This is a genomic window from Mixta tenebrionis, from assembly GCF_006517625.1.
GTDB lineage: Bacteria > Pseudomonadota > Gammaproteobacteria > Enterobacterales > Enterobacteriaceae > Mixta > Mixta tenebrionis.
The window spans coordinates 115,344-230,337 of record NZ_VHQI01000007.1; the positions used below are offsets into that span (position 1 = coordinate 115,344).

105 protein-coding genes and 1 other RNA gene (2 of these 106 only partly in view) are annotated in these 114,994 nt (G+C 57.2%); 44 read left to right on the top strand and 62 right to left on the bottom strand.

The features are described 5' to 3' along the window. The 4 genes from mutH to FKM52_RS12915 all read left to right on the top strand — a co-directional run. Positions 1–210, top strand: the 3' end of a protein-coding gene (gene mutH / locus FKM52_RS12900) for a DNA mismatch repair endonuclease MutH (RefSeq protein WP_141176584.1). Its footprint begins 474 nt before the window's first position; the window shows 210 of its 684 coding nt (coding positions 475–684); its start codon lies beyond the left edge, outside the window; it ends in the stop codon at positions 208–210. A gap of 69 nt (positions 211–279) precedes the next feature. After that, the gene (locus FKM52_RS12905; RefSeq protein ID WP_141176746.1) at positions 280–990 is read left to right on the top strand and encodes a TerC family protein; all 711 of its coding nucleotides are present in this window, start codon (positions 280–282) and stop codon (positions 988–990) included. A 136-nt stretch (positions 991–1,126) separates the two neighbouring features. Then, on the top strand, positions 1,127–1,342 hold the full coding sequence (locus tag FKM52_RS12910) for a YgdI/YgdR family lipoprotein (protein ID WP_141176585.1): 216 nt from the start codon (positions 1,127–1,129) through the stop codon (positions 1,340–1,342). A 159-nt stretch (positions 1,343–1,501) separates the two neighbouring features. Next, entirely contained in the window at positions 1,502–2,542 is a 1,041-nt protein-coding gene (locus FKM52_RS12915) for an NADP(H)-dependent aldo-keto reductase (protein WP_141176586.1), read from the top strand. Between the two features lie 77 nt (positions 2,543–2,619). On the opposite strand, the gene lplT is transcribed toward FKM52_RS12915, so the two are convergent. From lplT to FKM52_RS12935, 4 genes are all read right to left on the bottom strand, one after another. Then, positions 2,620–3,819 carry a lysophospholipid transporter LplT gene (gene lplT / locus FKM52_RS12920; protein WP_141176587.1) on the bottom strand — a complete coding sequence of 400 codons (1,200 nt, stop codon included), beginning with the start codon at positions 3,817–3,819 and terminating at the stop codon, positions 2,620–2,622. Further along, entirely contained in the window at positions 3,816–5,957 is a 2,142-nt protein-coding gene (gene aas, locus FKM52_RS12925; RefSeq protein WP_141176588.1) for a bifunctional acyl-ACP--phospholipid O-acyltransferase/long-chain-fatty-acid--ACP ligase, read from the bottom strand. The genes lplT and aas overlap by 4 nt, the downstream gene beginning before the upstream one ends. A gap of 363 nt (positions 5,958–6,320) precedes the next feature. Continuing rightward, on the bottom strand, positions 6,321–8,039 hold the full coding sequence (locus tag FKM52_RS12930) for a penicillin-binding transpeptidase domain-containing protein (protein WP_141176589.1): 1,719 nt from the start codon (positions 8,037–8,039) through the stop codon (positions 6,321–6,323). 179 nt (positions 8,040–8,218) lie between these two features. Continuing rightward, positions 8,219–10,498 (bottom strand): molybdopterin guanine dinucleotide-containing S/N-oxide reductase, encoded by a 2,280-nt coding sequence (locus FKM52_RS12935; protein WP_141176590.1) that lies wholly within the window; start codon positions 10,496–10,498, stop codon positions 8,219–8,221. Between the two features lie 182 nt (positions 10,499–10,680). On the opposite strand from FKM52_RS12935, the gene galR reads away from it, so the two are divergent. Both galR and FKM52_RS12945 read left to right on the top strand, forming a co-directional pair. Further along, complete coding sequence (gene galR / locus FKM52_RS12940; RefSeq protein WP_141176591.1) at positions 10,681–11,682, top strand: HTH-type transcriptional regulator GalR; 1,002 nt, start codon at positions 10,681–10,683, stop codon at positions 11,680–11,682. Between the two features lie 196 nt (positions 11,683–11,878). Beyond that, a complete protein-coding gene (locus tag FKM52_RS12945) occupies positions 11,879–12,631 on the top strand; it encodes an SDR family NAD(P)-dependent oxidoreductase (RefSeq protein ID WP_141176592.1) in 753 nt (250 codons plus the stop codon). Between the two features lie 214 nt (positions 12,632–12,845). Here FKM52_RS12945 and FKM52_RS12950 read toward each other — a convergent pair whose 3' ends face one another. Then, positions 12,846–13,865: a DUF3472 domain-containing protein gene (locus FKM52_RS12950; RefSeq protein WP_141176593.1), complete on the bottom strand. Its 1,020-nt coding sequence runs from the start codon at positions 13,863–13,865 to the stop codon at positions 12,846–12,848. Positions 13,866–14,155: 290 nt separating this feature from the next. Next, positions 14,156–15,400 carry a diaminopimelate decarboxylase gene (lysA, locus tag FKM52_RS12955; protein WP_141176594.1) on the bottom strand — a complete coding sequence of 415 codons (1,245 nt, stop codon included), beginning with the start codon at positions 15,398–15,400 and terminating at the stop codon, positions 14,156–14,158. Between the two features lie 113 nt (positions 15,401–15,513). Here lysA and FKM52_RS12960 point away from each other — a divergent pair, with 113 nt between their 5' ends. Then, positions 15,514–16,434 carry a LysR family transcriptional regulator gene (locus FKM52_RS12960; protein WP_141176595.1) on the top strand — a complete coding sequence of 307 codons (921 nt, stop codon included), beginning with the start codon at positions 15,514–15,516 and terminating at the stop codon, positions 16,432–16,434. Here FKM52_RS12960 and FKM52_RS12965 read toward each other — a convergent pair. The 6 genes from FKM52_RS12965 to xerD form a co-directional block, all read right to left on the bottom strand. Continuing rightward, on the bottom strand, positions 16,431–17,594 hold the full coding sequence (locus tag FKM52_RS12965; protein WP_141176596.1) for an MFS transporter: 1,164 nt from the start codon (positions 17,592–17,594) through the stop codon (positions 16,431–16,433). The two genes, FKM52_RS12960 and FKM52_RS12965, sit on opposite strands and share 4 nt — an antisense overlap. 311 nt (positions 17,595–17,905) lie before the next feature. Continuing rightward, positions 17,906–19,426 (bottom strand): lysine--tRNA ligase, encoded by a 1,521-nt coding sequence (gene lysS / locus FKM52_RS12970; protein WP_141176597.1) that lies wholly within the window; start codon positions 19,424–19,426, stop codon positions 17,906–17,908. Positions 19,427–19,429: 3 nt separating this feature from the next. Continuing rightward, a protein-coding gene (gene prfB / locus FKM52_RS12975) for a peptide chain release factor 2 (protein ID WP_141176598.1) occupies positions 19,430–20,528 on the bottom strand; the annotation gives its coding sequence in 2 pieces (ribosomal slippage) (positions 19,430–20,452 and positions 20,454–20,528; 1,098 coding nt in all). A 1,495-nt stretch (positions 20,529–22,023) separates the two neighbouring features. Continuing rightward, complete coding sequence (recJ, locus tag FKM52_RS12980) at positions 22,024–23,742, bottom strand: single-stranded-DNA-specific exonuclease RecJ (RefSeq protein ID WP_141176599.1); 1,719 nt, start codon at positions 23,740–23,742, stop codon at positions 22,024–22,026. Positions 23,743–23,760: 18 nt separating this feature from the next. After that, on the bottom strand, positions 23,761–24,465 hold the full coding sequence (gene dsbC / locus FKM52_RS12985) for a bifunctional protein-disulfide isomerase/oxidoreductase DsbC (RefSeq protein ID WP_141176600.1): 705 nt from the start codon (positions 24,463–24,465) through the stop codon (positions 23,761–23,763). 26 nt (positions 24,466–24,491) lie between these two features. Next, positions 24,492–25,439, bottom strand: coding sequence for a site-specific tyrosine recombinase XerD (gene xerD / locus FKM52_RS12990; protein ID WP_181407937.1), 948 nt, complete (start codon positions 25,437–25,439; stop codon positions 24,492–24,494). 54 nt (positions 25,440–25,493) lie between these two features. Between xerD and fldB the strand changes: the two genes are divergently transcribed. After that, complete coding sequence (fldB, locus tag FKM52_RS12995; protein WP_141176601.1) at positions 25,494–26,012, top strand: flavodoxin FldB; 519 nt, start codon at positions 25,494–25,496, stop codon at positions 26,010–26,012. Positions 26,013–26,137: 125 nt separating this feature from the next. Here fldB and FKM52_RS13000 read toward each other — a convergent pair whose 3' ends face one another. Then, positions 26,138–26,533 (bottom strand): protein YgfX, encoded by a 396-nt coding sequence (locus FKM52_RS13000; protein WP_160249735.1) that lies wholly within the window; start codon positions 26,531–26,533, stop codon positions 26,138–26,140. Further along, positions 26,514–26,792 carry an FAD assembly factor SdhE gene (gene sdhE, locus FKM52_RS13005; protein WP_141176748.1) on the bottom strand — a complete coding sequence of 93 codons (279 nt, stop codon included), beginning with the start codon at positions 26,790–26,792 and terminating at the stop codon, positions 26,514–26,516. The genes FKM52_RS13000 and sdhE overlap by 20 nt, the downstream gene beginning before the upstream one ends. Positions 26,793–27,013: 221 nt before the next feature. On the opposite strand from sdhE, the gene ygfZ reads away from it, so the two are divergent. Further along, positions 27,014–27,997 (top strand): tRNA-modifying protein YgfZ, encoded by a 984-nt coding sequence (gene ygfZ, locus FKM52_RS13010; RefSeq protein ID WP_141176603.1) that lies wholly within the window; start codon positions 27,014–27,016, stop codon positions 27,995–27,997. 30 nt (positions 27,998–28,027) lie between these two features. Here ygfZ and trhA read toward each other — a convergent pair whose 3' ends face one another. Beyond that, positions 28,028–28,681: a PAQR family membrane homeostasis protein TrhA gene (trhA, locus tag FKM52_RS13015; protein WP_141176604.1), complete on the bottom strand. Its 654-nt coding sequence runs from the start codon at positions 28,679–28,681 to the stop codon at positions 28,028–28,030. Positions 28,682–28,898: 217 nt separating this feature from the next. On the opposite strand from trhA, the gene FKM52_RS13020 reads away from it, so the two are divergent. The 3 genes from FKM52_RS13020 (at position 28,899) to FKM52_RS13030 (ending at position 32,469) form a co-directional block, all read left to right on the top strand. Next, on the top strand, positions 28,899–29,630 hold the full coding sequence (locus FKM52_RS13020) for a MurR/RpiR family transcriptional regulator (protein ID WP_141176605.1): 732 nt from the start codon (positions 28,899–28,901) through the stop codon (positions 29,628–29,630). A 207-nt stretch (positions 29,631–29,837) separates the two neighbouring features. Next, positions 29,838–31,277, top strand: a complete 1,440-nt coding sequence (locus FKM52_RS13025; protein WP_141176606.1) for a 6-phospho-beta-glucosidase — start codon at positions 29,838–29,840, stop codon at positions 31,275–31,277. 286 nt (positions 31,278–31,563) lie between these two features. Next, positions 31,564–32,469 (top strand): endonuclease/exonuclease/phosphatase family protein, encoded by a 906-nt coding sequence (locus tag FKM52_RS13030; RefSeq protein ID WP_141176607.1) that lies wholly within the window; start codon positions 31,564–31,566, stop codon positions 32,467–32,469. Between the two features lie 92 nt (positions 32,470–32,561). On the opposite strand, the gene gcvP is transcribed toward FKM52_RS13030, so the two are convergent. From gcvP to FKM52_RS13075, 9 genes are all read right to left on the bottom strand, one after another. Further along, positions 32,562–35,435 (bottom strand): aminomethyl-transferring glycine dehydrogenase, encoded by a 2,874-nt coding sequence (gene gcvP / locus FKM52_RS13035; protein ID WP_141176608.1) that lies wholly within the window; start codon positions 35,433–35,435, stop codon positions 32,562–32,564. Between the two features lie 118 nt (positions 35,436–35,553). Next, entirely contained in the window at positions 35,554–35,940 is a 387-nt protein-coding gene (gene gcvH, locus FKM52_RS13040) for a glycine cleavage system protein GcvH (protein ID WP_141176609.1), read from the bottom strand. Positions 35,941–35,959: 19 nt separating this feature from the next. Continuing rightward, complete coding sequence (gene gcvT, locus FKM52_RS13045) at positions 35,960–37,054, bottom strand: glycine cleavage system aminomethyltransferase GcvT (RefSeq protein WP_141176610.1); 1,095 nt, start codon at positions 37,052–37,054, stop codon at positions 35,960–35,962. A gap of 1,036 nt (positions 37,055–38,090) precedes the next feature. Continuing rightward, entirely contained in the window at positions 38,091–38,405 is a 315-nt protein-coding gene (locus tag FKM52_RS13050) for a hypothetical protein (RefSeq protein WP_141176611.1), read from the bottom strand. A gap of 46 nt (positions 38,406–38,451) precedes the next feature. Then, positions 38,452–38,742, bottom strand: a complete 291-nt coding sequence (locus FKM52_RS13055; protein ID WP_141176612.1) for a hypothetical protein — start codon at positions 38,740–38,742, stop codon at positions 38,452–38,454. Positions 38,743–38,826: 84 nt separating this feature from the next. Further along, positions 38,827–40,026, bottom strand: coding sequence for an FAD-dependent 2-octaprenylphenol hydroxylase (gene ubiI / locus FKM52_RS13060; protein ID WP_141176613.1), 1,200 nt, complete (start codon positions 40,024–40,026; stop codon positions 38,827–38,829). A 13-nt stretch (positions 40,027–40,039) separates the two neighbouring features. Beyond that, positions 40,040–41,218, bottom strand: a complete 1,179-nt coding sequence (ubiH, locus tag FKM52_RS13065; protein WP_141176614.1) for a 2-octaprenyl-6-methoxyphenyl hydroxylase — start codon at positions 41,216–41,218, stop codon at positions 40,040–40,042. After that, on the bottom strand, positions 41,215–42,537 hold the full coding sequence (gene pepP / locus FKM52_RS13070; protein ID WP_141176615.1) for a Xaa-Pro aminopeptidase: 1,323 nt from the start codon (positions 42,535–42,537) through the stop codon (positions 41,215–41,217). The genes ubiH and pepP overlap by 4 nt, the downstream gene beginning before the upstream one ends. 48 nt (positions 42,538–42,585) lie before the next feature. Continuing rightward, positions 42,586–43,167 (bottom strand): YecA/YgfB family protein, encoded by a 582-nt coding sequence (locus tag FKM52_RS13075; protein ID WP_141176616.1) that lies wholly within the window; start codon positions 43,165–43,167, stop codon positions 42,586–42,588. Positions 43,168–43,336: 169 nt separating this feature from the next. Between FKM52_RS13075 and zapA the strand changes: the two genes are divergently transcribed. The 3 genes from zapA (at position 43,337) to FKM52_RS13090 (ending at position 44,605) form a co-directional block, all read left to right on the top strand. After that, positions 43,337–43,666, top strand: a complete 330-nt coding sequence (gene zapA, locus FKM52_RS13080) for a cell division protein ZapA (RefSeq protein WP_038624303.1) — start codon at positions 43,337–43,339, stop codon at positions 43,664–43,666. 46 nt (positions 43,667–43,712) lie between these two features. Next, positions 43,713–43,896, top strand: a non-coding RNA gene (gene ssrS, locus FKM52_RS13085) — 6S RNA. 115 nt (positions 43,897–44,011) lie between these two features. Beyond that, a complete protein-coding gene (locus FKM52_RS13090) occupies positions 44,012–44,605 on the top strand; it encodes a 5-formyltetrahydrofolate cyclo-ligase (protein ID WP_141176617.1) in 594 nt (197 codons plus the stop codon). Between the two features lie 52 nt (positions 44,606–44,657). Here the strand turns inward: FKM52_RS13090 and serA are convergent, their stop codons facing one another. Together serA and rpiA are read right to left on the bottom strand one after the other, a co-directional pair. Beyond that, a complete protein-coding gene (serA, locus tag FKM52_RS13095) occupies positions 44,658–45,896 on the bottom strand; it encodes a phosphoglycerate dehydrogenase (protein WP_141176618.1) in 1,239 nt (412 codons plus the stop codon). A 282-nt stretch (positions 45,897–46,178) separates the two neighbouring features. Continuing rightward, positions 46,179–46,838: a ribose-5-phosphate isomerase RpiA gene (rpiA, locus tag FKM52_RS13100; RefSeq protein WP_141176619.1), complete on the bottom strand. Its 660-nt coding sequence runs from the start codon at positions 46,836–46,838 to the stop codon at positions 46,179–46,181. 190 nt (positions 46,839–47,028) lie between these two features. Between rpiA and FKM52_RS13105 the strand changes: the two genes are divergently transcribed. Next, positions 47,029–47,952 (top strand): LysR family transcriptional regulator ArgP, encoded by a 924-nt coding sequence (locus FKM52_RS13105; RefSeq protein ID WP_141176620.1) that lies wholly within the window; start codon positions 47,029–47,031, stop codon positions 47,950–47,952. An 81-nt stretch (positions 47,953–48,033) separates the two neighbouring features. Here FKM52_RS13105 and FKM52_RS13110 read toward each other — a convergent pair whose 3' ends face one another. The 6 genes from FKM52_RS13110 to epd form a co-directional block, all read right to left on the bottom strand. Next, on the bottom strand, positions 48,034–48,756 hold the full coding sequence (locus FKM52_RS13110; protein ID WP_141176621.1) for an oxidative stress defense protein: 723 nt from the start codon (positions 48,754–48,756) through the stop codon (positions 48,034–48,036). A 168-nt stretch (positions 48,757–48,924) separates the two neighbouring features. Continuing rightward, a complete protein-coding gene (argO, locus tag FKM52_RS13115) occupies positions 48,925–49,548 on the bottom strand; it encodes an arginine exporter ArgO (protein ID WP_141176622.1) in 624 nt (207 codons plus the stop codon). Positions 49,549–49,677: 129 nt separating this feature from the next. After that, the gene (mscS, locus tag FKM52_RS13120) at positions 49,678–50,571 is read right to left on the bottom strand and encodes a small-conductance mechanosensitive channel MscS (RefSeq protein ID WP_141176623.1); all 894 of its coding nucleotides are present in this window, start codon (positions 50,569–50,571) and stop codon (positions 49,678–49,680) included. Between the two features lie 184 nt (positions 50,572–50,755). Continuing rightward, positions 50,756–51,835: a class II fructose-bisphosphate aldolase gene (gene fbaA / locus FKM52_RS13125; RefSeq protein WP_141176624.1), complete on the bottom strand. Its 1,080-nt coding sequence runs from the start codon at positions 51,833–51,835 to the stop codon at positions 50,756–50,758. A gap of 95 nt (positions 51,836–51,930) precedes the next feature. Further along, positions 51,931–53,094, bottom strand: a complete 1,164-nt coding sequence (gene pgk / locus FKM52_RS13130) for a phosphoglycerate kinase (RefSeq protein WP_141176625.1) — start codon at positions 53,092–53,094, stop codon at positions 51,931–51,933. Between the two features lie 50 nt (positions 53,095–53,144). After that, complete coding sequence (epd, locus tag FKM52_RS13135; protein WP_141176626.1) at positions 53,145–54,164, bottom strand: erythrose-4-phosphate dehydrogenase; 1,020 nt, start codon at positions 54,162–54,164, stop codon at positions 53,145–53,147. 644 nt (positions 54,165–54,808) lie between these two features. Here epd and FKM52_RS13140 point away from each other — a divergent pair. Next, positions 54,809–55,351, top strand: a complete 543-nt coding sequence (locus FKM52_RS13140) for a bactofilin family protein (protein ID WP_160249726.1) — start codon at positions 54,809–54,811, stop codon at positions 55,349–55,351. 147 nt (positions 55,352–55,498) lie between these two features. Here FKM52_RS13140 and tkt read toward each other — a convergent pair whose 3' ends face one another. Further along, entirely contained in the window at positions 55,499–57,490 is a 1,992-nt protein-coding gene (tkt, locus tag FKM52_RS13145; protein WP_141176628.1) for a transketolase, read from the bottom strand. A gap of 290 nt (positions 57,491–57,780) precedes the next feature. Here tkt and loiP point away from each other — a divergent pair, with 290 nt between their 5' ends. Continuing rightward, positions 57,781–58,533 (top strand): metalloprotease LoiP, encoded by a 753-nt coding sequence (gene loiP / locus FKM52_RS13150; protein ID WP_141176629.1) that lies wholly within the window; start codon positions 57,781–57,783, stop codon positions 58,531–58,533. A 121-nt stretch (positions 58,534–58,654) separates the two neighbouring features. Here loiP and FKM52_RS13155 read toward each other — a convergent pair whose 3' ends face one another. The 16 genes from FKM52_RS13155 to speA all read right to left on the bottom strand — a co-directional run bounded on the left by FKM52_RS13155 (position 58,655) and on the right by speA (position 75,055). Next, positions 58,655–60,295, bottom strand: coding sequence for a thiamine pyrophosphate-binding protein (locus tag FKM52_RS13155; protein ID WP_141176630.1), 1,641 nt, complete (start codon positions 60,293–60,295; stop codon positions 58,655–58,657). Between the two features lie 15 nt (positions 60,296–60,310). Then, positions 60,311–61,780, bottom strand: a complete 1,470-nt coding sequence (locus tag FKM52_RS13160) for an aldehyde dehydrogenase (protein WP_141176631.1) — start codon at positions 61,778–61,780, stop codon at positions 60,311–60,313. An 11-nt stretch (positions 61,781–61,791) separates the two neighbouring features. Then, positions 61,792–62,562: an aspartate dehydrogenase gene (locus tag FKM52_RS13165; protein WP_141176632.1), complete on the bottom strand. Its 771-nt coding sequence runs from the start codon at positions 62,560–62,562 to the stop codon at positions 61,792–61,794. Positions 62,563–62,571: 9 nt separating this feature from the next. Next, the gene (locus tag FKM52_RS13170; protein WP_141176633.1) at positions 62,572–63,366 is read right to left on the bottom strand and encodes an SDR family oxidoreductase; all 795 of its coding nucleotides are present in this window, start codon (positions 63,364–63,366) and stop codon (positions 62,572–62,574) included. Beyond that, the gene (locus tag FKM52_RS13175; protein WP_141176634.1) at positions 63,350–64,120 is read right to left on the bottom strand and encodes an alpha/beta fold hydrolase; all 771 of its coding nucleotides are present in this window, start codon (positions 64,118–64,120) and stop codon (positions 63,350–63,352) included. The genes FKM52_RS13170 and FKM52_RS13175 overlap by 17 nt, the downstream gene beginning before the upstream one ends. 9 nt (positions 64,121–64,129) lie before the next feature. Then, entirely contained in the window at positions 64,130–64,654 is a 525-nt protein-coding gene (locus FKM52_RS13180) for a cupin domain-containing protein (protein ID WP_141176635.1), read from the bottom strand. 10 nt (positions 64,655–64,664) lie between these two features. Beyond that, positions 64,665–65,918, bottom strand: a complete 1,254-nt coding sequence (locus FKM52_RS13185) for an MFS transporter (protein WP_141176636.1) — start codon at positions 65,916–65,918, stop codon at positions 64,665–64,667. Positions 65,919–65,944: 26 nt separating this feature from the next. Next, positions 65,945–67,141 carry an NAD(P)/FAD-dependent oxidoreductase gene (locus FKM52_RS13190; protein ID WP_141176637.1) on the bottom strand — a complete coding sequence of 399 codons (1,197 nt, stop codon included), beginning with the start codon at positions 67,139–67,141 and terminating at the stop codon, positions 65,945–65,947. Continuing rightward, entirely contained in the window at positions 67,138–68,064 is a 927-nt protein-coding gene (locus tag FKM52_RS13195) for a VOC family protein (RefSeq protein WP_141176638.1), read from the bottom strand. Before FKM52_RS13195 ends, FKM52_RS13190 begins: the two co-directional genes overlap by 4 nt. Before the next feature lie 85 nt (positions 68,065–68,149). Next, positions 68,150–68,938 (bottom strand): IclR family transcriptional regulator, encoded by a 789-nt coding sequence (locus tag FKM52_RS13200; protein ID WP_141176639.1) that lies wholly within the window; start codon positions 68,936–68,938, stop codon positions 68,150–68,152. A gap of 16 nt (positions 68,939–68,954) precedes the next feature. Further along, on the bottom strand, positions 68,955–69,704 hold the full coding sequence (locus tag FKM52_RS13205; protein WP_141176640.1) for an SDR family oxidoreductase: 750 nt from the start codon (positions 69,702–69,704) through the stop codon (positions 68,955–68,957). Next, positions 69,704–70,726, bottom strand: a complete 1,023-nt coding sequence (locus FKM52_RS13210; RefSeq protein WP_141176641.1) for an aromatic ring-hydroxylating oxygenase subunit alpha — start codon at positions 70,724–70,726, stop codon at positions 69,704–69,706. The genes FKM52_RS13205 and FKM52_RS13210 overlap by 1 nt, the downstream gene beginning before the upstream one ends. A gap of 11 nt (positions 70,727–70,737) precedes the next feature. After that, the gene (locus tag FKM52_RS13215) at positions 70,738–71,046 is read right to left on the bottom strand and encodes a recombinase-like helix-turn-helix domain-containing protein (RefSeq protein WP_141176642.1); all 309 of its coding nucleotides are present in this window, start codon (positions 71,044–71,046) and stop codon (positions 70,738–70,740) included. Continuing rightward, positions 71,043–71,366 (bottom strand): Rieske (2Fe-2S) protein, encoded by a 324-nt coding sequence (locus FKM52_RS13220; protein ID WP_141176643.1) that lies wholly within the window; start codon positions 71,364–71,366, stop codon positions 71,043–71,045. Before FKM52_RS13220 ends, FKM52_RS13215 begins: the two co-directional genes overlap by 4 nt. A 602-nt stretch (positions 71,367–71,968) precedes the next feature. Further along, on the bottom strand, positions 71,969–72,904 hold the full coding sequence (gene speB, locus FKM52_RS13225; RefSeq protein WP_141176644.1) for an agmatinase: 936 nt from the start codon (positions 72,902–72,904) through the stop codon (positions 71,969–71,971). 174 nt (positions 72,905–73,078) lie between these two features. Continuing rightward, positions 73,079–75,055 carry a biosynthetic arginine decarboxylase gene (gene speA, locus FKM52_RS13230; protein ID WP_141176645.1) on the bottom strand — a complete coding sequence of 659 codons (1,977 nt, stop codon included), beginning with the start codon at positions 75,053–75,055 and terminating at the stop codon, positions 73,079–73,081. Between the two features lie 308 nt (positions 75,056–75,363). Between speA and FKM52_RS21715 the strand changes: the two genes are divergently transcribed. The 9 genes from FKM52_RS21715 (at position 75,364) to ruvX (ending at position 83,294) form a co-directional block, all read left to right on the top strand. Next, the gene (locus FKM52_RS21715) at positions 75,364–75,540 is read left to right on the top strand and encodes a hypothetical protein (protein ID WP_160249718.1); all 177 of its coding nucleotides are present in this window, start codon (positions 75,364–75,366) and stop codon (positions 75,538–75,540) included. Between the two features lie 304 nt (positions 75,541–75,844). Beyond that, a complete protein-coding gene (gene metK, locus FKM52_RS13235; RefSeq protein ID WP_141176646.1) occupies positions 75,845–76,996 on the top strand; it encodes a methionine adenosyltransferase in 1,152 nt (383 codons plus the stop codon). A gap of 426 nt (positions 76,997–77,422) precedes the next feature. After that, positions 77,423–78,820, top strand: coding sequence for a sugar porter family MFS transporter (locus FKM52_RS13240; RefSeq protein ID WP_141176647.1), 1,398 nt, complete (start codon positions 77,423–77,425; stop codon positions 78,818–78,820). A gap of 180 nt (positions 78,821–79,000) precedes the next feature. Next, positions 79,001–79,519, top strand: coding sequence for a SprT family zinc-dependent metalloprotease (locus FKM52_RS13245; protein WP_141176648.1), 519 nt, complete (start codon positions 79,001–79,003; stop codon positions 79,517–79,519). Positions 79,520–79,624: 105 nt separating this feature from the next. Further along, positions 79,625–80,338 (top strand): deoxyribonuclease I, encoded by a 714-nt coding sequence (gene endA, locus FKM52_RS13250; protein ID WP_141176649.1) that lies wholly within the window; start codon positions 79,625–79,627, stop codon positions 80,336–80,338. 105 nt (positions 80,339–80,443) lie between these two features. Continuing rightward, the gene (rsmE, locus tag FKM52_RS13255; protein ID WP_141176650.1) at positions 80,444–81,175 is read left to right on the top strand and encodes a 16S rRNA (uracil(1498)-N(3))-methyltransferase; all 732 of its coding nucleotides are present in this window, start codon (positions 80,444–80,446) and stop codon (positions 81,173–81,175) included. Positions 81,176–81,270: 95 nt separating this feature from the next. Beyond that, complete coding sequence (gene gshB / locus FKM52_RS13260) at positions 81,271–82,215, top strand: glutathione synthase (RefSeq protein WP_141176651.1); 945 nt, start codon at positions 81,271–81,273, stop codon at positions 82,213–82,215. A gap of 93 nt (positions 82,216–82,308) precedes the next feature. After that, positions 82,309–82,872 (top strand): YqgE/AlgH family protein, encoded by a 564-nt coding sequence (locus FKM52_RS13265; RefSeq protein WP_141176652.1) that lies wholly within the window; start codon positions 82,309–82,311, stop codon positions 82,870–82,872. Continuing rightward, entirely contained in the window at positions 82,872–83,294 is a 423-nt protein-coding gene (ruvX, locus tag FKM52_RS13270; protein ID WP_181407938.1) for a Holliday junction resolvase RuvX, read from the top strand. Before FKM52_RS13265 ends, ruvX begins: the two co-directional genes overlap by 1 nt. Here ruvX and FKM52_RS13275 read toward each other — a convergent pair. Next, a complete protein-coding gene (locus FKM52_RS13275) occupies positions 83,257–84,285 on the bottom strand; it encodes a type IV pilus twitching motility protein PilT (RefSeq protein ID WP_141176654.1) in 1,029 nt (342 codons plus the stop codon). The genes ruvX and FKM52_RS13275 overlap by 38 nt on opposite strands. Positions 84,286–84,300: 15 nt before the next feature. On the opposite strand from FKM52_RS13275, the gene FKM52_RS13280 reads away from it, so the two are divergent. Genes FKM52_RS13280 through hemW form a run of 4 tightly spaced genes read left to right on the top strand, consistent with a single transcriptional unit; the run spans position 84,301 to position 87,328 of the window. After that, entirely contained in the window at positions 84,301–85,008 is a 708-nt protein-coding gene (locus tag FKM52_RS13280; RefSeq protein ID WP_141176655.1) for a YggS family pyridoxal phosphate-dependent enzyme, read from the top strand. Between the two features lie 12 nt (positions 85,009–85,020). Beyond that, a complete protein-coding gene (locus tag FKM52_RS13285; RefSeq protein ID WP_141176656.1) occupies positions 85,021–85,572 on the top strand; it encodes a YggT family protein in 552 nt (183 codons plus the stop codon). Between the two features lie 33 nt (positions 85,573–85,605). Next, entirely contained in the window at positions 85,606–86,199 is a 594-nt protein-coding gene (locus FKM52_RS13290; protein WP_141176657.1) for an XTP/dITP diphosphatase, read from the top strand. Beyond that, entirely contained in the window at positions 86,192–87,328 is a 1,137-nt protein-coding gene (gene hemW / locus FKM52_RS13295; RefSeq protein ID WP_141176658.1) for a radical SAM family heme chaperone HemW, read from the top strand. Before FKM52_RS13290 ends, hemW begins: the two co-directional genes overlap by 8 nt. A 75-nt stretch (positions 87,329–87,403) precedes the next feature. Here hemW and FKM52_RS13300 read toward each other — a convergent pair whose 3' ends face one another. From FKM52_RS13300 to trmB, 3 genes are all read right to left on the bottom strand, one after another. Further along, positions 87,404–88,117: a YggN family protein gene (locus FKM52_RS13300; protein WP_141176659.1), complete on the bottom strand. Its 714-nt coding sequence runs from the start codon at positions 88,115–88,117 to the stop codon at positions 87,404–87,406. A gap of 136 nt (positions 88,118–88,253) precedes the next feature. Then, on the bottom strand, positions 88,254–88,580 hold the full coding sequence (locus FKM52_RS13305) for a YggL family protein (RefSeq protein WP_141176660.1): 327 nt from the start codon (positions 88,578–88,580) through the stop codon (positions 88,254–88,256). Next, positions 88,580–89,299, bottom strand: a complete 720-nt coding sequence (trmB, locus tag FKM52_RS13310; protein ID WP_141176661.1) for a tRNA (guanosine(46)-N7)-methyltransferase TrmB — start codon at positions 89,297–89,299, stop codon at positions 88,580–88,582. The genes FKM52_RS13305 and trmB overlap by 1 nt, the downstream gene beginning before the upstream one ends. Before the next feature lie 154 nt (positions 89,300–89,453). Here trmB and mutY point away from each other — a divergent pair, with 154 nt between their 5' ends. The 8 genes from mutY to FKM52_RS13350 all read left to right on the top strand — a co-directional run bounded on the left by mutY (position 89,454) and on the right by FKM52_RS13350 (position 100,224). Beyond that, positions 89,454–90,542, top strand: coding sequence for an A/G-specific adenine glycosylase (gene mutY / locus FKM52_RS13315; protein ID WP_141176662.1), 1,089 nt, complete (start codon positions 89,454–89,456; stop codon positions 90,540–90,542). Continuing rightward, positions 90,542–90,814 carry an oxidative damage protection protein gene (locus FKM52_RS13320; RefSeq protein ID WP_141176663.1) on the top strand — a complete coding sequence of 91 codons (273 nt, stop codon included), beginning with the start codon at positions 90,542–90,544 and terminating at the stop codon, positions 90,812–90,814. Before mutY ends, FKM52_RS13320 begins: the two co-directional genes overlap by 1 nt. Before the next feature lie 48 nt (positions 90,815–90,862). Next, positions 90,863–91,942 (top strand): membrane-bound lytic murein transglycosylase MltC, encoded by a 1,080-nt coding sequence (mltC, locus tag FKM52_RS13325; RefSeq protein WP_141176664.1) that lies wholly within the window; start codon positions 90,863–90,865, stop codon positions 91,940–91,942. Between the two features lie 216 nt (positions 91,943–92,158). Beyond that, positions 92,159–94,141, top strand: a complete 1,983-nt coding sequence (locus tag FKM52_RS13330; RefSeq protein ID WP_181407939.1) for a filamentous hemagglutinin N-terminal domain-containing protein — start codon at positions 92,159–92,161, stop codon at positions 94,139–94,141. Between the two features lie 69 nt (positions 94,142–94,210). Beyond that, entirely contained in the window at positions 94,211–95,884 is a 1,674-nt protein-coding gene (locus tag FKM52_RS13335; RefSeq protein WP_141176666.1) for a ShlB/FhaC/HecB family hemolysin secretion/activation protein, read from the top strand. A gap of 609 nt (positions 95,885–96,493) precedes the next feature. Then, positions 96,494–96,772: a hypothetical protein gene (locus FKM52_RS13340; RefSeq protein ID WP_141176667.1), complete on the top strand. Its 279-nt coding sequence runs from the start codon at positions 96,494–96,496 to the stop codon at positions 96,770–96,772. A gap of 77 nt (positions 96,773–96,849) precedes the next feature. Continuing rightward, complete coding sequence (locus FKM52_RS13345; protein WP_141176668.1) at positions 96,850–98,457, top strand: filamentous hemagglutinin N-terminal domain-containing protein; 1,608 nt, start codon at positions 96,850–96,852, stop codon at positions 98,455–98,457. 93 nt (positions 98,458–98,550) lie between these two features. Further along, a complete protein-coding gene (locus FKM52_RS13350; protein ID WP_141176669.1) occupies positions 98,551–100,224 on the top strand; it encodes a ShlB/FhaC/HecB family hemolysin secretion/activation protein in 1,674 nt (557 codons plus the stop codon). A gap of 111 nt (positions 100,225–100,335) precedes the next feature. On the opposite strand, the gene FKM52_RS13355 is transcribed toward FKM52_RS13350, so the two are convergent. Together FKM52_RS13355 and FKM52_RS13360 are read right to left on the bottom strand one after the other, a co-directional pair. Further along, positions 100,336–101,166, bottom strand: a complete 831-nt coding sequence (locus tag FKM52_RS13355; RefSeq protein ID WP_141176670.1) for a phosphoenolpyruvate hydrolase family protein — start codon at positions 101,164–101,166, stop codon at positions 100,336–100,338. 2 nt (positions 101,167–101,168) lie between these two features. Continuing rightward, positions 101,169–102,389, bottom strand: a complete 1,221-nt coding sequence (locus FKM52_RS13360; RefSeq protein WP_141176671.1) for a Tm-1-like ATP-binding domain-containing protein — start codon at positions 102,387–102,389, stop codon at positions 101,169–101,171. A 317-nt stretch (positions 102,390–102,706) separates the two neighbouring features. Here FKM52_RS13360 and FKM52_RS13365 point away from each other — a divergent pair, with 317 nt between their 5' ends. After that, complete coding sequence (locus FKM52_RS13365; protein ID WP_141176672.1) at positions 102,707–103,315, top strand: TetR/AcrR family transcriptional regulator; 609 nt, start codon at positions 102,707–102,709, stop codon at positions 103,313–103,315. Between the two features lie 335 nt (positions 103,316–103,650). After that, complete coding sequence (locus FKM52_RS13370) at positions 103,651–104,301, top strand: acyl-homoserine-lactone synthase (protein ID WP_141176673.1); 651 nt, start codon at positions 103,651–103,653, stop codon at positions 104,299–104,301. Here FKM52_RS13370 and FKM52_RS13375 read toward each other — a convergent pair. Continuing rightward, positions 104,282–105,019, bottom strand: a complete 738-nt coding sequence (locus tag FKM52_RS13375; RefSeq protein WP_141176674.1) for a LuxR family transcriptional regulator — start codon at positions 105,017–105,019, stop codon at positions 104,282–104,284. The two genes, FKM52_RS13370 and FKM52_RS13375, sit on opposite strands and share 20 nt — an antisense overlap. Before the next feature lie 588 nt (positions 105,020–105,607). On the opposite strand from FKM52_RS13375, the gene FKM52_RS13380 reads away from it, so the two are divergent. After that, positions 105,608–106,675 carry an alkene reductase gene (locus tag FKM52_RS13380; protein ID WP_141176675.1) on the top strand — a complete coding sequence of 356 codons (1,068 nt, stop codon included), beginning with the start codon at positions 105,608–105,610 and terminating at the stop codon, positions 106,673–106,675. A 36-nt stretch (positions 106,676–106,711) separates the two neighbouring features. Here FKM52_RS13380 and FKM52_RS13385 read toward each other — a convergent pair whose 3' ends face one another. After that, on the bottom strand, positions 106,712–108,031 hold the full coding sequence (locus FKM52_RS13385) for a PQQ-dependent sugar dehydrogenase (protein ID WP_141176676.1): 1,320 nt from the start codon (positions 108,029–108,031) through the stop codon (positions 106,712–106,714). Continuing rightward, positions 108,028–108,468 (bottom strand): DUF2231 domain-containing protein, encoded by a 441-nt coding sequence (locus tag FKM52_RS13390; RefSeq protein ID WP_141176677.1) that lies wholly within the window; start codon positions 108,466–108,468, stop codon positions 108,028–108,030. Before FKM52_RS13390 ends, FKM52_RS13385 begins: the two co-directional genes overlap by 4 nt. A gap of 210 nt (positions 108,469–108,678) precedes the next feature. Here FKM52_RS13390 and FKM52_RS13395 point away from each other — a divergent pair, with 210 nt between their 5' ends. Both FKM52_RS13395 and FKM52_RS13400 read left to right on the top strand, forming a co-directional pair. Next, a complete protein-coding gene (locus FKM52_RS13395) occupies positions 108,679–109,464 on the top strand; it encodes a siderophore-interacting protein (protein WP_141176678.1) in 786 nt (261 codons plus the stop codon). Positions 109,465–109,520: 56 nt separating this feature from the next. Beyond that, a complete protein-coding gene (locus FKM52_RS13400) occupies positions 109,521–110,027 on the top strand; it encodes a PadR family transcriptional regulator (RefSeq protein WP_141176679.1) in 507 nt (168 codons plus the stop codon). A 75-nt stretch (positions 110,028–110,102) separates the two neighbouring features. Here FKM52_RS13400 and FKM52_RS13405 read toward each other — a convergent pair whose 3' ends face one another. The 4 genes from FKM52_RS13405 to FKM52_RS13420 all read right to left on the bottom strand — a co-directional run. After that, on the bottom strand, positions 110,103–111,203 hold the full coding sequence (locus FKM52_RS13405; RefSeq protein WP_141176680.1) for an NADH:flavin oxidoreductase/NADH oxidase: 1,101 nt from the start codon (positions 111,201–111,203) through the stop codon (positions 110,103–110,105). A 102-nt stretch (positions 111,204–111,305) separates the two neighbouring features. Then, entirely contained in the window at positions 111,306–112,733 is a 1,428-nt protein-coding gene (locus FKM52_RS13410) for a sugar porter family MFS transporter (RefSeq protein ID WP_141176681.1), read from the bottom strand. Between the two features lie 306 nt (positions 112,734–113,039). After that, positions 113,040–114,434, bottom strand: coding sequence for an MFS transporter (locus tag FKM52_RS13415; RefSeq protein WP_141176682.1), 1,395 nt, complete (start codon positions 114,432–114,434; stop codon positions 113,040–113,042). Positions 114,435–114,517: 83 nt separating this feature from the next. Continuing rightward, positions 114,518–114,994, bottom strand: the end of a protein-coding gene (locus FKM52_RS13420; protein WP_377091606.1) for a M20 aminoacylase family protein. The gene runs 696 nt beyond the window's last position; only the last 477 of its 1,173 coding nucleotides appear in the window; its start codon lies off the right edge, out of view; its stop codon occupies positions 114,518–114,520.

The window sequence follows — 114,994 nt, forward strand, 5'->3', positions numbered from 1 at the left end:
GAGCTGATGGATATGATCGTGCTGGGACAGGTGGAACGCATTACCGCCCGCCACGGCGAAGTGCTGCAAATCCGGCCAAAGGCGGCCAACAGCAAAGCGCTGACCGAAGGCATCGGTGAGCGCGGCGAGCCGATCATGACGCTGCCGCGCGGCTTTTATCTGAAGAAGAGCTTTACCGCGCCGCTGCTGGCGCGTCATTTTTTGCTTTAACATTTTCCCAGGCGAAAGACGGTGCGTATAATCACCGTTTACTTTTCGTTTAGGATGCAACGTTACACCATGCTCGACTGGATTGCAGATCCCAACGCCTGGCTGGCTCTTGGCACCCTTACCATTCTGGAAGTTGTGCTGGGCATCGATAATATTATTTTTCTTTCGCTGGTGGTGGCTAAACTGCCGAAGCAGCAGCAAAGCAGCGCGCGTCGTCTCGGCCTGATGGGCGCAATGCTGATGCGTCTTGCCCTGCTGGCCTCTATCGCCTGGATAGTTAAGCTGACTCAACCGCTATTCACCCTGCTCGATCATCCGTTTTCCGCCCGCGATCTAATTCTGCTGAGCGGCGGGCTGTTCCTGCTGTGGAAATCGAGCCTTGAGATCCACGAAAGCATTGAGGGCAATGAAGAGGAGCATAAAACCAACGTGCACTCTTTCTTCGGCGCCATTGTGCAGATCATGGTGCTGGATATTATTTTCAGCCTCGATTCGGTCATTACCGCCGTGGGCCTCTCCGATCACCTGATTATTATGATGGCGGCGGTGGTGATCGCCGTGGGCGTAATGATGTTTGCGGCGAAGACCATCGGCGAATTTGTTGACCGCCACCCTTCGGTAAAAATGCTGGCGCTCTCTTTCCTGATCCTGGTGGGCTTTACGCTGATCCTGGAGAGCTTCGATATTCATGTGCCAAAAGGCTACATCTATTTCGCCATGTTCTTCTCTATGGCGGTAGAGTGCCTCAATCTGATGCGCGGCAAGAAATCCGCGCAGTAACCCTCCCTGACTATCCGGCGCCGGCCGGATAGTTATTTAATCTTTTACTTTTCGGAATTGTGCGATTAATAGCAGGCTGCCAATGTTTTATTACTACACTGTTTAGTTGGGTTAAACAGGCGGGAGAAAACTGGCAATGAAATGGATAACGGGCGCGGCTATCGCGACCATGGTGGTGTTGTTAAGCGGTTGCAGCAGCAATTATGTGATGGCGACCAAAGATGGTCATATGATCATGACCGACGGCAAACCGCAAATCGATAAAGAAACCGGACTGGTTAAATATACCGACCAGGCCGGCAATGAATTGCAGATTAACGGCGATGAGATCTCTTCGATCATTGAGCGTTAACTCTCCGTAAGCGCCCAACGCGGCGCTTATCGTCCTTATCGCATCATTCCGCGCTTTCCCCGCTCTTCGGCGCCCGCTATAGTCGCAACAGCGCGCCGCGCTTTTTTGTGCCGACGGCGCCGCCAAGATTCTTTCATAACGATAAAAGGAAGCCGGCAAATGCACTATCACCGTATCCCCCATAGTACGCTGGAAGTCAGCCAGCTGGGTCTGGGAACCATGACGTTTGGTGAACAAAATAGCGAAGCCGACGCCCATGCACAGCTGGATCTGGCCGTTGATTGCGGTATCAATTTTATCGATACCGCGGAGGTGTATCCTGTGCCGCCGCAGCCGCAAACGCAGGGATTAACCGAGCGCTATATCGGCAGCTGGTTAAAAGCGCGCGGCAGCCGCGATAAAATCATACTGGCGACTAAAATCGCCGGGCCGTCGCGCGGCGGCGATTCCAGTATTCGTCCCGCGCAGGCGTTGGATCGCAAAAATATCCGCAGCGCCGTGGAAGAGAGCCTGAAGCGCCTGAACACCGACTATATCGATCTCTATCAGATTCACTGGCCGCAGCGCCAGACCAACTGCTTCGGCAAACTGGGCTATCAGTATAGCGACGCCAGCGTGCCGGTCACGCTGCTGGAGACGCTGGAGGCGCTGACGGAGCAGGTGCGCGCCGGCAAGATCCGCTATATCGGCGTTTCGAATGAAACTCCATGGGGCGTAATGCGCTATCTGCAGCTGGCGGAAAAACATGAGCTGCCGCGCATCGTCTCAATTCAGAATCCCTACAGCTTGCTGAACCGCAGCTTTGAGGTAGGGCTGGCGGAAATCAGCCAGCACGAGGGCGTCGAGCTGCTGGCCTATTCCAGTCTCGCTTTCGGCACGCTGAGCGGTAAATATCTCAACGGCGCGCGCCCCGCCAACGCCCGCAATACGCTGTTCAGCCGCTTTACCCGCTACAGCGGCGAGCAGGCGCAGCAGGCGATCGCTGAGTATGTCGATCTGGCGCGGCAGCACGGACTCGATCCGGCGCAGATGGCGCTGGCCTTTGTACGCCAGCAGCCTTTCGTCGCCAGCACCCTGCTGGGCGCGACCACGCTTGAGCAGCTGCAGAGCAATATCGACAGCTATCAGCTGACGCTAAGCGGCGAGCTGCTGGAAAAGCTGGAAGCGATTCATCGCCGCTATACTTATCCGGCGCCTTAAAACAGAACCGCCGCCAGAAGCTGGCGGCGGCAGGCATAGCGCGCGGGCATAACACCCGCGCTGAGTTATCCCTGTTCTTAGCGGCGTTTTTGCATCAGCTGCCAGCCCCAGAGAGCGGCAATCGCCAGCGCAAACAGCACGCCGAAGCCCACGCCCGTCGCTACCGGCGGCGCGCCCAGCTTAATCGCCAGCGAATAGAGACCCAGCATCAGCAGCATGGCGCTGTTTTCGCCCAGATTCTGCACGGCGATCGCGTTACCGGCGCCCACCGTCTGCTTGCCGCGCTCCTGCAACAGCGCATTGAGCGGCACCACAAAGAAACCGCCCAGCACGCCAATCGCCACCAGCAGTATATAAGCATTCAACTGCGCATGTTGCAGGGCAAAGATCGCCACCACGATGCCGATCAGCACCCCGGCAGGCATACAGCGCCCAACGGTTTTCAGCGTCACCAGCTTAGCCGCCGCCGCCGCGCCAATCACAATCCCAACCGCCACCATCGCATTCAGCAGCGTCGGCGTTTTATTGTCGGTTATGCCCAGCGCCACCGGCACCCACAGCACCAGCAGGAAGCGCAGCGTTACGCCGGCGCCCCAGAACAGGCTGGTGCCAACCAGTGAAAAGCGGGTTTCGCCGTTGCGCCACAGCAGCAGCGCGGCATGGAAAAAGCTGCGCACCATCGCCCGCGGGCGCCAGCTCTGCCCCGGACGCGCCGCCGTCAGTTTCGGAATAGAAATATTGGCGATCACCGCCAGCGCATAGGTGACAACGCAGGCGCCGAGCGCCGCCAGCAGGCTCCAGTCGGCCAGTACGCCGCCCGCTACCGAGCCGAGCAGAATAGCGGCGATAGTGGACGCCTCCATCAGGCCGTTAGCCTTCACCAGCTGCTCGCCATCGGCGATCTCGCCGAGAATGCCATACTTCGCCGGCGAATAGGCGGCGGCGCCAATCCCCACCAGCGCATAGCCAACAAAGGGATCGAGCCCGACGCAGATGGCCAGGGCGCCCAGCAGCTTCAGACCGTTGGCCAGCATCATAACGCGCCCTTTGGCGAAACTATCGGCCATCTGCCCGACAAAAGGCGCCAGCAGGATATAGGTGGCGACGAAAACCATCTGCAATACCGGCTGACTCCAGTCGGGATAGAGCTGATTTTTCAGCACCGCCAGCGTGGCGAACAGCAGCGCGTTGTCGCCAAAGGCGGAGAAGAACTGGGCGACGATAACCGCTACCATACCGCGCGACATCAGAGGTGAACCGTTACCGGAACTATTCATTCATCCACCATTTTTTTCAGCGTGACGAAATCGGGCTTGCCGCTGCCCAGCAGCGGCAGCTGTTTCAGGAAACGGATATCGCGCGGCACCGCCAGCTCCGCCGCGCCCAGATCGCGCGCCGCCTGCTGTAAATGTTCACGCTGCAGCTCGCTATCGGTAGTAAACAGCACCAGCGCTTCGCCGCGGTTGCCGTCCGGCCTGATTACGGCGGCGTGCTGTTTCTCCGGCGACGCCTTCAGCGCGATCTGCTCTACCACCTCCAGCGAAACCATCTCCCCGGCGATTTTAGCGAAGCGCTTCGCCCGCCCCTGGATCTGGCAGAAGCCGCCGTCATCGAAGCTGACGATATCGCCGGTATCATACCAGCCTGGCTCCAGCACGCCCTCGCCGTTATCCGCCGCCGGCGGCTCCAGCTCGCCGGGACGCTCCACGCGCAGATAGCCTTTCATAATATTGGGCCCGCGCAGCTGCAGGCGGCCGCCCTGCTCAATACCAGGCACCGACATCAGACGCGAATCCATTCCCGGCAGCAGCCGCCCAACGGTATGCGGCCTCGCTGCCATCGGCACGTTGATCGCCACTACCGGCGCGCATTCGGTTACGCCGTACCCTTCCAGCACGCGGATGCCGAAGCGATCCTGATAGATTTGCCGTACCCCTTCCTGCAATTTTTCCGCTCCGGCTACCACGTAGCGCAGGCGAGCGAAATCGTAGGGGTTGGCGAAGCGGGCGTAGTTGCCAAGGAAGGTGGAGGTGCCGAACAGCACGGTACAGTTGCGGTCATACACCAGCTCCGGCACGATGCGGTAATGCAGCGGGCTGGGGTAAAGAAAGACCTGCGCGCCGGTGATTAACGGCGTGAACAGCCCCACCGTCAGGCCGAAGGCGTGAAACAGCGGCAGCGAAGCCATAAAGCGATCGCGCGGCGTGAAATCCGCTACCGTGCGGATCTGCTCAACGTTCGCCAGCAGGCTTTTATGAGAGTGCACCACCCCTTTGGGGTTGCCTTCGGAGCCGGAGGTAAACAGCACCATCGCCGCATCCTCCGCCTGCTGCGGCAGCATCGCTCGACGCGGCGCCAACAGATGCGCCAGAATCCACAGCTTATCCCGCGCATCCAGGCTATCTTTCAGATCTTCCAGATAGATCCACTGCACCTGCGGCATCCCCTGCGGCAGGTGCCAGAGATTGCCTTTATCAAGAAACTGTCGCGAAGTGAATACGGTTTTAATCCGAGCGGCGGTAACCGCGCTGGTCAGGCCGCTGACGCCCGCGGTGTAGTTCAGCATCGCCGGAACGCGCGCGCGCAGGGTTGCGCCGAAAATCGCGGCGGCGGTTACCGTGGTATTGGGCAGCAGCAGGCCGACATATTCGCCGCGCTGCGTATGACGCTCCAGAATACGTCCCACGCCCAGCGTTTTTTTCAGCAGCCCGGTGTAACTGTCGGGCGCAAAGCTGACATCTTCAATACAGGGTTTAAACCAGCCGTAGCGCGTACGGGCGTTAATCAGCGCTTCAAACAACGTTTCGCGCGGGCGCACCGCCATACGCGCTTCCATCATAATATGGTGCAGATGCTCGCCGGCCAGCTCGCGGCGATCGCGGGCGCGCGGCGCGTCGGGCATCGGAATACGCGTCGGCGGCAGCACCGTCAGGGTAATACGCGGGAACAGACGACGTTTAAACACGCCGCCGAGGCGTCCAAACGGGGTAAACTCCGCGCCGTCAATACGCATCGGCACCACCGTCGCCTGCGATTTTGCCGCCACGAATCCGGCCCCGCTATAGATTTTCATCAACGAGCCGGTAATAGTAATGCGCCCTTCCGGGAAAATAACGACCGGACGCCCTTCATTAAGAATGCGCACCAGATATTTAATCGACATCGGCCGGGTAGGATCGAGCGGTACAAAATCCACCAGCGGCTTAATCAGGCGCATAAACCATTTATCGCTGATGTCGGAATAAACGGCGAATACCGGCCTGACCGGCAGGAACAGCGCCAGCAGCATGCCATCGAGAAAGGAAGCGTGGTTAGGCGTAATTAATACTTTTTCTTTATGCAGCCCGGAAAGATCGCCGCGTAGCCGCACGCGCCACAGTAAGCGGAACAGAAAACGAAACAGATTGAAAAGCATGCCAACTCCTTAGCCAGGAAAATTGGCTATAACCATGCAGCAAAGAGAAGTTGAACTCAACGTTAAGCGGCGAAAAATTTATTTATCAGGCCGCCCGTCGCCGCGCAGGGCCTTTTATTGGCTAAGCCGACAATCATTCTGGTTCTTAATAAGTCTGATTTAATAAACCCGATCGGGAGTAAATAGCCGCGGTTTAAGCATAACGGGGCGCCGCCCGGCGCACTGTATATAAATAATCGAGGTGAATAAAAAGCGCCGCCAGGCAATATCGCCGCATAAGGCGGCAGCCTTAACCGCTGGAAAAAATAATTAGCCGCGCGGCGACAGAACGGCATGGCGCGCTTTTAACGCGCCGCCGGCAATTTAATGCGCGCCGTTAACCAGCGCATCGGGCGCAATATTCATATGCTTCAGCACCGGCCCCATAATATTGCCGAAGATGGGCGCCGCCACCGAGCCGCCGAAGTGATCGCCCGCGGTTGGATGGTTGATCATCACCACCAGCGCCACCTGCGGATCGCTGGCCGGCGCGATGCCTGCCGTATAGTTGACGTAGCCGCCATCATATTTGCCGCTGCTGCCCATCTTCTCCGCCGTGCCGGTTTTGGTCGCCAGTCGATAGCCGGGCACCGCCGCGCGAATCCCGGTGCCGCCCGGCAGCACATCGCTTTCCAGCATGTGCACCACCGTCTTAACCGTTTCCGGGTTCGCCACCTGCTTACCCATTACCGGCGGCGTAACCTTAGTAATAGAGAGCGGGCGATAGACGCCGAAGCTGCCCAGGGTGGCGTATTCACGCGCAATCTGTAGCGGCGTAACGCGCAGCCCGTAGCCAAAGGAGAAGGTGGCGCGTTCAATATCCGCCCAGCGCTGGCGGTGCAGCGGAAAATAACCGACGCTTTCGCCGGTCAGCCCCAGGCCGGTAGCTTTGCCCAGACCAAAGGCGTGATAGGCGTTAACCAGCGCCTCCGCCGGCATCGCCAGCGCGATATGGGATACGCCGATATCGCTCGATTTTTGCAGGATGCCGGTAATGGTCAGGCGCGGCCAGTGGCCGACGTCGCGGATCAGGTGGCCATTGACGCGATAAGGCGTAGTATCCAGCACCGAATCAGGACGCACCAGCCCGCGCTCCAGCCCTTCCATTACCACCAGCGGCTTCACCGTCGAGCCTGGCTCAAAGCTGTCGTTAATCGCCACGTTGCGCATCTGCGCGGGCGCGACGTCAGCGTAATTATTCGGGTTGAACGAGGGATAAGAGGCCATCGCGAGGATCTCCCCGGTATCGATTTTTACCAGTACCGCCGCGCCGGAGTCCGCCTTATTCAGCAGCACGCCGTCGCGCAGTTTGCTGTAGAGCGTGTACTGATCGAACTTATCGATGCTGAGCTGCACCGTTGGCGGCTGCTTCGGCGGCTGATAGTCGATCATGGCGATAATGTTGCCTTCACGATCCTGGCGATATTTTTCGATGCCCGGCTGCCCCTGCAGCACCTTGTCGTAGCCTTTTTCCAGTCCGTTCAGGCCGGTGTTGTCAGCGCCGACGATACCGAGCAGCGGCGCCGCCGCCTCGCCCATCGGATAGAAGCGGCTGTCGTTATAGACCGTGCTGATGCCCTTCAGATGCAGCTGGCTGATATCTTTGGCGATGCCCAGCTCGATTTTGCGCCCCAGGTAGAGAAAGCGCCGGTGCGGGTTGGCGCTAATCTGCTGCGCTATCTGTTCCGGACGTTCGTTCAGCGCGTTGGCGAGATATTCCCATTTAGCGCTGGTAAAATCCGGGTTCGACTCCAGCACGCGCTGCGGGTCGGCAACAATATCGCGGGAAGGCACGCTGAGCGCCAGGGTTTCGCCGTTACGATCCAGCAGGGTGCCGCGGTTGGTGGGAATAGTTACCGTACGCAGCGATCGCTGATCCGCCTCACGCTCCAGCATGGGATGATTAATCAGCTGCAGATCGGCGACGCGCGCCAGCAGAACGCCCAGACAGCCCAGTACGCCCAGGCAAATCAGTCGAAAACGAAACGGGTTAAAAGGCGCTTTTATCTGGTCTTTACCAGGAAACTTCTGTATGCGGGGCATCTCCATGACCTTACGTCAGGCAAAAAAAACCTGCGCATCTGCGCAGGTTGGTGTAATCAATAAATCTGTTGATGCTCACCCATCAATACCTCTGGGACTAAGAATGTAGCAAGGGGCATTGCCGCGCCGCCATCAAACATTCGCAACAGTTACCCGCAAAATGTAACCAGCTATGTGATTTATCGGTCATTTTGCAATGATTGCCACGCTCTTACCTCTACCAGACAGGACATGGCGTTCGGCCCCTGGGTTAACGAGGAGGTGCCGATATCCAGCGTCAGGACATTGGGGTTGCCGGCGCGATCCCTCGGCTGCCACGGCTCACCGAAGCCGGGATCGAACCAGGCGCCGGTGGAGGTCACTACCACGCCCGGCGTCAGACCATCGTTAAGCTGCACGCCAGAAAGCATCCTGCCGCGCTGGTTATACACTTCTATTTCATCGCCGTGACGGATGCCGCGCGCGGCGGCGTCATCAGGATGCATCCACAGCGTCTCATGACCGGCGGTTTTGCGGTTTTGTACGTTTTCCGTGGCATCCAGCTGGCTGTGCAGGCGATCGGCGGGCTGGATGCTAATCAGATGCAGCGGAAACTGACGCGCCAGTTCGCTGCCCAGCCACTCCTGCGGCGCACGCCATTCAGGGTGCCCGGCCATGTCCTCCAGCTGATAATCGGCTATGGTCTGGCTGAACAGCTCGATTTTTCCGCTGGCGGTGGCGATCGGATTGGCCTGCGCGTCGGCGCGGAAATCAGCCATGTAAACGTAATCACTATCGCCGGCAGGCACTTCGACATAGCCCCGCTGCCAGAAAGTTTCAAAATCAGGCCATTCCACCCCTTTGCTTTGCTGCGCGGCGGCGCACTGTTGATAAAGGTGGGCGATCCACTGCATCTCGTTGCGGTTTTCGGTAAAGCGATGGCGATAGCCAAGACGTTCCGCCAGGTCGGCGAAAATATCAAAATCGTTGCGCGCCTGATGCTGCGGCGCAATCGCCTGATGCATGGCAAAGACAAAGCGATCGCGCGAAGAGCCGCCAATATCGTTGCGCTCCAGCGTGGTGGTGACCGGCAGCACGATATCCGCCATCTGCGCTGCCGGCGTCCAGACGATATCCTGCACAATCACCGTATCCGGGCGCTGCCAGCCTTCAGCCAGGCGATTAAGCTGCTGATGGTGATGAAAAGGATTGCCGCCCGCCCAGTGCATCAGGTGAATTTCCGGGTAGCGCTGCGTCTCTCCCTGAAAGCGGTATTCCGCTCCGGGGTGCAACAGCATATCGCAGATGCGCGCCACCGGAATCGCCAGCCCGGCTGGGTTGGCGCCGGTCGGCAGCTGCGGCGCGGGAGTATCGATGCGCGGATTGCCGACGCCGTTCATCGAGCCATGCCCAAACGAGAAGCCCGCGCCCGGCAGGCCGGGTTGTCCCAGCATGGCGGAGAGCGCAATCATCATCCAGTAGGGCTGTTCGCCGCGATGGGCGCGCTGTACCGCATAAGAGCAGGTGATAAAGCTGCGTTTGCCGATCAGCTGGCGCGCCAGCTCCGCGATGCGCGCCGCCGGAACGCCAGCGATCGCGCTGGCCCAGGCGGGCGTTTTCGCCACGCCGTCGCTTTCCCCCAGCAGATAAGCGCGCAGCTGCGGATAGCCGACGCAGTGACTGTGCAGAAAATCGCTGTCCGCCGCGCCCAGCCGTTCGATCTCATAGCCCAGCGCCAGCATCAGCGCCACATCAGTATTGGGACGAATGGCGATCCACTCGGCGTGCAGGAAATCGGGACAGTCGTCACGCATTGGGCTGACGTTAATTACCCGCGTCCCTTTCGCCGCCAGCTGCTTTAGCGCCGGCTGAAGCGTATGCTCGCCTGCCCCGCCGGAGGCTACCTGCGCATTTTTCAGCGCCAGGCCGCCGAAGGCCAGCACGACTTCCGCGTGGGCGATCACGCCTGGCCAGTCGGTTACGCGCCCGGTCAGCGGCATATAGCTACCGATCACGTAGGGCAGAAAGAACTGCGCCGCGCCCCAGCTGTAGTTGCCCTGCTGATCCACGCCGCCGCCGCCGCTGAAGTAGAAACGCCGCACCAGGCTGCGGGCGTGATTGACGCGCCCCGCCGATGACCAGCCATAGGAGCCGGTGAAAATGCCGCTGGCGCCGTAGCGATCGCGCACGCGCCGGTTCTCGTCTGCTATCAAATCGAGCGCGGTATCCCAGGGGACGGCGACGAAATCTTCCCGTCCGCGCAGGCTGCCATCGCTGTTCTCCCGCTTTTTCAGCCATGACCGGCGCACCATCGGCTGTCGAATGCGCTTAGCGGAGTAGACCAGCTGGGGAATACTTTGCAGCATCGGCGAAGGGTTACTGTCGGCAAAGAAAGGTTCGCAGTCGATCAGGCGCCCCCGCTCCGTCACGGCGGTAAAGGCGCCCCAGTGGGCAAGGTGCGGTACTTTTTTCAGGGTCATGGCGCAGCTCAGGCAGGTAGTGAAGCACGGACGGCTATGGTAACGTGCCGCGAACAACGATGAAAAGCGCAATATTCAGCGCGCTTTGCGACCGGTATGGCATTCTGTCTGGTTGAAGTCGCAGGGCTTTTCCGCAACACTTTGCCTATATGTAAACGTTTACCCCGGAAGGTGCTCTACTCATGGCTACGATAAAGGATGTCGCCAGACTGGCGGGTGTGTCTGTTGCTACCGTTTCACGCGTTATCAATCACTCTCCGAAAGCCAGTGAGACGTCCCGTCAGGCGGTTTTTAGCGCGATGGAGGCGCTGCAGTATCACCCCAACGCTAACGCACGGGCGCTGGCGCAGCAGTCAACGGAGACGCTTGGCCTGGTTGTGGGCGACGTCTCCGATCCCTTTTTTGGCGCGATGGTAAAGGCGGTGGATGAAATCGCCGGGCAAACCGGCAACTTCCTGCTGATCGGCAACGGTTACCATAATGAAGAAAAAGAGCGGCAGGCGATCGAGCAGCTGATGCGCCATCGCTGCGCGGCGCTGGTGGTGCATGCCAAGAAGATCCCCGACGACGAGCTGGCGAAACTGATGCAGCAGATGCCGGGCATGGTGCTGATTAACCGCTCGCTGCCCGACTGGCAGCAGCGCTGTATCGCGCTGGACGATCGCTACGGCGCCTGGCTGGCGACGCGCCATCTAATTCAGCAGGGTCATAGCCAGATTGCCTGGATTAGCTCCACCCATACCATTTCCGATGCGGAAGAACGCCTGCAGGGCTACTACGACGCGCTGCGTGAACATAATCTGCCGTGCAACGATCGCCTGGTCGCCTTTGGCGAACCGGATGAGGTCGGCGGCGAGCAGGCGATGACCGAGCTGTTAGGGCGCGGCAAGAATTTTACCGCGGTGGCCTGCTACAACGATTCGATGGCGGCGGGCGCGCTGGCGGTGCTGAGCGATAACGGTATCCGCGTGCCGGAAGAGATGTCGCTTATCGGTTTCGATGACGTGCTGGTGTCGCGCTATGTGCGGCCACGCCTGACCACCGTGCGCTATCCGATTGTAACCATGGCGCAGCAGGCGGCGCAGCTGGCGCTGGCGCTGGCGAACAATCAGCCGCTGCCGGAAGTAACCAATACTTTTAGCCCAACGCTGGTGCGCCGGCATTCCGTTAGCGCGCCGGGATAAGCAGCGCCGTTAAGTTGCGCGCCCGCAGCGCGCTGGCGGCAGGAGCGCTGCCGTTATTGCCCATGCGCCGGGCGAACGGCGGCAAGAGGTTATATTACGGTTGGCCGTTCTGGACGTTGAAATTTTGCTTCAAGTATCATAAACCCAGGCGCGCGGGATGGCGCCCGGCAAGCCAACCGTAATGGGGAATCGATTTATGACCAGGAGATTTGAGAATAGAGTCGCGATGGTGACCGGCGCCGGCTCCGGCATCGGCGCGGCGATTGCGCGCCAGCTGGGAGCGGAAGGCGCCCGCGTAGTCGCGGCGGATATAAATGAGCAGAGCGTCGCCAGGGTAGCCGCAGAAATCACCCAGGCCGGCGGCATTGCCGTCGCGGTACGCCAGGACGTCAGCGACGCGCAGTCGGTCGCCGCGTCGGTCGCCTTTACGCTGGAGCGGTTTGGCGCGCTGCACCACGCGGTTAACAACGCCGGCATCGGCGGCGGCAACGCGCCGCTGGCGAATTACAGCCTGGAGGAGTGGCACAGCGTGATCGGCGTTAACCTTAACGGCGTATTCTACAGCCTGAAATATCAGATTCCGGCGCTGCTGCGTTCAGGCGGCGGTTCTGTCGTTAACGTATCCTCGATTCTCGGTACCGTCAGCCGCCCCAATTTTTCAGGCTACGTCGCCGCCAAGCACGGGGTTATCGGGCTGACTAAATCCGCAGCGCTGGAATATGCCGCTCAGGGCATACGTATCAACGCCGTCGGGCCGGGCTATATCGATACGCCGCTGATTTCACCGCTGGAGAAAGCGCAGTATCGCGGTCTGGTCAGCCAACACCCGATAGGCAGGCTTGGGCGTGCCGATGAGGTGGCGGCGCTGGTGCTGTTCCTGTTATCCGATGAAGCCTCATTTATTACCGGCAGCTTTCACCTGGCCGAAGGCGGCTATACCGCGCAGTAGCGCATCCGGGAACATCGGCGCCGCGCTGATTCCCATCGATGAGGCAGACGGCGGATCGCCGGCGTGCTTCCCCTGCGCAAGATGATGCATGCAGCAGAAATAAGCGTGCGGTTTTCGCGCGTGGATAAGCCTGTATACAGTAATACCGTCAACCCATCGCTTAACGCGACGGCGTTGACGGTATCAGAAGATGACTGGCTAACTGAGACAGTTATTATTGTTCAATCAGTTTCCAGCGGCTGCCGTCAGACATATACATCAGCTGCTGCCCCTTGCTTACCCTGGTGACGCCGCCGTTGACATAAACAGACGAGTCATAGCTGGCGCGATGATCGATAAAGATCGATTTCCACTTCAGCGCGGCGGGCTGCGGAAAATAAATCCGCGGCGACCAGACCCCATCCTGCGAACGAATAGCCACCAGATTAACCTTGCTCAGCGCAGCGGAAATGGTTTGCTGTTGCAGTTCGCTGCCGTTAACTATCGATACTTTCGGGGCATTCGGCGAGGCGATGGAGCCCAGATTGTTGATGGTATTAGAGCAGGCATTATTATTACAGGCGGCTTGCACCACATAAGCATCATTACAGTTGCCGTAGGTAGAGCTGCTCTGTTTCGCTTTTACGCGGTCATCGCCTGTTGGGTTCATAAAAGTGGAGCTTTGCGCGCCCATGGCATAGCAAGAAGTCAGCTGACCGTTCCCCTGCGAATACTCCTCAACAAAACCGGAAGATGAATATAGCTTGCCAAAACTATCCGGCACCTCAATAACGCCCACCGTGGTGGCGGTGCCATCCATCATATCGGTGACGACGCCGGTCACCAGGTTGCCGCTTTTCGTCACATCTAACTGGTAGACGTGCCCGGTTTTCCAGGGGACGACGATCTGGCACTGTACGCCGGAGCCTTCGTGATCGAAATACTGGCATGTGCTGCTTTTCCAGCCTTTTGCTTTCCAGATGGAGAAATTAAAAGCGTGTACGCCGTTACTCCGATTCTGTAAACCAATATAGCCACCGTCTCCCTGTTTGAAATAAAACTGGTTCGCCCAGTAATAATGAGAGTTCGGGCCGCCATCATTATTAACCTGCTGAAAGAAAGTGAGCTTATTAAAGGCTGAACCGGCAGGCCACGTATGCTGTATCGAAACGATGCCGCCCGCGACCACCGCATGGCTTAGCGGAGTAAACAAAAACAGTAAGGGGAACAGTAATACTTTCCTGAAGCGACTCATAATTAATTCCTTTAATTAGATAAACCCGTAATGAATAAAGTTATGTTTTCACCACTAAACCAGCAGTGGCTGGGCTAAATAATATTCAGGCGAATTGATTGCTTACAGCGCCCCTTGCCCGCTGACGGCTGATACAACACGCTGAACGTGCCGGGCAGAGATAAAGTTGCGGCGTCAGGAACTGGCGTCAGAAAGAAAAGCGGCGTAACAAAGAATGGCGTTAACCAGACGCGGAAAATTTATAACGCTCTGCGGCCAGCCGCGCCGCAGAGGTGAATCACGCACGAAGATTACAGCTCCAGCGCCAGCAGCTCCTGAATGGTCTGCCGTCGACGAATTTCCCGCGCCTCGCCGCCGTCGAACAGCACCTCCGGGATCAGCGGGCGGCTGTTATAGTTGGAGGACATCGAGGCGCCATAGGCGCCGGTATCGTGCAGCACCAGATAATCGCCTGGGCTGACGGCGGGCAGCTGGCGCGTTTCCACCTTGCCGCCCTCCAGCTGGGTAAAGACATCGCCCGATTCGCACAGCGGCCCCGCCAGCACCGTTTCACGCAGCTCGCGCTGTCCGGCATCCTCAGCCAGCAGGGAGATATGGTGATAGCTGCCATACATCGCCGGACGCATTAAGTCGCTGAAGCCCGCATCCACCAGCACAAAGTGGCGGCTGCCCATATCCTTTACCGCCCGCACCTGAGTAACCAGCACGCCCGCTTCCGCCGCTAAAAAACGCCCCGGCTCGATCTCCAGCTTTAGCGGATGACCAAGATGCGCGGCGATACGCTCGCGGGCGCGGTGCCACAGGCTGTAGTAGTGTTGGGTATCAATCGCCTCTTCCCCGTAGCGATAGGGAACAGAAAGCCCGCCGCCGGCGGAAATAGCGCTGATATCCTGATCGAGCGCGATAACGCGTTCCACCATCGCTTCGCATACCTGCTCCAGGTGCGCATAGTCCACGCCGGAGCCGATATGCATATGGATGCCCACCAGCTTCAGCCCGTGCTGCTGAATCGCCTGCACCGCCTGCGGCAGCTCCTGGTGCCAGATGCCATGCTTGCTGTTCTCGCCGCCGGTGTTGGTTTTCTGGCTGTGGCCGTGACCGAAGCCGGGATTGACCCGCAGCCAGACCGGATGGCCGGGCGAGCAGGCGCCCAGCTGATGCAGCATATCCACCGAGCCGGCATTAACCGGAATCCGCAGTTCGGCAACGCGCGCCAGCGTCGGCCGATCGAGCAGATCGGCGGTAAAAACGATCTCATCCCCGCCCGCCTGATAGCCAGCCGCCAGCGCGCGTTCGATTTCGCCCAGCGAAACGGAATCCACCTTAACGCCCGCGGCGCGCATCAGGCGCAGAATATGAATATTGGAACAGGCCTTTTGCGCAAAGCGCACCACGTCAAACTGTCGCAGCTGGGCGATACGCTGGCGAATAATATCGGCATCGTAGGCCCAAAACGGCCCGTCGTAACGTGCGGCAAGCGAGAGAAGATTAGCGCTATTCAGGGCGCTATCAGGGGTATTCAGCGGACGCGGCATGATGGTTCTCCTTAATCTTTGCCCTATTACGCCACAGCCTTTTTTCGCTGAAAAATATCTGTTTCTGCGGAGTCTATGCAAATATGATATAGCTTTCGCAACCGGAGAAAGCGATGGCGCAGATTACTCATCGGCAGATTGAGATATTCCATGCGGTGATGACCAGCGGCAACCTGACCGCCGCCGCCGCGCTGCTGCACACCTCGCAGCCAACCGTCAGCCGCGAACTGGCGCGCTTTGAGAAACTGACCGGCCTGCAGCTGTTCGAACGGGTGCGTGGGCGCCTCTACCCTACCGTACAGGGCCTGAGCCTGTTTGAAGAGGTGCAGCGCTCCTGGTACGGTCTCGATCGCATTATCAGCACGGCGGAAGGGCTGCGGCAGTTTCGTCAGGGCGAGCTTTCCATCGCCTGCCTGCCGGTGTTTTCCCAGTCGCTGCTGCCGCCGCTCTGCCAGCCGTTTTTGCAACGTTATCCCGATCTCAGCCTGAATATCATCCCGCAGGAGTCGCCGCTGCTGGAAGAGTGGCTGTCGGCGCAGCGTCACGATCTCGGTCTGACCGAAACCCACAGTACGCCAGCCGGAACCGAGCGCATTGAACTACTGACGTTAAATGAAGTGTGCGTTTTGCCCGCCCGGCATCCGCTAACGGCGCGACAGCAGCTGACGCCGCAGGATTTCGCCGGGGAAAACTATATCAGCCTCTCGCGCGCCGACAGCTATCGTCAGCTGCTGGACGCGCTGTTTCATGAGCAGGGCGTGCAGCGCCGCATGGTAATGGAGACGCACAGCGCAGCGTCGGTCTGCGCGATGGTGCGGGCAGGCGTGGGGATCTCGGTGGTGAATCCGCTGACGGCGCTGGATTACGCCGCCAGCGGCGTGGTGATACGCCGTTTTAGCGTTGAGGTGCCTTTTACCGTCAGCCTGATCCGCCCGCTGCATCGTCCGGCCTCCTCGCTGGTCAGCGCGTTCAGCCAGCATTTGCGGCGCGAGGCGGCGCAGTTCGCGACACGCCTCAACGCTCTGCTCGCTTAGGCGCGCGCCGGCTGCGTCTGGCCGCCGGCGCGGCGGAAGGCGATCAGGCAGACCATCAGCCCCAGCACGGCCAGTAGCGCAGCGGCCGCCGGCACCGCGGCCAGGCCGTAGCCGCCCTTGATAACCGCGCCGCCAACCCAGGCGCCGAGCGCATTGCCGACGTTAAACGCGGAGATGTTGAGCGTCGAGACCAGGTTCGGCGCCTCTTTACCGTGACGCACCACATTGATTTGCAGGCCCGGCACGGTAGCGAAGGTCGCCATCGCCCACAGAAACAGCGTGATTTCCGCCAGCCAGAGGCCGTGGCTGGTCCAGCTAAACGCCAGCGAAAAAATAGCGATCAGCGCGAAGCTGAGGATCAGACTGAAGGAGACTTTCCAGTCCGCCAGCCTGCCGCCGATGATATTGCCGACGGTTAAACCAGCGCCGATCAGAAACAGCGTCCAGCTGACGCCGCGATTGCTGACGCCGGTAACCTGCAGCAGCAGCGGCGCAATATAGCTGAACAGCGCAAACATCGCCGCCGCGAAGCAGACGGTCATCAGCAGCGAAAGCCACAGCTTGCCGTTCGCCAGCGCGCTGATTTCGCTGGCAAGATGCACCGGCTTTTCATCTTTATTGGTCGGCAGGCTGACGATTAGCGCGATAAAGGCCAGCACGCCGATGATCGCCACTCCCCAGAAGGTAGCGCGCCAGCCAAACAGCTGACCGAACCAGGTGCCGAGCGGCACGCCCAGCACGTTCGCCAGCGTCAGGCCGGTAAACATCAGCGCAACGGCGGAAGCCTGACGATTCGGCGCCACCAGGCTGGCGGCCACTACCGATCCGATACCGAAGAAAGCGCCGTGACAGAGCGCGGTGACCACGCGCGCCAGCATCAGCAGGTTATAGCTGTAAGCCAGCGCACACAGGATGTTGCCGATGATAAAGATAGTCATCAGCAGAATCAGCGTGCGTTTGCGTGGCAGCTTCGCCGTCAGCAGCGCCATTACCGGCGCGCCAATCGCCACGCCGAGCGCGTAGCCGCTAATCAACCAGCCGGCAGAAGGGATGGAAACATGCAGATCGCCCGCCACCTCCGGCAGTAAACCCATAATAACAAACTCGGTGGTGCCGATAGCAAAGGCGCTCAACGCCAGCGCCAGCAGTGAAACAGGCATAACACTCTCCAAAAACGATGATTGCAGACTCCGGAACAGGCCGCGGTCGCATAGCGGCCTGGACGACGCGTTATGTCGTTCTGTTTAATGAATCGCGTCGCGGCGGCTATTAGAGCATAGTGTTATGTCGGCAAACACCCCGGCTACAGCAAGGGAATTTTGCGACAGGCGCAATAATCGCTGGCGATTAATTTCACCTGCGTAGATAAATTTGGCGCCGGAAGAGCGCCGGCAAGGGGTATCTCAGCAAGCAGCTGGTATTTCAGCAATAAAAAAGGGGCGCCGGCGCGCCCCTTTCGCAACAGCAGAAATTACTTGCCGGACGGGCGCAGCGCCGGGAACAGGATGACATCGCGAATAGTGTGGCTGTTGGTGAACAGCATTACCATGCGGTCGATACCGATGCCCAGGCCAGCGGTCGGCGGCAGGCCGTGCTCCAGCGCGGTGACGTAATCTTCATCGAAGAACATCGCTTCGTCGTCACCGGCATCTTTCGCTTCTACCTGCTGACGGAAACGATCGGCCTGATCTTCCGCATCATTCAGCTCGGAGAAGCCGTTGCCGATTTCACGTCCACCGATAAAGAATTCAAAGCGGTCGGTGATTTCCGGGTTAATGTCGTTACGACGCGCCAGCGGAGAGACTTCCGCCGGGTATTCGGTGATGAACGTCGGCTGAATCAGGTGGCTTTCTGCCGTTTCCTCAAAGATTTCAGTCACAACGCGGCCAAGACCCCAGCTCTTCTCTACTTTGATGCCGACAGATTGCGCTATCGCCACTGCCTTATCGAAATCATCCAGATCGGCCAGATTGGTTTCCGGGCGATATTTCTGGATCGCTTCTTTCATCGTCAGCTTAGCGAACGGCTTACCGAAATCGAAGACATGGTCGCCGTAAGGCACTTCGGTGGTGCCCAGCACCTGCTGCGCCAGGGTGCGGAACAGGCTTTCGGTCAGCTCGATAAGATCTTTGTAATCGGCGTAGGCCATATAGAGTTCCATCATGGTGAACTCAGGATTATGGCGCGGCGAGATCCCTTCGTTACGGAAGTTGCGGTTGATTTCGAAAACGCGATCGAAACCGCCTACTACCAGGCGCTTGAGGTAGAGTTCCGGCGCGATGCGCAGGTACATGTCGATATCCAGCGCGTTATGATGGGTGATAAACGGACGCGCGGAGGCGCCGCCGGGAATCACCTGCATCATTGGAGTTTCTACTTCCATAAAGTCGCGGCCCACCATGAACTGACGGATGCCTGCCATGATTTGCGAGCGAATGCGGAAGGTTTTACGCGATTCTTCGTTGGCGATCAGATCAAGATAGCGCTGGCGATAGCGGGTTTCCTGATCGGCCAGGCCATGAAATTTGTCCGGCAGCGGGCGCAGCGCTTTGGTCAGCAGGCGCAGTTCGGTGCAGTGAATGGAGAGCTCGCCGGTTTTGGTTTTGAACAGTTTACCGCGCGCGCCGAGGATATCGCCCAGGTCCCATTTTTTGAACTGTTCGTTGTAGACGCCTTCCGCCAGGTCGTCACGCGCCACGTACAGCTGGATGCGGCCGCCTACGTCCTGAAGCGTTACAAATGAGGCTTTGCCCATGATGCGGCGCGTCATCATACGCCCCGCCACGCTGACTTCAATGTTCAGCGCTTCCAGCTCTTCGTTTTCTTTGTCGTCGTACTGCGCATGCAGCTGTTCAGAGATGCTGTCGCGGCGGAAATCGTTCGGAAACGCCACGCCATGTTCACGCAGCGCGCTGAGCTTTTCACGACGCGCTTTTAGTTCGTTGTTCAGTTCAAGCGCGGCATCAGCGCCCTGCGGTTGTTGTTCAGACATGGTTTATAGTCCTGCTTTCAAACTTGCTTCAATGAAACGATCCAGATCGCCATCCAGCACTGCCTGGGTGTTACGCGTTTCTACGCCGGTGCGCAGATCTTTGATGCGTGAATCATCCAGTACGTAAGAGCGGATCTGGCTGCCCCAGCCAATATCGGATTTGTTGTCTTCCAGCGCCTGTTTTTCAGCGTTTTTCTTTTGCATTTCCAGTTCATAAAGCTTGGCTTTCATCTGCTTCATGGCCTGGTCTTTGTTTTTGTGCTGGGAGCGGTCATTCTGGCACTGGGTGACGGTGCCGGTCGGAATATGGGTAATACGCACCGCCGATTCGGTACGGTTTACGTGCTGGCCGCCGGCGCCGGATGCGCGATAGACGTCAATGCGCAGGTCTGCCGGGTTGATTTCGATATCAATGTCATCATCCACTTCCGGGTAGACGAAAGCAGAACTGAAGGAGGTGTGGCGACGGCCGCCGGAGTCAAACGGGCTTTTTCGTACCAGGCGATGGACGCCGGTTTCGGTACGCAGCCAGCCGAAAGCGTAATCGCCCGCGATGCGGATGGTCGCGGATTTGATACCCGCCACTTCGCCATCGGAGACTTCAATGACTTCGGTTTTGAAGCCTTTGTCTTCCGCCCAGCGCAGGTACATACGCAGCAGCATGCTGGCCCAGTCCTGAGCTTCGGTGCCGCCCGATCCCGCCTGGAGATCGATGTAGCAGTCGGCGCTGTCATATTCGCCGGAGAACATGCGGCGAAATTCCAGTTCGCCCAGTTTTTTTTCTAAGACGTCCAGTTCGGCGACGGCTTCGTTGAAAGTTTCTTCGTCGTCCGCTTCAACGGCCAGTTCCAGCAGGCCCGCCACATCTTCGAGGCCCTGAGACATCTGATCGAGCGTGTCAACGACAGCTTCGAGCGCCGATCGCTCTTTACCCAGCGCCTGGGCGCGTTCCGGTTCGTTCCATACGTCGGGCTGTTCCAGCTCGGCGTTTACTTCTTCAAGGCGTTCTTTCTTGGCATCGTAGTCAAAGATACCCCCTAAGAACGTCGCTGCGCTCAGTGAGGTCCTGAATACGGTTTTTCACCGGATTAATTTCAAACATGGCTTTCGAATCTTTTTAGGAAGTGTCAATGGATATGACCGGGCAGTTTAACTGAAAAGGCAACGAGATTGTAGTTCTGTCGGATGCTTTGTGTGCGGCGGAGTTGTGTTTTGGGGCGCGCTTTTGCGAGGCGGGCTGGAGGTTCGGGGCGGAAAGCAGGTTGGTGGGCGGTTCCGGGAAGCGAGTTTGGCGTTCGGGTACGAAGCGGGTTGGGGGGCGGTTCCGGGAAACGAGTTTGGCGTTCGGGAACGAAGCGGGTTGGGGGCGGTTCCGGGAGGCGAGTTTGGTGTTTGGGTACGAAGCGGGTTGGGTGGGCGGTTCCGGGAAGCGAGTTTGGCGTTTGGGTACGAAGCGGGTTGGGTGGGCGGTTCCGGGAAGCGAGTTTGGCGTTTGGGAACGAAGCGGGTTGGGAGGCGGTTCCGGGAAGCGAGTTTGGCGTTTGGGAACGAAGCGGGTTGGTGGGCGGCTCCGGGAAACGAGTTTGGCGTTTGGGTACGAAGCGGGTTGGTGGGCGGCTCCGGGAAGCGAGTTTGGCGTTTGGGTACGAAGCGGGTTGGGTGGGCGGTTCCGGGAAGCGAGTTTGGCGTTTGGGAACGGGAGGAGGCGGGCGGACGCTACGTAAAGACGTCGTCAATCCATCCCTGGAGACTCCGCCGCGTCATCCATGACGCGGAGGCTTTACTCCGCGTTCCGCCCGCCTCCTCCCTGGCAGCGTGCACATACTTCCTCGCTTCCCTGACACCGTGCAAGTACTTTCCCACTTCCCAACACCGCGCAAATACCTTCCCACCGCCCCGACATCAGGCGAATACTTTCCCGCTTCCCAACACCGTGCAAATACTTTTCCGCCTCCCCGACATCAGGCGAATACTTTCCCGCTTCCCAACACCGTGCAAATACTTTTCCGCCTCCCCGACATCAGGCGAATACTTTCCCGCTTCCCAACACCGTGCAAATACTTTTCCGCCTCCCCGACATCAGGCGAATACTTTCCCGCTTCCCAACACCGTGCAAATACTTTTCCGCCTCCCCGACATCAGGCGAATACTTTCCCGCTTCCCAACACCGTGCAAATACTTTTCCGCCTCCCCGACATCAGGCGAATACTTTCCCGCTTCCCAACACCGTGCAAATACTTTTCCGCCTCCCCGACATCAGGCGAATACTTTCCCGCTTCCCAACACCGTGCAAATACCTTCCCAACATCAGCAAATACTGTCACTTTCCTGACATGATTAAGAACGTTTTCCCGGATTTTCCGAAAAGGTCAGGTTACGCGAGCGCAATAGCAAGGGGAGCAAGAGGGGCTGGACGATGAGGCGGGCCTCCCGCGCCATGGACGGCGCGGGCGGAGGCCCCATGGACGGGTTTATGCCGTCCCGCCGAACGGACAGCCCCTCTTGCGACCGGCAGCGGATAAAACTCTCAAAAGCACCGCCTGCAACCAACGGTTGCGGAGCAACGGTTATCCGCTGCGCTTTATAACCAGACAACCCTACAGCGGCCAGATATGCTCAATCAGCAACTGCACGCTACGGTTACCGCGAAACTCATTTACGTCCAGCTTATAAGCCAGCTCAACGTGACGGATGCTGGCGTCAGGCCACAGGCGCGTATCAACGTTAAAAGCAATCCCATCCAGCAAAGGACCGCCGCCTGCCGGCTCAACCATCACCTTCAGATGACGATCGCCCACCAGCCTCTGCTGCAACAGCTTAAACTTGCCGTCAAACACCGGCTCAGGAAACGCCTGCCCCCAGGGCCCACCATCACGTAGCATCTCAGCCACCGGCAGCGTCAAATCAGGCGCCGTCAGTTCGCCATCAGACCAGATCACGCCCTGCAAGGCATCCGCGTCCAGCCACTCGCCAACCAGAGCGCTGAACAACGTACTAAATCGTTCGAACTTATCTTCTTCCAGCGACAGGCCAGCCGCCATCGCGTGGCCGCCAAACTTAATTATCAGCCCTGGATTCAACGTATCAAGCCGCTCAAGCGCATCCCGTAAATGCAGCCCCGCTACCGAACGCCCTGAGCCTTTCAGCGTACCGTCGCCCGCCGGAGCGAAAGCGATAACCGGACGATGAAAACGCTCCTTCAGGCGCGAAGCCAGAATACCTACCACTCCCTGATGCCACTCAGGATGATAAAACGCCAGGCCCAGCGGCAGCGTATCGCTACTGCGTTCCAGCTGATTACAGAGCGTGAGCGCTTCCGCCTGCATCCCCTGCTCAATCTCTTTGCGCGTCTGGTTCAGGGCATCCAGCTCGCTGGCTAACATGCGCGCCTGCGCCAGATCGTCCGTCAGCAATAACGCCACGCCCACCGACATATCATCCAGACGCCCGGCGGCGTTCAGCCGCGGCCCCAGCGCAAAACCAAGGTCGCTGGCGGCCAGCTGACGCGCATCGCGGTTAGCCACCTCCAGCAGCGCGCGAATGCCCGGACGACACTTCCCGGCGCGAATCCGTCCCATCCCCTGCCAGACCAAAATGCGGTTATTAGCGTCCAGCGGCACCACATCGGCCACCGTACCCAACGCCACTAAATCAAGCAGCTCGGCCAGGTTAGGGATCGCCAGCCCGTTATCAAACCAGCCCAGCGCGCGCAAATGCGCGCGCAGCGCCAGCATCAGATAGAAAGCGACGCCCACGCCCGCCAGCGCGCGTGAAGGAAAAGTGCTGTCATTAAGATTAGGGTTAACAATGGCTTCCGCCGCCGGCAGCGTCTCGCCTGGCAGATGGTGATCGGTCACCAGCACCGGAATCCCTTTTTGATGCGCGCGCTCAACGCCCGCATGGGAAGAGATACCGTTATCCACTGTCAGAATAAGCTCCGCGCCGCGCGCCGCCGCCTGCTCCACCACTTCCGGGCTAAGGCCATAACCATCATCAAAACGATTTGGCACCAGATACTGCACCTTGCGTCCGCCCATGCTGCGTAACGCCAGCACGGTCAGCGCGGTACTGGTAGCCCCGTCAGCATCAAAATCGCCGACGATCATAATCTGCTTTTCATCGCGCAGCGCCTGATGCAGCAGCTCGACTGCCTGCTGCATACCGCTTAGCCCCTGCCATGGATGAAGATATTTCGCGCCGCGCTCCAGCTCGCGTCCGTCGGTTATGCCACGCTGGGCGTAAAGACGACGCAGCAGCGGATGAAGATCCGGCGGCAGCGCCGGATCGTTTACCGCCTCCCGGCGGCGAAGTTGCATCGGTTTATTCACTGCTAATTAGCTACCGCTTTTTTGTTTATCAAGAAGCTGCTTCATCTCCTGCGGCCCCTGATAACCCGGAATCATCAGACCATTTTCCAGTAGAATGGCCGGGGTGCCCTGAATGCCGAACAGAATGCCCAGCTGATAATGCTGCGCAAGATCGGTTTTACAGTCGGCGGGAGCTACCGCGCTGCCTTTCATCGCCGCATCAAAGGCTTTATTACGATCCTTCGCGCACCAGATAGACTTCATCTCTTTCGCTACCTTTCCATTCAGCCCTTCACGCGGGAAGGCCAGATAGCGCACGGTAATCCCCAGCGCATTATAATCTGACATCTCCTGATGCAGCTTGCGGCAGTAGCCACAGGTGGTATCGGTAAAGACGGTAATCACATGCTGCTCTTTCGGCGCCTTATAAACGATCATATCCTTGCTTAACGCATCGACTTTTTTCTGCAGCAGCTGATTCGTCACGTTAACCGGACGCGCGCCGCCGACATCATAGAGCGGCCCCTGAATAAAGTGCTTTCCATCTTCGCTGACGTAAAGCACGCCGCTGTCAGAAAGTACGGTCTTCATTCCCGGCAGCGGCGAGGGGTAAATTTCAGTCTTATCGATGCCCAGCTTACGTAAAGATTGCTGAATCGCAGCGTCATCCGCCTGGGCCGCGCCCGCGAAAGAGGCAGCCAGCATGGCGACGATGGCAAAAGTTTTTTTCATCCTGTTCCCTTTTTACTCCGCCGCCTTCAGGCGCGCGGGTGATGCTGTTGATGTAACTGACGCAGGCGCTCGGTGGCGACATGCGTATAAATCTGCGTGGTGGAAAGATCGCTGTGTCCCAGCAGCATCTGTACGACACGTAAATCCGCGCCGTGGTTCAACAGATGCGTCGCAAAGGCGTGTCGCAGCACGTGCGGAGAGAGCTTTTCGCTATCGATACCCGCCAGCACGGCGTAATGCTTAATACGGTGCCAGAAAGTTTGCCGCGTCATCTGCTGCGCCCGGCTGCTGGGGAACAGTACGTCGATGACCTTGCCGTTCAGCAACCACGGGCGCCCATGCTCCATATAGTGCTCCAGCCAGTGTATCGCCTCTTCGCCCAGCGGCACCAGTCGCTCTTTATTGCCCTTACCAATAACGCGTACAACGCCCTGACGCAGGCTGACGTCGCTGACCGTCAGGCCTACCAGCTCCGATACGCGCAGGCCGGTAGCATACAGCAGCTCCAGCATCGCCTTATCACGCAGCTCCACCGGCTGTTCAACGCTGGGCGCCTGCAACAGACGCTCCACCTGAGCTTCCGACAGATCTTTCGGCAACCGCTGCGGCAGTTTAGGCGAGGAGAGCTGCGCGCTGGGATCGTCAGCGCGTAGTTTTTCCCGATAGAGATACTGAAAAAGCCGCCGCATCGCGCTTAGCAGACGTGCCGAGCTGGTGGCTTTATAACCGCCCTCGACGCGATCGGCAAGAAAAGCCTGTAAATCCGCCGCCCCGGCCTGTAGCAGAGAACGTTGATGATGCGCCAGCCAGCCGGCCAGCGACTGCAAATCCTGACGATATGAGGTCAACGTATTTTGCGCCAGGTTACGTTCGATCCACAGCGCATCAAGAAACTGTTCAATAAGTTCGTTATCCGGCACCTTTCCCTCTTCGCGCAGGGGTGTCAATTTATGCGCATTATGCCTGAAAGCCATCGCCTTCTGATACAATTGCGCCCATCTGTCGATTCAAATGAGTAGATGTTCCGTATGAAGATTGGCCTTTTTTACGGTTCCAGCACCTGTTATACCGAGATGGCCGCCGAGAAAATTCGCGATTTTATCGGCGAGGATCTGGTTACGCTGCATAACCTGAAAGACGATTCACCAAAGCTGATGGAGCAGTACGATATGCTGATCCTCGGTATCCCTACCTGGGATTTTGGCGAGCTTCAGGAGGATTGGGAGAGCGTCTGGCAGGATATTCCTGATCTTAACCTGCGCGGCAAAGTGGTTGCGCTGTATGGCATGGGCGATCAGCTGGGTTACGGCGAGTGGTTCCTTGACGCGCTCGGTATGCTGCATGAGCTGCTGGCGCCGATGGGCGTGCAGTTTGTCGGCTACTGGCCAGTCGAAGGCTACGAATTTACCAGCCCGAAACCGCTTACCGCCGATGGCAAACAGTTTGTCGGCCTGGCGCTGGACGACGTCAACCAGTTTGAAGTAAGCGATGAGCGCATCGCCCAATGGTGCGAACAGATACTGACCGAAACCGCCGCGCTGCTGTAAACCAGACTCCGCAACGGCTGACGCCGCTCATGCCCGGCGGCGGGCTGCGCCGTAGGTTATCGCGCCGCACGACGGGCGCTCGGTTAACCTTACGGCCAGTCAGTTTAGTAATAAGCAATGCGCCGCTACTGATAGCCCGCCAGCAAACGGCGTAGCGCGCGCCAGTTCGCTTCCGACATACTGTCCCGCATCAGCCATAGCGAAAGGCCCCTTCCCTGCTCCGCCCGCAGCGCAAGCAGCACGCCAAACGGCAAAATAAAGGGTGAACGCGCAATCCAGTAATCCCGCCCCTGCCAGCGCCAGCGCCGGCTTTCCTCTGCCGTCAGAATACCGCCGAAGCGGCGTTGCCGGCGTAAACGACGCCACAGCTCTGCCGCCAGCAACAGCAGCAACAGCGCGGCGAACGGCTTCATTTCCCCAAAGCAAAACGGCAGCAGCCCGACAAACAGCGAGCCATACAGCAGCAGCGTTATCTGCCGCGCCTGCCCCGAAGGAGAGAGATCAGATCGCCACCGCGCCACGTTCCGGGCCACGCTGCTGATTACGCGTCTGAATCAGCTGCACCATGCGTTTCAGTCCGGCGTCAGCCGGCTCGCCGTGGTTCATCAGCCAGTTAAACAGATCGGGATCGTCGCTTTTCAGCAAACGAATAAACAGCGCTTTATCTTCATCGCTGAGCGAATCATATTCATATTTAAAGAAAGGCATGATGGCGATATCCAGCTCTAACATACCGCGGCGGCAGGCCCAGTGAATACGGGATTTATCGTTGATATCCATATGTTCTGTCATCGGTTGGCTCAAACATGATGGCTAGTGTAGCGCTTTTTTTGCGGCCTGTTGCAAGCAATTCCTTATCCTGCGCGCCCGCACGCAGGACGCGGCGGCGGCCTGCAACTTTAGCGCGCGTTTTGTGCCTCGGCTTCGGGAAACTGGTTGCAAAGCCAGTCGGCTCTTTTAATATGAAGTCACTTTTTCAACTGACTATTCAGGATCGCTCTATGCCTGACTTTATTTTCCCACCGCGTCAGCCCGTCGCCTCTTCACGGCTGCCGCTGACGTTAATTTCGCTGGAAGACTGGGCGCTGGTTGCGGTTGAAGGTGCGGACAGCACAACTTATCTGCAAGGCCAGCTCACGCTGGATGTGACGGCGCTGCCGGCAGAGAAACATCTTCCCTGCGCGCACTGCGACGCCAAAGGAAAAATGTGGAGCAACCTGCGTCTGTTCCATCGCGGCGCAGGCTATGCCTATCTGGTGCGCCGCAGTCTGCGCGATACGCAGATTAATGAACTGAAAAAATATGCCGTTTTCTCTAAGGTCGCCATTGCCGCCGATGATAAGGCGGTTCTGCTGGGCGTGGCGGGCTTTCAGGCCAGAGCCGCGCTGACCAACCGCTTCGCCGCCCTGCCCGATGCGCAGGCGCCGGTGGTGCAGGATGGCGCATCGACGCTGCTGTGGTTTGATTCTCCCGCCGAGCGCTTTCTGCTTATTACCACTGCGGAAAAAGCGGCGGAACTGAAGCAGGCGCTGGCGGATGACGCTCAGCTTACCGGCAGCCAGCAGTGGCTGGCGCTGGATATTGAAGCGGGCCTGCCGGTGCTGGATGAAAAAACCAGCGCGCAGCTGATTCCCCAGGCCGCCAACCTGCAGGCGCTGGAGGCGATCAGCTTTAAGAAAGGCTGCTATACCGGCCAGGAGATGGTGGCGCGGGCTAAATTTCGCGGCGCCAACAAGCGCGCGCTTTACTGGCTGGCTGGCAAAGCGAGCCGGACGCCTGAAGCCGGCGACGCGCTGGAGCTAAAAATGGGCGATAACTGGCGACGCACCGGCACCATTCTGGCCGCCGTGCAGCTGGAGTCAGGCGACGTCTGGGTGCAGGCGGTGCTGAATAACGATCTGGAGCCGGAGAGCGTGCTACGCGTGCAGGGCGACGCCGGCGGTCAGCTGGCGATACAGCCGCTGCCCTACTCACTGGCGGAATAAACTCTCTCAGGCGGCGCTAAGCCGCCTTTTTTACAGCACGTACAGGTAGATTGCCAGAAAATGGCAAGCGCTGCCGCCCAGCACGAAACCGTGCCAGATAGCGTGGTTATAGGGGATCCGCTTCGCCACGTAGAAAATTACGCCCAGCGTATAGATCAACCCGCCCGCAGCCAGCAGCCAGACGCCGCCCGTATCCAGCTTCATCGCCAGCTGGTAAATCACAATCAGCGAGAGCCAGCCCATCAGCAGATAGGTGATCAGCGAGAGCGCCTTAAAGCGATGAGCAAACGCCAGTTTGAAAATAATGCCTGCCAGCGCCAGGCTCCAGATCACTATCATCAGCCCGTGCGCCAGCGGCGAATCAAGACCCACCAGCAAAAATGGCGTATAGGTGCCGGCAATAAGTAAATAGATCGCGCAGTGATCCAGCTTTTTCAGCCAGAATTTCGCCCGCGCACCGGGAATGGCGTGATAGAGCGTCGAGGCGAGAAACAGCAAAATCATGCTGCCGCCATATAAACTGTAGCTAACGATCGCCAGCGCGCCGGCGTTAGCGGTAATCGCCTGGCTCAGCAGCAGTACCAGGCCAACAATGCCGAAAATGCAGCCTACGCCGTGGCTGATGCTGTTCGCAATCTCCTCCGCCAGCGTATATCCCTGCGCTAAACCGTTTTTCTGTGCCATCTTCATACTCCCGAAACTGCGTAATGCCTTGTGCAAGAAAGGAATTCTGTCGCCAGGCGCGTCGAATTCAACGCATCCACAGCGTAGCTGAGAACCATTTCAGTGTACACATGTAAGCTGAAATAAAATTATGTCGATCGGTAAGCGGCGCGTAGCCATCGGCGGGAAAAGTAAAATCTGCTAAGGTAGGCGCGGTAACAGCAGATGCGGATACAGTATGTTTACTCACAGTATAATCTCAACGCTCAACGACACCGAGATGCAGGTCTATAACGCCGTGATCAAAAGCGGCGATAAAGTGATGTATATGACCATTCGCGAGCTGGCCGACGCTGCGGGCGTCTCCACCACCTCAGTGCTGCGTTTTTGCCGCAAAATGCAGTGCGACGGCTATTCTGAATTCCGCATCCGTTTTAAATTATATTTAGAGCAGGAACAGCAGCGCCCGATTAATTACGGCGTGAACGAAATGGTCAGCTTTTTTAAAAGCATTAATAACGATGAGTTTGAGCATTTAATTAGCCAGGCGGTAGAGCATATTGTCGCCGCACAGCGGATAATTTTTGTCGGCGCCGGCACCTCCGGCACCTTAGGCAAATATGGCGCCCGCTTTTTTTCTAACGTTGGCAAATTCAGCAACCATATTGACGATCCCTATTATCCGGTCAGCAGCGATATGTATAAGGATGCGGTGGCGATTATTCTTTCCGTTTCCGGCGAAACCGAAGAGATCCTGCGGCTGGCCAGCCAGTTCAGCCTGCATCGCTGCAAAATCATCACCATTACCAACAGCGAGAACAGCTCGCTGGCGAAGCTGGCCGATTTTAATATCTCTTATCATATGCCGTTAATTCGCATGCATGGCGGGCTGGATATTACAACCCAGGTGCCGACTATCTATATTATTGAAAGTATCGGCCGCAAACTGGCCAGCCGCTTAGCCAAATAAAACAGCCTGTTTTTTACAGGTAACAAATCACTACGGCTGCCTTTTGTTATAACGTGACATTCCGCCGCGCTTTGCTACACTCCGCTCAATCTTGCTAGTTGAAACGCTATAATTTCACGCCTGCCGACGTGCCGGCGAATTTATTTTCGCCGCCGTTAAGGCATGGCGACAGCACCGTTTTTTTACCGCATCAGTAAGGATCGCTTTATGTCAAAACAGCAGCAGTTACCGAAAGATTTTCTGTGGGGCGGCGCGGTGGCCGCGCATCAGGTCGAAGGCGGCTGGGATCGGGGCGGCAAAGGCATCAGCATTTGTGACGTGCTTTCCGGCGGCGCGCACGGCGTCGATCGCGTGATTACCGACGGCGTGCAGCCCGGCTATAACTATCCCAATCATGAAGCGGTCGATTTCTATCATCGCTATAAAGAGGATATCGCACTGTTTGCCGAGATGGGCTTCAAATGTTTCCGCACCTCTATCGCCTGGACGCGTATTTTTCCTCAGGGCGATGAGCTGGAGCCAAACGAGGCGGGCCTGCAGTTTTATGACGATCTGTTTGATGAGCTGCTGAAGCACGGCATTGAGCCGGTAATCACCCTCTCGCACTTTGAGATGCCGTGGCACCTGGTAAAACAGTATGGCGGCTGGCTGAACCGTAAAGTGGTCGATTTCTTTGTGCGCTTCAGCGAAGTGGTGATGCGCCGCTACCAGCACAAAGTGAAATACTGGATGACCTTTAACGAGATTAATAACCAGCGCACCTGGAACTATCCGCTGTTCGGCTACTGCTGCTCCGGCGTGATCTTCACCGAGCATGATAATCCTGAGCAGACGATGTATCAGGTGATGCATCATCAGTTTGTCGCCAGCGCGCAGGTAGTGGCGCTGGGGCGCCGCATTAATCCCGATTTTCAGATTGGCTGCATGATTGCGATGGTGCCGGTTTATCCCTTCTCCTGCCATCCTGACGATGTGATGTTCGCCCAGGAAGCGATGCATCGTCGCTATGTCTTCAGCGACGTGCAAATGCGCGGCTACTATCCTGCCTACGTATTGCAGGAATGGGCGCGTAAAGGCTACCAGATCGAGATGGAAGCGGGCGATGAAGAGGCGCTGCGCAACGGCTGCTGCGACTATATCGGCTTCAGCTATTACATGAGCAACGCGGTGCAGGCAAATGCTGAAGGCGAAGGCGCTTCAATTACCGGCTTTGAAGGCAGCGTGCCGAATCCGCACGTCAAAGCTTCCGACTGGGGCTGGCAGATCGATCCGGTTGGCCTGCGCTACTCAATGAACGCGCTCTATGAGCGCTACCAGAAACCGCTGTTTATCGTGGAAAATGGCTTTGGCGCTATCGATAAGCCGAACGCTGACGGCCTGATCGAGGACGACTACCGCATCGATTATCTGCGCGCGCATATCGAGCAGATGAAAAAAGCGGTGCTGGAGGATGGCGTGGATCTGATGGGCTATACGCCGTGGGGCTGTATTGACTGCGTCTCTTTCACTACCGGCCAGTACGACAAGCGCTACGGCTTTATTCACGTTGATAAAAACGATGACGGCAGCGGGACTATGGCGCGCTCGAAGAAGAAAAGCTTTGGCTGGTATCAGCAGGTTATCGCCAGCAACGGCGAGCAGCTGTAAACGGACAGGCCGGCGCAATCCGGCCTTTATTAATAAGTACGCCCTTATCAACTTACAATAAAATAACCTATCTCACCTCGTAATTAAATAAAAGGCTAACCATCAATTAATTATTGTTTTACAGATTGCTTAAATTCAATAATTAACCCGTCATAGCTCTCTGTTCTTTCTACGCTCACCTACTTTTTTAACCATTAAAATTAAGTTTGTAAGCTATATCACAAAATCTTTTTGCCAATATGACAAGATCCACATGAAATCCTTTGTTTTTTAACCGGCAAAAAATATGAAATTGAAAAGTTCACCGCTATTGTTCGCTTGCTGTATTATCACTTCCTCTCCTCTTTACGCCAGCACACCGCTTACCGGATCGGAGATACTTGCGGTTAATAAAGGCGGCACAGCGAACAAAATATATACGCATAATCAACCAACGCTAAAGGTTGCCGCTTATAATATCGGCAAAAACGAAGCGTCAGACGACGTTACGAATTTGACACAGCTGAATCAGGCAATAAAGAAAATAGATGCCGATGTGATAGCCGTAACGGAGATTGATAATCAGACACATCGCAGTGGAAATATTAATCAACTCGCCAAAATTGCAGAAGCAAACCACTTGTTTTATGCCTTTGGTAAGGCACTGGATTTCGATGGCGGAGAATATGGCGTCGGATTACTGTCGAAATATAAAATCGATAAATCCCAGGTGATTAATCTACCTTCGGGAACAGCAGAACAGCGCGTGGCCCTTCTGTCGCAAATCACTAAACCCGGCTTCGATTCGCCGATTATTGTTATGACGACGCACCTGGACTGGCAAAAAAACCCAGAGGTACGTATTAATCAGGCACGCTATTTACTCGATCTGAGTATTGGTGATGCGCCTTCTGATTTCACTAATATCGCTTCTGCGATAAAAATACTTGCTGGCGACTTTAATTCCACAGCCGAAGAACAGCCAATTAAAGAAATTAATTACTTCTGGAACCCGGTGATTAAAAATGGCGCAGATACCCGCACCTGGCCTGCCGTTAATCCAGCTCTTGATCTTGACCACATTTTTACCTTTAAAGGTCAAAAATGGAAGGTTAAAAACCTTACCGTTCCCTCTGTAACAAATGACTTTAACTGGGCAGCTGCCAGCGATCACTTACCCGTAGTCGCTGAACTGGAATTGCAGGAACAGTAAAAAAGCGCTAACGAAAAAAGGGTTTGTTACCAAACCCTTTTTATTTGTACCTGCCGTATGTTATCCGGCTACGCCTGTTTCTCGCAGCGCGGCTACTGATAGTCGCTCAGCGGCACGCAGGAACAGAACAGATTGCGATCGCCATAAACGTCATCCAGACGCTTCACCGTCGGCCAGTATTTATTCCCGCTGCCGGCCGGGAATACCGCCAGCTCACGGCTGTAGGGATGCGCCCATTCACCTGCCAGCTCTTGCTGCGTATGCGGCGCGTTCACCAGCGGGTTATCTTCCAGCGGCCATTCGCCGCTGGCGACGCGATCGATCTCGGCGCGAATCGCCAGCATCGCCTCGATAAAGCGATCCAGCTCCACCTTGCTTTCCGATTCCGTCGGTTCAACCATCAGCGTGCCCGCTACCGGGAACGACATCGTCGGCGCATGGAAACCGTAATCGATCAGGCGTTTGGCGATATCCAGCTCGCTGATGCCGGTCTGCTCCTTCAGCGGACGCAGATCGAGAATACATTCATGCGCCACGCGGTTATCGCGCCCGGTATAGAGCACCGGATAAGCCGACTGCAGACGACTGGCGATATAGTTCGCATTCAGAATAGCCACGGCGCTGGCCTGCTTCAGCCCTTGCGCGCCCATCATGCGGATATACATCCAGCTGATCGGCAGTATCGAGGCGCTGCCGAAAGGCGCGGCGGAAACGGCGCCCTGCTGCGTCAGAACGCCGTCAATTTGCACCACGCTATGGCCCGGCACAAAGGGCGCCAGATGCGCTTTCACGCCGATCGGCCCCATGCCCGGCCCGCCGCCGCCGTGCGGAATGCAGAAGGTTTTATGCAGGTTGAGATGCGAGACATCGGCGCCGATATAGCCTGGCGTAGTGATGCCGACCTGCGCATTCATATTCGCGCCATCCAGATAAACCTGACCGCCGTACTGATGCACGATCTGGCAAACTTCACGGATGGTCTCTTCATACACGCCGTGCGTGGAAGGATAGGTCACCATAATGCAGGAAAGCGCGCTGCCCGCCTGCTCCGCTTTCTGGCGCAGATCGTGCAGATCGATATTGCCCTGCTTATCACAGGCCACCACCACTACCGCCATGCCCGCCATCTGCGCTGAAGCCGGATTAGTCCCGTGAGCGGAGCTGGGGATCAGGCAGATATTGCGCTCGCCCTCGTTGCGGCTCTCATGGTAACGACGAATCGCCAGCAGCCCGGCGTACTCTCCCTGCGCGCCGGAGTTGGGCTGCATACAGAGCGCGTCATAGCCGGTGAGCTGCACCAGCCACTGCGACAGCTGGCCGATCATTTGCAGGTAGCCCGCCGCCTGCTCTGCCGGACAGAACGGATGCAGCTCGGCAAACTCCGGCCAGGTAATCGGGATCATCTCTGCGGCGGCGTTCAGCTTCATAGTGCAGGAGCCAAGCGGGATCATCGCCTGGTTCAGCGCCAGATCTTTTTTCTCCAGGCTGTGCATATAACGCATCATCTCGGTTTCGCTGTGATAGCGATTAAACACCGGATGCGTCAGGATCGGCTGCTGGCGCAGCAGCGCAGGCGGCACCGAAGTGCTGTTGCTTGCCACGCGGTTATCCAGCGTATCGATATCCAGACCGTGATCGTCACCGAGCAAAATAGCGAACAGCGTGGCGACATCCTCGCGACTGGTGGTTTCATCCAGCGTGATGCCCACCGCCTGATGAATATCGGTGCGCAGATTAACGCCGAAGCTCAGTGCGCGCGCCAGCACCGCCGCTTTATCACTGACCTCAACCGTCAGGGTATCGAACCAGCTTTGGTGGCGCAGCGTCAGGCCGCCCTGCTGCAGTCCCGCCGCCAGAATATCGGTAAGACGATGGATACGGCCGGCGATGCGCTTCAGCCCGGCCGGGCCGTGATATACCGCATAGAAGCCGGCGATATTCGCCAGCAGCACCTGCGACGTACAGATGTTGGAGTTCGCTTTTTCACGGCGGATATGCTGCTCGCGCGTTTGCATCGCCATGCGCAGCGCGGTATTGCCCGCCGCATCGCGCGATACGCCGATAATACGCCCCGGCATTGAGCGCTTATGCTCATCGCGGGCGGCGAAGAAGGCGGCATGCGGGCCGCCGTAGCCCATCGGCACGCCGAAACGCTGGGCTGAGCCAAAGACGATATCCGCGCCCTGTTTACCCGGCGCTGTCAGCAGCACCAGCGCCATAAAATCAGCCGCCACGCTGACAATCGCCTTACGCGCTTTCAGTTCAGCGATCAGCGCGCTGTAGTCATGAAGCTCGCCGGTGGTGCCTGCCTGCTGCAGCAGTACGCCGAACACGCCTTCGTGATCCAGCGCCCGTTCCGCTTTATCAATCAGCAGTTCAAAGCCGAAGGTTTCGGCGCGGGTTTTCACCACGTCCAGCGTTTGCGGATGCACATCGTCGGCGACAAAAAACTTATTGGCGTTTTTCAGCTTCGTTACGCGCTTCGCCATCGACATCGCTTCCGCCGCCGCCGTTGCTTCATCCAGCAGCGAGGCGGAAGCGATATCCAGGCCGGTTAAATCCAGCGTCAGCTGCTGAAAGTTAAGCAGCGCCTCCAGGCGGCCCTGCGACACTTCCGGCTGATAAGGGGTATAGGCGGTATACCAGCCGGGATTTTCCAGCAGGTTGCGCAGAATGACCGGCGGCATCAGCACCGGCGTATAGCCCATGCCGATATAAGATTTAAAGCGCTGGTTGCGGCTGGCGATCGCTTTTAGCTCCGCCAGCGCCTGATGTTCCGGCAGCGCATCGCCGATAGCGGGCGGCCCCGGCAGCTGGATATCCGCCGGCACGATGCTGGCGATGAGTTCATTTAGCGAAGCGGCGCCGATGGTTTGCAGCATGCTTTCCTGCTGCTCTGGAGAAGGACCGATATGGCGTTCGATAAAGGCGCCAGTATGTTCAAGCTGGCTGAGAGTCTGAGTCATGAATCGTTAATCCTGAGAGGCTGGCTACAGCGGTCAACATGGAGATAATGGGCCAGACGCGGCTGGCCTCGCCAGAGAGCTATCCACGCGCGACGGCAGCGCAGATAGCCGATTGAGATTATTCGTCGATGGCGGCCTGATAACCTGCCGCATCCAGCATCTGATCCAGTTCGGATTCATCGCTGGCTTTAATGCGGAACAGCCAGCCAGCGCCATAGGAGTCGCTGTTAACCAGCTCCGGCGCGCCTTCCAGCTCTTCATTCACCGCCACGATTTCGCCGCTCAGCGGCGCATAGATATCCGAAGCCGCCTTTACGGATTCCGCCACCGCGCAGTCGTCGCCTGCGGTCACGCTGGCGCCTACTTCAGGCAGGTCAACGAATACCATATCGCCCAGCAGCTCCTGCGCATGCTCAGTAATGCCTACGGTCCAGGTACCGTCAGCTTCCTTGCGCACCCATTCATGACTTTCACGATATTTTAAATCATTTGGCACATTGCTCATCGCCACAATCTCCTGATAGTTACTGAGCGACCGGCTTACCGGCGCGAACGAAAATAGGTTTGGTGACTTTAACCGGCACTTCCCGGTTGCGGATCTGCACGATAGCGCGATCGCCAATACTGGCCGGAACGCGCGCCAGCGCGATGCTGCAGCCCAGCGTCGGCGAGAAGGAGCCGCTGGTGATCACGCCCTGCTGCAGGTTGCCCTGCGCATCGGTAAAGGCGACCGGCAGCTCATTACGCAGCACGCCTTTTTCCGTCATGATCAGGCCAACCAGCTTATCGGTGCCTTTTTCACGCTGCAGCTCCAGCGCCTCGCGGCCGATAAACTGACGATCGTTGGGTTCCCAGCAGATAGTCCAGCCCATATTCGCCGCCAGCGGCGAAACGCCTTCATCCATCTCCTGCCCATAAAGATTCATCCCCGATTCCAGCCGCAGCGTATCGCGCGCCCCCAGCCCGGCCGGTTTCACGCCTGCCGCCAGCAGGCGCTGCCACAGCCCGGCGGCCTGTTCGTTGGGTAAGGCGATTTCATAACCGCTTTCGCCGGTATAACCGGTGGTGGCGATAAACCAGCCGTCGGCCTCAACGCCAAAGAATGGCTTCATGCCGCTAACGGCCTGTCGCTGCGCCTCGCTAAACGCCGTCTGCGCCTTTTGCTGCGCCGCCGGACCCTGTACGGCAATCAGCGCCAGATCGTCACGTTCCTGCAACGAAACGTTAAAGGGACGCGCATGTTCGTTAATCCATGCCAGATCCTTATCGCGCGTAGCGGAGTTAACCACCAGACGGAACCAGTTCTCGCTCATGAAGTAAACGATCAGGTCGTCAATTACGCCGCCGGAGGCGTTCAGCATCGCGCTGTAAAGCGCCTTGCCCGGCTGCGTCAGGCGTGCGACGTCGTTAGCCAGCAGCACGCGGAGGAACTCGCGGGTGCGCTCGCCGCGCAGATCGACGATGGTCATATGGGAGACATCGAACATGCCGGCATCGTTACGTACCGCGTGGTGCTCATCCATCTGCGATCCATAATGCAGCGGCATCATCCAGCCGTGGAAATCGACCATGCGGGCACCGCAGGCCTGATGCTGTTCATACAAAGGAGTCTGCTTCATAACATTCCTGTACGTTAACGGGTTGAGTAGACGCTAAATGTGGCTAAAACGTCCGACGCAAACGTTGTCTTTGCTCTGACGTTACCACCGAACGGCAGGATTAACCATAAGCTAAACGAAGGTGAATCATGCGCGGGCGCCTGCCGGGTTCAACGGATTGTGCAGAACTTTTCACTAAAAAAATGCGCAGTAAGGCACATAACAAGCAACAGAAACGTAACAACACAGGTTAAACACCAGCCAATCCCTGAATAACGCAAAACTTGCCCGGTTGAGAATTTTCCTTTGCATGACTAAAACTAATGCGAAGCCGGGAGTAAAATTAGAATATTTCAAACGAGCGGCTAAAAAAGAGACAGACGCATCGTAACGGTGCAACAGCGGACAGCGGAATAAAAGATGCGCTTTGTGTAATGAAGGCTGTTAGCGTATTGGCGTCGGTATACCGGTATGCAGGCGTCGGCATGTTAGCGTCGGTATACCAATATGCAGGCGTCGGCTTACCTTACCGGCTTACCCGCTTGCCGACTTGCCGACTTGCCGACTTGCCGACTTGCCGACAGATATAAGTTCTGACTTAAGTTATCGCCGCAAGAGTTATCATCATAAAAACCGCTGCCCGCGTGCGCCCTCCACGCAGGCAACAATAATCAAACTTTCTCCCCCAGCTACCGCCGGGAATCAGAACGGAAACTGTATTATTTTTAACAATAATCAGCGACGAAACAGGCGGTAAAGTCATGCCAGCCAACAATATATCCGCAATTAAAAGAGTTTATTTTTTATTATTCAGAAGTTTTGAGACCAGCCTTGATGCACTAACAATATAATTCTCGCTGTGCCATCAAGAAAATCGTTATCATCTTCCCGGCATGCGTCAATAAAGAAAACGCTTTACCATCTTGACAGCTGAATAAAGCAGACTCTTTGACGGCTTTACGCCAAAAGCAGCTTTTTTCGCTGCGCATTATCTGAACAATTATCTGTTGAATAACCAGAAATGAGCCGGCGTTTAGTTGCAGGAAATGGCTTTCTGCTACTCCTTTATTTTATAAATAAAGGCCTTGTAGCCAAGCCTCACTGACTTAACCAAACAAACTATCGGCACAGCGACGCACAGCGCGGCGATATAACTATAAATCATCTCGCCGCTCTCAAAATTTATGGTATAAACAATCCCTGCCATTATTAACAGAATGATAATAAGCATCACTAAAAATTTGCTTCTGAGTTTATGCAGAAGTATCAGATAGGTGGTGCCGTCGCGCCGTAAATATTCACGCATAACGGCAAGATCCTTACTGGTAAATCCGTTTTTAACTAACTCTTCTTCTATATCTAAACCGTTCATATCCTTACTCCTGCGGTTGCCATTTTTTATAAAAATTATTTCCTTTTTATTGTTCCGCTAATTGAAGCGACATGGGCGCCAGCATCGCGACTCTCTGGCGACGGCCTTGATAAATAGCCAGCCGCGGCAGAAGAGCCGATAAAATCGCCTTTTTAAACAGGCCCGATATGGCTTTGTTATAACCCGGAAAAATCGAATATTTTGTGATCGCCGCACCGATATCCGCTTTTAACCGGCTAAATGAGAACCGCTGAGATAGCGATAAGACCATTGCAGGCGCAAGGCCGTTCGATCGGCGCAGATGGTCAACGCCGATACCCGCTGCTGGCGCGATCACGCCTGACGGAAAGCGGCGTTTTGCGCCTGTCGGCGGGCCACCTGCGCCATTAAAAAAGGGCCTTTCGGCCCTTTAAATCATCTTTTATCGCAGCCATTCCGGCAGATCGTGCAGCCCCATCGCCTGTTTTAACAGGCGCGGCTTAACGCCGGGCAAGGTATCAGCTAGCCGCAGTCCCAGGTCGCGCAGCAGTTTTTTAGCGGGATTGTTGCCAGCAAACAGCTCGCGAAACCCCTGCATGCCGGCCAGCATCACTGCGGCGCTCTGCTTGCGGCTGCGTTCGTAGCGACGCAGATAGAGGTGCTGACCAATATCTTTACCCTGCTGATGCAGGCGGCGGATCTCTCCAGCCAGTTCGGCGGCATCCATAAAGCCCAGGTTTACCCCCTGCCCGGCCAGCGGATGAATGGTATGCGCCGCATCGCCAACCAGCGCCAGCCGGTGAGCGGCAAACTGGCGGGCATAGCGCGCCGTCAGCGGAAAAGTCTGTCGTTCGCTTTCCAGCTCGCACAGACCAAGACGCATATCAAAGGCAACCGAAAGCTGCTGATTAAACAACGCGGCGGGCATATCGCGCAGGCGGGCAGCCTCCTGCGGCGCTACTGACCAGACAATAGAACAGAGATGCGGATCGCTGAGCGGCAGGAAAGCCAGGATCCCTTCACCGTGAAAAACCTGACGCGCTACCGCCTGATGCGGCTGCGCGGTGCGAATATTCGCTACCAGCGCGTGGTGCTCATAATCCCAGAAGGTTAACGGAATATCCGCCTTGTTACGCAGCCAGGAGCGGGCGCCGTCTGCGCCGATCAGCAGGCGCGCGCTCATCATGCCGCCATCCTGCAGGGTAATAAAGGCTTCGTTATCGCCAAAGGCGACCTGCTGTAGCTCAGCGGGCGCCAGCAGGGTGATATCGCTCAGCTGCTGCGCGCGCTGCCACAGCGCCTGATGAATCACCTGATTTTCGATGATATAGCCTAAGTGGCTGACGCCCTGCGGTTCATCGAATTCAATGCGCCCAAAGCTGTCGCGATCCCACACTTCCATGCCGTGATAGCTGCTGGCGCGCAGCGCCAGAATCGACGGCCAGACCTCCAGGTGCTGCAGCAAACGCTCGCTGGCGGCGTTGATTGCGGAAACGCGCAGGCCGTGCGGCTGGCCGGGGTTAAAGGCTTCAGGGGCCGATTTTTCCAGCACCGCGATACGCAGCCCGCAGCCCTGCAATCCGCAGGCAACGGCCAGCCCTACCATACCGCCGCCAGCGATTACCACGTCATAAGTTTGCATTGAAATCCTCTTTTCAGCGCGCTACCCAGCCAAGCGTTCGCTCCGCCAGGCGGTTGCGCAGCCAGGGTAAATTGTCCATTGTCATCAGGCCAAGATTGCGTCCAACCACCAGCGGCAGATAGCGATTAGCGAAAATCCGCACCAGCCCATCGGTAATACCGACGGTGGCGTTGCGATCCGGCATTCGCCGTTGGTTATAGCGTTGCAGCACGGCGAAACTGCCGGGATCCTGCTGCTGACGCCAGGCGGATGCCAGGGTTTCAGCCAGCGACATCACATCACGCATACCGAGATTAAACCCCTGTCCGGCGATGGGATGCAGCGTCTGCGCCGCGTTGCCCACCAGCGCCAGCCGGTGCGCTACGGTTTGTTCAGCCGTTTGCAGCATCAGGGGATAGCTGTGACGCTGCCCCACCTGGGTAAAGCGTCCCAGACGCCAGCCGAACGCCTGCTGTAGCGCGGCTAAAAACTCCGCGTCGCTCCAGGCGTCAATACGCGCTTTTTCCTGCGGCGGATGACACCAGACCAGCGAACTGCGGCCGTTTGACATCGGCAGCAGCGCCAGCGGGCCGTGCGGGGTAAAGCGTTCGAACGCCCGTCCCTGATGCGCGATCTGCGTGGTGACGTTGGCGATAACCGCCATCTGTTGATAATCCTCGCTGCGCCACTGGATACCGCACGCCGCGGCGCTGCGCGAACGTGAGCCGTCCGCCGCTACCAGCAGCTGCCCCTCCAGCCGTTCGCCGCTGCCCAGGGTCACGCTTACGCCATCCGGGCGCCGTTCCACCAGGCTGACGCTTTCAGGGCAGCGCAGGGACACGCCCGGCGCCTGACGCAGCAGCTGATAAAGACGATTGCCCACTTCATGCAGCTCAACCACATTGCCCAGCGCGCTGACGCCATAGTCGGCGGCATCAATATTAACGAAGCCGGCATGGCCGCGATCGCTGACATGTACGTGGGTAATCGGCGTAGCGCACTGCGCCAGCGCAGGCCACAGGTTTATTGCCGCCAGCTGCCGGCAGGTGCCTTCCGCCAGCGCGATCGCCCGCCCGTCATAGCCGGGATGCGCCCGATCGCCCGGCGCCACCGCCTCGATAACCGTGACCGGCAAGGCTCCCTGAGTCAGATGTGAAATCGCCAGCGCCAGGGTTGCGCCAGCCATGCCGCCGCCGGCAACGATCACGCTCATGCCTGATGCGCTGCCGCCATCAGCGCTTCGATCGCGTCGGCATCTTTTACCACGCTATCGGTAAGGTTTTCGTTGCCCTGCTCGGTGATCAGAATGTCATCTTCGATACGAATGCCGATGCCGCGATATTCCGCCGGCACCTCAGCATCCGGCGCGATATAAAGGCCTGGTTCAACGGTCAACGCCATGCCAGGTTCGAGAATGCGGCCCCGATCCGGCGTACCGTAGTGTCCGACGTCATGCACGTCCAGCCCCAGCCAGTGGCTCAGGCCATGCATATAAAACTGCCGGTGCGCGTTCTCCGCGATTAACAGCTCTACGTCGCCCTGCAGAACGCCCAGCTCAACCAGGCCGGTGACCATAATCCGTACCACCTCTTCATTAACGTCGCGAATACTGGTGCCGGGGCGAAACAGCTCCAGCGCCTTGTACAGCGAAGCCAGCACAATGTCGTAAATCGCACGCTGCGGCGCGGTAAATTTACCGTTTACCGGGAAAGTACGGGTGATATCGCCCGCATAGCCGTCCAGTTCGCAGCCTGCGTCAATCAGCACCAGCTCGCCGTCGCGCAGCTCGCTTTCATTTTCGGTGTAGTGAAGAATGCAGCCGTTTTCGCCGCCGCCGACGATAGTGTTATAGGAGGGATGGCGCGCGCCGTGACGGGTAAATTCATGATGAATCTCTCCGGCCAGCTGATATTCAAACATGCCGGGGCGGCAGACCTGCATAGCGCGCGTATGCGCCATAGCGCTGATTTTTCCGGCGCGACGCAGAATCTCCTGCTCCTCTGCGCTCTTAAACAGCCGCATTTCATGCACCCAGGGGCGCCAGTCGGTAAGCGTATCCGGCGCCTGCAGGTTTTGCCGGAAGCCGCGACGCAGCTTATCCAGCGCGCTGAACAGGATACGATCGGCAAAATCATATTCGCCCTGCGCATGGTAAACCACCGCCAGACCGTTCAGCAGCTGATGCAGCTGCTCGTCGAGCGCATCCCACGGCAGCGCCCGATCGACGCCCAGCTTTTCCGGCGCCGCTTCCTGTCCAAGACGCCGGCCGAACCAGGTTTCCGCCTGTTTATCGCGCACGCGGTTAAACAGCACGCTGTGGTTATGCGTTTCATCGCTTTTTATCAGGATCAGCAGCGCTTCCGGCTCGTTGAAGCCGGTGAAGTACCAGAAATCACTGTTCTGGCGGAAGGGATATTCCGTATCCGCGCTGCGCGTCACCTCCGGCGCGGCGAAAATCAACGCCGCGCTGCCTGAGGCCATACGCGCCAGCAGCGCCTGGCGGCGCTGCAAAAAAGTATCCAGCGTTATCATTCGTATCTTCTCCCTGAGTGAGGCCGTTACGCGGCGCCAGCAAAACGATCAGTGCAGCGTCGGCTTTTTCACTTCCGGCGCGGTGGGCATCACCGGCGGGTTGAATGTTTCGTAGCACAGCAGCGCGGCAACGCGAACATATTCCACCACCTCCTCCAGCGACTGCTCCAGCTCATCCCGATCGTCCTCTTTATCATAGCCAAGCTGGGCGATGGTGCGCAGGTCGTCGATCGCTTCGCCCGCCTCGCCTTTCACCTTATCGAGCTTCGGCTGCGTTACGCCCAGCCCCAGCAGGAAATGGTTCACCCAGCCGGCCAGCGCATCGGCACGATCAAAAACGCTGCTTTCATCCTCGTCAGGCAGCAGCAGCTGGAACAGAAAGCCCTCCTCCTCCAGCGTATCCTGGATATGCGCGTGCAGCGCCTGCAGCGGCTGCGCCAGCGACTGAGAAAAAGCCAGCCCCTCGTTGGTTAAATCATGCACCAGCGTTTTCCAGCTGTGATCTTTATTGCCACCGCAGACAATGCCGCTGATCAGGCCGTGCATTTCAGCCGGTGTCATTCCTACGCCCTGCTGGTTCAGAGCGGATGCCAGCGCCTGATAGCCCGGCCGTGTGTTATCTGTAGACATACGCATTCATCATCGTTGGCGGATTAAGTTCGTGTTATGCTACCACCAGGTGCCTTGAGGTTTCCAGAAAGGGCTTGTTTCTTCACACAAGGGTAGATATAGTGGCGCCCCTTCTGAGCCGGAGCAGGTTCAGAGCGATGCGGGCGCAGTAATCAGTCAGGAAGGTGGCATGTCTGCACAACCGGTAGATATTCAGATTTTTGGACGTTCACTGCGCGTGAATTGTCCACCTGAACAGCAAGATGCTCTGAACGCAGCTGCAGAAGATCTTAATCAGCGGTTGCAAGATCTGAAAGTTCGCACTAGAGTCACAAATACAGAGCAGCTGGTGTTTATCGCTGCGTTGAATATTTGTCATGAGCTGGCGCAGGAAAAGGTGAAAACCCGCGACTACGCTGCTAACATGGAACAACGCATTCGTATGCTGCAGCAGACTATTGAGCAAGCGCTGCTTGAACAAGGTCGCATAACTGAGCGCCAGGGCGCAAAGTTCGAATAAAGCTTTACGGCCTGCTGTGATACAGATACAGTGGCGGTGAAGTACAATTTCTCTGAGATGTTTGCAAGTGGGCCAGTCCCCTGAGCCGATATTTCAAAACCACAGAATGTGGCGCTCCGCAACCTGTGAGCATGCCCGGCCCGTCCGGGAAGCCTGATGGTTACGACGACACATTCACCTTGAACCAAGGGTTCAAGGGTTACAGCCTACGGCGGCATCTCGGAGATTCCTTTCTTTATCCTTAAGTTAATATCTGTTTTCTCATTGCCGGCCCGTTCGGCGTCTTGAAAACCCTCGCCCCTGGTGTGTTATAGTCGCACCATATCCGCAGGCGCAGGAACCCCCATGGCTTTATCTCAGATCGACCGTCAGGAAATTCGTACCCACGTGCGCCGTCTACGACGCGGTTTGAGCGCTGCTCAGCAAACGCTGGCGGCAGACAGCATTGCCGAACACGCGTTGCATATTGAGCCGGTAGATCGGGCGCAGCATATTGCGCTGTTTCTCTCCGTTGACGGCGAGCTCAATACCCGCCCGCTGATTGCCCGGCTCTGGCAGCAGCAAAAACAGGTCTATCTGCCCGTTCTGCACCCCTTCTCGCCAGGCAACCTAATCTTTGTTCGCTACACGCCGGAAACCATTCTGGCGCCGAACAGAGTACGCATCCCGGAACCGCCGCTGGACGTCAGACACATTATTCCGCTCGACGGGCTGGACGTGATGTTCGTTCCGCTGGTGGCGTTCGATCGCCAGGGGCAGCGGCTCGGCATGGGCGGCGGCTTTTACGATCGCACCCTGCAAAACTGGCGGCAGCACCGCTTCTTACCGATCGGGCTGGCGCATGACTGCCAGCGGGTAGAAAAGCTGCCGGCAGCCGACTGGGATATTCCGCTGCCGGCTATCCTGACGCCTTCGCACTTCTGGCAGTGGGAAATGTAAAACGCCGCCCCGCAGACGGGACGGCGTGCCGGCTCACGCTGTTTTCCGTTAATCAGTAGAGCAAACGCGCCCGAATCGTGCCCGGAATCGCTTTCATCAACGTCAGCGCCCGGTGCGCCACATCTTTCTCCGCATCAATATCGATCACCACATAGCCCATAACCGGCGTGGTTTGCAGATACTGTGCGGCAATGTTGATGCCCTGCTCGGCAAAAATCAGGTTAATCGCCGTCAGCACGCCGGGACGGTTTTCATGGATGTGCAGCAGGCGGCTTACCTGTTCGCCATGCATCGGCAGCGACACTTCCGGGAAGTTGACCGCCGACAGCGTGGAACCGTTATCGGAATACTTCGCCAGTTTTCCCGCCACCTCGATACCGATATTCTCCTGCGCTTCCTGCGTCGAACCGCCGATATGCGGCGTCAGCAGCACGTTATCAAACTCGCAGAGCGGAGAAGTAAAGGGATCGCTGTTGGTTGCAGGCTCTTCCGGGAAGACGTCGATCGCCGCGCCGGCAAGGTGTTTGCTGCCCAGCGCCTGGCAGAGCGCCGGAATATCCACCACGGTGCCGCGCGAGGCGTTAATCAGCAGCGAGCCGGGCTTCATCAGCGCCAGCTGTTCGGCGCCCATCATATTCTGCGTGGCGGGGGTTTCCGGCACGTGCAGGCTAACCACGTCGCTCATGTTCAGCAGATCGGAGAGATGCGCCACCTGCGTCGCGTTGCCCAGCGGCAGCTTGTTTTCAATATCGTAGAAGAAAACGTGCATCCCCAGGCTTTCCGCCAGCACGCCCAGCTGCATGCCGATATGGCCATAGCCGATAATGCCCAGCCGTTTGCCGCGCGCTTCATAGCTGCCCGCCGCCTGTTTATTCCAGACGCCGCGATGCGCTTTGGCGTTCGCTTCCGGCACGCCGCGCATCAGCAGCAGCAGCTCGCCGATCACCAGCTCCGCCACCGAGCGGGTATTGGAAAAAGGAGCGTTAAACACCGGCACGCCGCGTTTGGCCGCCGCGTCGAGATCCACCTGATTAGTGCCGATGCAGAAGCAGCCTACCGCCGCCAGCTTCTCTGCCGCGGCAAAAATTTCTTCGGTCAGCTGAGTACGGGATCGAATACCGATAAAATGCGCATCGCGCACCGCCTCTTTCAGCGCATCGCTGTCAAGCGCGCCTTTATGATATTCAATATTGCTGTAGCCTGCCGCGCGCAGGTTATCCAGCGCGCTCTGGTGGACGCCTTCCACCAGCAGAAACTTAATCTTGTCTTTCTCCAGTGATACTTTTGCCATTTCCCGACCCTATTTTGCGGACTTCAGATGGGGCTGTAATAAGCCAGCCTTCTGTCAAAATAACAAAATCTACGCGGGCGGCAATACAACCGATTGCCTGCGCATCAGCATGGCTGTATGGCGAGCGGGACGGATACAACAGATTATGGCGCGAATATAAAAGCAGGCAGTATGATAGCGCGACAGGGAATAATTATGTGACATAAGTCACTAAATTGTCGTCTGCGGAGAAAAGATGATTTTCACTGAGAAATAACTGGCGCGTCCGGCGCGCCAGAAAGATCACCGGGTGATGGTTTTAACGCCGTCCGCGCCGCCGATCAGCGCCACATCGGCGCCGCGCGCGGCAAACAGGCCAACGGTTACCACGCCGGGCAGCGCGTTGATGGCGCGCTCCAGTTCGCTGGGGTTAACGATGCTGAGATTATGCACGTCGAGAATAATGTTGCCGTTATCGGTAACGACGTTTTGCCGATACTCCGGCAGACCGCCCAGCTTCACCAGCTCGCGCGCTACGTAAGAGCGCGCCATCGGGATCACCTCAACCGGCAACGGGAAACGGCCCAGCACATCCACCTGCTTGGAAGCGTCGGCGATACAGATAAACTTATCCGCCACCGCCGCGACGATTTTTTCGCGCGTCAGCGCCGCGCCGCCGCCCTTAATCATCTGCATCTGCGGATTGATTTCATCCGCGCCGTCAACGTAGATCGCCAGCGAATCCACTTCATTGAGATCGAAGACATGAATGCCCAGGCTCTTTAACTTCTGCGTGGAAGCTTCCGAGCTGGAAACCGCGCCCTCAATCTGATGTTTGATGGAGCCGAGCGCATCAATAAAGTGGGCGGCGGTGGAGCCCGTACCCACGCCGACAATGGTTCCCGGCTTGACATAGTCCAGCGCGGCCCAGCCTACTGCTTTTTTCAGTTCATCCTGCGTCATGGTATGTTTAAAACCTGTGCTAGTAGTGTGCGCGTAGTATAAAACAAGCACCGGAGAAAGTGCGCATTCGCTACGTGACGATTAATGGCTTTGCAAAGCGCCCCACAGATTAGCAAGCGCAACATCAGGGGCAAGGCGATGATTTTATGGCATAGTGCCCTGGGCATTCCTGGATGAGAGCAACATAACAATGAAAAGACCCGATTATCGAACGCTTCAGGCCCTGGATGCTGTGATCCGCGAACGCGGCTTTGAGCGCGCGGCGCAAAAATTATGCATTACCCAGTCGGCGGTTTCACAACGCATCAAGCAGCTGGAAAATATGTTTGGTCAGCCGCTGCTGGTGCGCACCATACCGCCGCGTCCTACCGAACAGGGGCAAAAGCTGCTCGCCCTGCTGCATCAGGTCGAGCTGCTGGAAGATGAATGGCTCGGCGATGAAAACGGCGCCACCACGCCGCTTCTGCTGTCGCTGGCGGTGAACGCCGACAGTCTGGCGACCTGGCTGCTGCCCGCGCTGAAGGATGTGCTGGCCGATTCGCCAGTGCGCCTGAACCTGCAGGTAGAGGATGAGACCCGCACCCAGGAGCGCTTACGCCGGGGCGAAGTGGTAGGCGCGGTGAGTATTCAGCCGCAGCCGCTGCCCAGCTGTCTGGTGGATCGGCTTGGCGCGCTGGACTATCTGTTCGTCGGCTCGCGCGAGTTCGCCGCGCGCTACTTTCCCAACGGCGTCACCCGCTCCGCGCTGCTGAAGGCGCCTGCGGTGGCGTTCGATCACCTGGACGATATGCATCAGGCTTTTCTGCAGCAGAATTTCGATCTCTCGCCGGGCAGCGTGCCCTGCCATATCGTTAACTCTTCCGAAGCCTTTGTGCAGCTGGCGCGACAGGGATCGACCTGTTGTATGATCCCGCACCTGCAGATTGAGAAGGAGCTTGCCAGCGGCGAGCTGATCGATCTGACGCCCGGCCTTTATCAGCGGCGTATGCTCTACTGGCACCGCTTTGCGCCGGAAAGCCGCCTGATGCGGCGCGTCACCGACGCGCTGCTGGCGCACGGTCATCGCGTGCTGCGTCAGGAAGAAGAAACTGCCCTGCTGAAAGCGCGCCGCTAAAAAAGGCGACTCGCGTCGCCTGAAACCGCAACCTAAGCCGCCGGACGCGGCAAGCTAAACTCCCCGCGTCCGGCGACGTCTTTAGTTGCGCTGAAGTTCAAACACCACATCCACCTGATCGTCGAAGTGAATGCTCTGCTGTTCATAGGTTTGCGCCGCAGAGGCCATCGGCGCGGCGTCTGCCGCCTTATACATACGCGCCATCGGCATCGGCTGATAGTTGGCGACGTGATAACGCACGCTGTAAACCGGCCCCAGCTTGGCGTTAAATCCCTGCGCCAGCGCCGTTGCCTGCTGGGTAGCGTTTTCAATCGCCGCCTGACGCGCCTTCGCCTTATAGCTGTCAGGATTGGCTACGCCCAGCTCAACGGAGCGGATTTCATTCAGGCCCGATTTCAGCGCGCCGTCCAGCAGATCGTTTAGCTTATCAAGCTGACGCAGAGTGACCTGCACCTGGCGCACCGCGCGGTATCCTTTCAGCACCGCCTTCCCTTCTTTGGTGTAGTCATATTCCGGCTGGGTACGCAGATTAGCCGCATCGATATCTTTTTTCTCAATCCCGTTTTTATTCAGAAAATCGAAATATTGCGCGACGCGCGTATCCGCCTGTTTTTTCGCTTCGGCGGCATCTTTCGACGAGACGTTGACTTCGATCGCCAGCGTGGCGATATCGGGCCGCGCGTCGACGCTGGCCTGACCGGAAGTGACGACATGCGGCCCGTTGGGCAGCTCATCAGCCTGCGCCATTAAAGGGGCCGAACCTAAACCCATCATTGCGGCCAGAGCCAGTGCTTTCAGTTTCACGGAGGGTCCTCCTTGGAGACAAAACAAATAAACGGGGCGCCGTTAAACCATTGCCCTGACAATATGTCAGCCTGACATAAGTTCGCGCCCGATGACATGCGTGTTGCTCTGAGTTTTTATTCTGGCAAAAGTTTCTTTTTTTGCCGCCCCGTTTACCTTCTGTTGCCGTCACTGGAAACCGGCAACCGCCTGCAAGGCCAGCTTCAGCGCGATGCCCCACATCACCAGGCCGACCAGCAGATTAATTACGCGCTGCGCGCCCTGGGTGCTTAGCCGCGGCGACAGCCAGGCCGCCAGCAGCGCCAGGCTAAAGAACCAGAACAGCGAGGCGCTGGCGGTGCCCAGCGCAAACCAGCGGCGCGCCTCCTGCGGCAGCTGGCCCCCCAGGCTGCCCAGCACCACAAAGGTATCGAGATAAACGTGCGGATTCAGCCAGGTCACGGCGGCCAGCGTGGCGAGAATGCGCCAGCGGCTTTGCTGTTTAATCGCGGCGCTGGTCAGTTCGATATTGGCGCTGAAGGCGGCGCGCAGCGCTCCCCAGCCATACCAGAGCAGAAAGGCGACGCCGCCCCAGGTTACCAGATTCAGCAGCAGCGGCGACTGGTTAAGCAGCGCGCTGCCGCCAAACACGCCGGCGCAGATCAATACAATATCGCTGAGCGTGCAGATAGCGGCGGTCATTAAATGATACTGACGCCGAATTCCCTGGTTCAGTACAAACGCGTTCTGCGGCCCCAGCGGCAATATCAGCGCAACACCCAGAGCAAAGCCCTGAAAATAGACGGATAACATCAATTTTTCTCCGTAAAGATAATGGTGGAGAAGTGTATAGCGGCGGCAACAGGGGGTGAAATGGAAAGAATTAATGGATCATCAGCAGCGCTAATAAAGCAGGGCGAGGCCTTCCTCGCCCGCTCAGGCTTATTCGGCTCTGGCCGGCGTCGCCGCGCTTGCGTCCGGCGCGCGCGCAGCATCGACCTGATGCAGATGGACATCCATCTGCGGATAGGGAATGCCGATGCCATGCGCGTCCAGCGTGCGCTTAAAGTTCTTCATCAGATCCCAGTAAACATCCTGCAGATCGCTGCTGTTGCTCCAGCAGCGCACGACAAAGTTCAGCGACGAGGCCGCCAGCTCGTTCAGGCCGATCTGTACGCCGCGATCCTGCAATACGCGCGCATCGGCATCCACGACTTCACGCAGCAGGGCGATAACCCTATCGACATCGGCATCATAGGCGACGCCAATCACAAACTCGTTGCGCCGCACCGGCTCACGCGAGAAGTTAACAATATTGCCCGCGATGATTTTACCGTTCGGCACCACGACGATTTTGCCATCGCCGGTACGCAGCGTGGTAGAGAAAATCTGTACGTGCAGAACCGTACCCATTACGCCGCCAAGATCGACAAACTCGCCGGTGCGGAACGGGCGGAAAGTTACCAGCAGTACGCCCGCCGCCAGGTTGGAGAGCGAGCCCTGCAGCGCCAGGCCGACGGCCAGACCCGCGGCGCCCAGCACCGCGATAACCGAAGCGGTCTGTACCCCGACGCGCCCCAGCGCGGCGATCAGCGTAAAGGCGATAATACCGTAACGCACCAGCGCCGACAGAAAATCGGCCACGGTAGCGTCAATATGCCGCGTCCGCAGCAGTCGATTAATGCCGTTAGCCACCACGCGCGCAATAATCATCCCGACAATAATGATGGCAATGGCGGCGACAATATTGACCGCATAGCTCAGCAGCAGCGCCTGGTTATGCACCAGCCAGCCGCCCGCGCTGTTAATACCGTTAACCACATTCAAATCTTGCATCGATCCACCCTTTGTTGGTTCCCCAATAAAGTAAGCCAAACCGCCAGTAGGAGCTGACGAACCATTAACAAAGGGTAAGCAATGTTTTCGCGCTTCGCCAAAGAAGCGGCAATAAAGGTTACATTTTCATATCAAAACGGCATAAAAAAAGGCCCCGCAGGGCCTTTTTACTACCGTGTGCTGATTACAGCGTGTTGATGTTGTTCAGCTCTTTGAACGCCTGCTCTAAGCGCGTCACCATAGAGGTCTGAGCAGCACGCAGCCAGACGCGCGGATCGTAGAATTTCTTGTTCGGCTTGTCGTCGCCTTCCGGGTTGCCCAGCTGCCCCTGCAGGTAGCCTTCGTTCTTTTTGTAATACTGCAGAATACCGTCCCAGGTCGCCCATTGGGTATCGGTATCGATATTCATTTTGACCACGCCGTAGTCGATAGACTCTTTGATCTCTTCAGCAGAAGAACCGGAACCGCCGTGGAACACGAAGTTCAGCGCGTTGTGCGGCAGGTTATGTTTCTGGCAAACATATTCCTGTGAGTTTTTCAGGATTTTCGGCGTCAGTACCACGTTACCCGGCTTGTAAACGCCATGAACGTTGCCGAAAGAAGCAGCGATGGTAAAGCGATGGCTGACTTCGCTCAGTTTGGTGTAAGCGTAATCAACATCTTCCGGCTGGGTATACAGCGCGGAGCTGTCGAGATGGGAGTTATCTACGCCATCTTCTTCACCGCCGGTTACGCCCAGTTCGATTTCCAGCGTCATGCCCATTTTCGCCATGCGCGCCAGATATTTGCTGCTGAGTTCGATGTTTTCTTCCAGAGACTCTTCGGAAAGGTCGATCATATGGGAAGAGAACAGCGGCTTACCGGTCTGGGCGAAATGTTTTTCACCCGCGTCCAGCAGGCCGTCGATCCACGGCAGCAGTTTTTTCGCGCAGTGGTCGGTGTGCAGAATAACCGGCACGCCATATTTTTCCGCCATCAGGTGCACATGATGCGCGCCAGCGATGGCGCCGGCGATCGCAGCGGCCTGCGGCTCATCGGATTTAAAACCTTTACCGGCGATAAACGCGGCGCCGCCGTTGGAGAACTGAACGATAACCGGCGCTTTAACTTTTGCGGCCGCTTCCAGTACAGCGTTGATGGAATCGGTGCCCACGCAGTTAACTGCCGGCAGCGCGAATTTGTTTTCTTTCGCTACCTGGAATACTTTCTGTACGTCATCACCGGTGACAACGCCTGGTTTTACGAAATCAAAAATTTTAGACATCTGTTTTGTCCTGTTTCGTCGGCCGTGTTACGGATTCTCGCCCATGTCGTAAGCTGGGCAAACGTTCTGGCAGGGCATACGCCCTGCCTTAAAACTTACTGTTTAGCGCGCTCTTCCAGCATAGCAACCGCCGGCAGTTTTTTGCCTTCGACGAATTCCAGGAATGCGCCGCCGCCGGTTGAAATATAGGAAATTTTATCTTCAATGCCGAACAGATCGATCGCCGCCAGCGTATCGCCGCCGCCAGCTACAGAGAACGCTTCGCTATCAGCGATGGCGTTAGCGATGATTTCAGTGCCTTTACGGAAGTTCGGGAACTCGAACACGCCTACCGGGCCGTTCCACAGGATGGTTTTCGCTTCTTTCAGCATTTTCGCCATCGCCTGCGCCGTTTCGTCACCGAAGTCCATAATCTCTTCGTTATCGGCGACTTCGTTAACTTTTTTCACCGTGGCGACAGCAGTTTCAGAAAATTCCGTGCCGACGCGGGAGTCGGTCGGTACCGGAATACCGAACTGATCGCGCAGCCCTTTCGCCGCTTCAACGAAGTCTGGTTCGTAGAGCGATTTACCTACGTTATTGTCGATAGCAACAAAGGTGTTAGCGATACCGCCGCCGACGATCACGGTGTCGGCAATTTTCACCAGCGAGTTAAGCACGTCGAACTTGGTGGAAACTTTAGAGCCGCCAACCACCGCTACCAGCGGACGGGCCGGATTGTTCATCACTTTACCCAGCGCTTCCAGCTCGGCGGAAAGCAGCGGGCCGGCACAGGCGACTGGAGCAAATTTGCCCACGCCGTGGGTAGAAGCCTGCGCGCGGTGCGCGGTGCCGAAGGCGTCCATAACGAAAACGTCGCACAGCGCGGCATATTTTTTAGAGAGGGTTTCGTCGTCTTTCTTTTCGCCCTTGTTGAAACGGACGTTTTCCAGCACAACCAGTTCGCCGGCGCCCACTTCCACGCCGTCGAGATAATCTTTCGCCAGCGTTACGCTGGTGCCGTTCAGTTTATCTTTCAGGTAATTAACCACCGGCAGCAGCGAAAATTCTTCGTTGTATTCGCCTTCGGTCGGACGTCCCAGGTGCGACGTCACCATCACTTTCGCACCCTGTTTCAGGGCGGCTTCGATGGTCGGCAGGGAAGCGCGGATACGCGCATCTGACGTCACTTTCCCTTCTTTTACCGGCACGTTAAGATCGGCGCGGATCAGAACGCGTTTACCAGCAAGATCCAGATCGGTCATCTTAATTACAGACATGGTGAACCCTCTCGTTGATTCTCATAAGTTTTGTCAGACGCATCCGCGTCTTACCTGAAACCGCATGCGGCCATCGCTAAGGAAGTATCAAGCATCCGGTTAGCGAAGCCCCACTCGTTGTCACACCAGACCAAAGTCTTAATCAGGTGTTGACCGCTGACCCGCGTTTGCGTGCCGTCCACTATGGCACTATGCGGATCGTGATTAAAATCGATCGAGACTAACGGTATTTCCGTATAGTCAACTATACCACTAAAAGCCCCCGCTGAGGCATTTTGCAGCACGGCGTTCACCTCGCCGGCCGTCACCGCCGCGCGTACGCTTACGCTCAGATCCATCGCCGTCACGTTAATCGTCGGCACGCGCACGGCGATCGCTTCGAAACGATCGGCAAACTGCGGCAGAATGCGGCCGATGCCCGCCGCCAGCCGCGTATCTACCGGAATAATAGACTGGCTGGCGGCGCGCGTACGGCGCAGATCGCGGTGATAGGCGTCAATAACCTGCTGATCGTGCATCGCGGAATGGATGGTAGTGATGGCGCCGGATTCAATGCCAAACGCGTCATCCAGCAGCTTGATAATCGGAATAATACAGTTTGTAGTGCAGGAGGCGTTGGAAACCAGGCGATCGGCCTGCTTAAGCGTACTTTCGTTCACACCGTAGACGATGGTGGCGTCGAGATCGTTGCCGCCGGGATGAGAAAACAGCACTTTTTTCGCGCCCGCCTGCAGATGCGCTTCGCCATCGGCCCGGCTGCCCCAGATGCCGGTACAGTCCAGCACCAGATCGACATTCAGCTCACGCCACGGCAGATCGGCGATATTTTTCTGATGCAGCAAACGAATAGTGTCTTCGCCTACCCACAGCAGATCGCGTTCCTGACGCACCTCCCAGGCGAAACGGCCATGGCTGGTGTCATATTTCAATAAGTGCGCCATACCGGCGGACTCCGCCAGCTCATTAATGGCGACGACGTTCATTTCTGCCCGGCGCCCGGTTTCATACAGCGCGCGTAATACGCTGCGTCCAATGCGTCCAAAGCCGTTAATCGCTACGCGAAGGGCCATAATTCTCCTGCGTCACAACCTGATAAAAACGTGCCAATAGCCTGAGCCAGCCGCTGCGATTTGTACAGAGGAAAAATCCGCTGCCGCTCTGCACAAGTCGCAGAGGAAATCGTTTTACTGAAACGCTTCAGCGAGAATATTCGTTACAAGGAATAATTAAAATGACAGCGATCAACCCTTAAAACAAAATTCTGACATAGATCACAATTTTGCATAAAAGTTAGCGTGGTTGGCACAGTTGCAGAGCGGCGTCATTGTAAGGTAATTTGCCTTTATGGATTCTTTTTTACCTTTAGCTTGCGGCGTAGAATACAAAAGGCTGCGCCGTTCCGCCGTCGGCGTCAGCCTGTCGCGCCATGCAAAGGCGACAGAATGCCTGGAGGCGGTCGTTATCTACAGGTTGAAAAGAAAAGCCTGGACGGCTTGATATTGACCTTTCCTGGTTCTTTTAAAAGGACGTTATGAACTACAACCTGCTTTGGGGCATCTGGTTGTCCTGGGCTGTGGCGCTGCTGGCCTATTGCCTTGAGTGGGCGAATGCGTGGGAGCTATTAACCTGGCTGGCAATAATAGCGCTAACGGTTATTGCCTTTTTCATTACATTATTTTTAATTCGCACCCTGAAATCAGACAAAGGACTGACTATGTTTAAACGAAAAGATAATTTCCCGGAAAGTAATTATGAACCTGAAAAACCGGAAAGCATTATTTATCCGGAACCACCGCCGGCACCAACGAATAAAGAATCAGTTTCTGCAGCTATAGTAGTCGATCGCGAGGCGACGATTATTCCATCCAGCTGCCATATTAACGGCGAAATAAAAGCCTCCGGCGATATGAAAATTAACGGTTCTGTCGACGGCAAAATTATGGCGGAAAAAACGGTATACGTGCTGGGACAGGGAGTGGTAGAGGGCGAAATCTTTGCGGCTAAAGTAGTGGTGGATGGCAAGGTTAAAGGCCTGTGCGCCAGCGCCGTTGTAGAAATCAATGCCAACGGCCTGATGGACGGCACCATTGAAAGCGACGATCTTTCAATTAATAAAAACGGGCGTTTTTATGGGGTATCGAAACCCGCCGGGGCTAAAAAAGAGATGGCGGAGCATAAAACGGTTAACAAAGAGAGCGGCGCAGAAAAATTAACCATGATCCAGCAGGTATTAGATAACGTACAGGACAAAATGTAATTTGGAGTAATTAGCTATCCCGCCAGGATATTAATTCACATCGTATTAGTTAATAAATACCTTACTAATGGCGCCTGCCGCAAATAACAGGCAGGGCGCCATTAACGCATCGGGGATTCATCGGGCAACCCGACGAATCCCACGCCGTTACAGAATGGATTTCGCTTTAGCCACTACGTTATCCACGGTGAAGCCAAACAGCTTGAACAGCTGGTCGGCAGGCGCTGATTCGCCAAAGGTGGTCATGCCGATAATGGCGCCGTTCAGGCCGGTATATTTGTACCAGTAATCGGCAATGCCCGCTTCGATCGCCACGCGCGCGCTTACCGCTTTCGGCAGCACCGCTTCACGGTAAGCTTCATCCTGTTTGTCAAACACGTCGGTGGACGGCATGGAAACCACGCGCACGCGATAGCCTTCCGCGCTGAGGCGTTCCCAGGCCGCTACCGCCAGCTCAACTTCAGAACCGGTAGCGATCAGGATCAGCTGCGGCTGGCCTGCGCAATCTTTTAATACGTAGCCGCCGCGCGCAACGTTTGCCAGCTGGCCGGCGGTACGCGGCTGCTGCTCCAGATTCTGACGGGAGAAGATCAGCGCGGTCGGGCCATCTTTACGCTCGATAGCGTATTTCCACGCCACGGCGGACTCAACCTGATCGCACGGACGCCAGGTGCTCATATTCGGCGTAACGCGCAGGCTGGCCATCTGCTCAACCGGCTGATGCGTCGGGCCATCTTCGCCCAGGCCGATGGAGTCATGGGTATAGACCATTATCTGGCGAATTTTCATCAGTGCCGCCATCCGCACCGCGTTACGCGCATATTCCACAAACATCAGGAAGGTAGCGGTGTAAGGCAGGAAGCCGCCGTGCAGCGCGATACCGTTAGCGATAGCGGTCATGCCGAATTCGCGCACGCCGTAGTGGATGTAGTTGCCCGCCGCATCCTGGTTGATGCCTTTTGAACCGGACCACATCGTCAGGTTGCTCGGCGCCAGGTCAGCGGAGCCGCCCAGGTACTCCGGCAGCAGCTTGCCGAAGGCTTCAATAGCGTTTTGCGAAGCTTTACGGCTGGCGATTTTGTTCGGATTCGCCTGCAGCTGCTCGATAAATTTCTGCGACTCTTGCTGCCAGTTCGCCGGCAATTCATTGCTCATGCGGCGGGTGAACTCAGCCGCCAGCTCCGGATAAGCCTGGGCGTAAGCGTTGAATTTATCCTGCCATGCCGCCTCTTTCGCCTGCCCGGCTTCCTTCGCATCCCACGCGGCGTAAATTTCCTGCGGAATAACGAACGGCGCATATTCCCAGCCCAGCTGTTTGCGGGTCAGCTCGACTTCCTTTTCACCCAGCGGCGCGCCGTGCGAATCGTGCGTCCCCGCCTTATTTGGCGAACCAAAGCCGATCACCGTTTTGCACATCAACAGGGAAGGCTTATCGGTTACCGCTTTCGCTTCTTCGATCGCTTGCTTAATCGCCTGCGCATCATGACCGTCTACGTTACGCACCACGTGCCAGCCGTAAGCTTCGAAGCGGGCGCCGGTATCGTCGCTGAACCACTCTTCCACATGACCGTCGATGGAGATGCCGTTGTCATCATAAAACGCCATCAGCTTGCCGAGCTTCAGCGTACCGGCCAGCGAGCACACCTCATGTGAGATGCCTTCCATCATGCAGCCGTCGCCCATAAAGACATAAGTATGGTGATCGACGATATCATGACCGGGACGGTTAAACTGCGCGGCCAGCGTACGCTCAGCGATCGCCATGCCTACTGCGTTAGCAATGCCCTGCCCCAGCGGGCCGGTAGTGGTTTCCACGCCGGCGGTATAGCCGTATTCCGGGTGGCCCGGCGTTTTGGAGTGCAGCTGACGGAAGTTTTCCAGCTCGGACATCGGCAGATCGTAGCCGGTGAGGTGCAGCAGGCTATAGATCAGCATAGAACCGTGGCCGTTGGAGAGGACGAAGCGATCGCGATCTGCCCACTGCGGGTTGGACGGATTATGGTTCATATAATCACGCCACAGTACTTCAGCGATATCCGCCATACCCATTGGAGCGCCCGGATGACCAGATTTCGCTTTCTGCACAGCATCCATACTTAAAGCGCGAATAGCGTTGGCAAGCTCTTTACGAGAAGACATGTTTTACTCCAGGTCGGATTATGATGCTTCGCCGTCCTTAACCTATTGTAATGAATGAGTTATCAGGCAAAGCCAAAGGAAAGTCGCCCACAATGTACATGAAAAGCGGGGTAAAAGTACATGGTGTAAACAGCAAATTATCGGGGGCTGACAGGGCATTCTCCCTTGCCCGCTGGGCTTTATTTAGCGAAAGCGTTATAAAGGGTGCTACTGAAAAAATCGCCGCGCGCATTTTTATCAGGTTACTGTTTTTTTACCGCCCTGTTACTGTTTTAAAGGATAAGAAAGGAATGAAAATCCGCACTTGTTTTGCCGCGCTTTCCGTCGCGACGTTACTCTCCGGCTGCCAGAATTTCGACAGCGCCGCGCTGATGCAGTCCGGCGCGCAGGCCTTCCAGGCCGCAACCCTTAGCGACGAGCAGGTGAAAACCCTGAGTGAGCAATCCTGTCAGCAGATGGATAGCGAAGCGCAGATTGCCCAGGCCGGCAGCAAATATCAGCAACGCCTGGATAAAATCGCCGCGGCGCTGGGCAACAACATCAACGGCACGCCGGCTAACTACAAGGTTTACGTCACTAAAGACGTTAACGCCTGGGCGATGGCGAACGGCTGTATCCGCGTCTATAGCGGGCTGATGGATATGATGAGCGATAATGAAGTCGAAGCGGTGCTGGGCCATGAAATGGGCCACGTCGCGCTGGGCCACTCGCGTAAGGCGATGCAGCTGGCCTATGCCACTACCGCCGCGCGCACCGCCGCAGCCTCGGTGGGCGGCATTGCCGCAACGCTGTCGCAGTCCCAGCTGGGCGATCTCGGCGAGAAGCTGATCAACGCGCAGTTCTCCCAAACCCAGGAGTCGCAGGCGGATGACTACTCCTACGATCTGTTGAAAAAACGCAACATCGATCCGAATGGCCTGGTCACCAGCTTTGAAAAACTGGCGAAGCTGGAAGGCAGCCAGCAGAGCAGCATGTTTGATTCACATCCCTCTTCGGAATCACGCGCCGAGCATATCAAAGCGCGCATCGCCGCTGATAAATAAGCGTTCAGGGAGGCTGCCCGCCTCCCTGAATCCGCCAGCCAGCCAGCCAGCCAATGCTCCCTTCAGCCGCCGGCAGGTCAATTATTTTCCGCACGCTGCCGCTCTCCCTGCCCTGCACCAGTCAGTACAGCGTTTTTTGCGGCGGTCCGGCAAAACGCAGCGCGCCGATTTTATCCATACGGATTTCCACCACCGACGGCCCGCAGGTCGCCAGCGCTTCGGTCATCGCCGCCTGAAACTCCGCCGCCGCCTCTACCCGCCACGCCTGCAGGCCGACCGCCTGCGCCAGCCGGGTAAAGTCGGGCGTATGCAGTTCGTTGTAATACTGCCGGCCGCCAAAATATTTATCCTGAATGCCGCGCATTACGCCGTAGCCGCCATCGTTCATCACCAGCAGCGTAACGTTGGCCCGCTCCTGCGCCAGCGTCGCCAGCTCGCCGAGGTTGAGGCTTAGGCCGCCGTCGCCCACCAGCCCTACCACCTTGCGCTGCGGATTAGCGAGCGCGGCGCCGATCGCCATCGGCAGCCCCATGCCAATCGCTCCCGCCAGCGAATGAATATTCAACAGCGGGCCGTGAGCGCGGAATAAGCGGCTGCCCCACAGGCTGCCCGACACGGTGATATCCCGCACCAGAATGCCGTCCGCCGGCAACGCCCGATCGATGGCGTCGCTAAGCTGCGCGTAGACGCCGCACTGTTGGCGCAGCTCCTGCTCCGCCTGCGCCACCGCCTGCCGCACCTGAGTATCCCAGCGCGCGTCGCCCCATTCGCGCCCCTGCGCTTTTTCCGCCAGCGCGCCCAGCAGCGCGGCGCAGTCGGCGATCAGCGTAGCGTCCATCAGATAGTTGCGGCTGGCCGCCGCCGCATCGATATCGATCTGGATACGCGGCGTCGGCAGTTCCAGCGTCCAGGAACGGGTTTCGTTGCTGCGCAGGCGCGATCCCGCTACCAGCGTCAGATCGCAGCGGGCGATCAGCGCCTCCGTCGAGGGCGAATTATGGAAGGCGCGCAGGCTGGCGGGATGCGCATCGGGCAGGATGCCGCGCCCGTGGGTGCTGGAGATCACCGTTATCCCGGCATCCGCCAGCTTCCGCACCGCCTCGCCGGCGTGCAGCGCGCCGCCGCCCAGCCACAGCAGCGGCTGTTTTGCCGCTTTCAGCTGACGCCACAGCGCCTCTACCTGGGCCGCATCCGGCGCCGCGCCGGACAGCGGCGCCAGCGGCGCGGTAACCAGCGCGGCAGGAATCAGGCTGCTCTGAATATCGATCGGTATCTCCACGGAAACCGGGCCGCAGGGCGGCGTCTGCGCTTCCTGAATCGCTTTATGCAGGATCGCCACCGCCTGACCGGCGCTGCTGACGCGCCAGGCGCGCTTCGAGGCGGCCCGCAGAAAGCCCAGCTGATCGCGGGTTTCATGAATAAAGCCGCTATCGGCATCCAGCCAGGCCTTCTCCACCTGCCCGGTCAGATGCAGCAGCGGCGTGCCCGCGTTCATCGCCTCTACCAGCGCGCCCACCGCGTTGCCCGCGCCGGCGCCGGTGCTGGTCAGCGCCACGCCGAGGCCGGAAAAGCGCCCGTGGGCGTCCGCCATGGTGACCGCGCCCGCCTCGCCGCGCGCCGGAACGAAGCGGATCCGTTCACGCTGGCCGATAGCGTCGGCGATCGGCAGATTGTGGATGGAAATCACGCCATACAGGGCGTCAACCTGATACTGCTCAAGAGTCCTGGCGATGGCTTCGCCCACGGTAATCATTTCGCTCATTGCTCACCTTTCCTGTTAGTCGCACCAGTGGTTCACGCCATTACCTGTCGCCAGATAAACGCTTTTTTGCTGCATCCAGGCTTTCAGGCCCTGAATGCCTTTTTCGCGGCCCAGCCCGCTCTGTTTAAAACCGCCAAACGGCGTGGAGACGGCAAAGACTTTATAGGTGTTGATCCAGATCGTTCCCGCCTCAAGCTGCTCGCTCAGGCGCAGGGCGCGCCCGGTATCGCGCGTCCAGATCCCCGCCGCCAGCCCGTAGATCGAATCGTTCGCCTGGCGGATCAGATCCGCTTCATCGCTGAACGGCATCGCCACCAGCACCGGGCCGAAGATCTCCTCCTGACAGACGCGGGCGCGGTTATCCAGACCTGCAATAATGGTCGGCTGAAAATAGCTGCCCGCCGCCAGTGCCGGATCGGCCGGGATCTCGCCGCCGCACAGCAGCGTGCCGCCCTCCCGCTGCGCCAGCTGCACATACTCCATTACGCTCTGACGATGCTGCGCGCTAATCAGCGGACCGATATGCGTACCGGCGGCAAAGGGGTGGCCGACGCGCAGCGCGCGCGTCAGCTCCAGCAGGCGCGCCATCAGCGCCGGATAGATCCGCTGCTGAATAAACAGGCGCGAACCGGCGATGCAGGCCTGGCCGCCGGAGCTGAAAATGCCGTAGCAGATGCCGCGCGCCGCCTGCTCGATGTCGGCATCCTCCAGCACGATGGTGGGAGATTTGCCGCCCAGCTCCAGCGAGGCGGGAATCAGCTTTTCCGCCGCCACGTGCGCCAGATAGCGTCCGGTGGCGGTGCCGCCGGTAAAGGAGATTTTGCGCACCAGCGGATGGCGCGCCAGCGCATCGCCAATAAGCGAGCCTTTGCCCGGCAGTACGCTCAGCAGCCCGGCGGGCAGTCCCGCCTGCTCAAACAGACGCGCCAGCTCCAGCGCCATCAATGGCGTGGCCTCCGCCGGTTTCAGGATCACCGCGTTGCCGGCGGCGATGGCGGGCGCCACCTTCTGCATTTCGCTGGCGATGGGCGAATTCCACGGCGTAATCGCCGCCACCACGCCCAACGACTCGTAGCGGCTGAAGGTCAGCAGCTCCGGCTGGCGCGGCGTCGGCAGTTCCCCTTCCAGCAGTTCGCAGGCGGCGGCGAAATAGCGCGCCGTGCCCGCCGCGCTCATCACCAGAGCGCGGGTTTCCGCCAGCGGCTTGCCGTTATCGCGGCTTTGCAGCTGCGCCAGCTCATCCAGTCGCGCCTCGATCAGATCGGCGACGCGATGCAGGATCTGCGCGCGCTGGTGCGGCAGCCTGTTGCGCCAGTCAGGGTGGCGCCAGGCGCGTTCGCCGCTGGCCACCGCCTCTTCGAGATCGCTCAGGCTGGCGGCATTCAGGGCGGCGTTAAGCGTGCCGTCCGCCGGAAAATGGCTCTGCATCGGCGCGCCGCCGCCGCATCGCCATACGCCGCCGATAAAAATCTGTTGTTCTTTCATCGCATTCCCCTTCAGCGCTGCGTCAGTTCGCGGCAGGCGCGTACCGCGCTAAGCGCCGCCAGAGTGGAGGTTTTGGGATTGTTTGCCAGCGGCAATCCGCTCAGCTCAAGGTGAAACTCGCCAAACAGCCCCTGCGCATAGAGCGTGTGGGTATTGCGCCGCGTGGCCGGATCGGCCATCAGCTGGACGCGGGTGTCATCCATGCCGATGCCGCCGAGCGCGATAGTCGCCGCCACGTTGGCGTTGGCGGGAAACAGCCGCGCCGCTTCACGGGCGCTGCCCTCAAAAAAGATCTGCGCCTCGCTGACGGCGTGCAGATCGATAAGCTGTTCCGCGTAGCTGCCGCGCCAGCTGAGCGGGTTTTTACGCGCCCGATAGGTGACCTGCTGCAGGCCGCCCTCTTTCGCCGCCGCCAGCCCGTCAATACCCGCCACCGCGCCGGCAAGCAGCGACAGCCTGCCTCCGGCGTGCTCAAGGCGCTGCTGCAGCGCAGCATCCGCCAGCGCGCCGGTTGAGACAATCGCCAGATGCCAGCCGCGATGCAGAATCGCCTCGCCATACTGCGCCACCGCCTGCTGGCTGGCGCACTCCAGCACCAGATCGGGCGCCTGCGCGCAATCCTGCGGCAGCAGCAGCGGCTGCACATGGTTGCCGAAGCGCGCGCGGATCGCCGCATGATGATGCGCCCGCGCCACGATCCAGCCGACAGAGACCTGCGGAGGCAAGCGTTCGAGCACCGCCTGCGCCATCGCGCCATAGCCGATCAGCATGATCTTTTTCATCGTGATTCCTTACAGATGGCGGCAGAAGCCGCCGGAAACGTCCAGCGCCGCGCCGGTGGTAAACGAGGCGAGCGGCGAGGCGAGAAACAGCAGCGCCTGCGCCGGCTCCTGCGGTTTCCCCAGCCGCTGCATCGGAATACCGCGCCGGCGAGCGATATCCGCCGTCCACTCGCCCCAGCTCTGCTGCTTATCGCTGCGGTCTGCAAAGCGCCGCCGCCACTGCCCCGACTCCACCATGCCCAGCAGAATGGAATTAACACGGATCCCTTTGCCCACCAGCTCTTTAGATAACGTCAGCGTCATATTGAGCAGCGCGGCGCGCGCCGCCGAGGTGGCGATCATGTGCTCCTCCGGCTGCAGCGCCAGCAGCGAGTTGACGCAGGTAATGGAGGCGATATCGGAGCGTTCCAGCAGCGGCAAGAAAGCCTGAACCGGATTGATTACGCCAAACAGCTTCAGCTCCGCCTCATGCAGCCAGGCGCTGCGCGGCGTAGCGGCAAAGTGCGCCACATAGCCCTGGCCGGCGTTGTTAATCAGCATATCGGCGGCGCCAAAGCGCGCCTGTACCGCCTCAGCGAACGCCGCCACCTGATCTTCCTGCAATACGTCGCAGCAGCAGGCGAAGATATCGCCCTGCGGATATTCGTTCAGCAGCGCCGCCTGCGCGCTGGCCAGCCGATCCCGATCGCGTCCGCAAAAGGCCACCTTCGCCCCCTCGCCCAGCAACAGGCGCAGCGTTTCAAAGCCGATGCCCGATGAACCGCCGGTGACCACCGCCACGCGCTCTTCAATCTGTGCCTTCATTCCGCACCTCTTCCATTACCCTTAACAGCTGTTGATTAAATTGCGCCGCGTTATCGAGATAGCTGGCGTGACCAGCGTCAGGAATCAGCCGGCAGCGCATGCCGTAGCGTTGCGCCAGCGCCCTGGCCTGGGCAGGCGGCGTAATGCTGTCCTGCGCGCCGCACCAGACTTCAAACGGCTTGTTCCAGCGGCTCAGCCAGCGATGGATATCGTCATGGGCCAGCATCCAGGCGGCGGCCAGGAATCCTTCGGCGCGCAGCCGCCGCATGCCGCTGGCGACGGTGGCGATATCCTCCGCACTGGCATCGGGCCGCAGCAGCCTGGCGGCGCGCGTCTGCGCCAGCGTCTCGCCGCCCAGCGCTATCTGCTGCTCTCTGCTGCGCCACACCTGCTCGCGCCGCTCCGCATCCGCCGCGCCGTAGCCCTGCGCCGGATCGGCCAGCACCAGCGCGATAACGCGTTCTGGAAAGCGCGCGGCAAAGGCGGCGGCAACCAGCGCGCCGAGCGAATGCCCAACCAGCACCGTTCGCTGCACGCCCTGACGATCCAACAGCGCCGCCAGCGCCTGCGCATAGTCGCCCGCCAGCGCCTTTTCCTGCGTCAGCGGCGGGCTGACGCCATAGCCGGGCATCTCCCAGGCCACTACGCGGCAACCCGGCAGCGCCAGCTGTTTATGCCAGGCGGCAGCGCCGGAGCTGATGCCGTGCAACAGCGTCAGCGCCGCGCCGCTCCCCTGCTCAAGCCAGTCGGTCATCGCGCCTCCTTAGCTACGTTTAACGCTGGCCAGCGGATGATCTTGCGGGTAGGTAGGAATGTGCGGCTTCTGCGTGCCGAGCATGACGCACATCAGCGCCTCTTCTTCGCCGTGGTTGAACAGCCCGCGGTAGATGCCCGCCGGCACGGAGATCAAATCGCGCTCGCGCAGGATGGTTTCCAGGTAGTTATCGCCATCCTTGATCATCAGCGTGATGGTGCCTTTCAGCATAAAGAACACTTCTTCCACATCGTCATGCAGATGCAGCGGCCCTTCGCACTTCGCCGGCAGCACCATGGTGGAGAAGGTGAAATGCTCCGCCGGCACGGTGTTGCTGTCGCTGGCTACGCCGGTCGCCCCGGTGCCGATATAGCGCATCTGGGCGCGGCGGTATTTGGCATCGTAATCGGCCTGAAACTTCAGCGCGTTCCAGTCATATTTGCGCCCCTCGAAGCGGGCGATGCGCGATTCGACCCACTCTTCCATGGTCAGGTGCGCCGGTTTGATGCCTGGATTCAGGGTGGTATCACTCATGATTATCTCCTCAGTAACGTGTCAGCAGCGGCAGCAGCAGAACGCAGCCCAGCGCCGCCATAATGGTCAGAAAGATCAGGCCGGAATCCATGTTTTGCGTAGCGGCGATCAACGCCCCCATCACCGCCGGCGACAGCGCGCCGGCAAAGTTGCCCAGCCCGTTAAAGATGCCGCCCGCCGTCGCGCTGACGTGCGGATGGGTCGCTTTCGCCAGCAGCGCGAAGATATTTGGCGCGCCGGTGCCCCACATAAAGGTGCTGAAGCTCATCGCGGCGATTACCGCCAGCGGCGTGCTGAGCTGCATCACCGCCGCCAGCCCCAGCGCCGCGCCCGCCAGCGCGATAAAGCAGGCGGCGGCGCGCCGGTTAACGCGATCCGACAGCCAGGCGCCCAGCACCTCGCCGATCAGCATGGCGATAAAGGGCATGGAAGAGAGCCAGCCCGCATGTTCAAGATGAATGCCTTTGCCCTTAATCAGGTAGCCGGGCAGCCAGCCGTTGATGCCCCACAGGTAGGTCAGGAAAGCGATATTGAAAATGCAGATCATCCAGAAATGGGCGCTGACCAGCAGCTGACGACGCGCGGCGCGGCGCGCCGGTGGCGGAATGGCGGCCCGGTCGGCGGGCGACAGGCGAATACCGCGCAGGCCGCTGCGTACCAGCGCCAGCACCGGCAGGGTTAACAGCGCCATAGCAAAAAAGGTGCTCTGCCAGCCGAAGGTGTTCAGCAGCCACAGCGACAGCGGGAAACCGATAGCGGCGCCCACCGGCGTGCCGAGCAGCCAGAGCATGGTGGCGCGCGCCTGCAGCCGCTGCGGAAAGGTGTGGCGCACGATAGCGAACGCCAGCGGAAACAGCGGCCCTTCCGCCACGCCCAGCAGGATGCGCAGCGTTACCATCACCGCATAGTTATGGGTTAACCCCATCAGCACCATCAGTACGCACCACGCCGCCATCATGCCGCTCAGCAGGCGCAGCGGCGCAATGCGGTCGCCCAGGCCGCTTAGCAACACCGAGGAAAAACCGTAGCTCAGCAGAAAGGCGCTCATCAGGATGCCGAGGCGCGTGGTATCGAAATCGATGCCCATCGCCTGCTGGAAACGCGCATCGGAAAAGAGCGCGGCGATGCTGATCTTATCGAAGAAGGCCAGCAGCACGCAGGCCAGCAGCGCCAGCGGGATTGCCCAGCGAATCGGTTTTTCCGGCGTGCAGCTATCCTCACCGCCGGTCGCTGTGGACGCGGTGTTTGTCTCAAATGTGGTCATATTTCCCCCTGCGGGTTAAGCCATCTTCAACGCAGCGACATCAGCGAAAACGCGGGATCCTCCAGCGGCGCCTGCGACAGATCGCGCCCGGCGGCCATCCAGCGTTTCGCCAGCCTGACGGCGCGCGCATCGTTAAACGCCACCAGCTGGTTCAGCACGCCGTCGGCGCCGAGGGAAAAGTAGAGATTGCCCTGCGGCGTCTGGCGCACCCGACTAAGGCTGCCGGGCTGCGGAACGCCGAGAATCTGGATGTTGTGCTGATATTGATCTGACCAGAGCCACGGAATATCGTCATAGCCGGGCGCCGCCGCGTTCAGCATCGCTCTGGCGGCAGCGATAGCCTGATTCTGCGCAAACGCCCATGACTGCAGCGAGATGCCATAGCGCGGATGCTGCGCCACGTCGCCGGCGGCGAAAATAGCCGCATCGGACGTTCGGCCCTGCGCGTCAACCACGATGCCGCGTCCGATAGCCAGCCCGGCCTGCTGCGCCAGCGCCAGATTCAGCTCGACGCCGATACCCACCACCACCGCATCAAACGGCTCACGCTGCCCGTCGCACTGTATTACCGGCCTGCCGCCCTCATCCTCCAGCTCCAGCGCGCCGCAGCCGCAGCGGATATCCACGCCCTGCGCGCGGTGCAGCTGATGCAGCGCCGCCGAAACCTCAGCGTTTACCGAGCGCATGCAGAGCGCCGGCTGCTGCTCAAACAGGCTGACCGCCACGCCGCTGCGGCGCGCCGAGGCGGCGATCTCCAGCCCGATCCAGCCGCCGCCGACGATAGCCAGCCGCTGCGTACGGGCAAGGCAGGCTTTCAGCCGCTGCGCATCCTGCCAGTGACGCAGCGTGTAGACCTGCGGATGCTGTCGCCAGGCGGCGTCCGGCAGCCGCGCCTGACCGCCGGTGGCGATCAGTAGCTGGTCATAGGCCAGCCGCTCGCCGTTGCTCAGCAGCACGCTTTTCGCAACGCGATCGATCGCTTCCGCGCGCAGCGGACGATACCAGCGCAGATCGAGCGCCTGCTGCGCTTCGACGCTGAACAGGCGCGGCAGCGCGGCATCCGGCTCCAGCAGCGCGCGCTTGGAGAGCGGCGGGCGCTCATAGAAATCCCAGGGTTCATCGGCCACTACCGCGATCTCGCCGCGAAAGCCTTCGTCGCGCAGGGTTTTCGCCGCCCAGCCGCCCGCCTGGCCGCCGCCGATAATCACGATGCGCGCCGTCATACCGCCTCCGGCTTTTTCTGCTGGCGGCGGGTATCGTGATCGATGCCGCCCTCCACCGCCCATTCGGTAAAGGAGACCAGCGAATGCTCCAGCTCGCGCGCGCGCCAGTTCTCCGTCAGATAATCGTCGTTGGTGTAGTATTCGAACGCGCCGCCGGTGGGGCTGTTGACGTACCAAAAGTAGGCGGAGGAGACCGGATGGCGGCCCGGCCCGATAAAGGTGCTCCAGTGGTTTTTGTTCATCGCAATGCCGCCGCCGATCACCTCATGTATATCGCGCACGGTAAAGGCGACGTGGTTCAGCCCGCGCTTACGATTCGGCAGCTGGAGCAGAAACAGATTATGATGGCCGCCGCGCGCCTGAGTGCGCAGAAAAACGGCGCGGTTAACGTAGCGATCGGAAACCTGAAAGCCGAGGATATCGCGATAGAACGCCTCTACCGCCGCCAGCTCCTCTACAAAAAACACTACGTGTCCGATATTAATCGGCTCGGCGCGGTCGTAAACCGGACTGGGCCTGTCCACGCGGCGCATATCGCCCCACTGGTTAATCGGCTCGACGTTAAGCTGTACCGCCGTCTGCTGCGTCACCTGGATACGCAGCGTCATACCGTTAGGATCGCGGCACTCCAGCACCTCTTCCGTGGCGCGAAAGCCGGGCTGCTGCGCCAGCTTTGGCCGCAGCGCCTCCAGCGCCGCACGATCGGCCACGCCCCAGGTCATACGGCGCAGCGTGTTGCCCGGCTCAAACGCCGGGGGCAGATCGGGGCTGTCAATGGGGCTAAGCTCCAGGCGCGCCCCGCTGAGCGTGGTAAATTGATGCCCGCTGGCATCTCTGGTCAGGCCGAAATCACCCATAAATTTGGCGCAGTGGCTCAGGTTATCAACGCCAAACTCCAGCTTTTCAATTCCCGTTACACGCATTGGTTGCCTCTTTACCGTTCAGTCGCCCGGATTTGGGCGTAGAGATTGCCCGACGCAGTGAAGCGCCTGTTTTTAACCGATTGAATTAACTGGCTTTTGACAAATAACCCAGCAAGCCAGAGATTTTATCCGCCGCGAGGCGCACCTCATTTTGCAGCCGCTCGCGCGCGCTGTGCGGCACCTCTCCCGACGGCACCAGAATGCTCACTACCGCCGCCACGCCTCCGCTGCGGTTAAATACCGGATAGACAATGGAGGAGATGCCGTGGCGGAAAAAGGATTCGCCAATCACATAGCCGCGCGCTTTATCCTGCTGCACCATCTGCCAGAGCGTTTCACGGTTATCCAGCCGATCGGGCGCGTTGCCCGGCAGCCGCTCCTGCGGAAAGAGCTGTTCGAACTCGGCGCGCGTCACATCGGTCAACAGCATGCGCCCCAGCGAAGTGCAATGTGCCGGCAGACGGGTGCCGATGCTGACCTGGTTGATGCGCGAACCGGCGGCGCTGACGCGGGCGATATAGATGATGTCGCGCCCGTCGCGGATCGCCAGATGGCTGCTGCACTCGCTGCTGTCGCGCAGCTGTTCGATAACCGGCTGTCCCACCTGCGCCACATCCAGCGAGGCGATATATTCAAACCCCAGCCGCAGCACGTTCATCCCCAGCGCAAAGGTGCTGGTGCGCGGGTTACGCTGCAGAAAGCCCATATACTCCAGCGTCTGCACCACGCGGTACGCCGTCGCCTTCGGCATATCCACCAGCCGGTGCAGCTCGGCGAAGGTCAGTTCGCGGTGCTGTCCGCCAAACGCCAGCAGCAGCTGCAGGCCGCGCTCCAGGCCCGGCACCAGATATTTAATCTCCTGCTGATTCGCCATAGCGCCTCCGCAATAGTCAGTTAAAGACGAAGCCGCCGTTGACCGGAATCAGCTGCCCGGTAACAAAACGCGCCAGATCGCTCAGCAGCCACAGCGCGCTGCCGGTGACATCCTCCGGCAGCTGCGCGCCGCTCAGCGCGCGCCCGTTTTCATACAGCTGGTGGCGCTCCGCCGGCACATATTCCGTCGCTTCAACGCGGGTCAGGCCCGGCGCGATGGCGTTGATACGGATGCGTTTTGCCCCCAGCTCACGCGCCATCGAGCGCGTCATGGCGATCACCGCGCCCTTGCTGGCGACATAGGCCATCAGGCGCGGCGCGCCCCACAGCGCGGTGTCGGACGCCAGGTTAACAATGCCGGAGCCGGGCGGCATCAGCGGTACGGCGGCGCGCGTCACCAGCCAGGTGCCCTTAACGTTTACCGTCATCACCCGATCCCACAGCGCCGGGTCATAATCAAACATATCTTCGCCGCCGACGCCGGTCGCCAGCGCCGCGTTATTCACCAGGCCATCAATCGCGCCCTGCGCGCCAATCGCAGCAAAGGCGCGTTCAATCTGGCGCCCGTCGGCCAGATCGATCTGGTACGTCTCTACAGGATGCCCCGCCTGGCGCAGACGCTGGGCGCTTTCCGCCAGCTCGCCTTTCAGGATGTCGCACATCACCACGCGCGCGCCCTGCTCTGCGCACGCCGCAGCGAAGGCGTAGCCCAGCCCGCGCGCGGCGCCGGTAATCACGATACGTTTATCCTGCAGCAGGCCGCTCATCAGGCGGCTCCCTGCTGCGCTTCGCGTTGCGCCAGCTGCTCTTTCGCCGCCTTCTGCATCATGCGGCGCAGGCGCGACAGGCCGACATCGTGCTGATAAAGATATTCATGTTCACGCGCCTCCGGCGCGAGGTTTTCCAGCACCACGCGGTCCTGCTCCAGCACCTCCCAGTGCAGTTTTTCCAGTCGGTTGCGGTAGATAAAGCGCCAGAGATCGCGCTGCCAGCCCTGCACGCGGCGGATACGCCAGAAAAACACCCGGCAGCGATCGTTATCTTCCGGCACCACCATGCCGACGATCCAGAAGTGACCGCCCGGCCCAAAGCGCTTTTTGTAAGGGATAGAGAGGCGCATCCAGCAGGCGCCGCTGATGCCCAGCTCCACCCAGTCGAAGTTGACGCCGCTCTGCCCTTTTTTCTCGAAGATGAAACCGGTTTGCGTCGGCTGCAGCACCATTTCCGCCTGGCGATCGCCTTCCGCCATCGAGTGCGAGGAGGAGTGCAAATAGGTGCCGTGCATCGGGTCCATAACGTTTTCCAGCGCGTACTGGTAGTTGCACTGCCAGGCGGCGGTACAGAGGAAATGGCTGTAGCTTTCGCTATCCGCCAGCTCCTGCGGAAAGCTCAGCGCATCCGGCTGATGTTCTGCAGTGACGCCAAACCAGAGGAATATTGCGCCGTGCGCTTCCTGCACCTGATAGCTGCGCACGCACTGCTGCCCCACCAGCGGGCAGCGATCCACCGCGGGCACGCTTTTTACCTCGCCGTCGCCGGCGACTTCTACGCCGTGATACCAGCAGGCGATGCGATCGCCGAGGTTCCAGCCCATCGACAGGCGGGCGCCGCGATGCGGGCAGCGATCTTCCAGCGCCTGCACCTGACCATCCTGATTGCGCCATACCACGATCTGCTCACCGAGACGGGTGATGCCAACCGGCGCCGACTGAACTTCCCAGCTCGCCAGCACCGGATACCACAGACCGCGCAAGCCCTTATCGAGATAGTGTTGAACTGCCGTCGTCATCGCCTTCCTCCTCAGTAGCCGTTAGCCTGTAAAAATGCCTGAAAGCTGGCTTCGCTCCACGCTTCGCCCTGCTGGTCATACATTTTGTGCGCGTTTAAGCCGCTTACCAGCGCCGGCAGCGTTTCCGCGCCCTGCTCGAACAGCTCTTCCAGCTGCGCGATTAGCGCCAGCTCCCAGCTCTCCGGCGCGCGGCTGCGCGTTTGCCAAATCAGGTTCTGATAGGCGCCCGGCTTGTGAATGGTGCCGTTGCCGCCCTCTTTCGGCGGCGTGAACTGGCGGCTTTCCGGCAGCGCCGGGTTGAACTCCAGGGCTGTGCTCATGAAACGCTCTCCTCAATAAAGGCGATCTGGATTTGCTCCCCGTCGATGCGCAGCGGATAGCGCTGCAGGCTACGCCCGCCCGGCCCGTGCAGGCACTGCCCGGTTTTCAGATCGAACACCGCCTCATGCAGCGGACATTCGACTTTGCCATCCTCGACGAATCCCTGGCTCAGCAGCGCGTAGGCATGAGGGCAAATATCTTCAAGCGCGTAATATTCGCCGTCCACCAGATAAATGCCGATCTCTTTACCGGCCACTACGCCGCCCCAGGGAAAATCTTCCTGCACCTGTTCTGTATTACATACGCCTATCCAGCTCATCGCGATCCTCCAGGCTTTTGTTTCATATATGAAACTTTGTTTCTTATTTAATACGGCCAATATAAAAGCGGTGAAGGTTTCGTCAAGGGTTAAAGTAAATATTTTGTTAAAACGATTACTTTTAATTAACCGATTGTGGTGACGATCACGAAAAGCGGCGGAAAAAATAAATATCCCGGCGCAGTAAAATTCCGCAACGGAATAATCAGCGCGGTGAAATAAGGTTTCACTGGTGAAACGAAAAATAAATTTTTACTTATAAAACAGAGAGTTTCACCTGTTAACCAATTTACACTAGTAACTATTAGCAATGAGGGTTAAATAATAAAAAGCGAGAACGGCGAGAAAAATAAAACCGGCGGCATGGGAAAAAGAGAGACGATATTACCAAAGCGGCAGCGACAGCCGGTTATTGCTCTGGGGAAAAGAGCGGAGGATATAAAGTTCTGGTTGCGCCTTATGCCGCCGACAGCAATATTAATATGCCTTTTAATATCAGGCGGCGCGGCACAGGTTAAGGCGGTAAATTAAGATAATCCTCAGAATAATCGCAGTGAAATAACCGGGCGCCGCCGCACGGCAGCAGGCAGCGGCGCCAGAAATTAGCCTTTATTCGCCTTATTCACCGCCTGTACGTGCAGCATATCCAGCGCGATGGTCGCTGCCGCTAGCGAGGTAAGATCGGACTGATCGTAGCCCGGCGCCACCTCAACCAGATCCATGCCGACAATATCTAACCCCTGCAGGCCGCGGATCAGCTTCAGCGCCTTGTCGGTAGTCAGACCGCCGATAACCGGCGTGCCGGTGCCTGGCGCATGCGCCGGATCGAGGCAGTCGATATCGAAAGTCAGGTAAACCGGCATATCGCCGACGATCTGTTTTACCTGCGCCAGGATATCATCCACGCCGCGATCGTTAACCTGCGCCGCATCCAGCACCTGATAGCCGAGATTTTTATCAAATTCGGTGCGAATGCCGATCTGTACCGAACGTTCCGGCGCAATCAATCCTTCCTGCGGCGCATGATGGAACATGGTGCCGTGGTCGAAGGTCGGGCCGTTGGAGTAGGTGTCGGTGTGGGCATCGAAATGCACCAGCGCCATCTTGCCGAAGTGCTTCGCGTGGGCGCGCAGCAGCGGCAGCGTGATGTAGTGATCGCCGCCGAAGGTCAGCATCCGCTTGCCGCTGGCCAGCAATTTTTCCGCGTGCGCCTGCAGCTTATCGCTCAAATCCTGCGAATCGCCGAAGGCGTAAACCAGATCGCCGCAGTCAATGATGTTCAGACGCTGGCGCAGATCGAAATCCCACGGCCAGCGACAGCCTTCCCACGCCAGGTTGGTGGAGATCTGACGAATCGCTCCCGGCCCCATACGGCTGCCCGGACGTCCTGAGGTGGCAGCGTCAAAAGGAACGCCGGTAATGACCCACTCAGCATCGCTGTCGTAAGGCTGGAAATTGACGGGCAGACGCAGGAAGCCGAAGGCGTTGGAAACCAGCGAGTTATCGTACTGATGGCCTAAGGCGTTGGTGTTATTCATAGCAACTCCCTCTGTTTATGGCGGCGAGGCCGACATGCTGTTCAGATGAAAAAAAATCCCCTCCGCGTCGTTAAACCCGACGAGGAAGGGATTGATGGGTATTCTGCGGCGATTATCGCTGCGCGGCGGCGCGGCGGCAACGGCATTTTTTGACGCCCGCCGCCGCATCGTCGCTTATTCGTCTTCTAAATAGGTATAGCCGTAGAGGCCCGCCTCGAACTCTTCGAGGAACTGCGCGCGCAGCTCTTCGTCAAGCTCGGTCTGTTTAACCTGAGTGCGGAACAGATCCAGCAGCTCCTGCGGATTCAGCTGCACATACTCCAGCATATCGGCCACCGTATCCCCTTCGTCGGAAAGCTGCACTTCCACGCTGCCGTCCTGGAAGGCGTAGACGTCCACCGCCTCGGTATCGCCGAACAGGTTATGCATGTTGCCGAGAATTTCCTGATAGGCGCCAACCATAAAGAAGCCGAGCATCGGCGGATTATCCGCGTCGTACTGCGGCATCGGCATGGTGGTGGCGATGCCGTCGCCGTCCACGTAATGATCGATGGTGCCGTCGGAGTCGCAGGTGATATCCAGCAGCACCGCGCGACGTTCCGGCTTTTTGTTCAGCCCTTCCAGCGGCAGCACCGGAAACAGCTGATCGATGCCCCAGGCATCCGGCATCGACTGGAACAGCGAGAAGTTGACGTAAATTTTATCCGCCATGCGCTCCTGCAGCTCATCGATAATCGGCCGATGGGCGCGGTTGCTGGGATCCAGATGCTGCTGGATATAGTGGCAGATGCTCAGATAGAGCTGCTCCGCCCAGGCGCGCTGGCCGAGATCGTAGGTGCCCTGCGAATAGCCGGTATGAATATCGTGCAGATCCATCTGGCTGTCGTGCAGCCACTCGCGCAGCGAACGGCGCGTGTTCGGCTCATGCATCTCCTGCCAGGTTTCCCACATGCTGAGCAGCGGGCGCGGCGCATCCTCTTCTGGCGCGCTGGGCGTGCTGAACTCGTTACGCTCCACGCCGATAATATTAGAAACCAGCACCGTATGGTGCGCGGTCACCGCGCGGCCCGATTCGGTTATTACCGTCGGATGCGGCAGGCCGTGCTCCTCGCAGGCGTCGCCAATCGCCCAGATAACGTTGTTGGCATATTCGTTCAGGCCGTAGTTTACCGAGCAGTCGGACTGCGAACGCGTGCCCTCATAGTCCACGCCGAGGCCGCCGCCGACGTCGAAGCAGTGAATATGTACGCCCAGCTTCGCCAGTTCGACATAGAAGCGCGCCGATTCACGCACGCCGGTCGCGATATCGCGAATATTCGCCATCTGCGAACCGAGGTGAAAGTGCAGCAGCTGCAGGCTGTCGAGACGTCCGGCGTTGCGCATAATTTCCACCAGCTGCAATACCTGCGAGGCGGAAAGGCCGAATTTCGATTTCTCGCCGCCGCTCGACTGCCACTTGCCGGAGCCTTGCGAAGCCAGACGCGCGCGGATGCCGAGACGCGGCACCACGTTCAGGCGCTCCGCCTCTTCCAGCACCAGTTTTACCTCGGTCATTTTTTCAATCACCAGGTAAACCTTGTGGCCCATCTTCTCGCCGATCAGCGCCAGACGGATATATTCACGATCTTTATAGCCGTTACAGACGATGACCGTACGCGTTTTGCCCGCGTGCGCCAGCACCGCCATCAGCTCAGCTTTCGAACCCGCCTCCAGCCCCAGCGGTTCGCCGGAGTTGATCAGCGATTCAATCACGCGCTTATGCTGGTTAACCTTGATGGGGTAAACCAGGAAGTAATCGCCCTGATAGCCGTAGGATTCACGCGCGCGCTTGAAGGCGGCGTTAATTGAACGCAGGCGGTGCTGCAGAATCTGCGGGAAGCAGAACAGCGCCGGTAAACGCTGGCCGTCAGCCTCGCGTTCTTTTACCAGGCGGGCGAGATCGACGCGCACTTCCGGCATATCCGGATCGGGGCAGACGCTGATATGCCCCAGTTCGTTGACGTCGTAATAGTTGTTGCCCCACCAGGCAATGTTATAGGTGCGCAGCATTCTGCTGGCATCTTGATCGCTCATCGCCACCTCCTGCATCGAGCGCAGTCCACCCTGTTCGCCTGCTGACGAACCCTTGATATTCTTCATGTCGTCAGACATCGCGAACCTCAACGTTAACCAGTGTTGCAGAATAATTAACAACTATCGCAGTTTGGCGCGACCATAACAAGCCGCCGCCCGGCGCGGTTGCCAGCATAAAATGCTGATTTACCGCTTTAAGCCTCTGCCGTACAGATTCAGTGTAAAACACGTCGCCGAACTCCAGGTTACGGGACAAATAAAGCGCAGCCGGCCTTCAGCGGGGCTGAAAGCAGCCAGTTAAAACTGTAGCAAGTTAACCTGCGCTCGTGTCGTGATGATTACCGAAACACAAAAAACTTCGGTAAAAAAGGCTGGCGGAAGAACAAATGGAAAAAGACCTGCGCACATCAGCTGTGCTGCGGAGCGAACCGGAAGAAAGGATAAAAGCCTGGTTCATTACTCGTATCATCTCCACACATGCCGGGCATGTGGAAAAAAGGCCTGAGGTGAAATCAGATCGCAATCTGATGAGTGAAACGCGCGAGCGTTATCTTTTTCGCTGAAAACAGCAGCCGCGTTTTATACCGTTCAACGCGCTAAAATGCAAAAACAAATTGTGCATTCTGGAATCGCTGTCAGGAAATTTTGCCAGGGTTGATGAATCAGAAAATGCGCGGCAAGAAAGAAAAAGGACTGGTAATTCGCTGAAGGTGTAACCTAAAATGGACGTCCAGATGTTAATCCGTCTAAACTGATTAACTTCTGTACTGCTCACGGCTTTGCCTGAAGGGGCGTCGGGTCAGGTTAAGCCTTTCTCCTGCACCAGGCAGTGACTTATTAAACCGTTTTAGTAAGGTAACGAATAAAATGGCTAAACACCTTTTTACCTCCGAGTCCGTATCAGAGGGACATCCTGATAAAATCGCCGACCAGATTTCAGACGCGGTGCTTGATGCGATCCTCGCTCAGGATCCCAAAGCGCGCGTAGCCTGCGAAACCTATGTGAAAACAGGCATGGTGCTGGTTGGCGGTGAAATCACTACCAGCGCCTGGGTTGATATCGAAGAGATCACCCGCCAGACCGTGCGCGACATCGGCTATGTTCACTCCGATATGGGCTTTGACGCTAACTCCTGCGCCGTACTGAGCGCCATCGGCAAACAGTCTCCGGATATCAATCAGGGCGTTGACCGCACCGATCCGCTGGAGCAGGGCGCGGGCGATCAGGGCTTGATGTTCGGCTATGCCACCAACGAAACCGACGTGCTGATGCCGGCGCCGGTTACCTACGCGCATCGTCTGGTGCAGCGTCAGTCTGAAGTGCGTAAAAACGGCGCGCTGCCGTGGCTGCGTCCGGATGCGAAAAGTCAGGTAACCTTCCAGTATGACGACGGCAAAATCGTTGGTATCGATGCCGTGGTGCTTTCTACCCAGCATTCCGAAGAGGTTACGCAGGAAACGCTGAAAGAAGCGGTAATGGAAGATATCATCAAGCCGGTGCTGCCGACCGCATGGCTGAACGCCAGTACCAAATATTTCATCAACCCAACCGGACGCTTTGTTATCGGCGGCCCCATGGGCGACTGCGGCCTGACCGGACGTAAAATCATCGTCGATACCTACGGCGGTATGGCTCGTCACGGCGGCGGCGCGTTCTCCGGTAAAGATCCATCTAAAGTTGACCGTTCAGCGGCGTACGCGGCACGTTACGTGGCGAAAAACATCGTAGCGGCTGGCCTGGCCGATCGTTGCGAAATCCAGGTCTCTTACGCCATTGGCGTTGCGGAACCGACCTCCATCATGGTGGAAACCTTCGGCACCGAAAAAATCGCCACCGAGCAGCTGACGCTGCTGGTGCGCGAGTTCTTCGATCTGCGTCCCTACGGCCTGATTCAAATGCTGGATCTGCTGCAGCCGATCTATCGCGAAACCGCGGCCTACGGCCATTTCGGGCGCGAACACTTCCCGTGGGAAAAAACCGACAAAGCGCAGCAGCTGCGCGACGCGGCCGGTCTGTAAACGTTTTTCACCGCCCTTTCCAGCGGCGGTAGCTTCAACTCAAGGGGCAGGCGCTGCCCCTTTTTTATCCCCGCAGTTTTCATTTCACCAGCTACACTTTTGGTTGCCTGTATATAGCAGCGCTATGATAACGCTTACAAAATGAAAGGCCTTATATATCTGCGATTTAGGATTTAATCGCGGATGTATTTTGTCGGAAAATGCGTTATTTTCAGCGTCGTCTGATACCTGATTAACACAGGTATGTCAGAATATTAACAGGTGCTATACCTTACTGGTTATTTAGCCGCGTTCAGGCGATAAATGCTGGATTTCAGGGTCCCGGCAAGTGTAACCGATTACACCTCTGTGATCCGTCTCACTTTTCGCGCCTCGCCGGTTACTTAACATTGATAATTACAATGATGGATACTATTCGGAGGCGATATGCCTGGTAATACCCACAAAGGCAGAACGTCAAACAAGGTCATGACCTTATTTGTCTGCTTTCTTGCTGCACTTGCCGGCCTGCTGTTTGGCCTGGATATCGGCGTTATCGCCGGTGCTCTGCCCTTTATCGCGAAGGACTTTAACGTTACCAGCCATCAGCAGGAGTGGATCGTCAGCTCGATGATGTTCGGCGCGGCGATCGGCGCGATCGGCAGCGGCTGGATGTCTTCGCGTCTGGGACGTAAAAAAAGCCTGATGGCCGGCGCGATCCTGTTCGTAATCGGCTCGCTCTGGTCGGCGATGGCGCCGAACCCGGAAATGCTGATCGCCGCCCGCGTGGTGCTGGGCCTCGCCGTTGGCGTCGCCTCCTATACCGCGCCGCTTTACCTGTCGGAAATCGCGCCGGAAAAAATCCGCGGCAGTATGATCTCGCTCTATCAGCTGATGATTACCATCGGGATCCTTGGCGCCTACCTTTCCGATACCGCCTTCAGCTATACCGGCAACTGGCGCTGGATGCTGGGCGTGATTACCCTTCCCGCCGTGCTGCTGCTGGTTGGCGTGTTTTTCCTGCCGAACAGCCCGCGCTGGCTGGCGGCAAAAGGCCACTTTCGCGACGCGCAGCGCGTGCTGGATCGCCTGCGCGATACCAGCGAGCAGGCGAAGCGTGAGCTGGATGAAATTCGCGAAAGTCTGAAGATCAAACAGAGCGGCTGGAGCCTGTTCCGCGACAACAGCAATTTCCGCCGCGCGGTGTTCCTCGGCGTGCTGCTGCAGGTGATGCAGCAGTTTACCGGTATGAACGTCATCATGTACTACGCGCCGAAAATCTTTGAAATCGCCGGATTCAGCGACACCAGGGAGCAGATGTGGGGGACGGTCATCGTCGGCCTGATTAACGTGCTGGCAACCTTTATCGCCATCGGTCTGGTAGATCGCTGGGGACGTAAGCCGACCCTGACGCTGGGCTTCCTGGTGATGGCCGCCGGGATGGGCATTCTGGGCACCATGCTGCATATGGGCATCGAATCGCCAGGCGCGCAATATTTCGCTATCGCCATGCTGCTGATGTTTATCGTCGGTTTCGCCATGAGCGCCGGCCCGCTGATTTGGGTACTCTGCTCGGAAATTCAGCCGCTGAAAGGACGTGACTTCGGGATTACCGTGTCCACCACCACGAACTGGATCGCCAACATGATCGTCGGCGCCACCTTCCTGACGATGCTGACTACGCTGGGCAACGCTAACACCTTCTGGGTTTACGCCGGCCTGAATATTCTGTTTATCATCTTTACCGTCATGCTGATCCCGGAGACGAAAAACGTCTCGCTGGAGCACATTGAACGTAACCTGATGTCAGGCAAAAAACTGCGCGATATCGGCTCTCACGATTAACCAGCGCACGCTATAAACCAACGCGCAAGGGAATGCGCAGGCCGAACCGGCAGGGATGCCGTGCTTTGCGCCCTGGCGCAGGCGTCAGGTTCCCGGTTAACTCTCCTGTTTTCAACGATATATAGTTCCGCACTTCTCGCCCATTGTTTTCTCCGCTAGCGCACCGTATGCTTGCCCGCTATGAAACCCGTTCGCCTTCCTGTCGCTCTGCAACAGGCGCTGTTGCGTTCACTGCGCGAAAAACTGCAGCAGGCTAATCAGCGTCTCAATCGTCATTACCCGGAGCCGCGGCTCGTCTGGCAGCAGCGCGGCACCGCCGCCGGCACCGCCTGGCTGGAGAGCTGGGAAATCCGCCTTAACCCGGTTTTGCTGCTGGAAAATCAGCAGGCTTTTATTGATGAAGTTGTGCCGCACGAGCTGGCGCATCTGCTGGTATGGCGCCATTTTGGCCGCGTTGCGCCGCACGGCAAAGAGTGGAAATGGATGATGGAAACCATACTGGAGACGCCTGCGCGCCGTACCCACCAGTTTGCCATCGCCTCGGTGCGCGGCAAGGTTTTCCCCTACCGCTGCCGCTGCCAGCAGCACCATCTGACCGTGCGCCGCCATAACCGCGTGCTGCGCGGCGAAAGCGAATATCGCTGCGTTCGCTGCGGCGAACTGCTGCAGCCGGGCGACTATTCCGGCGAGACGCAGTAGGAACTGGCCGCCCTTTCCTGCAGCTTCCGCAACCTTTTACCATTCCGACGGCCGCTGCAATCTGATACGCTGCGCGCTCTTTTTTATCAGTTACAGAAATGGAATATGTCGCGCAAATTTCTCTTTAGCATCGCATTTAGCGCCCTGCTCGCTCCGCTGGCCGCTCACAGCATGAGCGTCAAAACGTATCATCAAAACAATTTTCAGCAGGCGAAAATCGTCTCCGCCCAGATCAACGCCGATGCGCCGGGATCTTTTTACTGCGGTTGTAAAATCACCTGGCAGGAAAAAAAGGGCATTCCCGATCTCGCCTCCTGCGGCTATCAGGTGCGTAAGAACGCTAACCGCGCTAACCGTATTGAATGGGAGCATGTGGTTCCCGCCTGGCAATTTGGTCACCAGCGCCAGTGCTGGCAGGAAGGCGGACGTAAAAATTGCAGCAAAGATGAAGGCTATCGCCAGATAGAATCCGATCTGCATAACCTGCAACCGGCCATCGGCGAAGTGAACGGCGATCGCGGCAACTTCCTGTTCAGCCAGTGGAACGGCGGCGAACACCAGTACGGCCAGTGCGGGATGAAGATCGATTTCAAAAACAAACTGGCAGAACCGCCGGCGCGCGCACGCGGCGCTATCGCCCGCACTTATTTCTATATGCGTGACCGCTACCAGCTGCGCCTTTCCCGTCAGCAAACACAGCTGCTGGAAGTCTGGGATAAACAATATCCGGTAAGCGCGTGGGAGTGCGAAAGGGATAAGCGCATCGCGAAAATTCAGGGCAATCATAATCCCTGGGTACAGCGCGCTTGCCAGCGCTAAAAGCGCTGCCCTAAACTAAAAAAATCCGGGCGGCGGGCTGTTAACGCCTGCCGTCCCCGCTTTTTACGCCGTGCGCCTGCGCGGCCAGCTATTATCAGGAACGTCATGCGAAAACCCCGCATTTATCATCCCGAAACCTTAACGCCAGGCCAGCAGATCGCCCTGAGCGAGGACGCCGCCGGCCACGTTGGCCGCGTATTGCGCATGGGCAGCGGCCAGGCGCTGGAATTGTTCGATGGCAGTAATCTGGTTTTTGACGCAGAGATTTTACGCGTCGATAAGCGCAGCGTAACGGTTAAAATTCTGCAAAGCCGCGCGGAAAGCCGCGAATCACCGCTACATCTGCATCTCGGCCAGGTCATGTCGCGCGGTGAAAAAATGGAATTTACTATCCAAAAATCGATTGAACTGGGGGTAAATGTTATTACCCCCTTGTTTTCTGAGCGCTGCGGCGTAAAGCTGGACGCGGAACGGCAGGCGAAAAAGATTCAACAGTGGCGCAAAATCGCCGTCGGCGCCTGTGAACAGTGCGGGCGCAACCTGGTGCCGGAAATTCGCGAGGCGATGACGCTGGAAGCCTGGTGCGCCGAGCAGGATAGCGCGCTGAAGCTGAATCTGCACCCGCGCGCGCAGCACAGCATCAACACGCTGCCGCAGCCGGTGGAGCGGGTTCGCCTGCTGATTGGCCCGGAAGGCGGGCTTTCGGCGGAAGAGATCGCCATGACCGGACGCTACGGTTTCACCGATATTCTGCTGGGCCCGCGCGTGTTACGAACTGAAACTACCGCGTTAACCGTAATTACCGCGCTTCAGGTCAGGTTTGGCGATCTGGGTTAAGCTTGCATAAGCGGCCCATTGCGTTAAGCCGATAAAAAGAATTTATGCCAACCTGCGGCAAGCGGCATACTGACCGCCCGATCGAGGAGAACAGAATGATTAAGCTTGGCATCGTCATGGATCCGATTACGACGATCAATATTAAAAAAGACTCCAGCTTCGCAATGCTGCTGGAAGCACAGCGCCGCGGTTACGAAATCCATTATATGGAGATGAACGATCTTTATCTGCGCGGCGGCGTTGCCAGAGCCCGTACCCGCACGCTGAGCGTTGAGCAGAATTACGATAAGTGGTTTGAATTCGGCAGCGAACAGGATATTCCGCTGTCTGATCTGCAGGTCATTCTGATGCGTAAAGATCCGCCTTTCGACACAGAATTTATCTACGCAACCTATATGCTGGAGCGTGCCGAAGAACAGGGCGTGCTGATCGTCAATAAACCGCAGAGCCTGCGCGACTGTAACGAGAAGCTTTTCACCGCCTGGTTCGCTGAACTGACGCCCGATACGCTGGTCACCCGCGATGCGAAACGTATCCGCGAATTCTGGGGCCAGCATGGCGATATCATCCTCAAGCCGCTGGACGGCATGGGCGGCTCCTCTATTTTCCGCGTGAAGCAGGACGACCCGAACGTGGCGGTAATTATCGAAGCGCTAACCAACCACGGACATTTCTTCTGCATGGCGCAGAACTATCTGCCGGCCATCAAAGAGGGCGATAAACGCGTGCTGGTAGTGGATGGCGAACCGGTGCCTTACTGTCTGGCGCGTATTCCGCAATCAGGAGAGACGCGCGGCAACCTGGCCGCCGGCGGACGCGGCGAAGCGCGCCCGCTGAGCGAAAGCGACTGGGAAATTGCACGGCGCGTCGGCCCGGCGCTGAAAGCGAAAGGCCTGATCTTTGTCGGCCTGGATATTATCGGCGATAAGCTGACCGAAATTAACGTGACCAGCCCGACCTGTATTCGTGAAATCGAAGCCGCCTTCCCGGTATCCATCACCGGTATGCTGATGGATGCGATCGAGAAGCGCCTGGCGTGACGCTGAACGGGGCGTTTGCCCCGTCTTAAACCTGTTAACCGCCTCTGCAGCACGCTGCCGTTAAGCCGTTAACCCGTATTCAGACGAGTGAGAATGAATTTACAGCACCATTTTTTGATTGCGATGCCCGCTCTTCAGGATCCGCTCTTTAAACGCTCGGTGGTCTATATCTGCGAGCATAATCCAGAGGGCGCGATGGGTATTATCGTTAATAAGCCGATAGAGAACCTGACGATTGAAGGCATCCTGACTAAATTAAAAATTACGCCTGCGCCGCGCGATCCGCAGATCAAGCTGGATAAGCCGGTGTTTTCCGGCGGCCCGCTGGCGGAGGATCGCGGCTTTATTCTGCATTCCGCCCAGCGCACCTTCTCCTCCAGCATTCGCATCTCCGATACCACGGTGATCACCACTTCGCGCGACGTGCTGGAATCGATCGGCACCGCAGAGCAGCCGGATCAGGTGCTGGTCGCGCTGGGCTACTGCGCCTGGGAGAAAGATCAGCTGGAAGGCGAACTGCTGGAGAACGCCTGGCTGACCACGCCCGCCAACAGCAATATTCTGTTCCAGACGCCGATAGCCGAACGCTGGCGCGAAGCGGCGAAAAGCATCGGCGTCGATATCCACAACATGACCAGCGAAGCGGGACACGCCTGATGAGCAGCATGACTCTTCTGGCATTCGATTTCGGCACCAAAAGCATCGGCGTGGCGGTCGGCCAGCAGCTAACCGGCACCGCGCGCCCGCTGAACGCGCTGAAGGCGCAGGACGGCATCCCAAACTGGGAGCAGATCGAACGCCTGCTGCAGGAGTGGCAGCCAGCGCGTGTCATTGTTGGCCTGCCGCTGAATATGGACGGCAGCGAACAGCCGCTGACCGCCAGAGCGCGCAAATTTGCCAACCGTCTGCATGGCCGTTTCGGCGTACAGGTTGTGCTGCATGACGAGCGCCTGAGCACGGTTGAAGCGCGCGCCGATCTGTTTGCCCGCGGCGGCTATAAAGCGCTGACCAAAGGCAGCGTGGATTCGCTCTCAGCGGTCATTATCCTGGAAAGCTGGTTTGAGAACCTGCCGGCATAGCGACCAGCCCCTGCTGCTGTCTCTGCCGCAGGCTCTGCTCAAAAGTTTGCATGCCGGACTGCATACCGGTTTGCAGCAGCCCGCCAATCTGATGCGTTTTTCCCTCGCGAATCAGGTTAGCAATGGCTGGCGTATTGATCAGCACCTCATACAACCCGATGCGCCCGCCCTCCCGCGCCGCCACCAGCCGTTGAGCAACCACCGCCTTCAGGCTGCCCGCCAGCTGGCTGCGCACCAGATTTTTCTGCTCGGACGGGAAGACATCGATTAATCGATCGATAGCCTGCGCCGCGCCGCGCGTATGCAGCGTCGCCAGCACCAGATGGCCCGTCTCCGCCGCCGTTAGCGCGAGGCCGATGGTTTCCAGATCGCGCAGCTCGCCCAGCAAAATCACGTCGGGATCTTCGCGCAGCGCCGCGCGCAGCCCCTGCTGGAAGCTGCGGCAGTGCTGACCGATCTGCCGCTGCTGGATCAACGATTCACCGCTGGCATGAATAAACTCAATGGGATCTTCAAGCGTAATGATATGCTGCGCGCGCTGCCGGTTAATAGCGTCAACCATTGCGGCAAGGGTGGTGGATTTACCGCTGCCGGTAGCGCCGGTAATCAGGATCAGGCCATCCTGCTGCGCCAGCAGCGCGGCGACGCTGTCGGGAAGCCGCAGCGCCTCCAGCGTCGGGCTGCGGCCGGCAATGGCGCGCAGCGCCAGCGAGAGGCCATGGCGTTGATGAAACAGGTTAGCGCGCAGCCGCTGTCCGCTGGCGGTGGCGATGGCGAAATCAACGTGCCCGTCAATCTCCAGGCGGCGGCGCTGGCGGGCATCGAGCCAGCGGCGGCACAGCGCCTCCAGCTGCGTCGTCGACAGCGGCGTTTGGTTGGGAATCGGCTGCAGTACGCCGTCGCGGCGCCAGTACGGCAAATGTCCGCTACAAAGGTGCAGATCGGCGGCATTATGCTTTACACTAAGGGCCACGATTTTCTCCACATCCATGACATTCTCCTGACTATGACTTCTATCCAGCACAACTTACAGCAAGTTCGTCAGCGCATCGCGGCGGCGGCGGCGCGCTGCGGGCGCGATCCAAAAGAAATTACGCTGCTTGCCGTCAGCAAAACCAAACCTGCGAGCGCTGTCGCAGAAGCGTTAGCAGCGGGACAGCGCGCCTTCGGCGAGAACTACGTGCAGGAAGGCGTGGATAAGATGCTGGCGCTGGGCGATGCGTTACGACCGGAATGGCACTTTATCGGCCCGCTGCAATCCAATAAGAGCCGCCTGGTCGCGGAACACTTTGCCTGGTGTCATACCATCGATCGGCTGCGCATCGCCACGCGGCTGAACGATCAGCGTCCGGCGCATCTGCCGCCGCTAAACGTGCTGATCCAGGTAAACATCAGTGACGAAAACAGTAAATCTGGCATTATGCTGGAGGCGCTGCCGGAGCTGGCGCAGGCGGTAGCGGCGTTGCCTCGCCTGCGTCTGCGCGGGCTAATGGCGATTCCGGCGCCGGAGAAAGAGTATCAGCGCCAGCTGGCGGTCTGTCAGCGCATGGCGGACGCGCTGGACTCGCTGAAAAAGCATTTTCCATCCGTCGATACGCTTTCTCTGGGAATGAGCGACGATATGGAAGCCGCAATTGCGGCAGGCAGTACCATGGTTCGTATCGGTACGGCGATTTTTGGCGCCCGCGATTACGGCCACCACCCACAACAATAATTGAGGAACCTCATGCTGACGTTGACTTTCCTGGTAACGACGCTGATTAATCTGTACGTGAAGGTGTTGTTGCTGCGCATCTGGATGCAGTGGGCAAGATGCGATTTTTATAATCCGTTTTCGCAGTTTGTCGTAAAAATTACCCAGCCGGTACTGAAGCCGCTGCGGCGCGCGCTGCCCTCCATCGGCCCGGTGGATACCGCCTCGCTGCTGCTGGCTTATGTACTGAGCGTGCTGATGTTTACCCTGGTGTTCGCCTTGCAAAGCCGCATTTTTATCTTCGATCCGGTGTTCCTTTACTTCGGCCTGGTGTCGCTGGTAAAGGCGGCGGGCGTGCTGGTGTTCTGGGTGGTTATCGTGCGTTCGCTAATGAGCTGGGTAAGCCAGGGGCGCAACCCGGTGGACTACGTGCTGATTCAGCTGACCGAACCGCTGATGGCGCCGATTCGTCGTTTTCTGCCGGCGATGGGCGGCATCGATTTTTCCGCCATGATCGTGATTTTGATTCTCTATATGCTGAACTTCCTGGGTATGGATTTCATCCCCGGCTGGGCGCAGCTGTAATGTTTTTTCGCAGTAAAGGTTTCTGGAACTGATATGCAAAAAGTTGTCCTCGCCACCGGCAATGCTGGCAAAGTGCGTGAACTGGCCGATCTGCTGGCTGATTTTGGTCTTGATATCGTGGCGCAAACCGAGCTGGGCGTCGTCTCCGCTGAGGAGACCGGCCTGACGTTTATTGAGAACGCCATTCTGAAGGCGCGCCACGCGGCTCAGATTACCGGCCTGCCCGCTATCGCCGATGATTCCGGGCTGACGGTAGACGCGCTCGGCGGCGCGCCGGGGATTTATTCCGCCCGCTATGCCGGTGAAGAGGCCAGCGACCGTCAGAATCTGGAGAAGCTGCTGACAGCGATGCGGGCGGTGCCGCAAGGGCAGCGCCAGGCGCGCTTTCACTGCGTACTGGTTTACCTGCGCCATGCCGCCGCCCCCACGCCGCTGGTGTGCCACGGCAGCTGGGCAGGAGAAATCGCTCAGGCGCCGGCGGGCAGCGGCGGCTTCGGCTACGATCCCATCTTCTTCGTCCCGGCGCTGGGTAAAACCGCCGCAGAGCTGAGCAAGGCGGAAAAACGTGCGATTTCCCATCGCGGACAGGCGCTGAAACAGCTGCTGGAAGCGATGCGCAATGGCTAACCTTCCGCCGCTCAGCCTCTATATTCATATTCCGTGGTGCGTACAAAAATGCCCCTACTGTGATTTCAATTCGCACGCGCTGAAAGGCGAGGTGCCGCATGAGGAATACGTTAATCATCTGCTGGCCGATCTGGAACGCGATCTGCCGCTGACCAGCGGCCGTGAGGTGAAAACTATCTTTATCGGCGGCGGCACGCCCAGCCTGTTGAGCAGCCGCGCTATGCAGCAGCTGCTGGACGGCGTAAGGGCGCGTCTGCCGCTGGCCGCCGCGGCGGAGATTACGATGGAGGCGAATCCCGGTACGGTGGAGGCCGATCGCTTCAGCGCCTACCAGGCGGCCGGCGTTAACCGCATTTCTGTCGGCGTCCAGAGTTTCAGCCCGCAAAAACTGGCGCGCCTTGGCCGCATTCACGGGCCGGAAGAGGCGAAGCGCGCCGCGCAGCTGGCCGCCGGGCTGGGCCTGCGCAGCTTTAATCTCGATTTGATGCACGGCCTGCCCGATCAGTCGTTAAGCGAAGCGCTGGACGATTTGCGCCAGGCGATCGCACTCAATCCGCCGCATCTCTCCTGGTATCAGCTGACTATCGAACCGAATACGCTGTTTGCCTCACGCCCGCCGCGGCTGCCGGATGATGACGCGCTGTGGGATATTTTCGAACAGGGAGATCGGCTGCTGACCGCCGCCGGCTATCAGCAGTATGAAACCTCCGCCTACGCGCAGCCCGGCTATCGCTGCGAGCATAATCTGAATTACTGGCGCTTCGGCGATTATCTCGGCATCGGCTGCGGCGCCCACGGCAAGCTGACTCAGCCGGATGGCCGCATCGTGCGCACGGTGAAAACGCGCCATCCGCGCGGCTTTATGGCGGGCAACTATCTGGACAGGCAGTATGACGTGGCGGATGACGAGAAGCCTTTCGAATTCTTTATGAACCGCTTCCGCCTGCTGGAACCGGCGCCGCGCGTTGATTTCAGCCGCTATACCGGCCTGAGCGAGAAGGCGATCCGCGCGCCGCTGGATCGCGCGCTGGAGAGCGGTTACCTGACGGAAACGGCGCAATTCTGGCAGGTGACGGAGAAGGGCAAGCTGTTCCTTAATTCGCTGCTGGAGCTGTTCCTCGCGGAATAGCCGCTGTCAGAATGGCAAAAGGCGCGTCGGCTAATCGCCGCGCGCCTTTTTTATCGCTCAGCCTCAGGTTATGGGTTACTTGAGACCCGCCAGCAGCGCCTTGCGCTGGTTTTCCAGCGTAGTGACGCGGTTGCACACTTCGCGGCCAAAGTTCTGGAAATCCTGCTCCTGGCTGCGCCACTCGGCCTGAATCGACTGCTGCAGGCCGCCGAGGTTGCCCATCACCGCCTGCAGAGGATTACCGCCCTGCCCGGCCTGCTTCATGCCCATCTCATTCAGACTGTCCTGCACTACGCCGCCCAGGCTGCTGCGCACCAGACGCTCGCTATCGGCGCGCACCCGATCGATAGCCTGATGATGGAAGGTTAAGCCGTCGCTGCGATGTTCAATAACGCGGTTCATCTGCTGCTTCAGCTGCTTATCCAGCGTGCTCAGACGGTTGCGCACGTTGCTGTCGCTGCCGAGCTTCTCTACCACGACGTTATCCAGCGCGACGCGGCCTTTCTCCAGACGCTGCGTTGCGCCCTGATCGATCCAGGGCAGATCGCGGCGCAGCGCGCTCTGATAATCAAGCGCCTTCTGCCGCGTTGCGTTATCCGGCTGCAGCTGCTTGCCGTTGAACTGGATATCGCCCAGCGGCGAGATAGTGAGATTGCCGCTGGCGCCGACTATCTGAACCGACTGCGGCGTGATAACAATATCATCCTGCGGTTTTACCGGGCATTCCCAGGCCGCATGCGCCTGCGCCGCCGCCAGTAAAAGTGCGCCCGTTAACGCTTTACGCATCATAAACACTCCTGGTTTGTATTAAGGACATCATGTCCTTTCGCCTGTCTGAAGAAAGAAGCGGCGCCTCAGCCCCGCCCTGCTCAGCGGCAGAAACTTCGCTGCCGCCAGGCTGGTATTGAACCTCCGCCCCTGCGGTTTAGTCCCACCAGACGTCAAAGAGTTCAGTCACCGTTACGCTCTCCATTCGGCGCGCCTCCAGCCACTGGCGCACCAGCTCGCGATGCTCATCGGTGCATTTACCGATTTTTTGCAGGCAAATCAGCCCTTCCCACTGCAGATAACCGCTGCCGTCAAACGCCAGCCCGTTAGGTTCGACCACCTCGTTGATCAAGGCGTCTACGGTTGCGTCAATCTCTTCTGGCGACGTACCCTGCGGGAAATTCCAGGCGACGGAAAAGCCCAGCTCCTGGAATTCATCAATATGCAGTTTTTTACGTAAACGGCGGCTACGCTGTGTTGCCATTATTTCATCCTCTCAAACATCAAATCCCATACGCCGTGGCCCAGACGCTGCCCGCGCTGCTCAAATTTGGTTAATGGACGCGTTTCAGGACGCGGCACATAGTCGTTGGTGTCCGACTGGTTTTTATAGCCATCCACGCCGTTCATCACTTCCAGCATATGTTCGGCATAGGCCTGCCAGTCAGTCGCCATATGGAAAACGCCGCCCGGCTTCAGCTTGCGCAAGACCAGCTCGGCAAACGGCGCCTGTACGATACGACGTTTGTTATGACGCGCCTTGTGCCACGGATCGGGGAAAAACAGCTGCACCATGCGCAGCGAGTTATCCGGGATCATCTTCTCCAGCACCTCGACCGCATCGTGACACATTACGCGCAGGTTTTCGACGCCCGCCTCCTGCGCCGCTCCCAGACAGGCGCCGACGCCGGGCGCATGTACTTCAATGCCGAGAAAGTTTTGTTGAGGATTAGCGCTGGCCATCGCTACCAGCGACGCGCCCATACCAAAGCCGATCTCCAGCACCACCGGCGCTTCACGCCCGAATAACGCCGCCAGATCCACCGGCTCCGCCTGAAACTCCACGCCCATAACCGGCCACAGGGTATCAAGCGCCTGCTGCTGGCCTTTGGTCAAACGACCCTGACGGCGCACGAAGCTGCGGATACGCCGCAAAGGGCGGCCGTTTTCATCAAATTCCGGTGTGATGACGTCATTAATCATGTCGTTGCCTGCCTGTCTGCATATTCAGGAAAACGGGCATTATGCAAAGTTACCGGACAGAAGCAAGCACTTGCAAAGTTCCGGTTTACTCGGCGCTATCTCTATGCTGCAATGCCTGCCTGAGTGTAGAGCAATAACGGAAAATTTCCTTCTCATGATGCAAGCGCAACAGTTCGCGCAGCAGGTGCTGGACTGGTATCAGCGCTTCGGACGTAAAACCCTGCCGTGGCAACAGGCTAAAACGCCGTATAAGGTCTGGCTCTCCGAAGTCATGCTGCAACAAACCCAGGTTACCACCGTCATCCCCTACTTTGAACGCTTTATGGCGCGCTTTCCGACGGTTAACGATCTGGCCGCCGCACCGCTGGATGAGGTGCTCCATCTGTGGACCGGGCTGGGCTACTATGCCCGCGCGCGCAATTTGCATAAGGCGGCGCAGACCGTCGCCGGGCGCCATCAGGGCCGCTTTCCGGAAACCTTTGACGAGGTCGCCGCCCTGCCCGGCGTTGGGCGCTCCACCGCCGGCGCGGTGCTGTCGCTGGCGCTTGGCCAGCACTACGCGATTCTCGACGGCAACGTGAAGCGCGTGCTGGCGCGCTGCTACGCGGTCGACGGCTGGCCGGGGAAAAAAGAGGTAGAGAAGCGGCTGTGGCAGCTCGCTGAACAGGTCACGCCCGCCGCCGGCGTCGATCGGTTTAATCAGGCGATGATGGATCTCGGCGCGCTGGTCTGCACCCGCTCAAAGCCGAAATGCGAAATCTGCCCGCTGAATAACGGCTGCATCGCTTATGCGCAGAGCAGCTGGGCCAGCTATCCCGGCAAAAAACCGAAGCAGACGCTGCCGGAACGCACCGGCTATCTGCTGCTGATGCAGCGCGACGACGGCGTCTGGCTGGAGCAGCGCCCGCCCGTCGGGCTATGGGGCGGCCTGTTTTGCTTTCCCCAGTTTAGCCTGGAGACGGAGCTGCGCGCCTGGCTGAAGGCGCGCGGCATCAATGACGGCGCGCTTCAGCAGCTAACGGCATTTCGCCATACCTTTAGCCACTTTCATCTCGATATCGTGCCAATGTGGCTCAGGCTGCCATCTGCGGGCGCGGCGATGGATGAAGGCGCGGGTCTCTGGTATAACTTAGCGCAGCCACCGGCAGTAGGCCTGGCCGCACCGGTTGAACGTCTGCTGCAAGAATTGCGCCATCCGCAGCAAATAGCGCTGCATATGCGCGTTACCGAAGAGGAAGAGTAATGAGCCGCACCATTTTTTGTACATTCCTGCAACGCGACGCTGAAGGTCAGGACTTTCAGCTCTATCCTGGCGAGCTGGGTAAACGCATCTACAATGAAATCTCGAAAGAGGCCTGGGCACAGTGGATGTCGAAGCAGACCATGTTGATCAACGAAAAGAAACTCAACATGATGAACCCGGAAGATCGCAAGGTGCTGGAGAAGGAGATGGTTAATTTCCTGTTCGAAGGCAAAGAGGTGCACATCGAAGGTTATACCCCACCAGAAAAATAACATTTGGGCCTCAGTTGAGGCCCCTGTTTTGGGTTCAGCGCAGACACGATGAAAAAAAAATTTATTGCCCTGCTAGTGATAGCACCGCTGCTGGTTTCCTGTTCGGGAAGCAAAAAAGAAGTGTTCCATGAAGAATGGGTAAAAGACACCAACGGCTTCGACATTTTAATGGGTCAGTTTGCCCATAACATCGAGAATATCTGGGGTATCAACGAGGTATTGATCGCTGGCCCGAAAGACTATGTAAAGTACAGCGATAACTACTACACCCGCAGCCATATCAACTTTGAGAAAGGCTCGATCACCATCGAGACTATCTCCGGCACCGATCCGACCGCCAGTCTGCGTCAGGCGATCGTCACCACTCTGCTGATCGGCGAAGATCCGGGCAATGTCGATCTCTATTCCGACGCCAACGATGTTCAGCTCAGTAAAGAGCCGCTGCTCTACGGCCAGGTGCTGGATAACACCGGACAGCCGATTCGCTGGCAGGGACGCGCGGCAAGCTTCGCCGACTACCTGATTCAGAACAAATTACAGCGTCGCGTTTCCGGGCTGCATGTAATTTGGTCAGTAACTATTCCGATGGTGCCTAACCACCTCGATAAGCGCGCGCATAAATATCTGCCGATGGTGCGCAAGGCGGCGGAGAAATATAACGTTGATGCTTCGCTAATCCTGGCGATTATGCAGATCGAATCCAGCTTCAACCCCTATGCGGTAAGCCACGCCGACGCGCTGGGGCTGATGCAGGTGGTACAGCACTCGGCGGGCCTTGACGTGTTCCGCATGAAGGGCAAATGGGGCAAACCGAGCCGCAGCTACCTGTTCGATCCGGAGAACAATATCGATACCGGTACTGCCTATTTATCGATCCTGCAGGATAACTACCTGGCGGGTATCGTTAATCCGGTATCGCGCCGCTATGCGGTTATTACCGCCTATAACGGCGGCGCGGGCAGCGTGCTGCGCGTTTTCTCCAGCGATAAAGATCGCGCTTTCGCCCAGATTAACGCGCTGTCGCCTGATGAGGTTTATCAAACGCTGACGAAACGGCACCCTTCCGCCGAATCGCGCCGTTACCTCTATAAGGTGAGCAACGCGCAGCGTAGCTACCATCGTTTCTGATACGCTTGCCATACCAGCCTGCCTGCTTGCTTGCAGGCTGGTTTTTTCATCCCTCAGCCAATAATTTGGCTAGAATACGATTTTTCTCTCTCCTCAAATTATCTATTCTTCCTGACGCCCTATAGAGGAACATAACAAGCCTGGCCTTATGGGGATAAATTTATTAGTTAATCGATGCCTTCAGGGAATCAAATAATATTATTCAAGGGAAAAATTATGGTTTTTGATAACTTTAAACTCAATCCGCTTTGCCTCAGCATCATGTTATTAACGGGCAGCGTAGCCAGCGTTCAGGCGGCAGTTACCGCTGACAGCAGCGTGCGTCAAAAAATTAATGTTGTGACCAACTCTAACGGCTCTGAAATGGTTCATATTAATGCACCATCCGCCAGCGGCGTTTCTCATAATAAATACTCCCGCTTTGACGTAAACAATAAAGGTCTGGTGCTTAATAACAGCAGCCAGAGTTCACTGACCTCTGTCGCTGGTCAGGTTGCTGGCAACCGTAACCTTGAAGAAAGCGGCCCGGCACGCGTTATCCTGAACGAAGTTACCTCAAACCGCGCCAGTAGCCTGCAGGGTAATCTGGAAGTTGCGGGCCAGAGCGCGCACGTTATTATCGCTAACCCCAACGGTATCACCTGTAACGGCTGTGACTTTATTAATACCACCCGTAATACGCTGACCACCGGTAAACCGATCATGCAGTATGACGATCTGAAAGGTTTCTCGGTGCAGGGCGGCACGATTACTGTTACCGGTCAGGGCATGAAAGATAACTACAGCGGTTATACTGACCTGATTGCGCGCGCGATTAAAGTTAACGGCCCGTTAGAAGCCAACAACCTGACGGTGATGGCGGCGACCAACGATCATATCGCTATTGAAAACAATGTAGTGGTGGCCAAGGGTAAAACCAATACTTCTAACCCAGGCGTCGGTATCGACGTAACCAACCTGGGCGGAATGTATGCGAATAAGATCACCATGGTTGCCAACTATGATGGCGTTGGCGTGCGTAATGCCGGTGAAATCAAATCGCTGGGCGATTTAACCATTGACTCAATGGGCCATATCACCAACGAACGTACCATGATGGCAGACAACCTGCTGAAATTAAAAGCCGTGGGTGATATTACCAATAACGGCAAAGGCCTTATTCACGGTTCCTCACTTGATGTAGCCGCAAAAAACATCTCTAACAGCGGTACCATCAAGGCAAACAACGCTACCCTTAATGCTGACAGTAAATTCTATAACCAGAATATTGTTAATGCACAGGGTAATATGCTGATTAACGCCGTCGACTTCGAAAATAATAATGGTTTTATCAGCGCAGATAATAATTTAACCATTGATGCCAATCGCGTTTCTAATACTCAGTCGCAAGCCATCGATCATAATATCACCAGCGTAGATAAAGGGCTGGCAAGCGGCGCTAAAATGACCATTACGGCAGACCAGCTGGTAAACCACGGCACTATCTTCGCCGGTGGCGATATGAGCCTGGAAGCGGATGCCATTGATGCCAAACACAGCAATACTATCGCCTATGGCAACATTGACATTAAAACCCCCGGTAAATTATCTACCGCCGATGCCTTTATAGCCTCTCGGCTGGGCAACGTTGATATTGATGCCGGCAGCGTAAGCAATGCTGAAACCACCTCGTGGTTCTGGGGACTGTTCAGTTCTACCGATAACTATACAGGTGAAGTTCAGGCGGCCGGTAATCTTACCTATAAGGTGAAAAACGCCACCGATAACTATAATGTCCTGACGGCCGGCAATAAATTAGCCGTCGAAGCGCAGGGTGATTTTGATAACTTTGCCAATCTCACCGGGTTAAACGTTTCTCTGACAGGCGATCAGATCGTCAATTACGGGCAGGTTCTTGGATTAGCATCTATTGATGTTGATGCCAAAACTGCCTTCGGCAATGGCGGCGCCCTGGTGAGCCTCCAGAACATCGAGCTTAACGCTCCTCAGGTAGCCAATACTGGTGTGATTAGCGGTGCCCAGACCACCATTTATGCGCCTGTTTATAAAAACACCGGCGACATCAAAGGCAGCTTCTCCGTTGTCGGTCATCTGAAGCCTGAGCAGCCAGAAACTAACCAGCCGAACGTTGAAGAGGTAGAAGTTGAAAACTCTGGTGAGAATACGAAAGTAGCGCGCACCATTGTTATAGGAGAATAATAATTCTCTTCACGTGCCGCTGCGGCGGCACGTTTTTTTATTTTATTCAGGCTTGTTCAGGGAAGAAACATGTCTTATCGACCGCTCGTTTTTATACTGTTATTTTTACCCACGGTCTCTTTTTCCAGTTCATCTGTACCAGAAATAAAACAGCAAAACATTCATCAACAGGCGCAGGAAAAAGCACGACAGAAAAATCTGGCTACCAGCGGCAAAGATGTACAGGGAAAAGAATCCACCCTAAATAATAACGACGGGGAATTTTCAGATACGCCAGGCTGTCTGGCTATCGCTGAAGTGAAGCTGGAAAAATTAGAGACGGTGCCGCGCTGGCTGCGTTTGCAGCGCACGGCTAATCAAAGCGTTGGTCACTGTCTGAATATAGCTAACCTGCGCCATCTGGTTTCCATGCTGGAAAATCGCATGATGAAAGCAGGCTATATTACCTCTCACGTTTCCGTTCCTGAGCAACAGGCCGGCACAGGTAAACTCACCTTACAAATCGACGCGGGCCGCGTGGGCAATATCGCCCTGACCGAAGGCAGCAGCGATTATATTCATATCGGCAATACTTTTCCTCTCGGCTCAGGCGAACTGCTGAATTTACGCGCGCTGGAACAGGGGCTGGAAAATATGCAGCGTATTCCCAATACCGATGTCGCTATCCGCCTCTCCCCCGGCGATACGCCCGGCACCAGTAATATAGATATTACCCGCCAACAGCATAAAATGTGGCGCACTGCGTTCTGGCTGGACGATGCGGGCAGCCGTTACACAGGCCGCTATCAGGCCGGCGCGGCCTTCTATCTTGATAATCCGACTTCGCTTAACGATCTGTTTTATTTTTCCGTTGGCAGAACGCTGGAATATAAAAAAGAACGCGGCAGCCGCAACCATGCTTTCTGGTACTCCATTCCTTATGGCTACTGGGCGCTCAATTTCTATGCCAGCGAAAACAGCTATAGCCAGCCGCTGTCAGACGAACTGGCCGACTTCTATTATCACGGCGAAAGCCGCAACACCAGCATCGAGCTGAGCCGCCTGCTGTTCCGCGACGCCCGGCAGAAAACCACCTTAAGCGCTCAGCTGACTAAGCGCAGCTATCGCTATTTTCTCAGCGATGTTGAGCTGGAACTGCAAAAGAAAGATCTGACCAACCTGCGCCTTGCGCTTTCTCATCGCCGTTATCTGGAAAACAGTGTACTGGACGCCACCCTGAGCGCGCAGCGTAACGTTTCTATCGCGGGCAATGAGCCGACCGCGGAGATGCTCTACAACGGCTATCGCCCCGACAGCCGCATTCTCCAGCTTGATCTGCAGGCCTGGATCCCCTTTCAGCTGGGGACGCTGTCGCTGAGCTATACGCCGCACTATTTTTTGCAATATTCGCCTGATAAGCTTATTTCTCAGGATCAATTCAGCATCGGTAACCGCTGGAGCGTACGCGGCTTTGACGGCGAAGCCAGCCTGACCGGCAACAGCGGCTGGTTCCTGAGTAATACCGTCAACCTTGATCTGCCGCGCTGGCAGCAGCAGCTGTACGCCGGCGTTGATTACGGGCAGATTGTCAACAGGGCGGATAACAGCGAAGCGGGTAAACATATGGCAGGCGGGGTTATCGGAGTGCGTGGCGAACTCTGGAGCTTCGGCTACGATCTGTTCGCGGGCGCGCCGATCTATAAGCCTGAGAACTTCCCTACCGATCGCATCACGCTTGGCTTCTCGGCACAGTGGGCATGGTAAAAAACAGGCCGCCGCAGCGATAAAATCACGGCGACGGCCTGTTGGCTTACGGTCCGCCAGCGGCGTAAAGCCGGGCGGGCATGGTTAAAATCCTGAAGGCGCTAAGGGCAAAAATAACGTATCGATCGATGCCAGCATGATGGGCGGTATACAATGGCGCTGGCGTTGGGGTACATAATTCGGGTCTGATAGTCGTAAATGATACCCTGAACATCAGCGCACAGGGTGATATCAGCAATACCAGGCAACATCGGTTAGTCTCTCGTGGGGATGCGGTATTAAAAACCGGCAATAAAATTTTAATCCAGCAGAGCTGTATCGTCATCACCTGGCCTCGATGCAAAACAGCTGGTCAATGAACATTTCAAAGCCAGCAAGATAAGTGCAGAAACGGCGAGCTCCATGGCAAAATTAAACTTATTGATAAAATAAAAGCCGCTGGTAAAATTGCTTACGCAACCAACCTTTAAGATTACGCTCACGACGCTTTCATGAACCCGTTTTATCGCAGTCAAAATGTAAATATGGCATAAATTATCGTAGTTAAATAATCGTTCTGCTTACCGCTTCGTCACTGGCGGCACGGCTTTATTTTTTCAGTAAAGCGACATGCTTTACTGGTTGTTATTACTGGCTTTATTAATCAGCATGATTCCGCATTTCCATCCCCAGCACCGCCATTATTTAACAGCTAAATGCGCATCAACAAAAACAGCAAAAGGTACGCCACAACGTCTTACCAGCACCAGCAAATCGGCACAGGGGAACGTCGCGGCTACCGATAATTATCGTCCGCCGCTGAGGCAATATATCCGCAGCAGCCAGGCGTTTTTAATAATTATTTTACTTATTTTTACTAGATCAAGAAAACTATTTTTTTCATCCTGATTAGTGGCGTTGGTAATATTTACACAGCACCATAGACTTTCAATAACTCACCTATAGAAATATTTTAAGGGATTAGGATGATGTCAAAAAACTTTAAATTTAGTCAGGTCTGCCTGACAGTTATGCTTTTTACCGGCAGTATTGCAACAGCAGGGGCAGCAGTTACCGCACAAAACATTCCAGGCAGTAAAATTAACGTTTCAAATAATGCCAACGGTTCGCAGACTGTGAACATTAACGCCCCCTCCGCCAATGGCATTTCCCATAATAAATATTCGCGCTTTGATGTTAATGAAAATGGCCTGGTGCTTAATAACAGCCAAGCCGATTCATTCACCTCAGTTGCCGGTAAGGTTGCTGGTAACCGTAACCTGAACAAAAGTGGGCCGGCTCGCGTAATTTTGAATGAGGTCACCTCCTCTAACGCCAGCAAACTGGAAGGTTATCTGGAAGTTGCCGGCAATAAAGCGCACGTTATTGTCGCCAACCCCAACGGCATTACCTGTCACGGCTGTGGTTTTATTAACACCAGCCGCAATACGCTAACGACCGGTAAACCGGTATTTGAGGGTGATGAGCTGAAGGGCTTCTCTGTGGAAAAAGGAACCATCACCGTTGACAAATGGGGCTGGTACGGCATGATGGATAATCTTAGCGAATATACCGATCTGATCGGACGCTATGTGGCTATTAATGGCAATGTACATGCTAAAAATCTGACGGTCGTTGCCGGACGTAACGATCTGGTTGAAATAACTGATACCGGGGTAACTACCCAGAACAAAATTAAAGACGCTCAGGCCGAAAATAATGTGCTGATCGATGTGAGCGCACTGGGCGGCATGTATGCGGATAAAATTACACTGGTTGCCAATGACGCAGGCGTTGGGGTACGTAATTCGGGTCTGATAGTCGCAAATGATACCCTGAATATCAACGCGCAGGGGGATATCAGCAATAATCGCTATGGTCAAATGATCTCTCACGGGGATATAGTATTAAAAAGCGAGAATCAAATTGTAAACAAGAAGAATGCCTATATTAACGCTGATGCTTCACTCAGCGTTGAAGCAAAAGATTTGGTCAACAGCAGTTCAATTGGCGGCAGTAAAGCTACTGTCAACATTAACCTGGAGAAAACATTACGCAACGATGGTGGTATAACGGGACGTAATACAACCGTTAACGCTGGGGATCTGGAAAATAACGGAACGATATCTGCTTATGGCGGATTCCCCTATGGTCAGGATCTTAAAAACGGCAACCTCACTATCAATGTCGATAATCACCTGGTCAATAAAGGTAATATTACCGGTACGCGTGACCTGACTATTTCAGCAAATGAAATCACCAACTCAGGCCAGCTGTATTCAGCTAACAAGATAAATGCAGAAGCAGCCACCTCGCTGACTAACGAAGGTATTATCGCTTCCGATCGCACCATGGTGTTAAGCGCTCCCGTCGTAAACAACAGCGGCAAGTTAAAATCTTTTAACTCTCCGTACTATGAGTCGCGGGTTTATGCCCCTTCTTTCCGTAACTCTGGCGAACTCGATGGCAACTTTAAGCTTATCGATGAAGTAAAACCTGCTGGTGAAATCGTTTACGGAACTAACCCTTATGATTACGATCACGACGCTTTCATGAATCAGTTTTCTCAAATTTCTCAGTTTTATCGTGGTTAAAATGTAAATCAGGCATGAATCATCGTAATTAAATAATGTTCTGCTTACCGTGCCGTCTCTGACGGCACGGTTTTATTTTCTCAGGGAAGCGATATGTTTTATCGGATGCTATCACTGGCATTATTGATCCTGCCCGCCACTGCTTTTTCCCATATCAACAGCGCCATTATCGAACAACAGAACCTACATCAGCAGGAGCAGCAAAAGGCGCGTCAGAAAAGCCTTGCTACCAGCGGCAAGGCGGTACAGGGGAGCGTCACGGTTACCGATAATAATACGGGTGAATTTATCGATACCGAAGGCTGCCTGAAAATAAAAGCGATCCAGCTTGAGAACAGAAGCGATTTACCCTTCTGGCTCCCTTTACAACGCATTGCCGATCGGGGAATTAATCACTGCCTTAATACCGCGAACGTGCGTCATTTAGTCAGGCTGCTGGAAAACCGCGTTATGAAAGCGGGCTATATCACCTCCAGAATCAGCGTACCCGAGCAGCAGGCGGGCAGCGGCACGCTCAGATTGCGCATTGACGCCGGGCGTGTGGGCCAGCTCGCGCTCTCCGCAGGCAGCAGCGATAATATTTATCTCAACGCCGCCTTCCCACTGCGTAGTGGCGATCTGCTGGATCTGCGCGCCGTCGAACAGGGACTGGAGAATATGCAGCGCGTTCCCCATACCGACGTCGCGATCCGGCTGGCGCCCGGCATACAACCCGGTAGCAGCGATATAACGATTAAACGTCAGCAGAGCCGGGGCTGGCGCACCGCGTTCTGGCTGGATGATGCCGGCAGTCGTTATACCGGCCGCTATCAGGGCGGCGCGGCATTTTATCTCGACAACCCCACGACGCTTAACGATCTGTTTTATTTCTCCCTCGGCAGGACGCTGAAATATAAAAAAGAACGCGGCAGCCGCAACTACGCCGTCTGGTATTCAGTGCCCTACGGCTACTGGCTGCTCGATTTCTACGCCAGCGAAAACCGTTACAACCAGCCGCTGACGGATGAACTGGCAGGCTATTACTATAGCGGTAAAAGCCATAATCTCAGCGTCCAGCTCAGCCGTCTGCTGCATCGCGATGCAAGCCAGAAAACCACGCTAAGCGCCCAGATCAACAAGCGCCGCTACCGCTATTTTCTCAGCGATACGGAACTGGAACTACAGCAAAAAGAGATAACCAACCTGCAACTGACGTTGGCCCATCGCCGCTATATACAGGACAACGTGCTTGATGCCACAATCAGCCTGCAACGCAATGTATCCTGGTTCGGCAACCGCCCTACCACAGAAATGCTGTACAACGGTTATCACCGCGCCGGTCGTCTGATGACGTTTGACTTGCAGGCATGGCTCCCTTTTCAGCTGGCCGGCGCCCGGATGAGCTATCAGCCGCGTTTCCTGCTACAGGCGTCGCCTGACAAACTGATAACTCAGGATCAATTCAGCATCGGCAGCCGCTGGAGCGTACGCGGCTTTGACGGCGAAGCCAGCCTGACCGGCAACAGCGGCTGGTTCCTGAGTAATACCGTCAACCTTGATCTGCCGCGCTGGCAGCAGCAGCTGTACGCCGGCGTTGATTACGGGCAGATTGTCAGCAGGGCGGATAACAGCGAAGCGGGTAAACATATGGCAGGCGGGGTTATCGGAGTGCGTGGCGAGCTCTGGAGCTTCGGCTACGATCTGTTCGCGGGCGCGCCGATCTATAAGCCTGAGAACTTCCCTACCGATCGCATCACGCTTGGTTTCTCGGCACGGTGGACATGGTAAAAAAACAGGCCGCCGCAGCGATAAAATCACGGCGACGGCCTGTTGATTACGGCCCGCCAGCGGCGCAAAGCCAGGCGGGCATGGTTAAGACCCTGATGTTGGCGCGAAATATTAGCGCTTAATATTTTTAAACTGCTTTGTAGTATTGGTTAAAGCCACTTCCGTCGGCAGCCGCTCCATCGAGCTGGCGCCATAGAAACCGTCGCACTGCGGACAGTTTTCCATAATAAACTGCGCATCTTCCGGCGTAGAGATCGGACCGCCGTGACACAGCACGATCACATCCTCGCGCACCGCTTTCGCCGCCCGCGCCCACTCGTTGATTAAAGGGACGCAGTCTGCCAGCTTCAGCGCCGTCTCAGCGCCGATATTGCCGCCGGTAGTAAGGCCCATATGCGGCACGATAATATCGGCGCCCGCTTCGGTCATCGCTACCGCATCCTGCGCGCTAAATACGTAGGGCGTGGTCAGCATATCTTTCTGATGCGCCAGGCGAATCATTTCCACTTCCAGAGCGTAACCCATGCCGGTCTCTTCCAGGTTCGCGCGGAAGTTGCCGTCGATCAGGCCAACGGTAGGGAAATTCTGCACGCCGGAAAAACCGAGCGCTTTCAAATCGTCCAAAAATTTATCGAAATGGCAGAAAGGATCGGTGCCGTTAACGCCCGCCAGTACCGGCGTTTGCTGCACTACCGGCAACACCTCCTTCGCCATGTCGACCACGATTTCGTTAGCGTTGCCATAGGCCAGCAGCCCCGCCAGCGAACCGCGTCCCGCCATACGATAGCGGCCTGAGTTATAGATAACGATCAGATCGATACCGCCCGCCTCTTCGCATTTCGCAGAAAGGCCGGTACCGGCGCCGCCGCCGATGATAGGCTCGCGCCGGGCGATCATGGCGCGGAATTTTTTCAACAGCTCCTGTCGGTTAAAAGCAGGCATGATTAAAACTCCCTGGTGTTGATAGAGCGAAACGTCTGAACAGCTACGTCAGCGAATTTTGGATCATTAATGTTATAAGGTAATCGTATAATTTTTCTTTTTTGGGTCTGCTGCAGTTCCGCTTCCAGCGTGGTAATGAAGGCTTCATTCGCTTCGGGCGCCCAAAATGGCATACCCGGCGCATCAAGCGCGGAAAATCCGCCTTCAGGAATCAGAAACCGCACTTCCCCTTCGCAGCGATTTAATTTAGCGGCAATCCATTGCGCCATCGCGCGATTTTCCCCTGGTGTGGTGCGCATTAGCGTGACCTGAGCGTTATGGTAATAAAACAGCCGGTCCGCATATTTTTCCGGCACGCTCGCAGGATGGCCAAAATTAACCATATCCAGCGCGCCGCAGGAAACAACATAAGGTATTTGTGAATGGGCGATGGCATCAAAGCGCGTATCGCCGCACGCCAGCACGCCGCCGGCCAGCAGATCGCAAACTTCCGTGGTGGTCAGATCGAGCGCGCCGGCCAGCATACCGCTATCCGCCAGCTTCTCCATCGCCATGCCGCCGCTGCCGGTAGCATGAAAAACCAGACAGTCGTAATCCGCTTCCAGCTGCTGGCTCACCGCCTGAATACATGGCGTGGTTACGCCAAACATCGTCAGGCCGAGCGCCGGTTTATCATCAGGGCTGGCTTCCGGCCGGAACAGCACCGCGCCGGCGATCTGATGCGCCGCATTGCCCAGCACCTGACGTGAGATGCGGTTAATGCCGGCGACATCGGTAACGGAGTAGAGCATACTGATATCGCTGGCGCCGATATAGCCGGAGATATCGCCGGAGGCCATAGTTGAGACCATCACTTTCGGTACGCCTACCGGCAACGCCTGCATCGCGGGCGTAATCAACGCCGTACCGCCTGAGCCGCCTAAGCCAAGAATCCCCGCCACGTCCTGGCGCGACTTAAGGTAGTTTTCAAAAGCCAGCGTCATCGCAGCGATAGCGTTGCCGCGATCGTCGCAAAATACCGCTTCGGCGCCTTGTGGATGAAAAGCAGCTACGTCACTCGGCTTTACATCGGTAACAAAAGCATGATTAAGCGCCTGGGTAGAGAGATCGATCGTCTTCGTCTGCAGACCAGTTTTATTAATCAAATCGCGGACGTAAAGTAACTCTCTTCCTTTAGTATCCGCCGTAGCAACTATGTAAACGTAATCGGTTTCTTTTTTCATTTTTGTTAAACATTCCTGTCATTATATCCAATAAAAGGCTGATAATACTGAAATAAAAACCAAAATGCTTTCCGCAGACAGATGACAAGGCGCCTGCACGAGACAACAGTATCACCGTCTATAATGTTAAATCAAGTAAATGAAATGTGCGTCTCATCAATTATGAGAAAAAACTGATTATTAACCATAACGAATTGTTCCCTGTTAAAATCGTCAGTTCTGATATAGTGCCAATATGTTATGCAGTAAGGCGGGCAATCAGGCCGCAACAGAAAAAACAAGAGGTTAAAGTGATAGAAAGGGATCCCCAGGCAAGCATGCCGATGACGTCCACGCGCGCCCGTACGCGCCGGTTATTAATCGAAACGGCAATGAAAATGTTCGATAGTGGGAGCTTTCCTTCTATTACCGAAGTGGCACAGGCGGCTCAGCTCTCCCGCGCAACGGCCTATCGCTACTTTCCCACGCAGAGCGCGCTGGTTTCAGCAATAGTGACCGAAACGCTAAGCCCAATGAAAAATTTCCAGCCCACCCGGCATGATGTCGGCGACCGGATCGATGAGCTGCTGGCGTTTGCCTTTCCACGCATGCTGCAGCATGAAGGTACGCTGCGCGCGGCGCTGCACTTATCGCTGACGCAGTGGGCGCAGTCGCGTTCCGATCATCTGCCGCTGATCAAAGAGAAGCTGATTCGCGGCAACCGTAAACAAACGCTACAGCGGGTGCTGGAACCTCTGCGCGCCGAGCTGCCGCCCGTACTGTTACAAAAAGTGATGTATGCGCTATCGTTAGTTTATGGTTCAGAAATCTTTATGGTAATGAAGGATATCTGGGGCTGCGATGATGATACCTTGCAGGATGTCGCCCGCTGGATAGCGAAAGCGATTGTGCGTCAGGCTCGTGAGGATGCGCGTTCAGGGCGCTAATCGCCCTTCTGGCCAGCGGAGGTTGCGGAACTCAGAAGTTTCCAGCCTCCGGCGCCGGCGGCTGCTGACGCTCCCGCCCGCCGCTTAGCCGGCTCTTTTTCCCCGTTTCCCTGCCTGTTTTCCTGTACACAAAATAGCCAGGCCGCCAATAAAAGCGCAGATGGGCTACTATTTTTCTTAAACGATATTTCTCATTATCGTCATATACTTTTGCCTGCTGTACAAGCGCGCCGGAAAAAGCGAAAATTGGGCCAGGATTTACCGGAATAGCCATCCCCTTCCGGCGCAGGTTTTGTAATTCAGATGCAAAACAATTTCATCGAAATGGAGCCAGCATGATAAATTTTCTTGATATTAACTACCAAAAATTATCAGAACAGAGATCAAGTGAACTGTTTATCCTGAGAAAGGAAACTTTCAAGGATCGTCTGGACTGGGCCGTTAACTGCATTAACGGCATGGAGTTTGATGAATATGACAATGAGCATACCACCTACGTTTTTGGCATCCATAATGATAACGTATTATGTAGCGTAAGGTTTATTGAAACCCGCTACCCAAATATGATCACTCATACCTTCGCGCCCTGGTTTGACAAGGTTGAGCTGCCGTCAGGCAACTATATTGAATCCAGCCGCTTCTTTGTTGACAAAGAACGCGCCCGCAACAGCGAGCTCCATCAATATCCCGTTAGCAATATGTTATTTTTAGCGATGGTTAATTACGCACGTAACTATGGCTACGAAGGGATCTATACCCTGGTGAGCCATGCCATGCTGCGGATATTAAAACGCTCAGGCTGGCAAATATCCGTAGTGAACCAAACGCTTTCAGAGAAAAAAGAGAAAATTTATATCGTTTTTCTTCCGGTTGACGATCGTAGCCGCGACACGCTGATAGCAAGAGCTAATCCAGATAATCTGTTCAGCCACAAAGAGTTAGAAAGTTGGCCGCTTAATTTTCAGCCTAACCCACCGCGGGTTTAATTAACTGTAATTCAACACCCATTCTGATGGCGTGTTTGGCATTCATAACACCTAATTTTTTTACAACGTTGCCAATATGAAATTTTACCGTGCTCACTTTAATACCCAGGATAAGCGCAATCTCCTGATAGGTTTTACCTACGCTGGCCCAGTAAAGGATCTCGTTTTCACGGGGTGAAAAAATATCCTTGCTGATCTGTTTCTTACTCGTTGTGCTATTTTCCAGCTCTTTATACAGGGAGATAATCTTCTCGTGCACCCTGATTAGCAGCATTTGCAGCTTATCTTCCTGCTCTGCAACGATCGCCTCTGCTTCATTAACATGCTCTTCATTCATCAGGATGGAGAGCAATGCAAGGTTATTGTAATAATCATGTAAAATAAAAGAATGCCCGTTGGCTATCTTATAATTTTTGGACAGGTTGAATATTTTGGAGAAGTTAACTTCGGCATTAATGGTGATGCTTTCATCCCACGAGAAAGGCGCGATACGCGTGAAGGATGCAATAACGACCGGATCGATCTGCTGATAGTTGTTTTCTTTATATATATCTACCCACTCTTTCGGATAATTAGAAATCACCAGCATATCGGCAGGATTTTTTTTATTTAGCACCATATAAGCATATTTTAAGTTGCCGTATTGCTTTAATTTCCTGTCGAAGTAATACTGAGCGGTTTCGATGATCGCCTGATTTTCTGAAAAAAATAGTGACATCCTTAACCTCAAAATAACGTTACATTTTCCCTAATCTATCCGCGACTACACGGCCCTGGGGTTAAGTTTAACTTAAAACAACCTGCCCTACATCGTAAAGTGTTCGCCAGGAGAAAACAAAGGTTAAATCTCAGGCAAAAAAAAACCTGACCATAGAAGGTCAGGTTGCCATTTGGCCAACACCAGGGAAAATTTATCCGAAAATTATCATACAGTTAACGCTGTTACGTCAAGATAAACCCTCATCATGTAATGGTATATCTATATAACCGTTTCAATTTGAAGGATCATTTTCAGTCTGTCCCCTGCTGGTTAAGCGAATCTGCAACGACAGCGCGAGCGCCGCCCGCCCGCCGTCGTTATGAATAAAGGCCTGGCGTCTGTTGGCGGCGGTTATTCTCCGCCATAGAGAAAGGTCTGATAAATAGCGCTCGCCGCTTTTCCCGCGCATGGGCGATATGTAAACCACCGCGCTTTTTAACACTGCATGCGGTAAACCCGGCGCAAACGCGCCGCTGCATTGACGCCTGGCTCACCACTGCGCATGATGATTTTTCGCAGTGCACATATCTAACGGATGGGGTAACTATGGCAAGCCTGTATCAGCCGGTAAAAATCGGCGCGCTGGAACTGAAAAACCGAATCGTCATGGCTCCGCTTACGCGTATGCGCGCGGTTGAGGCGCGTACGCCTAATGAAATTATGCTCAGGCACTATGTGCAGCGGGCCAGCGCCGGTCTGATTCTGACCGAGGCCACCTCGATTTCGCCGCAGGGCGTCGGCTATCCCAATACGCCCGGCATCTGGAGCGAGGAGCAGATCGCCGGCTGGCGAAAAATTACCGACGCGGTGCATCAGGCCGACGGTAAAATTGTGCTTCAGCTCTGGCACGTGGGCCGCGTTTCCGATCCCATTCACCTGAACGGCGAACTGCCGGTCGCGCCCAGCGCCATCGCTCCGGAAGGGCACGTAACGCTGGTTCGCCCGCAGCGCCCTTATGTTACGCCGCGCGCGCTGGAAACTGATGAGATCCCCGGCATTGTGGCGGACTATCGCCGCGCGGCGGAAAACGCCCGGCAGGCCGGTTTTGACGGCGTGGAAATTCATGCCGCAAACGGCTATCTGATCGATCAGTTCCTGCACGACGGCTCCAATAAGCGCAGCGATCGCTACGGCGGCCCGATTGAAAACCGCGCCCGCTTCCTGCTGGAGGTGGTTGATGCGGTGCTGGAAATCTGGTCAGCGGATCGCGTCGGCGTGCATCTTAACCTGATGTCGAACAGCTATTCGATGTCCGATTCCAATCCGCCGGCGCTGTTTGGCTATGTTGCGGAGCAGCTTGATGCGCGCCGCCTGGCCTTTATTTTCGCCCGTGAGGCTCTCACCATGGCAGAGCCGCTTGCTCCGCTGGTGCGGAAGAAGTTCAGCGGCGCCTTTATCATGAACGAAGGGATTAATCGTGAAGAGGCAGAAAGGCTTATTGAGGAAGGCAAAGCGGACGCGGTGAGCTTCGGCAAGCTCTATATTGCCAATCCCGATTTAACGGAGCGCTTCCAGCGCCAGGCACCGCTCAATACGCTCGACAGCGAGACGATTTATCGCATGGAGCCGCCCTATGAACGCGGCTACACCGATTACCCTTTCCTGACGGAATAAGCGTTTTCCGGCGCGCCCCGACGCGCCGGCGTTTACTTATGGCGTACCGGCTGCGGTCACGCGCCAGACGGTATTGCCTGCATCATCGGCAATCAGCACCCCGCCCTGCCGATCCATCGCCAACCCTACCGGCAGCCCGCGAACTTCTTGCTGATCTTCCGTCAGAAAACCGGTAACTACCGGCTGCGGCTTGCCTGTCGGCCTGCCATCCTTAAAGGCGACGAACGACACGCGATAGCCGTTGAGCGGCGAGCGATCCCAGCTGCCATGCTCGCTGATAAAAGCGCCGCCGTGATACTGAGCCGGCAGCGCGTTGCCGGTATAGAACAGCAGCCCCAGCGGCGCAACGTGCGAACTAAGCGCATAGTCCGGCTTAATCGCCTTTTCCACCAGATCGGGACGCTGCGGCATGACGCGATGATCGATATGCTGACCATAATAGCTGTAGGGCCAGCCGTAAAAGCCGCCCTCCTGCACCGAAGTCAGATAATCCGGCACCAGATCGGCGCCGATTTCGTCGCGTTCGTTTACTATCGCCCAGAGTTTGCCGCTTTGCGGCTCCCACTGCAGGCCGGTGGGATTGCGCAGGCCGCTGGCGTAGATGCGGCTGCCGCCGCCAGCAATATCCACTTCCAGCACCGCCGCACGGCGATACTCCGCCCCAATGCCGTTCTCTACGATATTACTGTTGGAGCCGACGCCAACATAAAGCTTGCTGCCGTCCGGGCTGGCCAGCAGTGATTTAGTCCAGTGATGATTAAGCGGCCCGCCCGGCAGATCGGTCAGCTCCGTACCGGGATCGTTAATGCGCGTTGCGCCCGTCTGATAGCGATAGCGCATGATGCTGTCGGCGTTGGCGACATAGAGCGTATCGCCCACCAGCTGCACGCCAAAGGGTGAATGCAGGTTCTCAAGAAAAATATGCTTTTCCCAGCTAACGCCGTCGCCGCTGGCGTTGCGCAGCAGCGTAATACGGTTGCCGCCCTTGCCGCCTTTGCCGGACGATTTCTGCACCATGCCCATTACCAGCTGTTTCGGCATACTGATCGGTTCAGTGCCGGGGCTGTTAGCCTCCACCACCAGCACGTCGTTATTCGGCAGTACATAGAGCTGGCGCGGATGCATCAGGCCGTCAGCCACTTTGCTAATGCGCAGGCCGCTGGCGACGCTGGGCGTCTCCCCCGCTTTCCACGCCACGCCTTTCGGCACCTGCATCGGCGGCAGCAGGAAATCCTGCGCCGGCGGCAATACCGGATTTGCGCCAACCTGGCTTTCAGGATCGACCGTGGCCTGTTCATCACAGCCGCTCAGCAGCAGCGCGGAAGTCATCGCCATCAGCAACAGAGATTTTTTCATCGTGCGGCTCCTTCAGCATTACGCAGACGCAGGGCAAGCTGGACATTGGCGAAGCAGATCAACAGCACCACCAGCGTTGAGAGGATCACGCCCGCCGGCGCCACCGCATAAGCATCGCGGCTGTGAACAAAGGCGTTGAAAATTGCCAGCACCATCGCCAGCAGGTTGGCCCAGAAATCAACTTTTACCGCCGAGGTTTGCCGCCAGCTGGCGCCCACCCACACCTGCGCAAGGTTAATCAGCCGGGGAATAATGGCGATAATCAGCCCAAAGGCGATCAGCCAGCTGGCGCTTTTCGTCCACATCGGGTTGTAGCTTTGCAGATAGATGATGTCAAAGATCCACGCGGCGGCGAAAAAGCCGAGCGGCACGGGGTTAAAGCACTCATACAGCGCCACAGCAAGCGCCGAGTTGCGTCTGGTCGCATTGGGATTCATTAGCTGGCTCCTGAAATAATAGACATATGACCGGCGACAACGCACGCTTTACCGTATCGCTATCCTGAAAAAGATTAGTAAACGTAAAGCTTTTCGCGCGGTAATTCGCTAAAAAAACGTCGTTTTCCCTGCGCGCAGCACGAAAGGCTCTTGTGGCAAAGATATATCTTGGATATGTTTCTGACTTTAGATCGCGACAAGGACCTTATAATGAGTGCAGAGATTGCTACCCCGGCGTGGCCGCTTCCCACCCGTAAAAAAAATGAGCTGCGCCTGCGCCAGCTGCGCGTACAGAGCAAAACCCAAATCGGGCGCTTCTGGCGTATCGTGCTGGGCGGCGAAGATTTGCAGGGCTTCAACTCCCACAGCTTTGACGATCACATCAAACTTTTTTTTCCTGAGGCGGAAAACGGCGAGCTGCGCCTGCCGCAGGTTGGCGAGCAGGGCGTAGTCTGGCCGGAAGGACAGCGTCCGCCGTCTCGCGATTACACCCCGCTTGCCTGGGATGCGGCAGCCAGAACCCTGACTATCGATTTCTTTATGCATCCCGGCGGTCTGGCCAGCGGGTGGGCGCAACAGGCGCAGATTAACGATCCGCTGATCGTCGGCGGACCGCGCGGCTCCTTCTGTATGCCGCTGGAGTACGCTTTCCAGCTCTACCTGTGCGATGAAACCGGCCTGCCGGCGCTCAACCGTCGCCTGACGGAACTACAGGCGGCGCAGAGCGATGCCGAAATTCATCTGCTGATAATGGCCGACGAAGCGCAAAGCAAAGCGTATCTGCCCGCGTTAGCGCAGGTTAACTACCATTTCCTGCCCGCTGAGGCCGACGCCGCGCGCGCCGCGCTGGAGCAGCTGACGATTCCGGCGCAGGGCTATTTCCTGTGGCTGACCGGCGAAGGCGCACGGGTAAAAAGCTTAATCGATTATCTGACCGAACAGCGCCAGGTTAACGACAGCTACCTGCGCGGCGTTGCTTACTGGCACAGTAAATAAGCGCATTAGCCGATATCTGTCGGCACGCTTTTCTCGTTCTAAACAAGGATAATGTGATGAGAGAAAAAAAAGATTCTGCCTTTTTCGCCCACCGGAAACGTAAAGATCGGCTGCTGGACGCCACCGAAGTACGCCTGCTGATCCTGAGTATTCTCAGGACGCGAGCCGCACACGGCTATGAGATCATTAAGGCGATCGAAGAATTATCGCAGGGCGAATATACGCCCAGCCCCAGTCTGATTTACCCCAATCTGGCGCTGATGGAGGAGATGGGCTACATCACAGCGGCTGCGGAAGAGAGCGCCCGCAAAAACCATCTGATCACCGCCGAAGGCGAGGCCTTTCTTACCCGGCAGCAGACGCAGCTGGAGCAGGTCATGACGCGCCTGGCGTCGCTGGCGGTGCTGGCGCATAACCGCAGTTTGCCGGACGTGCAGCGCGCCATTCATAATATGAAAATGGCGCTGAATACCCGCCTTGCCGACCAGCAGATCTCTCAGCAGACGCTGTATGCGATTGTTGACGTGCTGGATGAAGCGGCGAAAAAAATCGAACGCAGCTAACGCGCACGAAATCAACTGAAACGCAGGAGATTTCATTAGCAACAGGTTGCAAGGCGCCGGACGGCGCCTTGTGGATTATTCGCTGACGCGATAGCGCTCCAGCCAGTGAGCGTAAGGCGCCGGCAGCACCCATGCAGCCTTCTCTTCCTGCAGCGCCAGCGCGGCCTGATACGGCCAGTGCGGGTTCGCCAGGTGCGCGCGCCCTACCATCACCAGATCCAACTGCTGCTCTGCAACGGTACGGTTAGCGATCGCCGGCGCATCGATACCCCAGGCGGAAGCCACCGGAATTTGCGCTTCGCGCCGCACGCGCTCGGCAATGGGCGCGAGGAACGCCGGGCCCCACGGAATATTGGCATCCGGCGTGGAGAAGCCAACGCTGACGCTCAGCAGATCCAGACCGCCGGCGCGCATCTGACGCGTTACTTCAATCGATTCCTGCAGCGTTTGCTCATCGCGGCCATCATATTCAATCACGCCGAAACGCGCGGTCAGCGGCAGATTTTCCGGCCAGACGTGACGCACCGCCTCCAGCGTTTCCAGCATAAAGCGGCTGCGGCCGGCGAGATCGCCGCCGTAAGCGTCCTGACGCTGGTTAGCCTGTACGGAGAAGAAGCTCTGCGCCAGATAGCCGTGCGCGAAATGCAGCTCCAGCCATTCAAAGCCGGCATCGCGCGCGCGTCGTGCGGCAGTAGCGAAATCTTCCCGCACGCGGGCGATATCATCCAGCGTCATCGCTTTCGGCACCTGCGGCAGGTTAGCGCCGAAGGCAACGGCGGAAGGCGCGATAGTTTCCCAACCGCGCCCGTCATCGGCGGCGATATGGTCATCGCCTTCCCATGGCCGGTTAGCGCTGGCTTTGCGGCCGGCGTGCGCGATTTGAATGCCCGGCACCGCGCCGGCGGCTTTGATATCACGGGCGATCTGCGCCAGTTTTTCCGCCTGCGCATCGCTCCAGATACCGAGACAGCCAGGAGTAATGCGTCCTTCCGGCGCCACCGCGGTGGCCTCAACGATAACCAGACCGGCACCGCCGCGCGCCAGGCTGCTGTAATGAACGCGATGCCAGTCATTGCTCATACCGTCGGTAGCGGTGTACTGGCACATCGGCGGTACGGCGATGCGGTTACGCAGCGTCACGTCCTTTAAGGTAAAGGGTGAAAATAAAGCTGACATTGTTACCTCTTGCGTTCAGAAAGAGAAATTTAAGCGCCCTGAATAGCCGTCTGAGCCAGCCTTCAGGGCGCAAGCGAAGCGATAATAGTCGCTCCTCCCGCGTTAAACTTCACCGTACTTGCTACGCATCATATTTTCGATCTCTTCCAGGCTTTTGCCGCGCGTCTCCGGCAGCAGGAAGTAAACGAAAACAAACGAGCCGATATTCAGCAGCACGAAAACAAAGAAGGTTTGGTTACCGATCAGGCTCAGCGTAAGCGGGAAAGCAAAAGCCACGATAGCGTTGCAAATCCACTGGAAAGAGACGGCGATACCGGCCAGCGCGCCGCGGATCTTCATCGGGAACAGTTCGGACATCAGCAGCCAGTAAACCGGCGCCACGCACATCTGCATAAAGAACAGGAACACCAGGATGCAGGCCAGCGCCAGATAGCTCTGCGTCAGGTTCTGCGGCAGCAAAGTCAGGGTCAGTCCCAGCGCCACCTGCGCCAGAATCACGACCGCGAGGCCGGTCATCAACATGCGGCGGCGGCTGAAACGGCTTACCGCCCAGATCCCCACCAGCACGGCGATCACTGAAACGATGCCGTTGCCGATAGTTGCGGCGATAGCGGCATTGGTGCCCATGCCGGTGGTTTTCAGGATAATCGGCGTGTAGTACATAAAGGCGTTTACGCCGGTAAACTGCGCTACAAATCCCAGTCCGCAGCCGGTCAGCAACAGACGGATCACCCAACGCTCCTGCAGCAGCGCCCGTACCGACGGCCCCTGACGCGCCAGCCGCTCCTGCTTGCGCATCTCCGTCATCTCTTTGCGTACCTCGCGCGGCGTATCCCTGAATTTCTTTAGCACCCGCAGCGCCTCGGCAAAGCGTCCCTCCGATACCAGCCAGTGTGGAGAGGCAGGTACAAAAAAGGTGCCGAAAAACAGTAAAATGCCCGGCACCATCGCCAGCGCCAGCATATAGCGCCAGACATGCGGATCGTGCAGCGTATAGCTCATAATGGTGCTGACCACGTAGGCCAGCAGCTGGCCGCTGACGATCATCAGCTCATTGCGGCTTACCAGCGGCGCGCGCCGCTTCGGCCCGGCAATCTCGGCAATAAATACCGGCACGGTAGAGGAGCCGCCGCCGACGGCAATGCCCAGCACAAAGCGCATCGCCACCATCGCAGGCACCGTTGGGGCAACGGCGGTGCCGAGCGCGCCGGCGACAAACAGTAGCGCCAGGCTGCGCAGCGTCATACGGCGCCCGAAGCGATCGGAAAAAAAGCCGCTCAAAAAAGAGCCAATCGCCGCGCCAAAAATCAGCGCAGAAGTTACCAGCCCTTCGGTAAAGGAGGTTAGCCCCAGTCCGCCCTGCGACGGCGCGGTGGACATAAAAGGCAGCGAGCCGGAAATAATGCCGGTGTCATAGCCAAAGGCGAGCGCGCCCATGGTGGCGACCAGCACCACCATAAAGATACGTTGCCGAACGGTGTCTTTGGTTTGCGCTGCTTCAGCAGGTTGTTCAGATGGAAAATCGGTCATACCACTCCCTGTTATCGGTTTTGTAAAGGTCGCTGCAGGCGCTGCTAATTGATTTAAAACAGGTTTCTCCAGCCAAACTGACTAAAGGTAAAGCTAAGTTTAGACAGACTTCGCTGAAGTCGCCTGATTACGTGATAAAGATCACACAGGGAAATGGCAGTTGGCGCCAAAGCGCAGCGGATAACTTAACGGGCGTACGCTGAACGGCTCGGCAATGCAGCGACGCGCGACAGCGGGGCAACAGGAGAGGCTCAAGAAGAACTGGCGCGCCGGGCCAGGCCAGCACCGGCGCGCCGCTTTTAACGGCTATTTCTGGCGCGGCACCATTATCGCAACCACCAGGAAAGAGAGCATACAGAAAAGTATATTGACCAGCAGCCCGGAGGTGGCGGCCACGGCTGCCCCCATCGGCAGCATCATTGCATAGACGGAGGCGGAAATAGCGATGCCAAACGCGCCGCCCAGCGAGCTGGCCATTTTATAGATGCCGGAGGCCACGCCGATGCGCTCCTCCGGGGCGCTGGAAATAGCGGTATCCGCAGAGGGCGTGGCGTAAAAACCCAGCCCCAGGCCCAGCAAAATATAGCCGATGCACGCCACGACAATATAGGCGGCGTCAGATAAATGCGTTAAGGCGAGCAGCGCCACGCCGACGCCGGCGGTTGCGGTGCCCAGCAGCATCGGCTTACGCGCCCCGACTTTTTGCAGCAGCTTTTCCCCTACCCGGATCATCCCCAGCACCATAACCAGGTAGCCGATGGTCAACATTCCGGCCTGGAAAGCGTTAAAACCGCGTCCCTGCTGGACGTAAACGCTGGCGACAATCAGCGTACCGGCTACGCAGTTAAGGAAAAAGTTGGAGAGCACCGCGCCGCTATAGGCGCGGTGTTTAAACAGCGCAAAGTCGATAAAGCTGGCGCTTTTTTTACGGCGGGCGTTAATAAAAAACAGCAGCGCCGCCAGCGCAAAAACCGCCGCGGGGATAACGATAACGCTGTTCAGCCAGCCGAGCGCGTTGCCTTTGGTGATAGTCCAGTTCAGACAGATCAGCATAACCACGAAGGTCAGCAGCCCGAAGTAGTCGAAGCGATGAGTCGCGGCGCTCGCCGCCTTACTTTCCGGCGTGCCGCGAATCAGCAACATCCCGGCCAGCGCGCAGCAGATCGACAGAATAAACACCCAGCGCCAGCCAAAGTAGGTCGCGATCGCCCCGCCCGCCAGCGAGCAGAGGCCGGAGCCGCCCCAGGAGCCGATAGACCAAAAGCTCAACGCCCGCTGCCGCGCCTCATCCTGATAGTAAGCTTTAATCAGCGACAGCGTCGCGGGCATAATACAGGCGGCTGAAAACCCCTGAATAATACGTCCGACGGCAAACAACAGGGTATTTTGCGCCACAACAAGGCAAAAGCAGCCGAGAATACTTAAGGCGAATCCTGCCTGGGTGAGTTTTACTCTGCCGAAGCGATCGGCAAGATCGCCTGCCGCCACAATAAAGCAGCCGGAAAATAATCCGGTCAGGCTGATCGCCAGGTTTAGCGACTCCAGCGGAATAGCCACTTCCTGCTGGATCGCCGGGACAAGATTAACCACCGACTGAGCGAAAAGCCAGAAGGTAAGGACGCCGAAAATAATTCCGACGATAAGCCGTCCGCTTCCCTGAAAAGCGGCAGGCGCGGCATTATGCGTCTCGGTAACTGACATAAAGACTCCCTTCACGGTTTATTTTCCACTGCGGCATCGGCAGCAGAATATTTACAGCGTTGATATGAGCTACGCTAATCGTACTATTGCAAAAACTGCTCGGTCAGATGGCTAAAAAACAGCGCGCCCGGCACAATTAAATCATCATTAAAATCGTAACCTGGGTTATGCACCATACACCTGTCCGGCTCATCGCCCGCGCCAATAAACAGATAACTGCCGTTAGGATTCTCCTCCAGCATAAAGGCGAAATCCTCGCTGCCCATCACCGCCGCGGTATCGGTGCAGATCATCTCTTCACTGACGATTCGCCGCGCCACATCAACGGCAAAGGCCGTAGCGGCGGCATCGTTAATCAGCACCGGGCTGCCGTTAACGTGGGTAATTTTCACCTCGGCGCCAAGGCTTTGCGCCTGACCATGAGCGATCTCTTTAATACGTTTCAACAGCAGCTGACGCACATCATTATCCAGCGCGCGCACGCTTAGCTTCAGCAGCGCGCTGGCATTAATAATATTGGGCGCTTCGCCTGAACAGAAGCTGCCTACGGTGACCACCGC

Excerpts from the sequence above, each read along its gene's own strand:
- FKM52_RS12905 (WP_141176746.1), top strand. The coding sequence starts at position 280 with ATGCTCGACTGGATTGCAGATCCCAACGCCTGGCTGGCTCTTGGCACC.
- FKM52_RS12910 (WP_141176585.1), top strand. The coding sequence starts at position 1,127 with ATGAAATGGATAACGGGCGCGGCTATCGCGACCATGGTGGTGTTGTTA.
- FKM52_RS12915 (WP_141176586.1), top strand. The coding sequence starts at position 1,502 with ATGCACTATCACCGTATCCCCCATAGTACGCTGGAAGTCAGCCAGCTG.
- lplT (WP_141176587.1), bottom strand. The coding sequence starts at position 3,819 with ATGAATAGTTCCGGTAACGGTTCACCTCTGATGTCGCGCGGTATGGTA.
- aas (WP_141176588.1), bottom strand. The coding sequence starts at position 5,957 with ATGCTTTTCAATCTGTTTCGTTTTCTGTTCCGCTTACTGTGGCGCGTG.
- FKM52_RS12930 (WP_141176589.1), bottom strand. The coding sequence starts at position 8,039 with ATGCCCCGCATACAGAAGTTTCCTGGTAAAGACCAGATAAAAGCGCCT.
- FKM52_RS12935 (WP_141176590.1), bottom strand. The coding sequence starts at position 10,498 with ATGACCCTGAAAAAAGTACCGCACCTTGCCCACTGGGGCGCCTTTACC.
- galR (WP_141176591.1), top strand. The coding sequence starts at position 10,681 with ATGGCTACGATAAAGGATGTCGCCAGACTGGCGGGTGTGTCTGTTGCT.
- FKM52_RS12945 (WP_141176592.1), top strand. The coding sequence starts at position 11,879 with ATGACCAGGAGATTTGAGAATAGAGTCGCGATGGTGACCGGCGCCGGC.
- FKM52_RS12950 (WP_141176593.1), bottom strand. The coding sequence starts at position 13,865 with ATGAGTCGCTTCAGGAAAGTATTACTGTTCCCCTTACTGTTTTTGTTT.
- lysA (WP_141176594.1), bottom strand. The coding sequence starts at position 15,400 with ATGCCGCGTCCGCTGAATACCCCTGATAGCGCCCTGAATAGCGCTAAT.
- FKM52_RS12960 (WP_141176595.1), top strand. The coding sequence starts at position 15,514 with ATGGCGCAGATTACTCATCGGCAGATTGAGATATTCCATGCGGTGATG.
- FKM52_RS12965 (WP_141176596.1), bottom strand. The coding sequence starts at position 17,594 with ATGCCTGTTTCACTGCTGGCGCTGGCGTTGAGCGCCTTTGCTATCGGC.
- lysS (WP_141176597.1), bottom strand. The coding sequence starts at position 19,426 with ATGTCTGAACAACAACCGCAGGGCGCTGATGCCGCGCTTGAACTGAAC.
- recJ (WP_141176599.1), bottom strand. The coding sequence starts at position 23,742 with ATGCAACTTCGCCGCCGGGAGGCGGTAAACGATCCGGCGCTGCCGCCG.
- dsbC (WP_141176600.1), bottom strand. The coding sequence starts at position 24,465 with ATGAAAAAAACTTTTGCCATCGTCGCCATGCTGGCTGCCTCTTTCGCG.
- xerD (WP_181407937.1), bottom strand. The coding sequence starts at position 25,439 with ATGGCTTTCAGGCATAATGCGCATAAATTGACACCCCTGCGCGAAGAG.
- fldB (WP_141176601.1), top strand. The coding sequence starts at position 25,494 with ATGAAGATTGGCCTTTTTTACGGTTCCAGCACCTGTTATACCGAGATG.
- sdhE (WP_141176748.1), bottom strand. The coding sequence starts at position 26,792 with ATGGATATCAACGATAAATCCCGTATTCACTGGGCCTGCCGCCGCGGT.
- ygfZ (WP_141176603.1), top strand. The coding sequence starts at position 27,014 with ATGCCTGACTTTATTTTCCCACCGCGTCAGCCCGTCGCCTCTTCACGG.
- trhA (WP_141176604.1), bottom strand. The coding sequence starts at position 28,681 with ATGGCACAGAAAAACGGTTTAGCGCAGGGATATACGCTGGCGGAGGAG.
- FKM52_RS13020 (WP_141176605.1), top strand. The coding sequence starts at position 28,899 with ATGTTTACTCACAGTATAATCTCAACGCTCAACGACACCGAGATGCAG.
- FKM52_RS13025 (WP_141176606.1), top strand. The coding sequence starts at position 29,838 with ATGTCAAAACAGCAGCAGTTACCGAAAGATTTTCTGTGGGGCGGCGCG.
- FKM52_RS13030 (WP_141176607.1), top strand. The coding sequence starts at position 31,564 with ATGAAATTGAAAAGTTCACCGCTATTGTTCGCTTGCTGTATTATCACT.
- gcvP (WP_141176608.1), bottom strand. The coding sequence starts at position 35,435 with ATGACTCAGACTCTCAGCCAGCTTGAACATACTGGCGCCTTTATCGAA.
- gcvH (WP_141176609.1), bottom strand. The coding sequence starts at position 35,940 with ATGAGCAATGTGCCAAATGATTTAAAATATCGTGAAAGTCATGAATGG.
- gcvT (WP_141176610.1), bottom strand. The coding sequence starts at position 37,054 with ATGAAGCAGACTCCTTTGTATGAACAGCATCAGGCCTGCGGTGCCCGC.
- FKM52_RS13050 (WP_141176611.1), bottom strand. The coding sequence starts at position 38,405 with ATGAACGGTTTAGATATAGAAGAAGAGTTAGTTAAAAACGGATTTACC.
- ubiI (WP_141176613.1), bottom strand. The coding sequence starts at position 40,026 with ATGCAAACTTATGACGTGGTAATCGCTGGCGGCGGTATGGTAGGGCTG.
- ubiH (WP_141176614.1), bottom strand. The coding sequence starts at position 41,218 with ATGAGCGTGATCGTTGCCGGCGGCGGCATGGCTGGCGCAACCCTGGCG.
- pepP (WP_141176615.1), bottom strand. The coding sequence starts at position 42,537 with ATGATAACGCTGGATACTTTTTTGCAGCGCCGCCAGGCGCTGCTGGCG.
- FKM52_RS13075 (WP_141176616.1), bottom strand. The coding sequence starts at position 43,167 with ATGTCTACAGATAACACACGGCCGGGCTATCAGGCGCTGGCATCCGCT.
- zapA (WP_038624303.1), top strand. The coding sequence starts at position 43,337 with ATGTCTGCACAACCGGTAGATATTCAGATTTTTGGACGTTCACTGCGC.
- FKM52_RS13090 (WP_141176617.1), top strand. The coding sequence starts at position 44,012 with ATGGCTTTATCTCAGATCGACCGTCAGGAAATTCGTACCCACGTGCGC.
- serA (WP_141176618.1), bottom strand. The coding sequence starts at position 45,896 with ATGGCAAAAGTATCACTGGAGAAAGACAAGATTAAGTTTCTGCTGGTG.
- rpiA (WP_141176619.1), bottom strand. The coding sequence starts at position 46,838 with ATGACGCAGGATGAACTGAAAAAAGCAGTAGGCTGGGCCGCGCTGGAC.
- FKM52_RS13105 (WP_141176620.1), top strand. The coding sequence starts at position 47,029 with ATGAAAAGACCCGATTATCGAACGCTTCAGGCCCTGGATGCTGTGATC.
- argO (WP_141176622.1), bottom strand. The coding sequence starts at position 49,548 with ATGTTATCCGTCTATTTTCAGGGCTTTGCTCTGGGTGTTGCGCTGATA.
- mscS (WP_141176623.1), bottom strand. The coding sequence starts at position 50,571 with ATGCAAGATTTGAATGTGGTTAACGGTATTAACAGCGCGGGCGGCTGG.
- fbaA (WP_141176624.1), bottom strand. The coding sequence starts at position 51,835 with ATGTCTAAAATTTTTGATTTCGTAAAACCAGGCGTTGTCACCGGTGAT.
- pgk (WP_141176625.1), bottom strand. The coding sequence starts at position 53,094 with ATGTCTGTAATTAAGATGACCGATCTGGATCTTGCTGGTAAACGCGTT.
- epd (WP_141176626.1), bottom strand. The coding sequence starts at position 54,164 with ATGGCCCTTCGCGTAGCGATTAACGGCTTTGGACGCATTGGACGCAGC.
- FKM52_RS13140 (WP_160249726.1), top strand. The coding sequence starts at position 54,809 with ATGTTTAAACGAAAAGATAATTTCCCGGAAAGTAATTATGAACCTGAA.
- tkt (WP_141176628.1), bottom strand. The coding sequence starts at position 57,490 with ATGTCTTCTCGTAAAGAGCTTGCCAACGCTATTCGCGCTTTAAGTATG.
- loiP (WP_141176629.1), top strand. The coding sequence starts at position 57,781 with ATGAAAATCCGCACTTGTTTTGCCGCGCTTTCCGTCGCGACGTTACTC.
- FKM52_RS13155 (WP_141176630.1), bottom strand. The coding sequence starts at position 60,295 with ATGAGCGAAATGATTACCGTGGGCGAAGCCATCGCCAGGACTCTTGAG.
- FKM52_RS13160 (WP_141176631.1), bottom strand. The coding sequence starts at position 61,780 with ATGAAAGAACAACAGATTTTTATCGGCGGCGTATGGCGATGCGGCGGC.
- FKM52_RS13165 (WP_141176632.1), bottom strand. The coding sequence starts at position 62,562 with ATGAAAAAGATCATGCTGATCGGCTATGGCGCGATGGCGCAGGCGGTG.
- FKM52_RS13170 (WP_141176633.1), bottom strand. The coding sequence starts at position 63,366 with ATGAAGGCACAGATTGAAGAGCGCGTGGCGGTGGTCACCGGCGGTTCA.
- FKM52_RS13175 (WP_141176634.1), bottom strand. The coding sequence starts at position 64,120 with ATGACCGACTGGCTTGAGCAGGGGAGCGGCGCGGCGCTGACGCTGTTG.
- FKM52_RS13180 (WP_141176635.1), bottom strand. The coding sequence starts at position 64,654 with ATGAGTGATACCACCCTGAATCCAGGCATCAAACCGGCGCACCTGACC.
- FKM52_RS13185 (WP_141176636.1), bottom strand. The coding sequence starts at position 65,918 with ATGACCACATTTGAGACAAACACCGCGTCCACAGCGACCGGCGGTGAG.
- FKM52_RS13190 (WP_141176637.1), bottom strand. The coding sequence starts at position 67,141 with ATGACGGCGCGCATCGTGATTATCGGCGGCGGCCAGGCGGGCGGCTGG.
- FKM52_RS13195 (WP_141176638.1), bottom strand. The coding sequence starts at position 68,064 with ATGCGTGTAACGGGAATTGAAAAGCTGGAGTTTGGCGTTGATAACCTG.
- FKM52_RS13200 (WP_141176639.1), bottom strand. The coding sequence starts at position 68,938 with ATGGCGAATCAGCAGGAGATTAAATATCTGGTGCCGGGCCTGGAGCGC.
- FKM52_RS13205 (WP_141176640.1), bottom strand. The coding sequence starts at position 69,704 with ATGAGCGGCCTGCTGCAGGATAAACGTATCGTGATTACCGGCGCCGCG.
- FKM52_RS13210 (WP_141176641.1), bottom strand. The coding sequence starts at position 70,726 with ATGACGACGGCAGTTCAACACTATCTCGATAAGGGCTTGCGCGGTCTG.
- FKM52_RS13215 (WP_141176642.1), bottom strand. The coding sequence starts at position 71,046 with ATGAGCACAGCCCTGGAGTTCAACCCGGCGCTGCCGGAAAGCCGCCAG.
- FKM52_RS13220 (WP_141176643.1), bottom strand. The coding sequence starts at position 71,366 with ATGAGCTGGATAGGCGTATGTAATACAGAACAGGTGCAGGAAGATTTT.
- speB (WP_141176644.1), bottom strand. The coding sequence starts at position 72,904 with ATGAATAACACCAACGCCTTAGGCCATCAGTACGATAACTCGCTGGTT.
- speA (WP_141176645.1), bottom strand. The coding sequence starts at position 75,055 with ATGTCTGACGACATGAAGAATATCAAGGGTTCGTCAGCAGGCGAACAG.
- FKM52_RS21715 (WP_160249718.1), top strand. The coding sequence starts at position 75,364 with ATGGAAAAAGACCTGCGCACATCAGCTGTGCTGCGGAGCGAACCGGAA.
- metK (WP_141176646.1), top strand. The coding sequence starts at position 75,845 with ATGGCTAAACACCTTTTTACCTCCGAGTCCGTATCAGAGGGACATCCT.
- FKM52_RS13240 (WP_141176647.1), top strand. The coding sequence starts at position 77,423 with ATGCCTGGTAATACCCACAAAGGCAGAACGTCAAACAAGGTCATGACC.
- FKM52_RS13245 (WP_141176648.1), top strand. The coding sequence starts at position 79,001 with ATGAAACCCGTTCGCCTTCCTGTCGCTCTGCAACAGGCGCTGTTGCGT.
- endA (WP_141176649.1), top strand. The coding sequence starts at position 79,625 with ATGTCGCGCAAATTTCTCTTTAGCATCGCATTTAGCGCCCTGCTCGCT.
- rsmE (WP_141176650.1), top strand. The coding sequence starts at position 80,444 with ATGCGAAAACCCCGCATTTATCATCCCGAAACCTTAACGCCAGGCCAG.
- gshB (WP_141176651.1), top strand. The coding sequence starts at position 81,271 with ATGATTAAGCTTGGCATCGTCATGGATCCGATTACGACGATCAATATT.
- FKM52_RS13265 (WP_141176652.1), top strand. The coding sequence starts at position 82,309 with ATGAATTTACAGCACCATTTTTTGATTGCGATGCCCGCTCTTCAGGAT.
- ruvX (WP_181407938.1), top strand. The coding sequence starts at position 82,872 with ATGAGCAGCATGACTCTTCTGGCATTCGATTTCGGCACCAAAAGCATC.
- FKM52_RS13275 (WP_141176654.1), bottom strand. The coding sequence starts at position 84,285 with ATGGATGTGGAGAAAATCGTGGCCCTTAGTGTAAAGCATAATGCCGCC.
- FKM52_RS13280 (WP_141176655.1), top strand. The coding sequence starts at position 84,301 with ATGACTTCTATCCAGCACAACTTACAGCAAGTTCGTCAGCGCATCGCG.
- FKM52_RS13285 (WP_141176656.1), top strand. The coding sequence starts at position 85,021 with ATGCTGACGTTGACTTTCCTGGTAACGACGCTGATTAATCTGTACGTG.
- FKM52_RS13290 (WP_141176657.1), top strand. The coding sequence starts at position 85,606 with ATGCAAAAAGTTGTCCTCGCCACCGGCAATGCTGGCAAAGTGCGTGAA.
- hemW (WP_141176658.1), top strand. The coding sequence starts at position 86,192 with ATGGCTAACCTTCCGCCGCTCAGCCTCTATATTCATATTCCGTGGTGC.
- FKM52_RS13300 (WP_141176659.1), bottom strand. The coding sequence starts at position 88,117 with ATGATGCGTAAAGCGTTAACGGGCGCACTTTTACTGGCGGCGGCGCAG.
- FKM52_RS13305 (WP_141176660.1), bottom strand. The coding sequence starts at position 88,580 with ATGGCAACACAGCGTAGCCGCCGTTTACGTAAAAAACTGCATATTGAT.
- trmB (WP_141176661.1), bottom strand. The coding sequence starts at position 89,299 with ATGATTAATGACGTCATCACACCGGAATTTGATGAAAACGGCCGCCCT.
- mutY (WP_141176662.1), top strand. The coding sequence starts at position 89,454 with ATGATGCAAGCGCAACAGTTCGCGCAGCAGGTGCTGGACTGGTATCAG.
- FKM52_RS13320 (WP_141176663.1), top strand. The coding sequence starts at position 90,542 with ATGAGCCGCACCATTTTTTGTACATTCCTGCAACGCGACGCTGAAGGT.
- mltC (WP_141176664.1), top strand. The coding sequence starts at position 90,863 with ATGAAAAAAAAATTTATTGCCCTGCTAGTGATAGCACCGCTGCTGGTT.
- FKM52_RS13330 (WP_181407939.1), top strand. The coding sequence starts at position 92,159 with ATGGTTTTTGATAACTTTAAACTCAATCCGCTTTGCCTCAGCATCATG.
- FKM52_RS13335 (WP_141176666.1), top strand. The coding sequence starts at position 94,211 with ATGTCTTATCGACCGCTCGTTTTTATACTGTTATTTTTACCCACGGTC.
- FKM52_RS13340 (WP_141176667.1), top strand. The coding sequence starts at position 96,494 with ATGCTTTACTGGTTGTTATTACTGGCTTTATTAATCAGCATGATTCCG.
- FKM52_RS13345 (WP_141176668.1), top strand. The coding sequence starts at position 96,850 with ATGATGTCAAAAAACTTTAAATTTAGTCAGGTCTGCCTGACAGTTATG.
- FKM52_RS13350 (WP_141176669.1), top strand. The coding sequence starts at position 98,551 with ATGTTTTATCGGATGCTATCACTGGCATTATTGATCCTGCCCGCCACT.
- FKM52_RS13355 (WP_141176670.1), bottom strand. The coding sequence starts at position 101,166 with ATGCCTGCTTTTAACCGACAGGAGCTGTTGAAAAAATTCCGCGCCATG.
- FKM52_RS13360 (WP_141176671.1), bottom strand. The coding sequence starts at position 102,389 with ATGAAAAAAGAAACCGATTACGTTTACATAGTTGCTACGGCGGATACT.
- FKM52_RS13365 (WP_141176672.1), top strand. The coding sequence starts at position 102,707 with ATGCCGATGACGTCCACGCGCGCCCGTACGCGCCGGTTATTAATCGAA.
- FKM52_RS13370 (WP_141176673.1), top strand. The coding sequence starts at position 103,651 with ATGATAAATTTTCTTGATATTAACTACCAAAAATTATCAGAACAGAGA.
- FKM52_RS13375 (WP_141176674.1), bottom strand. The coding sequence starts at position 105,019 with ATGTCACTATTTTTTTCAGAAAATCAGGCGATCATCGAAACCGCTCAG.
- FKM52_RS13380 (WP_141176675.1), top strand. The coding sequence starts at position 105,608 with ATGGCAAGCCTGTATCAGCCGGTAAAAATCGGCGCGCTGGAACTGAAA.
- FKM52_RS13385 (WP_141176676.1), bottom strand. The coding sequence starts at position 108,031 with ATGAAAAAATCTCTGTTGCTGATGGCGATGACTTCCGCGCTGCTGCTG.
- FKM52_RS13390 (WP_141176677.1), bottom strand. The coding sequence starts at position 108,468 with ATGAATCCCAATGCGACCAGACGCAACTCGGCGCTTGCTGTGGCGCTG.
- FKM52_RS13395 (WP_141176678.1), top strand. The coding sequence starts at position 108,679 with ATGAGTGCAGAGATTGCTACCCCGGCGTGGCCGCTTCCCACCCGTAAA.
- FKM52_RS13400 (WP_141176679.1), top strand. The coding sequence starts at position 109,521 with ATGAGAGAAAAAAAAGATTCTGCCTTTTTCGCCCACCGGAAACGTAAA.
- FKM52_RS13405 (WP_141176680.1), bottom strand. The coding sequence starts at position 111,203 with ATGTCAGCTTTATTTTCACCCTTTACCTTAAAGGACGTGACGCTGCGT.
- FKM52_RS13410 (WP_141176681.1), bottom strand. The coding sequence starts at position 112,733 with ATGACCGATTTTCCATCTGAACAACCTGCTGAAGCAGCGCAAACCAAA.
- FKM52_RS13415 (WP_141176682.1), bottom strand. The coding sequence starts at position 114,434 with ATGTCAGTTACCGAGACGCATAATGCCGCGCCTGCCGCTTTTCAGGGA.